Source organism: Sphingosinicella sp. CPCC 101087 (genome assembly GCF_004151485.1).
Classification (GTDB): domain Bacteria; phylum Pseudomonadota; class Alphaproteobacteria; order Sphingomonadales; family Sphingomonadaceae; genus Allosphingosinicella.
The window spans coordinates 114271-222850 of record NZ_SBFF01000006.1; the positions used below are offsets into that span (position 1 = coordinate 114271).

The window sequence follows — 108580 nt, forward strand, 5'->3', positions numbered from 1 at the left end:
CCTCTACCGGTATATCGGCGTGGAGAATCGCACCGCCGGCACTGATCTTTCGGATCAGGCAGACCTGACGGATGCTGCCGGCAACGATCGCGCCCGGCTGAAGGACCGACGGATCAGCCTCTTCGTCCGCAGCCTCGACCAGCGGCACATCGCCGGACAAAGAATAGACCGTCTCGAACAGTGTACGCACCTCGGCGACTCGCACGCCTTGATGGCAGCGCGAAGCCGCATTTTCCCACGTCAGAGGTTTACGATTCACTAACGATACCTGCGGGGCCGATATTATCGCCCACGAGAGGCAGGAGTTCGTGGAAAACCCGTCGCGGGCATCGCACCGGCCGGACCGTGCCTTCCCTTCGGGAGCCATAGGCGATCCATCGTTAACCATGTTAGGGTGGCACATTCCTCCGGTGGACTCGTAGAAAGGATCGATCATGAAGATGCTCGCCATCGCCCTTACCGCACCGCTGCTGCTGATCGGCGCTGCCTATCCCGACCTGCCCCATGCAGGTGATGGCGGGGCTCGCGCCGCGGCCGACGCGACGGACCGATCCGCTTCCTATCGCCCGTGCCGGCCGGGGCCCGGCGACGACAATTGCATCCAGCTCTACGAGCGCGGCGTACGGGCCTCTTACGCAGGCTGGTTGCGTCAGCGAGGTGCCGACGAGGCGCCCACCCGCCTCGCCATGGGCGGTCCGACCGAGGACCGTCCGCGGCGCTCCCGGCAGCGCGACGAGGCGCCCCGTCCGGCCCCGGCGCAGGACAGCACCGCGCTTCAGACCGCTCAAGTCGCGGGAGGGACGCACTGCGTCGAGACTCCAGGTCCCCGCGGCGAAACGCGCGGAATGTAGACCGGCGGCGTCGGACGGCCTTCGACACATGAACTCGATTCATCGGCATTTTGCCATCGGCCGGCTCGCCTAAACCACGGTCCGTCGTGATTCGGGCTGCGCTCCGCCACGCACTCCGCGCCAGATCGTTCTGGATTCACGCACTGAAAATCTAGCGTGGGGGCGACCCGCCCGGCGGCGCGCATGCGCCTGCCGCGCGCAAGATGGAGGCATTGACGATGAAACTCGCACTTTTCGCGGCGACGGCCCTTACCATGGCCGGTTCGGCGCTGGCTTATCAGACCCAGAGCGGCACAGATCCCGCAACAACCACCTCGACCGAGACCATGACGACGACCACCGCGGCCGCCGTCCCTATCGATCCTACGATGGCGCTTACGCCGCCGCATACGTGGACCGCCGAACAGCGCGACCTGTGGGACCAGCATATGGCATCGCTCCCGACGGCCTGGACCGCCGACCAGCGGTCGACGTTCGAGGCGATGATGGCGCTTCCGCCGGCGGGCTGGAGCCCTGAGCAGCGCGCCTTGTACGAGCAGCACATGGCGAGCCTACCGGCGACCTGGACCGCCGAGCAGCGGGCCATGTACGAACAGCAGGTGGCGAGCCTTCGAACACCATGGGCTGGCACGCAGCAGATGGCGGCAGTGGGTCCGAGCACGACCACGGCCGCTCAGCCGAACGTGTCCACCTTCGCCGGAATGGGCGGACCGTATGAGGACGTCTATGGAGCCGGCAGCGTCAGCCTGACGCCTCGCCCGGCTGACGCAAACTATCCTCCTTGCAGCCCAGGACCGGGCGACGACAATTGCATCCAGCTCTACGAACGCGGCGTGCGCGATCAGCTCGCCAGCTGGAGTCGTCCGACCGGCGGCCTTCAGGGTTCCGAGACGGCAATGGGCGGCCCCTTCGAGCCGGCGGACCAGAGCAGTCAGGCAGCTATGAGCTCCGGCGTGGCGGAGACGACGACTGGCGTCGGCGCGACGAGCTCCGGTTCGACGGGCACGACGAGCGGTATCGGCACAATGAGCACCGGCACGTCGCACACCGGTACGATGGGGACGACCACCGAGGACCCGGTGGACACCCAAAGCACGACCGTCCCCGACGATGCGACTCGGACTTCCGATCCGGCCGGCACGACGGATCCGACCTACTAGGCCGGTCCGCAACGCGTTCGAACGTCTCGCCCCGGCGGTCCGCCGCCGGGGCATTCCTTATCCTTCGCGACCATACCACTCGTCGAGCCGCATCAGCTGGTCGTAGTCGCCATACGGCGCATATTCCGGATGCAGCTTGGCCGTGAACGGCTCTTCACCGGTAAGCCACTTTTCCGCAGCTGCGATGAAGTTGCGGGCGGCAACCGACGTGAAGTCAGCGGTTTCAATTCCGTTGCGGCCACCGGCGGGACTGGCGACGTAGCCGAGCCGCCCCGCCTTGCGGGCCAGCGACCAATATTCGAAACATGAGGCCCGGCCCTCGATGCCGTCGAAGCCGCCATGCTCCGCGATCAGGCCGAGCAGCCCCAGCTGAAGTGAATAACCCTCCGATACCGCCTTCGCACTCGGAGGCTGGCCGGTCTTGTAGTCGACGATGGCGAGACTGCCGTCGGCGCAGCGGTCGATCCGGTCGGCAACACCTTTGAGGGCGACACCGGCCAGTTCGCACCTGCCCTCTGCCTCGGCGGCGAGTGGAAGCCGGCCGTCGCTCCGATTCTTCGCCACCTCACCAGCGATGAAGTCGATCGCTTCCATCAGTCGCGGTTGCCAGAGCGCCCGCATCAGCGGGTGGGCGGCGGCGCCGGCAAGGAGCGCCTCAGCGCGCGGCCGTAGTCGTTCGGGGTCGCAGTCATCCTCCTTCATCCATCGCTCGAGCACGGTGTGAACCGCACTGCCGCGCCAGGCGGCGGTCGGATCGGCATCAACCGGATCGAGCCGGTGCAGCTTCAGGATCCGCCGGGCATAGAAGGCGAAAGGGTCCGCCTTGAGCCGATCGACCTCCGTGACGGAAATTGCCCTCGGCCGCTCACGCGGCGAAGGCGCCGGCCGGGCTGCCGGCCTGTGCGCCGCGGGGCGATCAATCGCCCGCGCCCATTTGCGGACCGCAGGGGCTCGGGTCAGCCCCCCTGTCATCGCTTCGAGCCGAAGCCAGAACCGCGACGCCACCGCTGGCGCGCGCGCATCCCGACGGGCACGGGTCACAAGAACCCGGGGCGCACCGAGTGCGCCGGCGAAATCATGCGCCGCGAGCCCGATACGCCGCTCGAGGGAAGGAAGGCCTAGCTCACCGCGAAGCCGTGGCGCGAGCCAGGGATCGGGGGCGGGCAGCGCCGGCCAGACACCTTCGTTCAGACCCGCGAGCACCATCAGATCGGCGCGCTGGAGACGCGCCTCGATCAGGCCCCAGATGAAGATGCGGGGATGCTGACCGAACGGTGGACGGACCGCGACCGAGCCCATCAGCCTCTCCAGAACGAGAGGAAGCTCGGCCGGCCGTACCGCCTCCGGGCCTTCCCGGGCCGCTGCCTCGAGCTCGGCGAGCATCTCCGCGGCCCTACGCCCCGCCGGTCCTGACCATGGAGAGTCGCCGCACAAGGCGACCACCGTCTGGCGGACGGCGGTCAGGCGCTCGGCTAGCCCCTCGCTTCGATCGAATGCCCGTTCGAGCGGGCTCAGCAGGGGCATGGCACCGCGCCACCAGGACAACGCCTCGCGTCGCGCGGATGCGTTCCGAGCGTCGCCCGTCTCGAGATGCGTGGTGAGGCCCTCCAGACCGGCGGGAGGCCGGGGTCCGCGAAGCGCCAGATCGAGGGACCGGACGCCGTCGAGCCAGCCCAGCCTCGCCTCCCCGGACATCACCAACGGATGCTTCAGCAAAGTCAGCAAAGGCACCGGCGCGAACCGCTCGGCGGCGGCGGTGGCGATAGCGAGCAGAAGGGTGCCGGGCGGCGTTTGCGGCAGCGGTCGGCCGGCACTGTCGTCGGCTTCGATTCCCCAGCGGCGCAGGAGCGCCGACACGCGCCGCGCCAGAGCGCGATCGGGAGTCACCAAGGCTGCGGTCCGGCCCGGCTCCTCGAGCACCTCCCGCAGCGCGACGGCGATCGCCTGCGCTTCCTCGGCCGGATCCGCGAGCTCCAGAGCCCGAACGCCGCCGAGCCGCCGATCCGGCGGTCGGAGCGCCTGCCATTGGCGGGTGAAGGCGGGCGGTGCCATGGCGCGCGAAATAGCGCGTCCCCGCGCGGCCGGCGCATCGCGGCCGCCGCCGAAGCGCCATCGCCGCACCTCGCCACGGCCGACTCCCAGGCGATCAATCAGCAGCTTGAGATGGAATTGGGGATGGGTTTCGAGCGACGGCCGGCGCCGACCGGTCGCGGGGTCCGGCTCGTGCGGCCCCAGCGACGCCCATTCGTCCTCGGCCATGTCGAGATCGAGCCCCGGCAGCACGACCTGGCCAGCCGGCAAGCGCGCAACAGCCCTCAGCAGACGAGCGACGGCCGGCGCGGCAGTGGTGATTCCGGCGGCGCAGACGAAGCCGGCCGGCGGCGCGTCGCGCCAGCGCTTCGCCAGCGCATTCAGAAGGCGATTGCGCCGGTCGGCCAGATCGATCTGGCCGCGCGCGGCCAGCAGGTCCGGCCAGTCGGCCAGGATGAAGCGGAGCTGGTCGAGCGACTTTTGCCAGTGCAGCGACAAGTCGGGCAGGTCCGCGGCGAAATCCGCGAGCCGCGCCGGCGCCACTTCCTCGATCAGGAGCTGGTCGAGCGTGCGGGCGAGATCCTCGGCGAGCCGCAGCGCCTCGGCGGCATCGGCGCGCAGATGGCGCTGCACCAACCGCGAAAGCAACATCAGCCGTTCGATCGGCTCCACGGCCGGCGGGATCGGCGCCTCGTCGTCAAGCGGCGCGAGCGCTCCACCGATCCGCTCGTCAAGTTCGGGGTCCCCGACCGTCACGAGCCGCGGCAACAGAAGACCGCGACCGGAGCGGCGGACGAACGCGTCCTGGATCGCCCGCGCCGCTCGGTTGTTCGGCAGCAGCAAGAGGCCTCTGGCGAGCGCCGCCGGATCGCGGCCGTAGCGGGCGATCAGCCCCGCCGCGAGCGAGTCGGCAAAGGCGCGATGGGCCGGGATGGTGAAGACGGCGGGAGGCACCGGCGCAGCTTATCGGCAGAGCACGGGATGTCGAGCGCCGCGGCCGTTCACCCCTCGCGCAATATCTCTTCCGCCTTGCGGATGCTCTCGGGCCGGCCGACGTCGAACCACAGGCCCTGGTGCACCGTACCGAAGCAGCGCCCCGCCTCGATCGCCCGGTCCCATAGGAGGTTGGTGGAGAATGGCCCTTCCGGCAACTCGCCCTGGAACAGTCGCTTCGAAACGATCTGGATGCCGGTATAGACGAAAGGTGCGACTCCGCGCGGCTTGCGCCGCCGCAACTGGCCGGCGCCGCTCATGTGAAAGTCCCCGCGCCCACCATGACAATGCGCTCGAGCCAGCGGGACAAGCAGGAGCAGTGCGTCCATCTTCGCCTCGTCCCAGCCGGAGGCGAGCAGCTTCAGCGCATCGACAGGTCCGTCGATCCAAAGATTGTCGGAATTTACCACAAGAAAGGGATCGCAGTCGATCAGCGGGAGTGCCTTCGCCAGCCCGCCACCGGTTTCCAGGAGCCGATCGCGCTCGTCGGAAATGACGACCTCCAGCCCTTTGACCCGGTTCTTCAAATGGGCTTGGATCGCATCGGCAAGGTAATGGACGTTGACCACCACCCGCGAGACCCCCGCGAAGCGAAGCCGGTCGAGCGCATGATCCAGCAGCGGCTTGCCGGCAATTTCGATCAACGGCTTCGGCCGTGTCGCCGTGAGAGGACGCATCCTCTTGCCCAGTCCGGCCGCCAAAACCATTGCCGTTCCGGGGACGTCGGCGCCGGGGTGGGGACGGAGCGCAAGCGGCTTCACATGGCGGCTCATGCCGCGGCCTCGCGACGCCAGGCGTCGGCACGTTTCTCGGTGGGCACATTCGCGTCGAACCAGGCACGCAGAGGCGCAAGCGACGGATGGGACAGGTTGCGCTCGAGATAAGCCCATACCCGCGGCTGGAGCGGGAGGTAATGGGGCTTTCCGTCGCGTTTCCACAAGCGCGTGAAGATGCCGAGAATCTTGGTATTCCGCTGTGCCCCGAGGATCTCGTAATGGGCGCGGAACAGCGCGCGATCCCGTACCTTCGACGCCTCGGCATAGCGGTCGAACATGGCGGCTTCGAGCGCAAGCGCGACGTCCCGCCGCGCGTCCTCGAGCAGCGAGACGAGGTCGTAAGCGGGATGCCCGGCCAAGGCATCCTGAAAATCGAGCAAGCCGAGGTCCCGCCGGCCGGGAACGACCATCAGATTGTCGGCGTGAAAATCGCGCAGGACGAGCACCGGCTCATTCTCAACCACTGTCAGGACATCCGCCCAACATTCTCGCCAAGCTTGAAAAAATCCCGCCTCATCGACATCCAACCCGAGGGCGGGTGCGTACCATTCGGTGAACAGTGCCACCTCGCGCGTCATGGCCGGTTCGTCGTAACGTCCGAGGTCGGTCGGCGCCGGCTCGCTGGCGACACGGGCAAGGATATCGACAGCACTCTCGTAGATCTCGCGCTCCCGCCCGGGCTCGCGCAGCAGCAGCGGACCGACCCGGTCATCGCCGAAATCCTCCAGCAGCAGCAATCCGAGCTCCCGGTCGACGGCGATCGGCTTCGGCGGCGAGAAGCCCCGGTCGAGCAGATGGCCGGCAACCGCGAGGAACGGCCCGACATCCTCGTGGGCCGGCGGCGCATCCATCAGCACGGCGGTGCGGCCGTCCCGGCCATGAATACGAAAATAGCGGCGAAAGCTGGCGTCACCGGCGAGCGGCCTTATCTCCGCCCCTGCCCACCCATGCGCGGCGAGGAACTGGGGCGCCTGCGCAGGCGGAATCATCATAGGCTCCATCGATCTCCCCAAGCGGGCGGCACTTGCGCTGTCAAGGCGCGCCCGTCGGATGCCGCCTCGAGGCGCAGCTTCAGCGCGTCGGGCCAAAGCCGCGGCAACCGTTCCGGCCACTCGATCACCAGCACACCCTCTGCGCGGATCTCGTCCAGACCAAGCTCCTCGAGCTCTTCCGGATGCTCGATCCGGTACAGGTCGACATGCCAGAGGGGAACTCGCGTGTCCGGCGGCTCGTAGGCCTGCACGATCGGAAAGGTCGGGCTGGCGACATCGCCCTGATAGCCGAGTCCGTGAAGGATGCCGCGCGCCAGCGTCGTTTTTCCCGCACCGAGCGAACCGAACAAGGCGATCGAATCGCCGGGGCGAAGCCGGTCCGCCAGCTGGAGGCCGAATTGCTCGGTTGCCGCCGCATCGGCGAGCCAGAAACGCTCCTCGCGCGCCCCGACGGCGTTGCCCGTCATTCGGCGACGTGCTGGTCGGGATAGGCCGCCTGCTGCTCCATCGTCCGCGGCAAAGCGATCATCACCGTGGTCCCTTGCCCGACCTGCGATTGGAGCCGGATCGTACCACCGTGCGCCTCCACGAACTGCTTCGCCAGCGGCAGGCCGAGGCCGACGGCGGCGGTCTCCTCGCCTCGGCCGTCAGCAGTGCGGGTGAAGCGATCGAACACCTTGTCCTGCTCGGCCGGAGCGATACCGCGCCCGTTGTCGGAGACGATGATCCGCGCCTCCTTGCGGTCGCCCTCGGCACGGAGCAGCACCCGGCCGCCCTGCCCCGTATACATCAGGCTGTTGCCGACGATATTGCCGATCGCCTGGCCGAGGCGCCGCGTGTCGCCGGTCACCGTTCCGACCGAGGCTTCGATCTGGAGCTTCAGCTTGATGCGCTTGCGGTCGGCCGTCTCGCGCGCACCGGCGGCGATTTCCTGGCACAAGGCAGCGAGATCGATCTCGTCTTCGGCGAGCAAGAGGCTCCCCATGTCGCTCTGCGTGAGGTCGAGGACATTGTCGATCAGCGCCCCAAGGCGCCCGACGCTGTCGATAATTGCCGCGACATAGTCGGTCGCCGTGGGCGGGAGGGTCCCGGCATAGCCGGCCGCCAGCATCTCGGCAAAGCCCGCGATCGACGTCAGCGGCGTGCGAAGCTCATAGCTCATGTTCGAGACGAAGGCGGTCTTCAGCCGGTCCGCTTCCTCGAGCGCATCGGTGCGCTCGCGAAGCGCCGCCTCCACCTTCCGGCTGTCGGTAATGTCGAGCATCGTGAACAAGGCGTTTCCGTCGGGCAGCGGCACCGCGGCGAACTCGAACTCGCGCCCGTCCACCATCGCCACCCGTCCCGACCTCTGCTTGCGCTCCTGGGTGGCGCTGCGCACCAGCTCCCGGACCAGGCCGGCATGACGGGGCTGCTTCAGGCGCGCCGCGAGGTGCGGCGTCAGCGCATCGACCCGCGGGTGCTTGGCGAGCTGCTCCTCCTCGAATCCCCAAAGCTCCACGAAGCGGTTGTTCCAAAGATTGAGGCGCCCGTCGGATGCGAACACCCCGACCGCCTCGAACAGATTGTCGAAGGTCGCGCTGCGAACGCGCAGCAAGGTGTCGCGCGCCGAGGCGAGCTGGATCTGCTCGGTACGGTCCTCGAAGATGAGCAGCAGGCCGCCGTCCGGCAACGGCTGCGCCACGACGCGAAGATGCTGACCGCCGGGTAGAAGCCAGTCTTCCTCGTCGGCCGACAGGCCGCTGGTGAACCAGCTGCGATGCTCGTTCTTCCATTCCGGAAAGTCGCGCACCTCGGGAAGCTTGCCGGCCTCGCGCATCGCATCGATAACCCGGTCGAATTCGGGACGGTCGCCGAGGAAATCGCCGGTGAGTGAGAAAAGCCGGCAGAAGGGTTGGTTGAAGAAGATCAGGCTCCGGTCGCGGGCGAACTGGACAACTCCGGCAGATAGCCGGTCGAGCATGTCGCGCTGAGCCCGGGCGAAACGTTCGAGCTCTGCGCGAGCCTCCTCCTGATCCTCGATGTCGATCGCGTAGCCGGCAACGCCGTTATTCCCGAGCGGGACCTCGACGACGCGCATCATTCGCCGCTCGCCGGCTATCGTGACGGGGACGGTGCGCTGAGCGGGTTGGCTGCGGTCGTTCGCTTCGCTGGAGGCAAAGAGCGGCGCAGGGCTGTCGCCATCCTCTATCAGCTCGATTCCCCGAGAGACCACCGTGGCCGCATCCTCTGCCTCGACCGCCGCGACATAGGCGCTGTTCACCATCGAAAGGCTCAGGTCGGGGCCGCGATGCCACATCGGAAAGGGGGCGAGCTCGATCAGGCGCGACAGCGCTTCGAGCGCGGCCGAGCGACGGTCGAGACGCTCGCGCAGGATGGCGGCGCGCTCTTCGGCCTCGCTGACGTCGAGGAACCAGAGCAGCACGGAGCGCTCCCCGAAGTCCGCCGGGGCGGGTCCGCCGACTACCCGAAGCACGCGGGCGGAATCCGCCGGCCGGACCGTCATCGCGAACGCGCCTCCGGATGCCGCCTCCGCGGCAGCCCGGCGCAGCGCCTCGGCCTGTCCCGACTCCATACCGGCGGCGCCGATCAGCCCCTCCCAGTCCGGCGGGAGGGATTCGAGGCCGAGGCTACCGGCCAGCCGATATGGACCTTCGATCGTCCCGTCAGGGTCGATCAGAAGGGGCATGGCCGGCGCCGCCGAGAGCAGGGCCGCCGCCCGCGCGCTGTCGCGGATCACGCCCGCCGCAGCGGCGGAGGCCTGGCGCGCCCGCCATGTCGCCCAGACCGCGACCGCCAGCCAAGCGCCGGCGAACATTGCGAGAAGCGCCGCGGCCAAAGGCGAAAGAAACAGCATCCCGCCGGACTAGCTCCGAACGCGCAAGAATGCGAGATAAGCCGGAGAGCTGCAAGGCTTGGTTCGAAGCCCGGATCAACGCCATTCCGGCGGCAGAAAGAAAGAAGGGCGGAGCGGCATCGCCGCCCCGCCCTCCCCTCGCAAGGACGACGCTAGAAGCGGACGCGGGCGCCCACCTTGAAGTAACGGCCGAGGATGCCGTCGAAGTAAGTGACGCGGCTCGCCTGACCGGTTGGGGCCGGGAAAGGCGGATCCGTGTCGAGCACGTTGTCGACGATGAACCGCACCTGGAACTGCTCGCTCACGTCGTACGAGAGAGACGTGTTGAAGAACACGACGTCGCCGACGCGCGGCACGTCGTAGGTGCCGGGTTGCGCGTCCGGATCGATCAGCGTCGGCCCGATATACTGGGCCTGAAGCTGTGCCCGAAGGCCCTCGTTCGAATAGGTCAGGTTCGTCGTGAACTGGTGCTTCGAATAGCCCACCGAGTTGCGAAGTGTCGTGAGGTCGCCCTGGCCGACGCGGAACTCGAGTTCGTCATTGTACAGATAGTTGACCCCGAGGTTTACCGCGCTGTTCGATCCCAGGAAGGGTGTGTCGATGCGCCACTGGAGTTCGGCGACGAGGCCGGCGAAGGAGCGGGACGCCGCATTGGCGAAGCCCGTCTGGATGAAGGTGATCTGCCCCTGCGCGTCACGGGTGAACTGGTCGCAGATCGCCGAGGGGAAGGACGGATCGTCATAGCAGGCTTGCAGCGTCTGCTCCGCGTTCAGGCTCTGGATCGCGCCTTCAAGCTCGATGTCGACCCAATCGACGGCGAGCGTCAGGCCCGGCAGGAAGCGCGGCCGCACGACCGCACCAACCGTCCAGGCGTCGGCTTTCTCGTTCGCAAGTTCGGTGTTGCCCTGGAGCGTGCCGCGCGTCGTGAAGTCGACGATGTTCGATTGGAAGTTGGCCGGCAGTCCGTCCGCGGCGCAGTTCGCCTGACGGGTCGCCGGATTGGGACCCGCGTTGAGGAAGCGGGAGTCGCACGGATCATCGGCCGTGGTGAAGATCTGGCTGGTCGGATTGAACAGCTCGGTCACTGCCGGCGCCCGCACCGACCGGGTGAAATTCCCGCGGAAGGTGATGTCCTGGATCGGCTGCCAGGTCGCGCCGACCGTCCACGTCGGGTCGCCGCCGGCCAGCGAGTGATCGATGTAGCGGAAGGCGCCGTTCAGCTCGAGCGAGTAGATCAGAGGAATGTTCTGGTCGCGCCCGATCAGCGGAACCGTGAGCTCACCAAAGAATTCGTCGGTGTTGAACTCGCCGGACACCGGGTCGATCGGAATCGAGCGGCCGAACTGCGTCCGCCCACCGTCGGGGTCGTCCGGATCCGGAAGGCCGAAATAGAATGCGCCGGGGTCGAACTCGGAGCTTTCCTCGCGATGTTCGTAGCCGATCGCGAACCCGACCGGACCGCCCCAGATATCGAAAAGGCTGCCCGAGATCGAAGCGGTGGCGACAAGCTGATCGTTCTCCGCGCGAGGATCGGCAAAGGTGGTGATGTAGTCGATGGCGCGCTGGTCGATCTGGTTCCCGAACGGATTGATCGGGAAGCATTGCGAGCTGATCGTGGCGATCGGCGCATTCACGCCCCCAGGGGCGCAGACGATATTGCCGTTGGCGTCGGTGACCGCGTTGATCGCATTCTCGAAGTTCTGCTGGACGAGGACGCGCTCGCGGCCTTTCGTGACCGACTTCCCGTAATTGCCGACCACCTCGAAACGCATGCCGCGACCGAACAGCTCGAAATCGCCGTCGATGCCGCCGACCACGCGCCACAATTCGACGGTCGAATAGCCGTCGGATGGTATGATGTCGGTGTTGGCGCGGCCGAGATAGAAATAGTCTTGAGGAGCGCCCCCCAGATTCTGGTCGCTCACGGGGTTGGAGGCGATCGATTGCTGGATCGCCGCACGCGCAGCCGGCGACAGGAACGGATTGTCGATGCTGAGGATGAGATTCCCGTCGGTCCCGCCCGCTACATCGAACAGCCCGGTATTATAGACTGGCTGGTCGCGGAGCTGACGCCCTCGGCTGTTGGCGTACCAGAACTCGCCGAAGGCCCGGAGGTTGTCGGTTATCTGATATTGAGTGACGACGGCGCCGAGGTAGCGGCGGGTTTCCGCCAGCAGATTCTCCGGAAGGGCGAAGCCATTGCCGCCGTTGAAGTTGATCAGATTGCCGGTCTGTTCTCCGAAGTTGATCGGCACCAAGTTGCCCGCGGCGTCGAATCCGAGCGGATTGCCGGCCGCGTCGGTAACGCTGGGCTGGCCGCCGCCGGCAGCTTGAGCGGGCGACAGAGGGAAGCCGTCCGTGACCAGCGGGACGCCATAAGCGGAAAGCGCCGGAATGCGCCGATCCTCGATCAGGCACTGGTCGAACTCTGAACTTGGCAGGCAGGTGGTGAAGAAGCGGCCGAGGCCCTCCCCCGGTCGCGACTCGCCGACCAGGCCGTCCTGCCGATTATATTCCAAGGCGACCGTGATATTGCCGCGGCCACCCCCGAAGTTGAGGCCGGCCAGGGCGCCGAGGCGATATTCCGGGGCGTCACCCAGCTCGGAGATGCCCGCCTGGGCATCGAGCATGATGCCTTCAAAGTCGCGCTTGGTGATCACGTTCACGGTGCCGGCGATGGCGTCCGATCCGTAGATCGGGGCGCCGCCGACGGCGATGGTCTCGACGCGGTCGACGAGCATGGTCGGGAAGATGTTGAAGTCGACCTGCGAACCGGCGCCGGTCGGGCCGAAGATCGAGGACGTATTCGAACTGACAAAGCGGCGTCCGTTGACGACGGTGAGCGTGCGCTGATCGCCGAGGCCGAAGAAATTGACGAAGCTCTGGCCGGAGCCGAACGCACCCGACTGGCCGCCGACCGGATTGTTGCCGGGCAAGCCGAAGGCCGGCAGCTCGTCGAGCGCGTCTCCGAGATTGGTGTAGCCGCGCAGCTCGATCTGCTCCGACCCCAGCACGACCGCCGGCTGCGGCGTGTCGAAATTGGCGCGTGCGATGCGCGAGCCGGTCACGACGACCGTTTGCTGGTCGGTCGCCATATCGTCCGCCACCGTCTGGGCGCCCGTGGTCGCATCCGGCTGGACCGCTTCATCCTGGGCAAGGGCAGTCCCCGGCACAGCGGCAACGGAGATGGCGAGGGTCGATGCGGAAAGAAAAGCTTTCTCGATGAGGTTGGCGCTACGCATGTCGGGCACTTTCTTCAGCTGTGGATACCCCTTCCGTCTACGGACGGAGTCGCGCACGATCGCTCGCGCGCTAGACGCACACGAATGTTCGTTCGGAAGGATTGAACGCTGATTAGGGCCGTCCGGGCGCGAACAACCTACCGTATTTTCCGTAGGTGAGCCAAAGTTTCAAGCAATGTTGCATAGTTGCCACAGATGGCGATGCGCCGACTTGCCCCACCCGCCGCGGCCTGCGCGCAACAGGGAAGCCCTCCACTCGGCACGGAACGCGCGCCCGGAGCAGTAACAAAAATGCCCCCCCATTGGATGGGAGGGCATCTGTGACGACGATCGGGAGATCAGTAGCGGTAGTGATCCGGCTTGAACGGCCCCTCGACCGGCACGCCGATATAGTCGGCCTGGCGCTGGCTGAGCGTGGTCAGCTTCACGCCGAGCTTGTCGAGGTGGAGCGCGGCGACCTTCTCGTCGAGATGCTTGGGCAGGACATAGACGTCGTTCTTATACTCGCCCACGTTCGTCCAGAGCTCGATCTGCGCCAGCACCTGGTTGGTGAAGGACGAGCTCATCACGAAACTCGGATGGCCGGTGGCGCAGCCCAAGTTTACCAGCCGTCCCTTGGCGAGCACGATGATCTTCTTGCCGTCCGGGAATTCGACTTCGTCGACCTGCGGCTTGATCTCGGTCCATTTCATGTTCTGCAGACCGGTGATCTGAATCTCGCTGTCGAAGTGGCCGATGTTGCAGACGATCGCCATATTCTTCATCGCCCGCATGTGATCGACGGTGATGACGTCCATGTTGCCGGTAGCGGTGACGAAGATGTCGGCGCGGGTCGCCGCCTCCTCCATGGTCACCACCTCAAAACCCTCCATCGCCGCCTGGAGCGCGCAGATCGGGTCGATCTCGGTGACGATGACGCGCGCCCCGCCATTGCGGAGGCTCTGCGCCGAGCCCTTGCCGACGTCGCCGAACCCGGCCACGCACGCGATCTTGCCGGCGAGCATCACGTCGGTGGCGCGGCGGATCGCGTCGACCAAGCTCTCGCGGCAGCCGTAGAGATTGTCGAACTTGGACTTGGTGACGCTGTCGTTGACGTTGATCGCCGGGAAGGGAAGCTTGCCCTTCTTGCTCAGCTCGTAGAGCCGGTGAACGCCGGTCGTGGTCTCCTCGGAGACGCCGCGGATCGCCTGCACCGTCTTGGTCAGAAAGCCCGGCGATTGCTGGATGCGACGGCGGACGACGCGCTGGAAGACTTCTTCCTCCTCGTTCTCGGGAGCCGGGAATTCCTCGCCCGCTTCGATCCGCGCGCCCCAAAGGGCGAACATCGTGGCATCGCCGCCATCGTCCAGGATCAGGTTGCAGGTTTCGCCATTCCCCCAGTCGAAGATCCGGTCGACATAGTCCCAATATTCCTCGAGCGTCTCGCCTTTGATGGCGAACACCGGAACGCCGGACGCCGCGATGGCGGCGGCAGCATGATCCTGGGTCGAAAAGATGTTGCAGCTCGCCCAGCGCACTTCGGCGCCGAGTGCCGTCAGTGTCTCGATCAGCACCGCGGTCTGGATCGTCATGTGGAGCGAACCGGTGATACGCGCGCCGGCCAGCGGCTTGGCGGTGCCATATTCCGCGCGAAGCGCCATCAAGCCGGGCATCTCGGTCTCGGCGATCTCGATCTCCTTGCGGCCGAACTCGGCCAGGGAAAGGTCGCGGATCACATAATCACTGAACGTGGGCTGGGGCTGGGTCGCCAAGGAAGGTCTCCTGAAAGTGAAAAGCCGCCGGCCCATGGACCATGGCGGTCGTGAGGCTCACCTAGCGACGACGGTCGGCAAATGCAAATATAAAGATATCTTTATATCCGAATTCCCGAACCGTTCAGGCCGTTCCGGACTCGGCGGTCAGCAGCCGCGGGTCGATCCCGGCGCCCTTGAACGCGGCCGCCCAGCGCCCGGCAGTCTCGCATTCGTAGAGAAGGGATTCGTCGCCCGGCGTGACGAACCATCCGTGGCGACCCATCTCCTCCTCGAGCTGGCCGGGACCCCAGCCGGCATAGCCCAAAGCCGCAACCCAACGCGACGGCCCCTTCCCTTCCGCGATCGCCTTCAGCACGTCTAGCGTGGCCGAAAGCATCCAGCGCTTGCCTACCTGGACGCTCTCGCCGCCGCCCCAATCGGGCGAATGGAGGATGAATCCGCGCTGCGGCTCCACCGGCCCGCCATGATGGATCGGCAGGTTCGGCGCGCTTCCGGGATCGATTTCGAGTTGCTTCAGGAGGTCGTGGAAACCGAGGCGCGGGATCACCCGGCCGAGTCCGATCCCGAGCGCCCCTTCCTCGTCGTGGACGCACATGGCAATGACCGCTTTCTCGAACCGCGGATCGCCGATGCCCGGCATGGCGAGCAGGAACTGACCACTGAGAAACCTGGGAGAATCCATGAATGGGCCTATAGGCGCGCCGCACGGGGTACGACAGGGTTTTGCGACGGCGCGCCCTCCCCTTTGCGGGGAGCGACCCCGTTGCTAGAGCGACGCCGATCCGGAGAAGATCCGGACGCGAGCCATAGGGCGGCGGCGCTAGGCCGGTCCGCCCGCAAGCGATGGAGGAATGAATGACGATCAAGGCCGGTGAGAAGATTCCCCAGGCTACCCTCCTGAAGGCGACCCCCGAAGGCCCGCAGCCGGTCGATACCGATTCCTTCTTCGCCGGCCGGAAGGTCGCGCTTTTCTCGGTTCCCGGCGCCTTCACCCCAACCTGCTCCGCGCGTCACCTGCCCGGCTACGTCGAGCGGGCGGGGGATCTGAAGGGCAAGGGCATCGACGAGGTCGCCTGCGTGGCGGTGAACGACGCCTTTGTCATGCAGGCGTGGGGACAGCAGGCCGGCGCCGACGGCAAGGTGACGATGCTAGCGGACGGCAATGGCGATTTCGCAAAGGCGCTCGGCCTCACCATGGACGCATCGAAGTTTGGAATGGGCACGCGCGGCCAGCGCTGGTCGGCGATCGTCGAAGACGGCGTCGTGAGCGCACTCAATATCGAGGAACCGGGCGCGTTCAGCGTTTCCGGCGCGGAGCACCTGCTGGGTCAGCTTTAGGCCCGATGCGCCGTCCTGCCCCGGATGCGTGTCGCACCGGGCTGGTCTGGCGAAACCTTGCGGCATCCGATGCATTGAATCCGCCTTCCTTGCCGATGGAGAGCGGCCATGGCGGAGTGCATCGGTCCCGAGGACCAGATCGGACCTGGCGAATGGGATGCGCGCGAGGTCGCCCGGCGTCACCGTGATGGGTGTGGCCGGCCGTTGAGCCCGGTTATGAAGACCGCCGTCACGGCCCGGGAACTCGCCCGCGGCTCGCTTGCGCGCGAGCCGCGAAAATAGGTCAGCGGAGAACTTCCGCGGCAAATCGTTCCGACTGGTTCGCGAAGACCAGGAGATTGACCGCCAAATTGCCGCGAACGAAGCCGTAATCGGCCGTCAAATAGCGCTGCAGCGCCGGACGCCCGTCCGCGGTGAGGAAGGCGCGGGAGAAAGCGTAGCGGCGATTGAACTGCTGGATGCTTGCGGCGAGCTGCTCCGCCGAAATCTCGGCAGGCCGATTCCACACCGCCTGAATGCTGATCGCCTTGCACGCTCCCCCACCGGCCTCGCAGCTGCCGAACAGGATCGCCGCGCGACGGTTGTTGGGGAAAGTGACGGCGAGCGCCGGCCGGTCGGCCGTGCCGCGCCGCTCCGCCCGGGCGCCGATCTGGGCGAGCACCGTCTCCACCGTTGCATAGTTGAATGTCGGCAGCAGCTGACGGTTCTCCGGCGCCGCCGGATTCCATCGCGCCGGCACCGTCTGCGCCGCAGCCGGGGCGGCGACTAGCATCAGCACGGCGAGTGCGGCTCGCATTCTATCCTCCGAACTAGAGCGCTCCCCGAATCGGCGGGAACCGGCTTTGCGTCAGCGACGCGACAACAATTTGAACCCGGCCCGTTTCCCGACCGCCAGTCGATTTGGATCGGCCGGAACGCTCCGGAAGGCCCGGGGCACTGCCCGGGCCCGCCTGTACCGGCGATTTACCGGCTCACCAGCCGCATTGCTGACCCTGGTTCTGCTCGCGCAGCCAGCCGAGCAGCGGCCGGAAATATTCGATCATCGGCTCGGCCGACATTTCGCGCGTGCCGGTGAACGCCTCCAGCGCCTCCGGCCAGGGCTGGGATGCGCCCATCGCCAGCATCTCGTTGAGCCGTCGCCCGACTTCGCGATTGCCGTAGAAGGAACAGCGATGAAGCGGCCCCTGCCAGCCGGCAATGTCGCACGCCGCCTTGTAGAACTGGAACTGGAGTATCCGGGCCAGGAAATAGCGGGTGTAGGGGACGCTGGCCGGCACGTGATATTTGGCCCCTGCGTCGAAATGCTGCTCGGTGCGCTCCACGGGCGGGACCACGCCCTGATATTCGAGCCGCATCCGGTCCCACGCGGCCTGGTAGTCCCCGGGCTGGATCTCGCCGGAGAAGATGCCCCAGCGATAGCGGTCGATCAGAAGCCCGAACGGAAGAAAGGCGATCTTGTCGAGTGCCTGGCGCAGCAGCAGTGCGCGATCCTGCTCCTCGTTCGGCAACTGGTTCTGCTGGAGCAGGCCGATCTGGACCAGATATTCGGGGGTGACCGACAGGGCGATCATGTCGCCGATCGCCTCGTGAAAGCCGTCGTTCGCGCTGTCCATGAAAAGCAAAGGCTGCTGGTTGTAGGCGCGTTGGTAATAATTGTGGCCCAACTCGTGATGGACGGTGACGAAATCGTCCGCATTCACCCGGGTGCACATCTTGATCCGCAGATCCTCGGCATTGTCGAGAGTCCATGCTGAGGCATGGCAGATCACCTCCCGGTCGCGCGGCTGGGTGATCATCGATCGTTCCCAGAACGTTTCCGGGAGAGGCGCGAAACCGAGCGAGCTGAAGAAGGTCTCGCCCTGGCGGACGATCCGCTCTGGCGTGTATTCGGCCTGCTCGAGCAGCTGAGTGAGATCGTAGGGAGCCGCCGCCGAGCCGCCGGACGCAACGACCGGGTAGATGTTACCCCACTCCTGGGCCCAGAGATTGCCGAGCAGGTCCGCTCTGATCGGGCCGGTTGCCGGCTGGACCTCATCTCCATATTGCCGGTTGAGGCCGGCGCGGGAGAAGCAGTGAATCTCCTCGTAGAGCGGCCGGACCTCGTTCCACAGACGCTCGGTGAGCGCAGCGAACTCCTCGGGGCTCATGTCATATTTCGACCGCCACATTGCGCCCGTGTCGGCAAAGCCGAGCTCCTGCGCGCCGGCGTTGGCGATCTCGACCAGGCGGGCAAATTGCGGACGCATCGGCGCACCGACATTGTCGTGCCAGCTGGTCCACATCTCCGCCAAATCCTCGGGATCGCGGACCGTTCCCATCCGCGTTTCGATCTCGTTGCCGGTCAGCGCCTCGCCGTTCATCGTGCCGCGGCCGCGGCCATATTGGGACGTCAGGTCGGTCGAGATCCGGTTCAGCTCCGCGGCAGCCCCCTCCGTGGTCGGTGCCGGCAAGGTGAGGCCACTGCGCAAGATGTTAAGCTTGCGCTCGGTTTCGGCACTGACGCCGGGCACGTCTTGGTACCGAGCCGCCTCGGTCGCGAGACGAACGCCCATCCGGGTGCCGATCGTCCCGAAATGGGCGGCGAGCGCATCGGTATCGACGGTGATGTGGGTCGCGTTCACCCACTGGGCGCGAGCGCTGATGACCGAGAATTCGGCAAGCTCGCGCTCGGCCCGCTGGACGAAGGCCTCGGCCTCGGCCGCGGTCGGCGCTCCCTGTTTTTCTGCTGCCGGCGGCGCCTTGTCCTGCCCGGTCTGGGCGGATGCTGCGGCGCAGCCGACCGCGACGCAGGCGGAGAATGCAAGGGCGAGCCGGGAGACGCTGCTGTTCATGGAGACATCCTCGTCGGTTTTTCTCTGAATGGCGTCGCTGATGCGCCCGCGGGCGCCGAGCGGTCAAGGGTCTGCGGGCCCGATTCTGGCTGCTCTCAGGCCGCGAGGAAGTCCGCGATCGCGCGTCCCAGGTCCGGCTTGGTCACGGCGCTCATATGCGTGCCGGGCACCTCGACATAGCCGCCGTACGGCAGCTGGCCGGCGAGCGCCTCGGCCGAACCGTTGTCATCGTCATCGGCGCCCGAAACGATCAGGGTCGGGGTTCGGATCGCACGCAGCTCCGCCTCGCCCGTGTCGACAAAGCTGTCGAGCAGCGGCAGCAAGGCGGCGGGATCGCCGCCGGTCGTCTTCAGGAAGGCTTCGGCCATCCATTCGGGCGAGCCGCGCTCATGGGTGCCCAGCCCGCGCAAAATCTGCTTGAAATGCGCCGAGCGCGGACCGGTGGCCAGCAGTCCCTCGAGCCCCATTCCGGCGATCACCAGGCGCCTCGGCCGCGCGCCGCGAACGACCATTCGCACGGCGGTTCGCCCACCCAGCGAATAGCCGCCGAGGTCGTAGTCCCGGAGGCGGAGATGGGCGATCAGCGCCAGCCCATCCTGGGCCAGCACGTCCGGCGGGTAGCAGGAGGGATCGTGCGGCTTTGTGCTGGTGCCGTGCGCGCGCAGGTCCGGCAGGACCATCCGAAAGCCGCGCGACGCGATCGCCTCGGCATGGCCGTAGCGCAGCCAATTGGTCTGGGCATCGGAAAAGAGGCCATGCAGGAGCACGACCGGCCGGGCATCCGCCGCACCCAGTTCGTGCCAGGCCAGCTCGATTCCGTCGGGCGCGAGGAAAGTCTTTCTAATCGGGGAGCTTGCCAACCTTTTCCATCCATCTGTCTACCACCGGCTGATACGCTTCGGTGCGAGATTCCGGCAGGCCGTCGGTGTTGATCCACGCCTTGTGCATGCTCTCGACGCCGAAATGTTGTCTCGGCCGGTAAGGCCGGGGGTCGTCGAACGAGCCGACGGTCAGGTCCATATTCTCGCTGTCCGGATAAGCAAAGCCGAGCGAGGTGCCGCAGGTGCGGCAGAATGGCCGCTGCGCAATCGGCGAGGACGGATACCAGTCCGGTTCTTCTTCCCAGACAATATCTTCCTTCCTTACGCTCTTGAAGGGGACCGAAACTCCGCCGGTAGCGCGCTGACACATTCGGCAGTGGCACAGATAGGCGTCGCTATCGGCGACCGTCACCCGATAGCGAATGCGGCCGCAGGCGCAGCCGCCGGAAACCTGCTTGACCACGGGCTCTCCTCCTCGTTGGCGCGTCTCACCCCCGAGAACGTCGCCCGACGCGGCCGGTGCCATGCCCTTCGGCACACCTCGCCTCATCGCTCCCACCAGGCGAAGGCGCGCCAGGACCCGCGCATCCGGAGCGCGAACGGATTTCCGCCCCTAGGGCATCGTCTCGAGGATCAGAGTGAGCGCTCCAGGCGGCTCAACAGGCTTCGCGCTGGGCTGCCCGACCGGACGGCGCCGAAGGTCCCTTCGTCGAGCCGGCCCACCCGCTCGTACAGTTCCTCGGTGGCGCGGATGAGGTCGGCCGCTGCCGCGGGCAAGCGCGGCAGGAGCTGCTCGTCGGTCTGGGGCGGCGGACCGAGACGCCGGTCGGCTTCGCCGGCCTGGGCGCGGCTCAGTTCGCCGGCCGCCACTGCTCGCTGGGTCAGAAGCCAAGCGATGATGTGCATGAGCCGGGTGGTGACCTTCAGCGACTCGCAGGAAAAACCGACCCGGTCGACCGGTGCCAGCGTCAAACGGTCGTCCCGGGCCGCGCGGTCGAAATAGGACCGCGCCTCGTCAGCGAGCAGCATCGCCTCGATGTAGAGCGAATCGACCAGCTTGGGAGTCAGCTCCGCGCGGAGGTCGGGGTCGGGCATGCCCCAACCTGCCACAGCCGGCGGCGATCGGAAACGCAAAAGCAACGGCGGCGGGCTTTGCGCGCAAGGCGTCCCCTTACGGGGCGGTCGCTTCGGTGAGGCCTGCCAGCGGCCTGGCCCGCTGCGGTCGAACGCCCCGGCCGGGCGTCGAAACGCGCCGGCCGGGGCTCGGGGAAGTCAGCCGCGGACGCTGAAGCGGCTCAGCGCCTGTTCCGCAGGCGCCCAGCCTGGGCGCAGTTCCTGCGCGCGCCGGTAATCGTGATACGCTTGGGCATCCCGACCTGCGAGCTCATGGGCGACGGCGCGTCCATAATAGCCGACCCATGGACGCTGCGGCCCGCCATTCAGGCCTTCCTCGATGAGCGCCATGGAGGGGCCGATATCCGCTCCACCGGCCAGCATCGTGATTCCCTTGTTGATCAGAGCGTCCGGTTGATCGGGATCCATCGCGAGCGCGGCGTCGAAATCGGCAAGCGCGCCGCTCGTATCCTCCAATCTGAAGCGGATGACGCCGCGATTGATATGTGTCGCCATCCGGTCGTGCGTGCTGAGCTCGGCATTCAGTGCCGCGGCGCAGGCCGGAAGGGCGTCCGGGCGTCGGAGATCAGAGTCGGCGGCGCGAAAGCAGGTGAGCGCATCCGAATTTGCGCCGATGATCGTCACGCTCTGGGCCTGAGCGCCCGCGGCGACAAGGAAAGACGAGCCGAGGATCAAGAGTGTCCGCACAATCATGTCGACCTCCATCGGGACGGAAATGCCACCTGCGCACCATACGCCTTTGACCGTCCTGCTGCGGACCTTTTCGACAGACGGCACGTATCAGTCTGCGAACGGCCTGATTTCTGCGGGCGAACGTCGGCTGCGGTCCTGATGGATGCGGACTGCATGCCGTTGCGGCCGACCTTTCCTCGTCCGCGCTTCCAGTTCGCATGCCGGATACCGCCTTCCTTCGCGGGAGGCGCTGCGGAATGATTTGGTAAGGGCTCGGCTTCAGGCGATGATGTCCGGAACCGTCATGTCCTCGAGGATCGCGATCTCATCCTTGAGCCGGAGCTTGCGTTTTTTCAGGCGCGCGAGTTGAAGCTGGTCGGGCGCGGCCATGCTTCGAAGCGCGTCGATCGCAACGTCGAGGTCCCTATGCTCCATCCGAAGGACCGCGAGTCGCGAAGCGGGATCCTGACCGGCCGAGTCATTCCTCTCCATGGGGTTGCTCTCGCTCCTCATCTGGTGATGAATGATGCAATTGATAGACCGTCAACCGCTTGTCGTACATATTGGTTGGGTTGTCGGAACCGAGGAGACAAGCGGCCGACAGCAGCGTTTAGATACCGGTTGATTAGGCGAAGAAGGAGAAGGGTATGCATCAGGCGCACGTGTCGGCTCTTGAGGCCAAGCATGCGGGACTCGAAGCCCGGATCAACGAAGAAACTCAGCGCCCAATGCCCGACATGGCGACGCTCAATCGTCTCAAGAAACAGAAGCTGAAGTTGAAAGAGGAGATTGCCGGCCTCTAGGCCGCACGCGCCCGGTCGGGCGCCAGGTCGGGATCGCAAGAGTCCGACGGGAGAGCCGCCCTTATAGAGAGCGGCTCTCTCTCGTTCACAGGCCAGGGATCCTAGTCGTCGCGGGAAATCCGCTCGTTGCGCTCGTGCCGCTCCTGCGCTTCGACCGTCATCGTTGCAATGGGTCGGGCTTCGAGCCGAGCCAGCGAAATCGGCTCACCGCTGACTTCGCAGAAGCCATATTCACCGGTCTCGATCCGCCGCAGCGCCGCATCGATCTTCGCAATCAGCTTGCGTTGGCGGTCGCGGGTTCGAAGATGGATTCCCCAATCTGTTTCGGTTGATGCCCGGTCCGTGAGATCGGCTTCCTGAAGCGGTCCGTTGGCGAGCGCCGCCATCGTCTCACGGGATTCCTTGAGAATCTCGTCCTTCCAGCCGAGGAGCTTGGCCCTGAAATAAGCCAGCTGCTCGTTGTTCATGAACTCTTCGTTGGCGCTGGGCCGATAGCCCTCGAATTGCGGATTCAACGCGTCACTGTGAGCCGTTGCCATACCCCTCCACTCCTCATCTCCCGGAAAAAACCAGGCGAACGGGGGCGGAAGCGTCCTGTCCCGAAATCTTTAGCCTCCCGCCCCAGTGGGCCTATAACGGCGGGCGGCGTCAAGCACAAGTCACTCAAACAGAGCGAAAATCCGCCCCGACTCCAGAGGGATGCGCAGCCGACCGGAGCGGCCGCCTCGCCGCTTCCCCATCGAGTGACGACTCGGGCGAATCGCGTGCGCCGGTCCCGGATATTTACCACGGCCCCTTCAAATCCCCGGGCCTGCATCATTCACTCTCCCCGCAACCCTGTTCTGTAATGGGACGGAAGGCGCGTCGGAGGCCGTGAATCGGGGGTTTAGGCGGTCCAAAACGGTTAACGCCCTTGCGCCTAAACCGATCGTTTGCATCTGCTCCCTACACCAAACCGGCTGACGGATACTGGTTCGGAACCAGATCCATCTTCAGCCGGAAAAGAACGGGGTGCTGGTATGTCGGTAAGGATGGCTTTGGCGAAACTTTGCGCCTGCACTTGCGGAGGCGCGATCATCGGCGGAGGCGCCGTTCACGTGGCGGAAAACCCGCCACCCCGGCCTGCCGTCATCAGCCAGGCGAAGGCCAAGGTGCGCCCCGCCCAGCGTGCATCGGCACAGCGGGTCGTGCGCCGTACCGTGCGCCGCGTCGCCTGCCCGGCGCCGACGCCCGCCGTCACAACCCGTACGATCGTCCCCCCGATGTTCGTGCCCCCACCCCCGCCGCCTCCGGTGGCGGTGGCAAGCAGTGGCGGTGGCGGCGTGCCGGTCGTCATCGGCGGCAGCAGCGGGGGCTTCGGATTCGGCGGCGGCTTCTTTAGCGGCGGCTTCTTCGGCGGCAGCTCGAGCGGCGGCAACACGACGATCACGGTGTCGACGTCGGCCGGCTCCACCTCGACGTCCACCGGCGGCGTTTCCACGTCGACCGGCGGCAGCTCGACTTCCACCGGGGGAAGCTCCACCTCGACCGGCGGCAGCTCGACCTCCACCGGCGGCAGCTCCACGTCGACGTCGACGGGCGGAAGCTCGACATCTACAGGCGGCAGTTCGACCTCCACGTCGACCGGCGGCAGCTCCACCTCGACCTCGACAGGCGGCAGCTCGACCTCCACGTCCAGCAGCAGCTTCGGCGGGACGAGCACCTCGACTTCCTCGAGCACGAGCACGAGCTCGAGTACGAGCACCAGTTCGAGTACGAGTTCCTCGACTTCGAGCGGTGGGTCAACTTCGAGCTCGACTGGCGGCGTTCCGGTCCCCGCTCCGCCCATGATCCTGCTGTTCGGCGCGGCCGCCGCAGCCCTGGTCGCACGCCGGCGGCTCGCTCGCCGACCCGCCTGAGCGCCCGCCGCGAGGATCGACGGCAAGGCCCCGCCCAACCCAAAAACGGCGGGGCCTCGACCACCGGCCCTGAACTACTGCGCCTGTAGGATCCGCTCGATCTCCTCGACCGGCATGTTGGTGAGGTCCTTCGGCACTTCGGCGGCGAGCCTCTTCTCTACCTCTTTGTGGTAGTGCTTGCGCAGCTCGCCGAGCGTCTTGGGCGGCGCCACCACGACGAGCGACTCGAAATCGTTACGCAGCGCTCGCTCCTTCAGCAGCTCGGCTGCCTCGGCGGCGAAGCGGTCTTCCTCGAGCTGGTGGAAATCGGTCTCGGAATAAGCGCTGCGATGGTTCGCTCCGGGCGAGCCCAGGCCGGCGCGCGGCGAACCTGCGCTGGCGAAGGCCCGGCCCGGCTGGTCGGTCCCCTGCTCATGATCCTTCGGATTGTCGTCGACTCGCTTGCGCTCCACCTCCAGGTTCGGAAACTCGCCGTCCCCTTCGTTGCGGAAGAACAGCATCTTCCTACCGTCGGCGACGAGAACGCAGCTATTGTGCGGTACCCGCATTCGTTCCTCCTTCTCTGTCGACCGGTCAACGCGGCAGCGGAACGGATGTTGCCGGCTTCGGCTTGCCTCGAAAAAGCCCACGGTCCATAGCCTCGCGGAACGATGCGTATCCTGCTCACCAACGATGACGGCGTGAACGCGACCGGCCTCAAGGTGCTGGAGAAGATCGCCCGCAAATTCTCCGACGATATCTGGGTGGTCGCTCCGACCGAGGAGCAATCCGGCGCAGGGCATTCGCTGACCCTCACCGTACCGCTGCGTTTGCGAAAACTGGGCGACCAACGCTTCTGCGTCACCGGAACGCCCACCGATTCCGTGATGATGGCGATCTCCTGGATCATGAAGGAATCGCCGCCGGACCTCATCCTGTCGGGCGTCAACCGCGGCGCCAATCTCGGCGAGGACGTCACCTATTCCGGCACCGTCTCCGCGGCGATGGAAGGCGCGCTTGCGGGGATCCCCTCGATCGCGTTGAGCCAGAGCTTTGCGCGGGAGGGCCAGGGCGACACCGTCGACGACGCCCCGGCGCGACTACCGGGCGAAGGCGCGGCCCCCTTCGCCGCCGCCGAAGCCTGGGCGGACGAGGTGCTGCGCCCGCTGATAGGCGAGCCGATGCCGCCGCACAGCCTCGTCAACGTCAATTTCCCGGCAATTCGGCCGCAAGAGATTCGTGGCATCCGCGTGGTCCGCCAGGGTATTCGCGATTATGGCCGGCTGCGCATCGTCGAGCGGAAGGACCCGCGCGGCTACGCCTATTTCTGGTTCGGACTGCGACCGGTGATGCATACGCCCGGGCACACCACGGATCTCGAGGCGATCGCCGACGGCTATGTCTCGGTCACGCCTCTGCACCTCGACCTCACCCATGAACGCTCGCTCGGCGAGCTGGCCGCACGCTACCAGCCGTGAAACCCCGCCCCATGGGCCCCGACATGCTCACGTTGCGGCGGAAGCCCCGGACTTCGGCCTGGATCCAGCTGGGCTGGCGGGTCGGCCTCGTGATCGGCCTCCTCGTCTTCGTGATCGCGGTACACTGGCTGGAGCGAGACGGTCTGCGCGACAATCTCGACGGCCACGTCTCATTCAGCGACGTCATCTACTTCACGATGGTCAGCGTCACGACCACCGGCTACGGCGACGTCGTCCCGATCACCGCCGGCACACGTATCTTCGACGCGCTCGTGGTGACACCGATCCGCATCTTCTTCATTCTGATCTTCCTCGGCACGGCCTATCAGTTCGTGCTGCGGCGAACCTGGGACAGATGGCTCATGGCACGAATCCAGAATCGACTGCGCGACCATGTCGTCGTCGCCGGCTACGGCACCAGCGGGTCCGAGGCGGTGAGCGAGCTTATCGCGCGCGGGACCGACCCGTCGTGCATCGTCGTCATCGATCCCGATGCCGAGGCGCTGGAATCGGCCGAATCCCTGGGGTGCGCGGTGATGCAGGCCGATGCGACTCGGGACAAGACGCTGGAGGCCGTGAGGATCGTCGAGGCTCGGGTGCTGATGATCTCGGCCGGCCGCGACGACACCTCAATCCTGATCTGTCTCACCGCGCGGCACCTCGCGCCGAATTTGCGGATCAGCGTTGCGGTGCGTGCCGAAGACAATGAGCTGCTCGCTCGCCAGGCCGGGGCTACGACGGTGATCAATCCGGTCAGCTTTACCGGACTGCTGCTCGCCGGATCGGCCCACGGACCCAATATTTCGGATTATATTGCCGACCTCGCCTCGACCCACGGCCGTGTCAGACTGTCGGAGCGCGAGGCCCGGCCCGAGGAGCTGGGCAAGCCTCTCGCCTCAATCGCCACGGGCATGGGGGTGCGCGTCTATCGAGATGGGCAACCGATTGGCTTTTGGGAGCGCGAGTGTGAGACGCTGAAGGCCGGAGACCGCATCATCGAGATCGTTCCCAGCTTGCCGCGCGAGGCGGACCTGCCGACAGCAGCCGGCCACGCCAACTTCACCGCTCCATCACGGGACTGAAGGCGGCTCAATCCCCAGGCCGGTAGGTCCTCTCGACGTGACCGGCGAGTTGCTCGGGATGGAAATAGACCTCGCGAAGATTGCCGGTGGCGTAGCGCTCCGCCTGGTCGTTGAAATGAGGCGAGGCGGGGTCGCCGTTCTCGCCGCCGGCCGTGACGGCGAGCGCCCGCACCTGGTCGCCAAACTCGACCACGGCGACGAAGCTGTTGCCGCTCGTGCCGTACCAGCGCCGGGTGCCGGGATAGGGGCGAGCCCCGAACGAGGCGAGCGTACCCCAGCGCGCCGAGGGAAAACCGACGGGAATGCTTGGTGCCGAGTCTGAGAATGGCTGGACAATGGCGCCGGTTAGACGCTGGAACCGGTTGATCTCGCCCCAGGCCGTACGCCAACTGCCGAATTCGCGGTCGAGGCGGTCCGAAGCGGCGGCGAGTGCCGCCAGCTGTTCGTCCGCCGGCAATCGCGCCATCGCCTCATAGCTGGTCATTCCGGGACCCCAGACTCCGCCGGAGGCGCGCTCGAGCATCTCGGTCGCCCAGAATATCGCAAGAGAGGTCTCGACCGAATCGACACCCCAGCGCTGCGGCCAGGCACGCAGCAGGGCGATCTGGTCGGCGAGCCGGCGCTTGAGCGCATTCGATTGCGGCGCCTCGTCCCACGCCCGCACAAGCGGCGGGATGAGCGTTTCGAAGGCGGGCAGCCACTCATTGAAGGCGGCGGCGCGCAAGGATTCGAGGGTGAAGCCGCGCGCTCCACCGAGCAGCTCGAGGGCGTGCAGCCCGCGCGGATTCTCGCCGAACATGTCCATGTAGCGAGGGAAGTCCTCGCGCCTCGGGCTGTTCGGCCCGGCCGCGCTAAAGGGCCAGTTGTTGGTGTTCTGAATCCAGCCGTTGTGCGGATTGAGCAGGCGCGGCGCCTCGTCGAGCGCATGCAGATCCCCCCAATCGGTCGCCGGGTCGCTACCGTCGACGGGCGAGGTATAGTCGAAGCGATCATCGCGTCGCGGGATGAACTGCGGATGGAGATAGGCGATATTGCCTTCGGCATCGGCGAAGATGGTGTTGTTCGAGCTGTTCGCCTTCAGCTCCATCACCTCCATGAAGGACTGGAAGTCTCGCGCCTTGGTGCGAAGGAAGGACTGGCTGAGTGCCTCTACCGGGCGGTGCATCAAGGCGATGCTCACCCACCGCCCGCCCTCGCTCCGGACGATCGGACCGTGGTGGGTGCGATAGACCTCGAACCGCCGTTCGGCGATCGTGCCGTCGCCGGTGCGGTAGCGCACGGTAACGGGGGAAACCGTGACCGGACGCTCCTCGCTCCCGTAACGGTAGAAAAGCCGGTCGTCGCGGCGGACGATCGTTTCCAGAAATTCATCGACGACGTCGACGCCGCTCGACGTGTGCATCCAGCCCGCCCGGTCGTTGAAGCCTTGATAGATGAAGAACTGGCCCCAGGTGGCCGCGCCATAGGCGTTCAGCCCCTCCTCGCTCGTCATCTGCAGCTCGGAGCGGAAGAAGAAGCTGGTATGCGGATTGATGAGCAGCAGGGCGTGGCCATCGCGCGTGTTCGCGGGTGCGATGGCGAAGCCGTTCGACCCCGACGGCTCGAGCTCCCTTGCGGGCGGAGCCGCGGACAGAGCGGCGCTGCGCCGGCCGACATCCCCGTAAAACGCCTCGAGCGCCGGTAGTGAGATCCGCTCGATGTCGCCGCCGATGCTGCCTTCCGTAAAGCTGAGCGCCATCCACGGCTCGAACCGGTCGATCACGCGCGGTCGCACCTCGGGATGCCTGCGGAGATAGAAATTGAGCGCATCGGCCCACGCCGTCATCAGGCTCTGCAGCCATTCGGGGCTGGCGGCATAGCGCGCTTGCAGGTCCTCCGGCTGGATGAACAGCTTCATCCTGAGATCCTGCCAGATCGCGCCCTCGCCCTCGGCCTCGGCGAGGCGTCCGAGCGCGACGAGATAGTTGGTCTCGATCCGGTTGAAGTCGTCCTCCGCCTGGGCATAGACCATTCCGAACACCGCGTCGGCGTCGGTCCGGCCGCGGACATGGGCAATGCCCCAATCGTCGCGCGTGATGGTGACCGCCTGGGCATGGCGCTGCCAGCGCGACACCTCGTCCGCATCGGCGTACGCCGCCGTCGCCGGAAGCCCCGTGAGCAGCAGAAGGAGAAGTAATGCGGGCAGCGTGGCGATCGTCTTCATCGCCGATCGAATGGGGCATGGGCCGCGTCGAGTCCAGCCGCAGCCGGCCCCAACTCGGGGCCCGCGAACGTGGCGGCTCTAGGAAAAGGCGGCCGGACCCACTATCTCACGCCCCGCTCATGGAAATCACTCTCCCCTCGCCGCCCAAGGTCGGGATGGTCTCGCTCGGCTGTCCGAAAGCCCTGGTCGATTCCGAACGCATCCTCACCAAGCTGAGGAGCGACGGCTATGCTCTGTCTCCCGATTATGCGGGCGCGGACGTCGTGCTGGTGAACACCTGCGGCTTCCTGGATTCGGCCAAGGAGGAGAGCCTCGCGGCGATCGGGGAAGCCATCGCCGAGAACGGCCGAGTCATCGTCACCGGCTGCATGGGCAAAGAGGCCGATCTGATCCGCGAGCGCTTCCCCGACGTGCTCGCCATCACCGGCGCCGCTCGCTATGAGGAGGTCGTCGGCGCCGTCCATGTCGCCGCTCCGGTCCCGCCATCGGCCTATCTCAACCTGGTTCCGGAGGCGGGCCTGAAGCTGACGCCTCGCCACTATTCCTATCTGAAGATTTCGGAAGGCTGCAATCACCGTTGCGCCTTCTGCATCATCCCGTCGCTTCGCGGTGACCTGGTGAGCCGCCGCCCGGACGCGATCCTTCGCGAGGCGGAGAAGCTGGTCGCCGCCGGCACGCGCGAGCTGCTGGTGATCAGCCAGGATACTTCGGCCTACGGGGTCGATCTCAGGCACGCGGCCTGGCCGTGGAAGAGCGGCGAGGTGCGGGCGCACATGACCGATCTCGCCCGTGAGCTCGGCCGCCTCGGCGCCTGGGTGCGGCTGCACTACGTCTATCCCTATCCGCACGTCGACAAGGTGATCCCGCTGATGGCGGAGGGCCTGATCCTCCCCTATCTCGACATTCCCTTTCAGCATGCCAGCCCCAGGGTGCTGAAGGCGATGAAACGGCCCGCCAACGAGGTGAAGGTGCTCGAGCGGATCCGCGGCTGGCGTGAAACCTGCCCGGACATCGCGATCCGCTCGACCTTCATCGTCGGCTTCCCCGGCGAGACGGACGAGGATTTCGACTATCTCCTCCAATGGCTCGACGAAGCACGGCTGGACCGCGTGGGCGCGTTCAAGTTCGAGCCGGTGAAGGGGGCGGTCGCCAACGGGCTCCCGGGGGCCGTTCCCGAAGCGGTGAAGGAGGAACGCTACGCCCGGTTCATGGCCAGGGCTGCAGAGATCTCCGCGGCCAAGCTCCAGGCGAAGATCGGCCGGACGATCGACGTGATCGTCGATGTGGTTGATGAGGAAGGCGGCGCGACAGGACGTTCGAAGGCGGACGCTCCGGAAATCGACGGCCAGGTCTTCCTTCGCGACGTCCACGGCGCCTCGGCTGGCGACATCCTCTCCGTCGAGGTCGAGGATGCCGACGAGCACGACCTTTACGGCGTGCCGGTCGAACGCTGACCCGGCAGCGCCAAAGCTGTTCGGCGCTTTCCCCATGTGCAGGGCCGCGGTGATTCCGTTCGCCCGCATGACTGTCAGCTCGTCGCGCGAATCCGCACGCACATGCATGTTGGGAAGCCCCGGCAGCCGATAGGCCGTGCCGTTTCCGTCGATCGTCACCGCCCTTTGGGGCGCAGCGATCCGCTGACCGATCGCCTTGATTCCCGGTCCTGCACGAGCCACGCCTCGATCAAGAAGCCCATCGAGCGTGGACCCGCAGAAAGTTGAGGAGAAGGACGAAGATCCGATGCATTTGAACCCCCCTCCCCCTTCCGGTAGTGGGCCAGCATGACAGACGTCGCTAGCCTGCTCCAGCCCGACCGCGGCCAGCCCGCGACTCCGCTCCACCTCGTCGACAAAAGGGGCTTCGGCGGCTGGATCCAGAGCCAGCCCGAGCGGGCGCGGCAGGCGGCGCAAGCCCAAGGTTTCAAGGGCGAGGGATTTCAGCTCGCCATATTGCCTGAACCGCGCGACGGGTGGTCGGCAGCACTGGGCGTGGCCAATGTCGACGAACTCAGCCCCTGGTGCCTGGCTCGGGCAGCCGAAAGCCTGCCGGAGGGAATTTATCGCGTGGAGGGCCGCAGCCCAGGCCCGGCGACATTGGGCTGGCTGCTCGGCCAGTACCGGTTCGACCGCTATCGGGAGAAGAAAGAGCGCAAGGGACCGCGATTGCTCCTCAGCGACGAGCCGGGCCGGATCGAGGAGAACATACTGATCGCCGAAGCGACCTGCCTGGTCCGCGACCTCGTCAACACGCCGGCGGGCGACCTCGGTCCCGCCGAACTTCAGGCGGCGATCGAGAGCGTCGCCGACGAGTGCGGCGCGAAGTTGCGCGTCACCATGGGCGAGGCGCTCGAAACGGCCTTCCCGATGGTCGCCGCGGTCGGCCGCGCTGCGGCATCCGATCGCGCGCCGCGTCTGATCGAGCTCGAATGGGGCGACCAGCGCCATCCCGGTCTGGCGCTGGTCGGCAAAGGCGTCTGCTTCGATTCCGGCGGGCTGGACATCAAACCCTCCGCCGGCATGCGCCTGATGAAGAAGGACATGGGCGGAGCCGCGCATGCGCTTGCTCTCGCTCGCCTGGTGATGAAGGCCAACCTTCCGGTCAGGTTGCACCTGGTGGTCCCGGCAGTGGAGAATGCCATCTCCGGAGCGGCGTTCCGGCCGGGCGACATATTGAGGAGCCGCAAGGGCCTGACGGTCGAGGTCGGCAATACCGACGCGGAAGGCCGGCTTATCCTCGCCGATGCGCTGACGCTGGCCTCCGAGGGGACGCCCGAGCTGATCGTGGAGTTCGCGACGCTCACCGGTGCAGCGAGGGTGGCGCTCGGGCCCGATTTGCCGGCTTTGTTCGCCAATGACGACGCGCTGGCCCAGGGACTGCTGGAGGGAGGAAGTCAGGTTTCCGATCCGCTTTGGCGGATGCCGCTCTGGAAGCCCTATGACGAGATGCTCGCCTCGGACGTCGCGGATCTCGGGAACGTCTCGGAGACTCCCTTCGCCGGGGCCGTGACCGCCGCCTTGTTCCTTCAAAGATTCGTGCCCGAAAATTTGCCCTTCGCCCATTTCGATACCTTTGCCTGGCGGCCTTCCGCCAAGCCAGGGCGGCCCAAAGGAGGCGATGCCGTTGGACTGCGCGCGGCCTGGCAGCATTTGCGGCAACGCTATCGGCGATAGAGGGGGGGCGTGAACCGTCAGGACCGTGCCTGAACCGGCTTGATGCTGATTTTTCGCGGAAATCCAATCAGTCGGGAAACGAAACGGGTGCTTGCTGGTTTAAGGGCCGTAACGTCGAACCCTCGAGCGATTCGGAGCAGGTGCCGTGGCGGATCAACCGCTCAGAAGCTGGATGCATACGCTGATTAACTATGTCAGGTCCGGCCAGCCCGATCTTACTAACCGGCAGATGGCGCTCATGTTGCTGGTCTATTTGACTCCGGGCCCGCACACGGTGCGGGGCTTGGCTCACGTCCTTGGGGTCTCGAAACCGGTAATAACACGCGCCTTGAACACGCTCGGCTCGCTCGGCTATCTGCGGCGCGTCCGCGACGAGACCGACCGCCGCAACGTCTTCGTCGCCAGGACCAGCACTGGGCAGGAATTTCTTGACGGTTTTGAACGCAACCTTGAGCAGGACGGCTCCAGCCGCAAGGCTGCCCGGGAACGGGGACTCATCCTCCAGCACGGCTGACGGGTTCCGGTTGACCGGTCCATCACTGCCGCTCGATTCCCGCATCCATGCCTTCAGGCACGATCTGGCGGATATCGCCCTGGCGGGGCGGATCATCGCTTCTCATTATGCGCGTCCCCTGACGCGCAGTTGCGGCGCCCACTCCACCTACGTTCGGCGCGATCCCGATCCGGACGCCGAAGCGGTTTCCGAGCTCCTGCCGGGCGAGCCCTTCGCCGTCCTCGAATATGCCGCGGGCTGGGCCTGGGGCTATTGCGGTGCGGATCATATCGTCGGCTATGTCGAGGCAATCGGGCTGACCGATCCACTCGCGGCCACGCACATCGTGTGCGAGCGGTGCGCGCCGGTCGCCGCGGACGACCAGATCACTTCGCCCCTGCTCGCCACCCTGCCGATGGGGGCGCGGCTTCATGGCGAGGAGCATGGCGCCTGCCTCACCACCGAATATGGCTGCGTTTCGCTGAGCCACCTGCGACGGGTCGACGAGCATGATAGCGACCCCGTCACCGTCGCCGAGCGGCTGATCGGCGCACCGTTCCTCCCGGGCGGCCGCAGCCATTACGGGATCGACGGCGCCGGTCTCGTCCAGTTGTGCCTCGGCCTGTGCGGCTTCGCCGCGCCGCGCCTGCCCGAGCAGATGCGCGCGCTCGGCGGCCCGCTGCCGCAATCGGCGCCGCTGCGCCGCGGCGACCTCGTCCTGTTCGACCACCATGCCGGGCTGATGATCGACGACCTGCTGATGATCCATGCCAGCCCCCACGCCGGTAAGGTCACCGTCGATCCGGTCGCGATGGTCGAGGGTCCGGGATTGGAGCGCCGGCGACTGCCAATCTAGCGGTCGCGGCCAGCGCATCTCTCGTCCCGCGGCTTCGAGCGCTTCGGTCGACCGCTGCCGATGACAGCGCGTCCGGCGGCGACATTGCAATACGGAGCCGAAACAGTCAGTCTCGTTCTCGAGCAGCGCGGGCGTTCAGCGGCTCGGTGTGGTCGTGCTGATCGTCGCTGTCCTGCTGGTGTGGGTTGCCTCGACGGCACGAAGGCGCAAGTGGCTGCGCTGAAGCATGTCACGTCGGGCGCACGCGCCCGAAAAACTGGAAAAGTCTCGCTCGAGAGATCCGGGAGCCTGCTCCGATCCGACCCGATCGGATCATGCTCTGGTCTGCCCTACATCTCGCCTCGGGCCCGGCGTAGCGCATACCAACGCTCCACATTGGCGCGGTGCTGCTCATAGGTCTCCGCGAAGATGTGGCCTCCGGTCCCGTCGGCAACGAAGAATAACGCCCGCGTCGGCGCGGGGTCGAGAACAGCCGCGATAGATTCGCGGCCGGGATTGGCGATCGGTCCGTCCGGGAGGCCCGCCCGCGCGTAGGTGTTGTAGCCGTTATCGTCGCGCAGCTCCGACTGGAGGATGCGCCGGCCGAGCGGCCGCCCGCGCGTGATGGGGTAGATGACCGTTGGATCGGCATCGAGCTTCATGCCCGCCTTCAGTCGATTGGTGTAGACGCCCGCAACCATCCGCCGTTCAGACGGCTTGGCGGTTTCCTTCTCGACGATCGATGCGAGAATGATCGCTTCGCGCGGCGTGGACACGGCAATCCCTGGTCGGCGGCGTGCCCACAGGCGCGCCAGCTCAGCGCGCATGGCGGCCTGCATCCTGCCCAGGACGGCCGAGCGGGTCTCGCCGCGCTGATAGGTGTAGCTGTCCGGCAGGACAGAGCCCTCCTCCGGCAACGGGACGGCGCCTGTCAGATAGGGGACGCGCATCAGACGCTCGCGGACCAGCACCGACGGCATGCCCTCGGGAATGGTAACGAGCCGCTGCACGGGCCGACCGTGCTGCAGGAGGTTCAAAATGCCGTCGGCGCTCAGCCCCTCTGGGATCAGGAACTCGCCCGCCTGGACCGGATCGGACGAGCCGAAGAAGCGCGCGAAGGCGCGGAACGTCCGCGCATCGCCGCGGATCACCTCCGCCTGCTCAAGCTGATCGGCCACGCGCGCGAGGCTCGAACCCTGCTCGACGATGATCGTCTTCGTTTCGGTCGCCGGACCGGGTCCCGCCCAGAGCAGCCAGAAGGCCATGCCGGCAGCGATGAGCGCCAGCGCCGGAACGAGCAGCAGGAACAGGCGCTTCATGGCTTGGCTAAATGTCTCAGACTGCCTTCATCACCAAGCTGGCATTGGTGCCGCCGAAGCCGAAGCTGTTGTTGATGACGGCGCGAACCTTGCGCTCCTTGGCATGATGGGGGACCAGATCGACGCCCGCCGTGCCCTCGCTCGGATTGTCGAGGTTGAGGGTGGGCGGAACGACCTGGTCACGCAGGGCGAGAATGCAGAAAATTGCTTCGACGGCTCCCGCGCCGCCAAGCAAGTGACCGATCGCCGACTTGGTCGAGCTCATCGAGACCTGACTGATGGCTTGGCCGAACAGTCGCCGTACGGCCCCGAGTTCGAGCTCGTCTCCGAGCGGAGTCGAAGTGCCGTGCGCGTTGATATAGTCGATGTCGACCGGATCCATGCCGGCACGCTTCAGGGCCATCTCCATCGCCCGATAGCCGCCCGAACCTTCGGGGTGGGGCGCCGTGACGTGATAGGCATCGCCGGAAAGGCCATAGCCGACGACCTCGGCATAGATCTTCGCCCCGCGCGCCTTTGCGCGCTCATATTCCTCGAGCACGACCACGCCCGAGCCTTCGCCCATCACGAAGCCGTCGCGATCGGCGTCATAGGGACGGCTCGCCCGCTCCGGCTCGTCGTTAAAGGCGGTCGAAAGCGCCCGAGCCTGGGCGAAGCCGGCGATTCCGATCGGGCAGATGGCAGCCTCCGAGCCGCCAGCGAGCATGACGTCGGCATCGTCCATCGCGATCATCCGCGCCGCATCACCGATCGAATGGGCGCCGGTCGAGCAGGCGGTGACGACCGCGTGATTCGGCCCCATCAGACCATATTTGATCGAGACCTGACCTGAGATGAGATTGATCAGGCGCCCATGGACGAAATGCGGGCTGACCCGGCGCGGCCCCTTCTCGTGCAGGACCAGGGACTCCGATTCGATTCCGGGCAGGCCGCCAATGCCCGACCCGATCGAGACGCCGGCCCGATAGCGCTCGGCCTCGATCATGTCGACGAGGCCTGAATCCTCGAGGGCCTGTCCGGCCGCATCAATGCCGTAAACGATGAACGGATCGACCTGGCGCTGGACCTTGTGGTCGACCCTTTTGTTCGGATCGAACCCCATTTCGTGACCGGGCGGCTTCAGCTCGCACGCAATCTTGCAGGCATAATCTGCGGGGTCGAACTTGGTAATGCGGCCCGCTCCGCTCTTGGAGGCGAGAATGTTCTTCCAGCTGGTTTCGACGTCTCCGCCGACGGGCGTCACCAGGCCCAGACCAGTCACCACGACACGGCGCATGCGTGCTTCTCCTCAACGGCGAACGGCCCCCCACCTAGGGCGGAGGGCCGTTTTTTCAACTTAGGCCAATTCCCGGCGGACAGAATCCAGCACAGTTCGGCGAACGGCGCGGATTCGATGTTTGTCGCGCTCCCTGACGCAAAACCGGTTCCCACTTTTGCGTGGAGCGCTCCAGTCGGCTCCCGCGCCGCCAGGCGTTCGGGCGGTCCTCCTGCCTCAGGCCTTGTTCTGCTCGATATAGTCGATTGCGTCCTTGACGGTCGTGATCTTCTCGGCGGCATCGTCCGGGATCTCGACCCCGAATTCTTCCTCGAAAGCCATCACCAGTTCGACGATGTCGAGGCTGTCGGCGCCGAGATCGTCGATGAAGCTCGCTTCCTCGGTGACCTTGTCGCCTTCGACACCAAGGTGCTCGACGACGATCTTCTTCACGCGTTCGGCGGTCTCGCTCATAGTCTACCTTTCCCTAGAGGCTTTGTCTTGTTGTCGTTCGCCCTAGCCGCTCCCACCCGGCGCTGGCAAGGGCCCGGGGCCTCGCATCACCGGCCCCCGAACTACCTCCCCAACTCCGCGGCGCCGTCGTCTTGCACGGAGGCCGCCGGCACTCCACGCACGCCGATCCGGCCGATACTCATCAGCTTCTCGCGGTCGGCAAAACGACGTCCGGAAACCTGGAGCCGCTGCAAGGGCACCCACCGACGAATGTCATGCCCTCCGGCGGACCGTCGCTGCTCCGGAACATGGTAGACCTTGGTCGGATGCTCCGTGTGTCTTCCCTCCACGCATCGCGCTCAGATCATCGCCATGCCGCCATTGATGTGCAAGGTCTGCCCGGTCACGTAGCCGGCTTCGCGGCTGGCGAGGTAAACGCAGGCGGCAGCGACATCGTCACCTTCGCCGAGCTTGCCGGCAGGTATTCGACCGAGCAAGGCATCCTTCTGCGTGTCCGGCAGCACGTCCGTCATGGCCGAGCGGATGAAGCCGGGGGCGACGCAGTTCACCGTAATCCCCCGGCTCGCCACTTCCTGGGCGAGCGCCTTGGACATGCCGACCAACCCGGCCTTGGAAGCCGCGTAATTGGCTTGGCCCGGATTGCCGGTGGCGCCGACAACGGAGGTGATCGAGACGATCCGGCCGAAGCGGGCGCGCATCATCGGCTTAAGCGCCGATCGGGCGAGACGGAAGGCGGCCTCGAGATTGATCCGAATAACGTCGGACCATTCCTCGTCCTTCATCCGCATCGCGAGATTGTCGCGCGTGACGCCCGCATTGTTGACCAGGATGTCGAGCCGGCCGAGCCCTTCCACCGCCTGCGGCACCAGCGCATCGACGGCTGCTGCGTCGGCAAGGTTGCACGGCAACGCGACATGATCGCCGCCGAGATCGGCCCGGAAGGCCTCGAGCTTGTCCGCATTGGATCCCGAAACCGCCAGCCGCGCCCCCTGCCCCGCCAGCGTCCTGGCGATGGCCGACCCGATTCCGCCAGAGGCCCCAGTCACGAGAGCGGTCATTCCCGAAAGATCGAACATATATGTCTCCCAACTAGGCGGTGCGGATAGGCCCGAGCTCGCCCGTCGCCCCTGTCCGTCGCTCGAGCCGCGACCCAAGGCTTTCGTAGGGGCACCCTGTGTTGGCCGCGGCAACGCCCGGCCCCGCGTGAACTATATTGCCTTCACCAGCGCGTCGATGTCGTCCGGAGTCACGACGCTGATGACCGTCGCGTCCGGGGCGATGCGCTTCACCATCGGGCCGAGCACCTTCGCGCCGAGCTCGACATATTGCGTGACGCCGGCTTCGAACATCGCGGCGACGCTCTCGCGCCAGCGGACCATTTCCGTGACCTGCTCCACCAGCAGGCGGCGTATCTCGTCGGGGTCGCTCGCTGGCGCCGCGGTCACGTTGGCGTAGACCGGCACGATCGGCGACGAGACCGACGCCTCGGCCAGCGCCTCCGCCATGGCTTCGGCCGCAGGCTGCATCAGCGGGCAATGGAACGGCGCCGACACCGGCAGGAGGATGGCACGCCGGGCCCCCTTCTCCTTGGCGATGTCGAGCGCCCGTTCGACCGCGGCACGGTCACCCGATATCACGACCTGGCCCGGATCATTATCATTGGCGACGGTGCAGACCTGCCCCTGAGCCGCCGCCTCGGCCACCTCCCGGGCGAGGCCTAGGCCGGCGCCGAGCAGGGCCGCCATCGCCCCCTCCCCGACCGGCACCGCCGCCTGCATGGCGTGGCCGCGGCGCTTGAGCAGCCGTGCCGTCGTTGCGAGATCGAAGGCTCCGGCGGCGCACAAGGCGCTATATTCGCCCAGGCTATGCCCGGCGACGAAGTCCGCCTTCGCGGCAAGATCGATGCCGGACGCGCGCAGGGTGGCGATCGCATTGGCCATGATCGCCGGCTGGGCATTCTCTGTGAGGGTCAGGTCGTCCGGCGGCCCTTCGGCCATGAGCACCGAAAGCTTCTGCTTCAGCGCCTCGTCGACCTCGCCGAACACGTCGCGGGCGGCCGAGCTCGCCTCGGCCAGCGTCCTGCCCATTCCGACGGACTGGCTTCCCTGTCCCGGGAAGATGAAAGCGCGCATTGCTGGTCCTCCTGTCGCGCGGGCTGGTAGGCCAGCGCTGCGGCGAAGCGCAAGGCGCACTTGATTTTTCCTTCCTTCTCCGCCATGTGGCCGGTTCCCGGGGCGGAGGCGATGCTTCCAAGCCCCGGTTTTGCTTTGATGCGCTTGCACGACGGCCATGGGCCGGCTCGGAAATTGCATCGGGCGAATAAGAGACGACAGCCGGAGGGGCGTCCGCATCGGGCGGCGTCAGCGATCGGCCAACATAAGGACGCATGAACATGCCGCTCTACGAGCATGTGTTTCTCGCGCGTCAGGACCTGGCCCAAGCCCAGGTCGACGCGCTGGCGGAGACCGCCACCAAGATCGTCGAGGACAATGGCGGCAAGGTCGTCAGGACCGAGACCTGGGGCCTTCGCAACCTCGCTTACCGCATCCAGAAGAACCGCAAGGCGCATTATGTCGCCCTCGATTTCGAGGCGCCGGCACCGGTCGTCGCCGAGCTGGAGCGCCAGACGCAGATCAACGAAGACGTCATCCGCTACATGACCATCAAGGTCGACGAGCACGAGCAGGGCCCGTCGGTAATGATGCGCCGCGGCGAGCGCGACAAGCGTCGCGGCGATCGCGACGACGACCGCGGTGACCGTGGCCCGCGCGGCGACCGTGGGGACCGTGGCGATCGTCCCGGCCGCGGCCGTGACGAGTTCGAAGGTTAAGAGAGGGATAGAGCGACATGGCACGCCCATTTTTCCGCCGCCGCAAGAGCTGCCCCTTCTCGGGCAAGGATGCGCCGAATATCGACTATAAGGACGTCCGCCTCCTTCAGGGCTTCGTCTCCGAGAGGGGCAAGATCGTCCCGAGCCGCATCACTGCGGTCAGCACCAAGAAGCAGCGCGAGCTGGCGCGCGCGATCAAGCGCGCCCGTCATATCGGCCTGCTTCCCTACGTCGTGAAATAAGGAGCCAGGGACATGGAAGTCATCCTGCTCGAGAGGATCGAGAAGCTCGGCACCATCGGCGACGTGGTGAAGGTCAAGAACGGCTACGCCCGGAACTTCCTGCTGCCGCGAGGCAAGGCGCTTCGCGCCAACGACGCCAATCGCAAGGTGTTCGAGGCCAATCGCGAGAATATCGAGGCGCAGAATGCCGAGCGCCGTGCAGCCGCCGAGAAGGACGCGCAGAAGGTGGACGGGCTGAAGATGCAGCTCATCCGCCAGGCGTCCAACACGGGTCAGCTCTACGGCTCCGTCTCCGCCCGCGACCTCGCCGAGGCGCTGGAAACGGAAGGGCACAAGGTCGCGAAGAACCAGATCATGCTCGACCGTCCGATCAAGGGGATCGGCGTGCACGACGTGCGCATCGCCCTTCATCCCGAGGTGGCGGTCACCATCCACGTCAACGTCGCCCGGTCGCCCGAAGAAGCCGAGCTGCAGGAGCAGGGCGTCGACGTGATGGCGCAGATGTTCGAGAAGGACGTCGCCGGTTTCACCGAGGAGCGGATCGCAGGCCTGGAGCCTGGCGAGATACCCCCGGAGGAAACCGGGGCCGGAGAATCGACTGAAGGGCCCACCGGGGAAGACTCGGCCGAGCAAGCCTGATCCTTCAAGCCGACGACGAGGGCCGCCCGCTCCCCACGAGCCGGCGGCCCTTTTCGTTTGCCCGATGCCCGAACTGAGGACAGGTTTCCCTGCATCATGGAGGGTGGATCGCTGAAGAATGGGCTCAAGCATCTCGTGGCTTGGGGCGTGCCCGCCCTGCTCGCCCTGATCTTGGGCCTGTCCGCCGGGCGGCCAGGCATCGTCGCCGCACTTCTCGCGTCGCTCGTCTGGCTCGCCTGGCGGTTCGACAATCAGTCCGGAACCTTCCTTGTGCTGACGATCCTGGTTCTGATCGCACTCGCCATTCCGGCCATGCTGCTGGTGCTGATGGCGGTCACGCACTGACCGCGCCAGCCGCGATCAGTGCGGCCGGCGGACGACCCTCACCTTCCCGCTGCCTCCGCCACCGCAGAAGAACTGATCGCCGCCATCGGACTCGAGCCCCGACACGCCCGCCCCTGGAGGCATGTCGAGCCGCTCCAGGACCTCGCCGGTTCGAGGATCGATCCGCCTGAGGTCGCTCTCCTCCCCCTCCCAGGTGCCGTGCCAGAGGTCGCCGTCGACCCAGGTCACGCCCGTGACGACCCGGTTGGAAACGATCGTGCGAAGGATCGCCCCCGTCTCCGGGTCCACCTGGTGGATCTTCTTGCCGCGATACTCTCCGACCCAGAGCGTGCCCTCCGCCCAGGCCAGTCCCGAATCTCCGCCGCCGCCCGGTGCCGGAATCGTCGCAAGGACGCGGCCCGTGGCCGGATCGATCTTCTGGATCCGCTCCTCGGCTATCTGGAACAGATGCCGGCCGTCGAAGGCCGTTCCCGCATCGGCGTCGACCGGGATCGAGCGCAGGACCTCGCCACTCCTGGGATCGAACGCGCTCAACCTGTCGCCCGTCGCCATCCAGACCTGCCGACCGTCATAGGTCACTCCGTGCACGTTCTCCACGTCCGGAAAAGGTCCGTACTCGCGTGTGATTTCGGCCGCTGATCGTTTCATTGGTCCATCCTTCCTGCTTGTTCCTGTACGACTTAGCCCGTCGGCAAGGGAGCAGTGAGTAACAAGAGTGTCGGGAATCCCGGCCCAAGCGGAGTCATCCAGCGACGCGCGCGGCCACGGCCGAACGATTGCACCCGGTCCGCCTCCGAAAGGGCATCCAGGGCGCGCTGTACCGTGCGCTGGCTGGCCCCGAGCGCCAGCGCGAGGGCCGAGCTCGACCAGGATTCCCCATCGGCGAGCAGAGCTAGCACGTCCGCATGCGCCTCCTCGACCGGTGGTGCCAGGACGATCACCTTTCGAGCGCGACGCGGAGCAAGCGCAAAACCTCCCTCTGTCGCTTTCAACTCGGCCAGTGTTCGAAGCTCCGCTCGGAGGCGCCCGATCTCGACCCGCAACCGCGCGCGGTGGGATTCGTCGGCATGCCTCGCGCGAAAGGCCCGCGAAAGAAGCGTCGTCCTCGGTACGTCCGCCGGCCAGGCTTCGCCGAGCGCACGGACGAGCGCGAACAGCACCGGGCGCCTGGCGAGCGGGATCACCATGCCGCCTTCCCGGACCACGTGGCGACAAGCGTCGACGACGAGAGCTTCCGACGCAAGCAACGCTTCGACCTCGTCGAGCTGGAGAATCCGCTCCTCGCCGTCCGCGACTAGGCGTGCGGCGGGTGCGTCGAGCGCGAGCGAGAGGCTTTCGACCTCCGCAGTCAGCGCGGCAACATCCGCAATTCGTGCGGCATGCTCGGCCCTCGAGAGCGCGGCCCGAGCCGCCTTCGTCCGAAGTCGCCTCATCGCGATGCCGGCAACGACCAGCTCGTGGGCCGCCTTCCACGCGGGCGGCAAAGGCTCCGGATCCAGCTGGCCGAGCAGCCGCTCCGCCTCGTACAGTCGTCCGACCAGAACCAGGCGGCGGACCTGGAGATGCCGCGCATGCGCGGCATTCACCCAATCGCCATGCCTTTCGAGCGTCTCACGGGCAGCTCCCAACGCCTTGGGAGCCCAGCCGAGGTTACGCGAGACGAGCGCAATCTCGGCCTCGGCGACGACGCAACGCGCACGGGCCACCCTTTCCTTCGGTCCGAAGGCCCGCGCCGCTTTTCGCAGCAGCACCTTGGCGCGATCGAGGTCGCCAAGCCGGGCCATGGTGATTCCGCGAAGCGCGAGCGCGGGGGCGTCGTCGCGCAGGGCCACTCGCCTCAACGCGCCGAGGAGGTCCCCGGCGGCGAGCGCCCGTGCCGCGGCCGTGATCAGCGAGTCCATCGCGCCACTATCGTCACTCCCGCCATCCGGCCTCCGCGTCCTAATCGGAACGTGGGAGAAAGGAAAATCCTCGGAGAATGATGACCGCGGTCAAAATCCAAAACGCCCTGGGACAGTCGCAACCGCCTTCGGAGTGCCCGTCGCAGCGGCGCCCCGGCTGGCCGAACTCGACCTACCTGATCGACTCGAGCTCGATGCCCTTGGTCTCGCGCGCGAGCAGGGCAGCGACTCCGCTGACGGCGCAGCTGACGCCCAGATAGAGGGCAACCGGCAGCGCCGAATCGTCGCGCTGGTAGAGCCACAGGGCAATGATCGGAGCGAGCGAGCCGGCGACGATGGCGGTGAGTTGGTAGGCGATCGAGACCCCGGAATAGCGGATCCGGGTCGGGAACAGCTCGGTAATGAACGCGGCCTGGGGGCCGTACATGGCGCCGTGCAGCACCAGGCCCACGACCAGGGCGGCCGAAATGGCGAGCGGCTCCCCGCTCCCGAGCAAGGGGAACAAGGCGAAGCTCCAGGCGGCGAGCCCCAGGCCGCCGAAGGCGTAGACCGGACGCCGGCCGATCCGGTCCGAAAGGCGGGCGAAAGCGGGGATGGCGAAGAACTGGACCGCGGCGCCGATCAGTAGCGCGTTGAGCGCCAGGCTGCGGGTCTCAGCCGCCACGTCGACCAGATAGGTGAGTGAGAAGACGGTGAGAATATAATATGAGATATTTTCGCCCCAGCGCAGCCCGGCGCCGAGCAGGATCGCCTTTGGCCGCTCGCGCAGCACGTCCATCGCCGGCAGCTTCGGCGGCACTTCGGCTTCGATCAGCGCCTCCTCGAACAGCCGGCTTTCGGTGACGCGGTTGCGTATGTACCAGCCGACCACCACCAGGACCGCAGAGAGCAGAAACGGAACCCGCCAGCCCCATTCGAGAAAATCGGCCTCCGACTGGAGCCCGGCCATCAGCGCCAGCACGCCCGCCGCGAGCAGGTTGCCGGCGGGAACGCCGGCCTGCGGCCAGCTGGCCCAGAAGCCTCGGCGCGCCGCATCGCCATGCTCGGCCGCCATCAGCACCGCGCCGCCCCACTCGCCGCCGACCGCAAAGCCCTGGACGAGGCGCAGCAGGATAAGGAGGATCGGCGCCCAGATCCCGATCTGCGCGTAGGTCGGCATGAGGCCGATCAGCACGGTCGCCACGCCCATCATGACCAGGCTCAGCATCAGCAGCCGCTTTCGCCCGATCCGGTCGCCGAAATGGCCGAAGACGATTCCGCCCACCGGGCGAGCGACGAAGCCCAGCGCATAGGTCGCGAAGGCGAGAAGCGTCCCGGTCAGGGGATCATATTCGGGGAAGAACAGCCGGTTGAACACCAGGGCGGCGGCCGACCCGTAAAGGAAGAAGTCGTACCATTCGATCGTCGTGCCGACGAGGCTCGCCATCACGACCCGTCGGAGCGGCGTTCTTTGTCCCCCAGACAAGGCTTCGGAAGCCATTCGCTCTCCCTCGCCGCGTGTGGTCAGGCGCCGCAGGTCCAGGCCCCTGCATGGGCCTGCTCCAGCTCGGCGCGTCGATGCGTGACCGTGATCCGGGCGGGCCGGCTGCTCCCTTCAGCGACCGCACGTCCGGCAGGGCCGCTACGCCCGACGCTGATGCTGAGCTGCCGGTCCTCGAAGAATCCGCCGGTCGGCCCGATCGGCCCGGAAGGGACGAGATGGCGGATCCCGTCCTGCATCCTGACGATGGCGTCGCCTCCCGTCGCCGCGAGCAGCAGCTGGCCGCCGACGCTGAAGGCGCAGCCTGCGCCGAGCAGACCTTCGCGCTCGACATCGGAGGGCTCGAGCGGCTGCAGCCGCACCGCCGTGAGCGGGTCGCCTTCTTCCTCGGACGGCGTGGACAAACGCTCGATCTGGTTGGCGCTGGCATTGCCTTCGAGCGCACCGTCTTCGCGACCGCAGCCCGCGAGCAGGACGAGAGTCATCGCGAAGCGGAAGCTCATCCTAATATCCCATCAACGCCAGCACCTCGCGCCGGCTTCGCTCGTCCTTGCGGAAAGTGCCCATCATCCGGCTGGTCGTCATCATCACGCCTGGTGTCTGGACTCCGCGGGCGGTCATGCAGGCATGGGTCGCCTCGATCACCACGGCGACGCCCTTCGGCTGGAGATGCTCCCAGATCGTGTCGGCCACCTGCGCAGTCAGCCGCTCCTGGACCTGCAGGCGCCGGGCGAAGCCGTGCAGCACGCGGGCGAGCTTGGAGATTCCGACGACCCGGTCGCCGGGCAGATAAGCGATCGCGGCCTTGCCGATGATCGGGGCGAGATGATGCTCGCAATGCGATTGGAACGGGATATCCTTCAGAAGGACGATCTCGTCATATCCGCCCACCTCTTCGAAGGTGCGGCTGAGGTGCTGGGCGGGATCCTCTGAATAGCCGCGGGCATATTCCCGCCACGCCCGCGCCACCCTCCGCGGGGTATCGCGCAGCCCTTCCCGATCGGGATCGTCACCGGCCCAGCGGATCAGGGTGCGCACGGCCTCCTGCACTGCCTCGGGAATGCCCGCCGAGGGCGGATCGGCGACGAGGTCGCCATCTTCGGGATCGGGCTCGAGTGGATCCATGCTTCGCCTCCGTTGCGGCGGCGGATACACAGGTCGGCGGGCGAACGGAACCGTTACGAACGATTCCTGCCGAGCCTGTCCGGCGCCTGCACATCCGGCGGGCCGAATAGCTGCACCATCTCCGGGACCGCACCGCCAGATGCCGGCCCCCGCGTTCAAGTTGATGGTGACCCCGACAGGATTCGAACCTGTGGCCTACTGATTAGGAATCAGTTGCTCTATCCTGCTGAGCTACGGGGCCGTGCCTCGGCGAAGCCGGGTTTGCCGCAAGCGGCGCGAAGGGTCAATTCTCCTCGCCTGGCTCCGGCACCGGAAAGAGAAGCGGCGAGACTGGAATCCCGTCCTCGATGAGGCTTTCGGCGTCCGCGCGCGTGGCACGGCCGTGAATCGCACGCGCTTCGGACTCGCCGAGATGGATGGCACGCGCCTCGTCGGGAAAGCGATCGCCGACGAAGTCGCTCTTTTCGAGCAGTTTGCGTTGCGCCTTGGCCAGTTGGGCCAGCATCGCCTTCGCCGCAGCGCGCTCGTCGGGAGACGATTGCTGGTTTCCCTTTTTCCCGACCCGGGGCGCCATGGGCGCCTTCTCCACCTCCGGAGCGCCACAGATCGGGCAGGAGACGAGGCCCCGCTCGGCCTGGGAGGCATAGTCTTCGCTCGATCCGAACCACCCCTCGAAGACATGGCCTTGGGATGCGCATCTCAGATCGAAGACGATCATCGGACATGCTCCGGGCCGGGGATCGGGCGGCGGTGGCGGATCGCGGGAAGTCGGTTGCGCACGTCGTCGACGGACGCCAGGTCGAGATCGGCAATGCCGAGCCCGAGAGCATCGCCGCCCATATCGAGCAGCACCCGCCCCCACGGATCGACCACCAGCGAATGGCCGTAGGTGGCGCGGCCGTCCTGGTGCAGGCCGACCTGGGCGGCCGCGACGACGAAGGCACCTGCCTCGATCGCCCGCGCCCGGAGCAGCACATGCCAATGCGCCTCGCCGGTCGGCACGGTGAAGGCGGCCGGGACGCTGAGCAGGACAGCGCCAGCATCGCTCAAGGCGGTGTAGAGGCCGGCGAAGCGCAGGTCGTAGCAGATGGACAGGCCGATCGATCCTACCGGCGTGTCGACCAGCACCGGCCGCTCGCCGCCACGGTATGAGGCCGATTCCCGCCAGCTCTCTCCCGTCGGGAGATCGACGTCGAACAGATGCATCTTGTCGTAGCGGGCGCGCACCCTTCCCGAATCGTCGATGACGAAGCCGCGATTGACCAGCTTGTCGTCTTCCCCTCCGCGTAGCGCCAGCGAGCCGAGATGAACCCAGATGCCGGCCTTCTTGGCGGCATCGCGGACGGCGGCCAGGACCGGGTCCTCCGCCTCGACGTACAAGTGCGGTGCGGCACGCGCCCGATCGCGGTCGAGGAGGCCGCTCATCTCGGGAGTGAACAGCATCGCTGCCCCACGTCGCGCCGCTTCCTCGACACGCCGGACCAGCGCGTCGGCATTGGCCCGAGGGTCGATCCCGGTCTGCGCCTGGAAGAGGGCGATTCTCATTCGCCGTTCAGCAGCGGATCGAGCCGACCTGCACGATCGAGTTCGTGCAGGTCGTCACTGCCGCCGACATGCCGACCATCGATGAAGATTTGCGGCACGGTCGAGCGGCCATTGGCGCGCTGCAGCATCTCTTCACGCTTCGGCCCGCCGAGCGTGATGTCATATTCCTCGAAAGCAACGCCCTTCGCCGCGAGAAGCCGCTTCGCGGTGACGCAATAGCCGCAAAAAAACTTGGTGTAGATCTCGACCTTCGCCATGACCTTTCGAGTGGGGATCGATGGCGCCCTTGTCAACGGCAGCCGGCGCGATGCGTTGTACCCGGTGTTCCCGGTTGCGCGCCGGGGCCAGGACGGAGATCATCCAGTCAGCGCCGCCTGCGTCACTCTACGGCGAACGGGCGGAAGGGAGAGCCCCCAGACGTTCCTCCGCCGACCCGGAGGGGTCGTCCTTCACCACCCGCGCCCAGCAAAGGACTTCCACCCGCGCTGCGCCTGCACGCTTGAGCGCACGCGCGCAGGCGTCGACGGTGGCGCCGCTGGTATAGACGTCGTCCACGAGCATGACCGACCGCCCACGCACCCAGTCCCGATGGGCGGCAGCGACGCGGAACGCGCCTCGCACAGCGTCGCGTCGCTGCTTCGGACTCATCGCCCTTAAGGCCGGTGTCGCCTTCACCCGCTCGAGCAGGTCGAGCCTGGCGAGCATGCCCGACCGGCGCGCCAGCGCCGAAGCGATCAGCGCCGCCTGATTGTAGCCGCGCTTCCATATCCGCCACCGGTGCAATGGAACCGGCGCGAGCCAGGCGTCCGCTCCGGGTGGAACGTGACGCTCGACGTAGCGGGCGATGGTCTCCGCCACGCCCGGCCGGCCGCCATATTTGAGCTTGAGCGCGACCTTGCGCGGAATATCGCCATAAGCGACCGCCGCGCGCATCCTGTCGAAGGCAGGCCGGTCGACCAGGCAGGCGCCGCAAAACTCCTCCCCGCCCGGGCCGAAGCCGAACGGCATCCCGCAGCAGGCGCAGCACGGATCGCCGAGAAAATCGAGCCGGGACCAGCAGTCGAGGCAGAAGCGGTGCGGCTCCGAGGTGATCGCGCCGCAGCCCGGGCAGCGCGGGGGCAGCGCGAAATCCACCACCGGCCGAAGCGCCGCGCGCGCCAGCACCAACGCCCGTGCCGAACGCTCAGCCATAGAGGCGGCTCAGCACATAAGCGGAGACGAGAATGGCCAGGATGGATAAAGGCAGTCCGACCTTCGGATAGTCGCGGAAGCGGTAATTGCCGGGGCGCATGACGATGAGATTGTTCTGGTGACCGATCGGCGTCAGGAAGTCGCACGACGAGCCGATCAAAACGGCGAGCAAGGCGGCATCGGGACTGATGCCGAGCGCCGCCGCTGCCCCGACTCCGACCTGCGCCATCACCAGCGCGGTGGCGATGTTGTTGAGGAAGATGGTGAGCAGCATCGTGACCCCGACGATCACCGCCAGCGTCACGAACAGGGGCGCACCCGACAGCATCCAGCCGAGCACGCCGGCGATGGCTGAGCTACCGCCGGCCTCGTCGAAGGCGCGCCCCACCGGGATCATCCCGGCGAGCAGGATCAGGACCGGAATGTCGATCGCGCGATACGCCTCGTCCGCCGGAATCAGCCGCAGCAGGCAGATGGCCAAGGCCGCGGCGATGAAGGCCGCGGTGGTTTCGATGCCGAAGAACGTGGCCACCAGCACGGCCAACGCATAGATGGCAACCACCAAGGCAGCGGAACGACCGGGCTTGATCGGGGCCGCGTCACGGTCGACCTCGAGTAAGCGGGCATGACGGATGAGACGGCCCATCGCGTCCGGCTCGCCGCGCAGGAAGAGCTGCTCGCCGGGCTCGATCTGATTCGCCTGCAAGGGGCGCTTCATTCGCGCCGCGCGGGGCCCGGCCGCGATGAACTCGATCGCGCCCCCGCTATGCGCGCCGACCGCGCCATAATCCTGGCCGATCAGCGACGAACCGTGGATGACCGAGACATGGGCGGTGACCGCGTCGGGGCGCTCGGGCGGAGCGTCGGAAAAGAGTCCGGATCGTTCGGCGACCTCCCACGGATAGTCGCGGCTCATCACGAGCAGGCGGTCGTCATGGAACAGCATCGCGTCGGATTCGAGCCGGGTGCGATGGCCGTTGCGCAGGACCGCAAGCAGGACGGCGCCGGATTCCCGCAGCTTCCGCCGCATCGCATCCATACGCATCTGCCCCTGGCTCGCGGCGATCGGCAGGCCAAGCTCGAAGACCAGCACTCTCTTGCTGTCATCCTCCTCATCTCCGCCTTCGCGGCGCGGGGCGAGGCGCCAGCCGACCACCATCAGATAGAGGAGGCCGGCCACGGCGAGCGCGCCGCCGACCGGCGTCATGTCGAACATCCCGAACGGTTCGCCGACCGTATCTTCGCGGATCGAGGAGATGATGAGGTTGGCGGGCGTGCCGATCAGCGTCGTCATCCCGCCCAGGATGGTCGCGAAGGAGAGCGGCATCAGCACGGCGCCGTTCGGAAGATTATGCTCGCGCGCCACGTTGAGCGCGATCGGCATGGTGATAGCCAAGGCCGCGATATTGTTCATGAAGGCCGACAGCACGGCGCCCATCAGCAGCACGCCGCCGATGCGGACAGTGGCGAACGGCACCTTCGGCACGAACAGACCGGTCATCGCCTGGGCGGCGCCGGTGAACTCCACGGCCCGTCCGACGACAAGCACGGCCGCGACGATGATCACCGCCGGGGAGCCGAAGCCGGCCAGCGCCTCCTCGAGCGAGACCAGCCCGGTAACCCAGGCCAGCATCAGGACGATGAGCGCGACGGCGTCGGGGCGGATGCGATCGCTGAGGAACAAAGCGAGCGCGAGCAGCATGATCGCCGAGCTGAGAAAGGCGTCGCTCATCTTTTCTCCTTTAGACGAGATCGTTCCGGGCGCCACGCCTTCTGCAAAAGCCGAACGATTTTGCGGCCTTTTGGTTGGACAGGAGAGGAATGGAAGCCGGGATGAGCAGGAAGGACAGGCTAGACAAGGCGGCGGAGCGCGGCGACCGCGACGACTATGACATGACCGGCAACGTGCGCCGCAAGCGGCAGAACCCCTCCCCCGGCGACCGCGTAGGAGGGTGAGCGCGCCGACAGCGATCCGGCCAGCCCGGAACCGGCGTCGCGCCGCCGACCGGCATTGACACGCCAGCCGAAGCCGCCCATTTCGGCCGCCTCGGCCCGATGGCGGAGTGGTTACGCAGAGGACTGCAAATCCTTGCACGCCGGTTCGATTCCGGCTCGGGCCTCCACTCTATGTTCCGCCACATTCCACAACGTTCCGTATCCACCTTGTTTTGGCTCGAAAAACCGCGCTATCTGGGTCCGGAGTGTTCCGACGCTTTCCAAGGAAAGCCGGATATCGAAGGGGGTATTTTGGGGGGACTTGATCTGGCGCTTGGGGGCATCGGATGCTGACCGAGCTCCGGTGCCGGTCGGCCAGCAAGCAGGCCAAGCCGTACAAGCTCCACGACGAAAAGGGGCTATACCTCTACGTGGCGCCATCCGGCCACAGATCTTGGCGGATGAAGTACCGATTCGGCGGCGGCGAGGCGCGGCGAGAAAAGACACTGACCTTCGGCCCTTATCCAGAGCTGAGCCTCAAGAAGGCACGGGAGAAGCGCGACCAGGCCCGTGCGCTGCTGCGGGACGGGATCGACCCGGGCGAGAAGAAGCGCCTCGAGTCAGCCCCGGGAGGCGCGGCGGGTCCGACTTTCGATTCCTATGCCCGAAGGTGGCATGCGGATCAGGCGGCGCTCTGGAAGCCGGTGCATGCGGATCAGGTCCTGACCAGCCTCGAGAAGAATGTTTTTCCGGCGATCGGCAGCAAGCCGATCGGCGACGTCCGGCCGGGAGATGTGCGCAAGCTGCTGCTCGCGATTCAGGATCGAGGCTCGGTCGATATTGCGCACCGCGTGCGCGGGCGCCTCTCGTCGGTATTCGCCCGGGCGATCGCCGACGAGCTGGTGGAGATGGACCCGGCCGCCGCGGTCGCGGCGGTGCTGCAGCCGGTGAAGTCGCGGCGGATGCCGGCGCTGGTGAAGCTCGATCAGGCGCGCGCCTTCCTTCGCGCGGTCGAGGCGGCGCCGTCGCATCCCGTCACAAAGCTCGCTTCCCGTTTGGTGGCGCTCACCGCGCTACGACCGGGCGTGATTCGGTTCACGCCCAGGACCGGCGAGTTCCAGGATCTCGAGGGCGAGGCTCCGCTCTGGCATATCCCCGCCGAGAGGATGAAGCTCGAGCTGGACGAGAGCGAGCAGGAGGCCTTCGATCACCTGGCGCCGCTGGCACGGCAGGCGGTCGACGTGATCCAGGTGGCGCAGCGCCTCGCCGGCCGGGCGCCTTGGCTTTTCCCGAGCATCCGGCAAGCCCACAAGCCGATCAGCGAGAACGCGCTGAGCTACGCTTACAAGCGAATCAAGGGCTGGGAGGGGAAGCACGTCCCGCACGGCTGGCGGTCGTCCTTCAGCTCGGTGATGAACGATCTCGCCGCCCAGCTCGATCGTGCGGCCGACGCCGACGTCATCGAACGGATGCTGGCCCACCAGCCGAAAGGGATTCGCGGAATCTACAACCGCGCCGCCTACATGCCGCGCCGGCGCGAGATCGCGCAGGAATGGGCGGACATGCTGCTGAAGGGCTTTCCCCCGGCGGAGCAGCTGCTCGAGGGGCCGCGGCACTAGCACATCGATTTATGTGCGCCGCCGGCCGGGAGGCGCGGTCATGAGCGCGCCATTCGGAACAATCGCCGGCTGCGCGCCGAAGAAGCGCACAGGTCAGCGCGTCTGGCGGAACAGCTATCACCGCGGCGAACGGGAGCACCGAATTTGGCGCCCGCTCGGCAAGACGAGGGAGGAGGCCTGGAAGTTCAAGAGGGCGCTGCTCAAAGCGGCCGAGCGATTCGAAGATCTGACTAAGCCCGCGGGCCGACGGATGGGCGAGCTCGGCTGGACTGGGGTCAAGGTCCTCAAGGCTCTCATCGAGATCGTCGACAATATGACGGGCCGCCTCGAACCTGCGATCGCGACTATCGCGGCGAAGGCGAACCTGGGCGTCAGCACCGTCGGCCGCGCCCTGGCACGGCTCCGAGATGCCGGCTTCCTTGACTGGCTCAGGCGCACCGAACCTCTCGATAATGACGGCGCCGGACCGCAGGTCCATCAAACCAGCAACGCATATTGGTTCAGGCTCAGGGGCCGCGCCGCTGGCCTGGTGAGGCTGATTCTGGGCAAGGCGCCGCCGGAGTCGAAGAGCCGCGAGGAAGTCCAGGCCGAGGCCTCAGCGGAGCGCGCGGCCCGTCTGAAGGCCATGCGCGGCCCGGCGCGCGTCTCGGCGGCCGACGTCCTGACCGACGAGGCGAAGGCCTCGCTCAGGCGGTTAAAGGAGATGCGGAGCGCGAACGCCTTGAAGCCGATGAATCCGGGTTCCAAGGGATAAAGGATAAGCGGACGCGCTTCGCGCGGCGCCATTTATCGGTTCGTGACCCTCCCCTCCCCCAGCAATAGCCACCGAACGACGGCGCGAACGCGACCGCCGCACCGCCGGCTGCGCCGGCGGAGGCTCCCCAGCGGGGAGCGGCGGCCGGTCGCGGTGCAAAATATTCGCATTCAGCGACGGCGATCGCGATCGGCGGAAACTAAGGCGACGAAAGCACCATCTTAGGCGGCAGATGGGGGACGGGGCCGGAGTTGAACCGACACCACTCCAAGGGTAGGAAAAGGGTGCGACGCCTTCCCCTACAATGTCCTCGGAGGCTCTATCCGTTAAGCTACCCGTCCTTAGCCGCTCTCGATGAACGATAATGGTTGCGCTATTCCTCGACCATAGGCTGACTCGCGGTCCTCAGAAAGAGAGTCGCTACCTACCGGTGCACATGTCGTGGGCGAATCGGGAGAGAGGTGGAGGAAAACCGGCCGATCTTCTCCTGGAGCCCTTCGACCATGCCGGTGTAGCACGTGCCCGTACATCTCCTTGTCCAAATCGAACAGCACCACGCCAAGGTGCCCAGCTTGACGGGCCGGCCCGTTCTCTATCGCAGCTGACTGAATTTCGATTTCAGCCACTGCGGCAGAAGTTAGCGACCCCTGGCCCGACAAGAGCACTTTCCGAAGCGGCCCGTTCTGATTACGTTCCTTGTGGCGGGAGGGATCTATGGCGCGCCAACGGCGGATTTGGCCGATTTCGTTCCGAACAGTCGGAACGATGCTCGAGCGCGGCGTCATTGTGCGCGTCGGCTGCGCGCGATGCGATACGTTCTTCGACGTCGACCTCGCAGCGATCGCCGCGAAACGCGGGCCGAATTTCAACCTCGTCGACCAGGAAATCAAGTGCAAGGTTAGCCGCTGCCGCGGGCCCAGCTATTTCGTTGCGGCAGAATCCCGCGATGCCCGCCTCATCACTTTGATCGACGCCGACGTCGATCCGCTCTCCGTCAACAAACGAGGCCTTCGGCCGCTCGACCTCGAGCCGCCGGAGCCTCCGATCGGCGCCGCGCCGGCGGACCGCGCTAACCCGGTCTAGGTGCATCATTCCGCATCAGCCGGAATCAGGCGCCTACGAGCCGCGTAGAGCGTCGATCCGCAAGGCAGGCCCGCCGGCAAGGAGGCATCGCGTTTCGCCGCTGGCTGGCCCCGCACCGGCTGCGACGCGGGCCGTTTGCATCAAAACCGACACCAAAAGCGAGCGGGCGAGGCGCGGGGGCAAGCGCGGCGCCCGGGTCCGGGCCATGGATTTTCGACCTCGGCCGAGCGGCGGCCTCGGCTGCGGCGCCTTGACCGTCGGCCGCCCGCGGAAGAGAGTCCGGCCATGGACGAGGACGCGATCGCGGCTGTCATGCTCGAGGAGCTGCGCCGGCAGGAGCTCGACGGCGGCAATCCGGTCGAGAGCAGCGAGGATGGCCGCTGGGCCCAGGTCGACGGCAGCTTCGACCTGGCAATGCTGGCCAGAGCCGTGCGCGCGGCGATCGCCAGCGCTGGGCCGGTGCCACGCGGCGACGGAGCGCCCTCGGGTACAACAAGAGGGGGATAGCCGACCATGGCGGCCGCGATTACATTCCGGAGGGGCGTCCTGCACTCGCGAAGGGGCTGAACATGGAGCGTGGGCTCAGCGACACGGGCAGGATGATCAGCCGCGATCCGAGCCATCTGGCCCAGTCTGTACTGTCGCTGGTCCGCCGGTTCGGCCCCGAGGGCTTGCCGCTAAGCCGCCTTGCGCAGGAGCTGCCCGCCCACGGCGGCGGTGAGCTCGACCGAGCCATGTACGATCTGGTTTCGCGCCGCGCTATCGAGAAGACTGTCCGACACGGCGCGATCTATCTGGTGGCGACGGACGCGACTTAGGCCGTAGCCTTGTAAACCTCGGAACGTCCGAGATGGGTGGATTGCAGACATTCCGGCCGACGCTAAACTGCTGACCGACAAAGATTGAGGGTAGTATTGATGCGGAGACGAAGACTACTCGGCATCTTGGGCTTGTTGCTGCTTGGCGCGCTGTTTGGACCACCGCTGGCGGGCGCTGCTTCCACCCTGTTCTGGACCACCGCCGCCGATGGGAACACGGCCTCTAGCGTCGCCGTGCGTATATATGATCGGGTGTATTCGCTCCCAGTCGGATTGAGCTTCATCAGTGACAAGGAACGTCTACCCGATGTGTCGCTCGGTGTCTCCTGCCACGAGCGCTACTTGAACGGGATCAGGGCAGGTGATGAAGGAACGAACCTCCTTTGGGAAGCAATCCGGCGACACTCAAATAAAAGGCTGCACAATTTGCTGAAGTTTGAGCCTGCATATGAAGCTCTCCTGTCCCTACCGCCGCCTGCACTTGGAGCATTGGACGCGTGCATCGGAGGCAGCCCTCTGATTGGCATGGCATGCGAGAGCTATGCAAAGCGGATCACCGAGGAAGCGCAGGCGGAGGCCGCTCAGAGACGGACAGACTTCTCCAACCTCGCTAAACTGGAGAGCGAGGCGATCTGGTGCGCGGCCGCCAGCCCGAACATGTCCACCAAGGGCTAGAATGGTGCAGCTTCGTATGTCCGCAATGGGTCGTAAGCGGTCGTTCGCTTGCTTGGAGTTTACGACCTAGTTCACGGGCGCCGCCGGCGACGCGATCCCGATCGGCTGCTTCGCGAGCTCCTCGAGCACCGGGAAGCGCAGCGCCTCGACGCCCATCCAGTCGTTGACCTCCAAGAATCGCATCGCCAGTGGCACGATCTCGAGCCTGACGAATTCCAGCACTGCCTTGCTGACGTCACCAAACCCGCCGTTGTTGACGGGCACCACGCCGACCACCTGGGGCGGCGTCCGGTGCGCTGCGAGCATCTCGTCGCGGCTCACCAGCTTGATGTTCAGGAACTCGTCCTTGGCCGCCACCTCGCTGATCGGGATGATCTGCACGCCGTCCTTCTTCCCGTTCGGCGCGTGCAGGAACAGGTTGCGGAAGTTGCCGACCCCCTTCGATTCCTTCAGCGCCTTGCGGATCGCCTGGGCGTCATCGTCGTTCATGCTCGGCTCCGACAGGTAGAACACGAATCCGGCATGGCTTCCGTTCAGGTAGTAGCGCCGGCGGAACAGCGTCGCAGCCTCGCCGAGAAGGCCCGCCTGCAGGGCGCAAAGAAACTGCGGGATGCCGTAGATCTCCTGGCTCGGATGTTCCTCGAGCAGGTGGAAGATCCGGTCTTTCGGATATTCGTGCTCCTGCTTCCATCCGGGCACGAAGAAGTAGGTCCCCTCCTTGGTGCCGCGACGCGTGAAACGCGCCAGGCTCGGCACCAGCTGCAGCGGCCGGTTCGCCAGGTTGTCCCGCCGCTCGAGATAGCCGTTGCCCGTCGCCAGGAAGTCCTGCGCCCAGCGCCGGAAGCTCGACCGGCTCAGCCAGCGCGAGGGCTGCAGGTGGGACGCGAGGATGTTCACCTTGAGGTGAATGCAGCTCGAGTGCGGCCCGGGCAGGTCGAAAGCGCGGACCAGGCCGTGCATCGACACCGGCGGCTCATACCAACGGCCGTTGATCCAGGTCTCGACATAGCCGAGGATCTCGCGCCGATCGAGCACGGGCTCGGCATCGCCGAACGAGAAGGCCTGCACGGATCCGCGCGGCGCCCTGCCGTCGGACTCGCCGACCGATCGGGCGACCACCTGGCCGTCGATCGACGCCGCATTGTCGCTGGCGAGCTCGCCGGCGACACCGGACATCATGGGCAGCTGCTTCATTAGAACATCTCCATGGTTGCGGTCTTGGAGCTCAGCTCGCCGTCGAGCGGCTCGTTGATGAGGACGTGCATGATCGCCCAGGCGACGTCGGCATGGCCGGTGTCGCCGGAGCGGCTGGCGACGTAGGTGACGGTGCGGCCGCTCGCTGTCGCCTGCGGTCGGATCGACATGAAGCTCGCGGTGATGTCCTTGTCGCCGGCGTCATACTCGAGGCGGCCGGCGCCTATGACGTGCTTGGCCTTATAGACCATCATCGCCTTGATCTCGGGCCGATAGTCGATCCCGCGCGCCGTGGGGAAGCGCGTCCTCACGAGCTGGTAGACGGCCGCGCCGACGCCGGTCTTGTCGATGCCGATATCGACCACGTTGTAGCGCCGCATCTGGCGGAAGATCTCGGCCGCCTGGACGTCGAATCCGCCCTTGAGCCGCAGCTTCTCAAGGACGCGGAATTTTCCGGATTTCTTCGCCGGCAGCGCGATGACGACCAGCGCCGCATCGTCGCCGTCCGCGCTCTCTTGGGGATCGTAGCCGATCGCCACGGCGCCGTCGCCGAACGGACGCAGCGCGTAGCCGTCGAAGTCGCGCCATTTCTCATAGCTGTCGACCCGGCAGCGCCTCATGAACTCGAGCGGGAAGGCCGAGAGCTCGTCGTCGGCAAACTCACAGAGGTAAAGGTTCGCGAAGACGTCGGCCGGCTTGCGCCGGCGCAGCTCGTCGATGTCGAACAGGTCGCAGCCGCCGGCGGCCGCGTCCTCGATCGTCACCAGGTGCCGCCAGATTCCGTCGGCGCCGACGGCGCCGTCCTTCAGCGCCTCGGCATAGGTTTCGACCTTGGTCCAGTCCTTCTTGGGCCGGCCCTCGTTGAACTTCTCGCCCGACCATTTCTTGAAGGCCTGGTGCGCCTTGGTCGACGGCGTCGAGAAATAGGTCTCGCGATATTGCTTCTGCGACGCCATGCCCGACGCGACGTCGTCCGTCGTGTCGAAGTCCTGGGCCCAGAAGCATTCGTCATAATAGAAATTGCCGTGCTCGCCCTGCGCCGTCTTGTAGTTCGCGCCCAGGAAGAAGATCGTCGGTCGCTCGAGCGGCTGCCCGTTCTCGTCGTCGCCGCGGTCGATCGTCAGGTGCTCGCCCTTCAGCTGCACGCCGGTCACGCGGAAGACGAATTCGATGATGTAGCGGCGGAAAATGTCGGCCTGGCGCCGGGACGCCGACAGGAAGATCTGGTTTCGGCCCGTCTCGAGCGCGTCGATCAGCGCCTCGCGCGCGAAATACCAGGTCGCGCCGATCTGGCGGCTCTTCAGGATGAATCGCGTCCGCTGGTTGCGGTTGCGCCACCAGGTCAGCTGATAGGCGAAGCATTCGTCCAGGAAGGCCTCGCGCAGCTGCTCGACCTGCTCGGGGAGGAGCTGGTTGGCGCGCGGCTTCTTCTTCGGTCCGGCGTTGCGGTTCGCGACGTTGGGATTGAGATCTGCCTCGTTGCCGGAATCCCGGTACCGCCGGCAGCGCTCGAGCCGCTCAATCTGACGGCCGAGCAGGTCGATCTCTTTGAAGTCGTGCCCGGTCTTGTTTTCCTTGGCGACGAGCATGGTCCAGCGCGCGATCACGCATTCCTCGGCCCGCCGGATCGACGGCGCCTCGTCCCACTTCTCCCTCTGCTTCCACGATTCGACCGTCGGCCGCTTGAGCTGCCGCCAGCCCGGCAGGCCCTCTCCGATCCGGTTCAGCTCCTCGACGATCTGGGTGACGCCCCATCCGCGCCAGAACAGGCTGCGCGCCTCGCGGCGCACGTCGGCCATGTCGGGTCTGTCGATCGGGGCGAGGAGCATCGCCCGGGACGCTAACCCTGCCGGCGCCGGCGCGGCGCTCGCCTGCTGTTGTAGCGGCGGCGGTTACAACAGCCCCCGCTTGAGCCGGATGGCCTTCCCGGTCCCTTTTGGCCGGACTGCGGCGCGCCCGGGTTCACCCCCTGACCGGGCCGCCGCAACCGAACATCAGGACCGGAGCCTCCGCCCCATGCCCCTCACCCGATTCTTCCGCATCGCCGTCGAAGGCGCCACCGTCGATGGCCGCACGATCGACCGGAACTGGATCGATGAGATGGCGGCGGGCTACAGCCCGTCCACCTACACCGCTCGCATCAACTGCGAGCATATTGCCGGCTTCAGTCCGGAGCCGCCCTTCAACGCCTACGGCTCAGTCGTCGCGCTCCGCGCGGTCGATTTCGACATGCAGCTCGACGGGAAGCCGGTCAAGAAGCGCGCCCTCGAGGCGCAATTCGACGTCAACGACCAGCTGCTGGCGATCAACAAGAAGGGCCAGAAGCTCTTCACGTCCTGCGAAATCGCGCCGAACTTCGCCGGCACCGGCAAGGTCGGCCTGGTCGGCCTGGCAATCACCGACAATCCCGCATCGCTCGGCACCGAGATGCTCGAGTTTGCCGCGAAGGCGAAGGTGAACCCGCTCGCCGCGCGCAAGCAGGACCAGGCCAACCACTTCTCCGAAGCTGTGGAGTGCACCTTCGAGCTGGACGAAGCCGCCGGGCCCACCGGCGCTGCGGCGATGTTCGCCGCCGCCACCGAGTTCTTCAACAAATTCGCCGGCACCGGCAAGGCCGAGGAGAAGCCGAAAGTGGAGGAGAAGCCCAAGGATCCTCCCGGGGCCGCCAACGACAATATCGCCGCGCTATCCGCCACGATCGGCCAGGGCTTCGAGAAGCTCAGCGCCGCGATGACCGCCGGCCACAACGAGCTGAAGGGCACGATCGACAAGCTCCGCACGGATCACGAGGCCCTCAAGACCTCGATCGAGACGACGGACGGCGATCCGCTCCGTCGCCCGCCGGCCACCGGCGCCGAGGGCAACTTCGCCAAGACCGACTGCTGAGCCGAGCAGGACTCCCGCACCCGCCCCCGTCAAGCCAGGCCAACAAGGACCCGACCCCGATGCACAGAGTCACCCGCGCCCTCTTCTCCGCCTATGTGAGCCAAATCGCGCTCCTGAACGGCATTTCAGCCGGCGAAGCGGCGACGACGAAGTTCAGCGTCGATCCCTCGGTCGAGCAGAAGCTCGAGGCGCGGATGCGCGAATCGAGCGAGTTCCTGCAGCGCATCAACATCGTGCCGGTCATCCAGCAGACCGGCGACACGGTCGGGATCGATTCGACCCATCCGCTCGCCAGCCGGACCAACACTGCTGGCGGCACCAAGCGCAACCCCGGCGATCCTACCGATTCCGAGCTGACCAACACCTATTTCTGCCGGCAGACCAATTTCGACTGGGCGCTGCGCTACGCAAAGCTCGACGCCTGGCGCCATCGGCCGGAATTCCAGACCCTGATCCGCGACGCCATTCTGCGTCAGCAGGCCCGCGATCGCATCATGATCGGCTTCAACGGCACCTCGGTCGCCGCCACTACCGACCGCGTCGCCAATCCTCTGCTCCAGGACGTCAATGAGGGCTGGCTGCACAAGATCCGCGAACGGGCTCCGGAGCGCGTCCTCGACGACGGCGCCCTGACTGCCGACCCGACGAAGGCGATCTATGTCGCCGCCGGCGTCGAGCTCTACAACGAGGAGGACGGCAACGCCGCCACCGCCGAGGCGGACTATGTCAACCTCGACGCGCTCGTCATGGACGCGACCGAGCTGCTCGACGAATGGTATCGCGACGACACCGAGCTCGTCGTGATCGTCGGCCGCGACCTGGTCCACGACAAATATTTCAACATCGTCAACGACGCCGGCGACAAGGCTACCGAGGTCGAGGCTCGCGACCGGATCCTCCGTTCCGAAAAGCAGATCGGCGGCCACCCGGCGGTGCGCGTCCCCTTCTTCCCGGCGAACGCCCTGCTCATCACCCGCCTCGATAACCTGTCCATCTATTGGCAGGAGGAAACGCGGCGCCGGATGCTCAAGGACGAGCCCGAGCTCGACCGCATCGCCAACTATGAATCGGTGAACGAGGACTATGTCGTCGAGGAGTACGGCATGGTCGCGTTCGTCGAGAACATCGTGATGGGCAAGAAGCCGGCCTGATCGGCCGGCTTCCACCCACAGCTGAAGGGGTAGATCGACTATGAGCCTAGCACGCCGTCATCGCGCCAGGATGCTTGCGCTCAAGTCGGCTAGCGCGGCCGCCGCCGTTGGCCAGGCCGCGACGCGGCAGTCTAGCGGCCCGGCAGCGACCGAGTATGAGCTGCAGCGGGCAGGTCTGGGCCAGGATCTGGCCCAGCTGCGCGAGATCCAGTCGATCGAGGCCAAGATCGAGCGCAAGCGCGAGCTGCTGCCGAAATACGATCCCTGGGTCGCTGGCGTGCTCGAGGCGGCCGTCGAAAACGGCAAGGGCGTCCAGGACGATATCGTCGCGCAGACCATGGTCTGGGCGATCGACTGCGGCGACTTCGCCCGTGCCCTGCCTCGCGCCGCCTATGTGCTGCGCTGGTCGGTCACCCTCCCGGAGCGGATCGAGCGCACTGCCGGCTGCTTCATTGCCGAGGAGGTCGCCGAGCTCGCGCTCAAGACCCGCAATGCCGGCCAGCCCTTCCCGCTCGAGATCCTGCTCGAGGTCGAGGAGCTGGTCGACGGGCAGGACATGCCGGATCAGGTCAAGGCCAAGTTGCAAAAGGCGATCGGCCTCGAGCTGCACGCCGCGGCCGAGTCGATCGAGCTCGGCGGAGACGGGCCCGCCGGCGCCAAGCCGGCGGCGATCGACGCAACTCTCAAGCGGTACCGCCGCGCGCTCGAGCTCGACGCCAAAGCCGGCGTCAAGAAGCGGATCGAGCAGCTCGAGCGCGAGCAGCGCAAGCTGGCCGAGGCCGCCGAAACGAATCCGCCGGCCTGATCGCCGGCACCCAGGGGGAACGAGCTCGCCCCGCGGCGCTCGGGGGGCGGGAGACGATCGGGACGGGAGCTTCGGCTCCCCGCTCCGATCCCTCCCCCACCCCCCGTTAGCCGCAGCCAGAAAGGCAGAAAGCCAGAAATCATCATGTCCGGCTTCGTCGCCTCCCCACCTTCCACGCCGCCGGATCCGCAGCAACCCGGGCTGGATCTCGTCGCCGGCGACGAGTTCTATCCGGCGGTCAGCATCGCCGAGTTCCGTGATTCGATGCGCCTCGGCACGGTGATCACCGACGTGCGCGCGCGCGACGCGCTGCGCGGCGCCATGGTGACGGTCCGCCGGGATCTCCGCGACTGGAAGGCCCGCCATGTCGCCGCCGGCGCCGTTTCCATGGAGGATGTCGACTCCGAGGAGATCGACGGCGAGCTCGCGCTCGAGCTGCTCTACCGCCGCGCCGTCTTCGCCTTCGGCGCCGCCGACCTGGCCGAGACGCACAACGACATCAGCGCCACGTCCGACGGCAAGGAACGCACCGAGGAGCGCACGCTCTCGGTGGACGAGCACAAGCGCAACGGTCTGCACGCGATCCGGGACATCATCGGCGTCGGCCGCACCGCGGTGGAGCTGATCTAGTGGCGATCGTCACCGCCCTGGCCGGCGAGCCGCTCGACGCCCTGGTCTGGCGCGTCCTCGGCACGTCCGCGGTCGAGCCGGTGATCGAACTCAACCGCCAGCTTGCCGAGGTCGGCCCGTACCTGCCTGAAGGCACCCCCGTCACCCTGCCCGAGCCCGCCGCCACGCCGGCGCCCGAGCTCGAGCTCATACAGCTCTGGGACTGACCGCATGGAGTCGACCCTCATCCAGACCCTGATCGGCTCCGGTCCGCTCGGTCTCGTCGCCTTTCTGATGCTCAAGCAGATGGAGAAGATCGCGGCCGAGCGACTGGCCTACGACAAGGACCGGCTCGAAATGGATCGCAAGCTCGAGCGCGCCCTCACCGTCCTTGCCATGCGGATCCTCGGCCGCCCGATCGACGAAAGCGACGTCCATGGCGACCGCAGCTGACACGAAAACCCGGCCCGACCTGGTCGGCGCCGCCGATCGGCTGCTCAAGGCGTGCACCGGCGCCGCCTGCATCCGCGTCGTCACCGAGCCGATCGACGCGCTCGCCCGAGGCGTGATCGGCGTCGCCAAAGTTTACGACTCCGCGGCCGCGGACGCCCGGCCCCAACGAAGGAACCGCAAGTGAGCGACAGGATCCGCCGCATTATCGACGGCATCATCGAGCGCGAGGGCGGCTACGTGAACCACCCAAGCGACCCCGGTGGGGCGACCATGTACGGAATCACCGAGGCGGTCGCGCGGGCGGCCGGGTACCGCGGCGACATGCGCGCGATGCCGCGATCGACCGCATTCCAGATCTACTGGACCCGCTACGTCGTCGCGCCGAACTTCGACGATGTCGCCGAGCTCGACCCGAAGGTCGCCGAGGAGCTGGTCGATACCGGCGTGAACTGCGGCGTCGACCGCGCGGCAACTTGGTTCCAGGAAGCCCTGAACGCGCTCAATAGCCGCCAGCGCGACTATGCGGACATTGGAGTCGACGGCAACGTGGGCCCGAAGACCCTTGACGCCTTCCGCGCCTTCAAGCGCCGGCGCGGTGCGGCCGCGACCGCGATCATGCTGCACGCGATCGATGCCTTCCAGGGCGCGCACTATCTGCGCCTGGGAAGCGGCAACAGCCAGTTCGAGGATTTCCTCAACGGCTGGCTCGCGCACCGCATCCGGAACGTCGCGGCATGACCGCCGTCGCCGCCTTCGTTGCCGCCCACTGGCGCGCAATTGCCATCGCCGTGCCGGTCGTGCTCCTGGCCGCCTTGCTCTGGATCCGCACGGACCAGCGCGACGATGCCCGTCTCGAGCGCGACCAGGCCCGAGCCGAAGCCGCGCTCGAGCGCGCCGAGCGCAAGGCCTTCGCCGAGAAGGTGCGCGCCACGGCCGAGCAGCTGCGCGGCGCCGCGGCCGCCACTGCGCTGCGTGTGGAGCGCGTCCAGGACCAGGTCACCGAGGAGGTCAGCCATGCCTATCAGATTCGCCTTGCTGAGCTGCGCGAACGCGTCGCTGCTCTGCAGCTGCTCGAGCGCCAGTCCGGCGCCGATCGAGCACATCCCGGTCGCGGTGCAGACGCAATGCCCGGCCTTCCCGGCGCCGCCGGCGGACCTGATGATCCCGCCGCGGCGCCTGGACTTCCTGCCTTCGGCCTCGAGGCCGCGGCCATCGCCACCGCACAGGCCATCCAGCTCGACGAGCTCCAGCGGTGGATCCGCCGCCAGCAGGCCATAGACCGAACCCCTGAGCCGGCGCCGCGCGAATGAGCTCTTATCGATTCCAGCGCGGCGAGACGATCGCCCTGGCGCTCGACGCCATTGAAGGCGATCCGGACGAGGTCGTCGCCATCACGGCCGAGATGCGCAAAGTAGGGGCGCCGACGATCTCGGCCGCCTTTACGGTAGCCCCGCGCGCGGCGGCCAGCGACGTGCCCGCGGGCTGGAATCTCACCGTCTCGGCCGATGCGAGCGAGCAGCTGCCGGAAGGCATATACCGCGCCGACGCGCGCCTCGAGCTCGCCGCCGGCATCGTCATCACCGATCCGGTCCGGGTCCGGATCGTCGGCCGATGAGCGCCCTTGCCCTTCGCTGGCGGCGGCTGCCGGCGTCGATCGTCCTGGTCTGGCGCGGCCTGGACGAAGCGACGACGGCCGCGCTCGAGCGTCCTGACCCGCGGCCGATTGCGGCGATCGTTGGTACCACGCCCGGACCGGAGGGCCCGCCCGGGCCCGAAGGTCCGCCCGGGCCAGTCGTCGAGCCCGACGTCCCGACCCTCAGCCTCATCTTCGAAAACCAGCTGATCTAGGAGCCGCCATGTCGCTCGCCTCGAATCTCTCCGATCTCGCGACCCGCGTCGCAACCGAATGCAAAGGGCTCCGGATCCTGCTCAACGGCAATGCCGCGGATCTCGCCGCCCTTACCACAACCGCGAAGGGCAACCTGGTCCTGGCCGTGAACGAGCTGAAGGGCGCGATCGACGCGCTCGAGGCCGCGAGCGGAGCGCCGATCGACGACGGCGCGACGGCCCCGGATACGACCTGGTCGAGCAACAAGATCAGCGCCGAGATCGTCGGCTTGATCAATGGCGTCCTCAACGGCGCCCCAGCGGCGCTGGACACGCTCGAGGAGCTGGCCGCCGCGATCGGCGACGATCAGAACTTCGCCGCCACGGTGACGGCTGCGCTCGGCAACCGCGTCCGCGTCGACACGGCCGCCCAGGGCCTGACCGATCCTCAGAAGGCCAATGCCCGGACGAACATCGGCGCGGCCGCCGCGGCCGACGTCGGAGACACGGCCACTAATTTCGTCACCGTCTTCGAGGCAGGCCTCACCTGAGCCATGTCCCTCGCGTCGCTCATCTCCGACCTAGCTGCCCGGGTCGCCGCGGAGTTCAACGCCGTGCGTAGCGAGCTGCCCGCCGGCGAAATGGCTAGCCTGAACCGCGCCACCTCCGTCCAGCTGCGCGCACATGCCGGAGACGCCGGCGTGACCGCCGCGCGGATCGCCGACGCCCTGGCCTGGGTCGCCCTCGCTGACGGCGCGACCATCGCAGTCGACTGGTCGGCCGGAATCACGCGCGAGATCTCACTCGCCGGCAACCGCACCCTTGGCAACCCGACGAACGTCGTACCGGGCTCGACCCGGCTCGTCCTGGTCAAGGGCAACAACGCCACGGCCCGCTCGCTGGCGTTCGGCACCAACTACAGGGGCGACCTGCCGACAATCGCTGATGCGACTAGCACCAAATGGTACCTGCTGACGCTCGTCGCCTATTCCTCGACGCACATCGTCGTCGTCAGCGTGAGGGCGCTATGATCCCCCCCGGGTTCCCCGTCTTGCTCGCGGCAGCCGCGGGCCCGCCTGCTGGCGGAGGGATCATCATGACGTTGGGGGACTATTTCGGCTTTCAGGCAATGTACGCACGAGAAGGAAACTCGAGCGGCTATCCGACACTTGGCTCGCTGAGCGCGGAGCCCATAGCGGGTCAGACTGTCGACTTCTTTATTTCGTCCTCGAGCACTCAGAACCTGACCATGGTGGGCAACACATCCTCGGCGATAACAATCGCCGGAGTGTATATCGACGGGCACCAATGGCCGGTAATCGGCGTCGCCGTCATCGCAGGCAGCACGCGATACACATTGGACCGGAACGGCGCCGATCCCTTGGTCGCCGGCATCAATTACGACTTTGAGGTCGTGCTGGCATGAGTCTCCTGCCCCACCTCGAAACGTCCGAGGGCCTCGTCCGCCTGTTCGGCAACCCGATCCTGGATCGGCTCGACGGCGAGGCGCGCGCGCCGCTGCTGACGATCGTCTCCGGCGCCTGGACCGAACAAGAGCGCGCCGCCTACGGGATCGTAATGGCCGAGCCGCAGCTCGTGCCGACGCCGCTCCTGGTCGACGTCGAGCGCGACCGGCGCGTCTATTCTGGAATCACTTTCGCCGGCATGCGCTTTCAGACGCGCGAGCAGGACCTCCGCAACATCGACACGACCCTCACCTTCGCCATGGCCGCGCTCGCCCAGGGCGGCGGACAGCCCGAGGATTATTTCTGGCACGGCGGCGACCAGCCCTTCGTCTGGATCGCCGAGGACAACACGCTCGTGCCGATGGACGCCGCAACCTTCGCGTCCTTCGCCGCGGCCAGCACCTGGCGCCGAGCCGATCACATCCTCGCAGCCCGAACCATCAAGGACATGAATCCGATCCCCGCCGACTTCACCGACGACAGCTATTGGCCGGAGGTCTAGACGATGCTCAAGCCCGAGTCCCTCCGGCAGGCGCTCACCGCGGCCCTGGTCGACCAGGGCGTGCGGATCCTCGAGCGGGATCCGGACAAGCTGCGCATCTACATCCAGAAGGGCCGGATCGTATCGCGCCTGTCGGCCGAGCCGAACTTCCCAAACCCCGGATTCGAATATCGCTACGAGCTCGTCGCCACATTGATCGACTTTACCGGGCATCCCGACGCGGTGATGGTGACCTTGCTGCTCTGGCTGTCCGTGCACCAGCCCGACCTCCTGCAGAACCACGACCGCGGGAACAGCGGCATCGTCTTCGAGGCCGACATCATCGATAACAAGACCGTCGACCTCGAGATCCGCCTCGAGCTCAGCGAGACCGTCTCGGCGTCGGCACGCCAGGACGGCGGCTTCGACCTGTTGCACGTGCCCGAGGCGCCGGTGATTCCGGAATATGAGGGCGTTCCGCGCTGGACGCCGCTTCGGAAGGTGTGGCTCGGCGACGAGCTGATCGTCGACGCCGATGGCTGACTTCGAGGACCTCGAGCGCAATGTCGGCGAGCTGCTCGCGCGCCTCGATGCCGGCGCGCGCCGGCGCCTCACCCGCGAGATCGCCGTTGGCCTGCGTCGGTCGCAGTCGGCGCGCATCGCCAGCCAGCGCAATCCCGACGGCTCAGCTTACGAGCCGCGCAAGGCGGCCGATCGGCCGCGCGATCGCCGCGGCGCCATCCGCCGGCGGACGAAGTCCGGACCCATGTTCCGCCGCCTGCGCCTAACCCGGTACCTCCGCGCCGAATCCGACCCCTCACAGGCGAGCGTCGGCTTCGCGGCCGCGGCCGTCACGAGGATCGCCAGGGTTCACCAGCTCGGCCTGCGGGACCGGGTCAGCCGGCGTCCGGGCGCGCCCGAGGTCACCTATCCGCGCCGCGAGCTCGTCGGCTTCACCGCCGAGGAGGATGCGTGGATCCTCGATATCATTCTGGCCAGGAGGTAGTGGGTCAGTTTGAATTGAGCGGTGTCAGTCAGTGGCCGGCATCTCCTCGTGCGACATGACAGCCCGTTTGTCGCACGAGGTGCAGACATGAATCTGATAGCCAAGCTCACTCGTCCCGGTTGGCTGCAAGACGCCCTTGTTTCGGGAGTGATAGCACTGTGCGCAAAGGTGATGCGGGGGCTCACCCGATGCCATCGAAGGCTTCAACGTGTAGGCGATGGTGCCAGGATAGTACCGCTTAAGTTCGTAGCGCTCTTTCTCGCCATCCCATGCTTTGAGCTGATCCATCTGCTCTTTAAGAGCACGTATCTCTTGCAGGAGCGCAGATTCGCGCTCCACGGCATCCATCGCGGCCATGCGCGCCGTGATCAGCTCGTTCAAAATATCGGCGATGCCCTGCTTAACCTCCGTGGAGGTGTGCAGCGAATGCAGACCTTTCGCGATATCATAAGCAGCTTTAACGCTGCCAACCGCTGCCGAAGCTTCCGCGAGCATAGAACCTCCCCGAATCGAAAGAGGGAGTATAGGTCAGGCTGACTGCTTCTTGTAAGGCCCGCGCTTGCCGGGTTTCGCCTCTGCCTCTTCGACCAGCATGGCGATGTCAGTAATATCCCAAAGCCGGTCAGTCACCCGCGCCGCCAATCGCCCTTAGCGTTGTCGCGCATCTCGTTCTGCGCGCGTTCTGCGGCCTCGGCCTCGGTCATGCCCTCAGCGACATAGCGGGCGATCAAGTCCGCACGGCGCTTGAGCGCCTCTTCTGTACGGCGTCTAAGGGGGGAGTTGGTTCCGGATGATCTGACTGTCATACTCACCATATAGAACGGAAATGGCGAAATTGCAGGGCTAGTTTTCAAACAGGCCTACTGCCGGCCAGGCTAGGCAGTTGATTGGCGTTCTGTTGTAGCGGACGCCGCTACAACAGCCCTCGGCTGGCGCCGCCGGCGCACGAGGCGCGACATGGGACAGGATGACCGACCTGTCCGCCACCTTCACCGCCGTCGACCTTTCGCGCCTTCCGGCTCCGTCGATTGTCGAGGAGCTTTCCTTCGAGGAGATCTTCGCCGCGATGGTCGCGAAGCTGCAGGAGCTGCTGCCGGAATTCGACGCGACCGTGGAATCGGATCCCGCCATCAAGGTCCTCCAGGTCGCAGCCTATCGGGAGCTGCTGCTCCGCGCCCGGGTGAACGAGGCGGCCCGCGCCGTCATGCCGGCCTACGCCATGGGCGCCGACCTCGACAATCTGGCGGCGCTGATGGGCGTCGCCCGGCTGCTGATCGATCCCGGCGATCCGGAGCAGGGCGTTGAGCCGACCTGGGAAAGCGACATGGATCTGCGCCGCCGCCTCGTCTTGGCCCCGGAGGGCTTCTCTGTCGCAGGGCCCGCCGGCGCCTACATCTACCATTCCCTTTCCGCGGATCCGGACGTCCTCGATGCCAGTGCCACCAGCCCGGAGCCGGGGGAGGTCGTCGTCACCGTCCTCTCGCGGATCGGCGACGGCACGGCCGCCCCCGAGCTTCTCGAGGCGGTGGAGGCGCGCGTCAACGCCGACACGGTTCGCCCGCTGACCGACCAGGTAGCCGTACAGGGCGCGACGATCGTCCCCTTCGCGGTCGAGGCCGAGATCACGACCTATTCCGGGCCGGACGGCAGCATTGTCATGGCCGAGGCGCTCAGGCGTCTCGACGAATATATCGAGCAGTCGCACCGGCTCGGCCGCGACGTCACCCTCTCCGGCATCTACGCAGCCCTGCATTGCGAGGGTGTGCAGAACGTCGAGCTGGTCTCGCCGATCGCGGACATCGTCGTCGATCGTACCCAGGCGACTTGGTGCACGTCGATCGACGTCACGCACGCCGGCATCGGCGAGTGACATGACCCTCCTGCCGCCCAACGCGACCGAGCTCGAGCGCGCTATCGAGGGCGCGATCGAACGCCTCTCCGACGTCCCGGTCCCGATCCGCCGCCTCTGGAACCCGGCGACCGCCGAGGGGACCATCGAGCTAGCCTATCTCGCCTGGGCTCTGTCGATCGACTCCTGGTCGAGCGGCTGGCCGCTGATGGTCCGGCGCGAGCGCGTCCGCCAGGCCATCGACATTCAGCGCCACAAGGGAACGTCGACGTCGGTCCGCGACGTCGTCGAAAGCTTCGGCGGCGGCGTCGCGCTTCGCGAATGGTGGCAGCTCGATCCGCCCGGGGAGCCGCACACTTTCGAGTTGACGATGACGCTCACCGGCGGCGACGGCGAGTTCGCCAGCGCAGCCTTCGTCGACACGGTGATCGCCGAGGTCGCCCGCACCAAGCCGGTTCGCTCGCATTTCACCTTCACCCAGGGACTCACCGCCAAGGCCGCGATTGGCCTCGTCGTCGTGGCCCGCCCCACAATCTACGCCCGACTGCCGCTGACCGCGCCGGCGGCCGCCTGACCTGAGGATCGAAACGTGGCTCTGGAGTTCATCGTCACGGACGCGGGTCGAGCGGCCCTGGTCAACGCTCAAGGCAATGGCACCGCCCCCGTGGTCATCGCCGAATATGGCATTTCGTCGACCGCCTTCGCGAATACGCCGGCGACGGTCGCGCTTCCGGACGAGATCAAGCGGCTCGTGACTTTATCCGGCGACGTCGTCGACGACGACACGATCCACCTGGTCCTGCGCGACGAGACCAGCGACGTCTTCACATTGCGCTCGATTGCGCTCTATCTCGAGGACGGCACGCTGTTCGGCACCTATAGCCAGGCCGATCCGATCCTGGAGAAGTCGGCCGCGTCGGTGATGCTGGTCGCCCTCGACGCCAAGTTCGCCGACATCGATGCCGCCTTGCTCGAATTCGGCGACACCAACTTCCTCAATCCGCCGGCGACCAAGGCGGTTCAGGGCGTCGTCGAGCTGGCGACCGAGGACGAGGCGACGGCCGGCGTCGACGACGTACGCGCCGTCACGCCGAAGGGCCTGCTCGGCGCGGTGACGGCCTGGCTCGACTCCCGCTTCGGCGCCGACGCGCCTTCGGCCTTCGTCAAGGGTCTGCTCACCTTGGTGAACGCGCTGACCTTCCGCACTGGAATCGGCCTCGGCACCGGCGACAAGCCGACCTTCAACGGCGTGACGCTCACCGGCAACTTCGAACCGCTCGGAGGCTGGGTTCGACAGGTCATGAGCGGCAGCGACCTGATCTTGACCCCCAATACCAACATGATGGTCTGCACCATCTCCGGCGCCACTCGCACTTTCACCATATCGAGCGACGCCACCAATGTCTGGCCGGCCAGGTCCCTCTTCATCCTCAGTGCCGCCGGCGGCGGGGATCTCATAATTAGCCGCGCCCCGGGCGTCCAGCTCCTCCTCGGCACGGTCAATAGGGATGTGACGATCGCTTCGAAGGGATTCGCGATCCTCGCTCAGCGGTCGCCGAACGTCTGGGACATCGTCGGCAGCGGTTTGAGCTGAACGACGGGGGCCAGTTCCGTTGGCCCAGATATCCCGCCCCAAGGGGAGGGCCGCGCTGTGTCAGCAGCGCGAACCGCGGGCTGCAACCCGCACCTTGCGCGGCCCGGGCCGCGCTCAGTCTCCCCACCGGGCGCACCGGCGGGGCCTTTGAAGCAGAGTTCGACAAATGGAGTCCATCGCCAAGTTTGTTCCCGTTACCCCCGTCACCCCTCCAGCTCCCTATGTCGGCGGCAAAAGCCGACTGGCCAAGCGACTGATCGGTATGATCGATAGCTTGCCTCATAGGACCTACGCGGAGCCGTTCCTCGGGATGGGCGGAGTCTTTCTGCGCCGCCACCGAAAGCCGCCCGCGGAAGTGATCAACGACCTCTCGGCCGACGTGTCGACCTTCTTCCGGATTCTCCAGCGCCACTATGTGGCGTTCCTCGATATGCTCCGGTTTCAGCTTACGAGCCGGGCCGAGTTCGAGCGGCTGAAGGCGTGCAACCCTGACACGTTGACCGATCTGGAGCGATCCGCGCGCTTCCTCTACCTGCAGTGCACCACCTATGGCGGCCTACGCGAAGGTGTGTTCGGCCTTCGCCCCCACCGACCAGGTCGGTTCGATGTCACGCGCCTCCAGCCGGCGCTCGAGGATCTGCACGAGCGCTTGTCCGGAGTTGTGATCGAGCGCCTGCCCTTCGACGTGTTCCTGGCAAAGTACGATCGGCCGGAGACGCTCTTCTTCATCGACCCGCCTTACTGGGGGATCGAAGGCCTCTACGGGAAGGACCTGTTCAGCCGCAGCGACTACGAGCTGCTCCGCGCTCGACTTCAGCAGCTCGCTGGTGCGTTCATCCTGACGATCAATGACAAGCCGGAGGTCCGCGCCTTCTTCGGTGAGTTCGCGATCGCGCCGGTCGAGTTCCGCTACACCGTCTCGCACGGCACAGGAAAGGAATTGATCATCACCAATCGACCGGATCCCTTCATGACCACCGCGGCCAACGAACCCTGACGGAAAGCACGGGCGAGTAGCGAATCTCGCCCGTGCACCTCAGAAACGGCGGCCCGAACGCGGGGAGTCGAGATGGCGAATAGGGCCGAGCTTCGTCATGGTGCTCTTCGGCGTCAAGGCGAACGCTCGTAAATCGTCACTCGCCCATCACCTCTTCGGGCCAACATCAGCCTCGCAGTCTCTTCGCTGCCACAGACAACTTTCGGATCGACGAGATTTCGCTCAATTACCGCGATTGCAACGGGCGAATGGTTCAGAAGGTCGACGGCCTTATTCAGATGCTCATGAAAGCGGCGCGTTAGGATTTCGTCGGCGACCGGCACCTGCCTGGCAAGCGCGTGCAGGACCTCGTCTTGGAGGTGCTTGCGTTGGCTGATGATCATTGGCACCCAACCCCAACCATCCTCTACAATCAAGACAGCATCGCTATTCCACGCGTGAGCACCGATGATCTCATTCGCATAAACATGCGCGATTGCACGATGCCGCACGACCAAGAGGAGCTCATGGTCCTTGAGCTGCTCTGGTGTCAGTTCAGCCGCAATCGAAATCGGGCCTCGCTCGCCCCTGCTTTGGCCGTATCCCGTGGCGCGCGCATACAGCTGAACCGCGGTCGACATCAAAGCTCCCTCTGTCGAGGCGCGCTCAGCGGTGCCGCGCTTTCGAGGACTCCCCAGCAACTTCTCCAGTGCCAGGAGGCAGCCAGTAGCCTCCGTAATATCTGTGACGCATGATTGAGCAGTGATCGCTCGCTGAATATTAGCCCTTAATCGGCGATATTCAGCCTTTCCGCTTAAGTCCCGCTCAATTGCGCGAAGGTCCGCGAAGCGCGGCAGATCGGCCTTAGGGGTCATGAGTCTTCTGCATTCGTTCCCCCTCCCCCGCACGCTTCCCCGATTATTTGCAGTGCATCTCCGCCGCGGTCTAGCTTCATTTGTCGGAGCCGCGAGCCGCCGCTCAGACAAAACATCCGCGGCGCTGTTGTAACCGCCGCCGATACAACAGCCAGTCCGCGCAAGCCGCGCCGACATGCCGCACCATGGCGGCCGAACCATGCGCGAAAAACAGGATCAATTTGAGGGCGACCTCGGCGACGCCATGAATTGGGCGACCGTGCTCGAGGTCGACCTGGAGAAGGGACTCGTCCGAGCCGAGGCCGGCGATGTCGAGACCGACTGGGTCCGCTGGGGCGGCGGCCGCGCCGGCGCGACGCGCACCTGGTCGCCCCCGAGCGTGGGCGAGCAGGTCATGCTCTTCGCGCCCGGCGGCGATATCGCCTCGGCCTTCGCGATTCCCGGCTTTCATTCCGATCTGCATCCGCCCGCCGGCAACAGCCTGCGCGAGCTTGTCGTCTTCCAGGACGGCGCCGAGATCGCCTACGATCCGGAGGCGCACCTCCTCGAGGCAAAGCTGCCCGACGGCGCCACCGTCTCGATCGTCGCGACCGGCGGCATCACCCTCGACGCGACCGAGGGCGGCCTCACCATCAAAGGCGACGTCTCGATCGAGGGCGAAGTCCATGCGACCGGCGATATCGGCTCGGACGGCGACGTCGTCGCCGGCGCGATCAGCCTGCAGCAGCACAGGCATGGCGGTGTCGCCGCCGGCGGCGCGCTGACCGGTGTACCCCAATGATCGGCATGAATGCCGCCACGGGAGCCCCGCTCGAGGGCAACGCGCACCTGGCGCAGTCGATCGCCGACATCCTGACGACGCCGATCGGCTCGCGCTGCATGCGCCGGGATTATGGCTCGCTGCTCTTCGCGCTGATCGACCAGCCCATCAACGCGACCACGCGCCAGCGCTTCATCGCCGCCACCGCCACGGCCCTCTCCCGCTGGGAGAAGAGGATCCGCGTCGCGAAATGCGACGTCACCCTGGGCGACGGGACCGGCGCCGTCGTCGTCGATCTCGAGGCCGAGCGCATCGACGCGCCGGCGCCGAACAGCCTCGTCCGCCTCACCGTCCCGCTCAACTTCGGCCGCCCCGCCTTCGCTTAGGAGCCTCACATGCACGGCATCACGATCCTCGAGCCCGTCACCGGCACCCGATTCATCCGCACCGTCGCGCTCGCCGTCATAGGCCTGGTCGCGACCGCCGAGGATGCGGATGCCGAGGCTTTCCCGCTCAACACGCCGGTCCTGGTGACCGACGTCCGCCGCGCGATCGGCGATGCCGGCACCGACGGCACGCTGGCCAGGAGCCTCGGCGCGATCGCCGACCAGGCGAGCCCGATCGTGATCGTCGTCCGCGTCGCCGAGGGCGAGGACCAGCCCGGGACCGAGACCAACGTGATCGGCGGAGTCGCCGGCGGTGCCTATACCGGCATGCAGGCCCTGCTCGCGGCCGAGGCGCAGCTCGGCGTGCGGCCGCGGATCCTCGGCTGTCCCGGGCTCGACAGCCAGGCCGTCACAACGGCGCTCGTCGTCATCGCCAAGAAGCTGCGCGGCTTCGTCTATGCCGCCTGCCGCGCCGAGGACGGCATCGCGATCGCGCCCGACGATGCGGCCGCTTTGCTCTACCGCGGGGAGTTCGGCGATCGCGAGCTGATGCTTATCTATCCGGACTTCACCGGCTTCGAGGGCCATGCCGTCGCCGCGGCGATGGGCACCCGCGCCCGCATCGATGAGGAGGTGGGCTGGCACAAGACGCTCAGCAACTTCGCCGTCAACAACGTCACCGGCATCAGCAAGGACGTCTTCTTCGACATCCGCGATCCGTCGACGGCCGCGGCTTTGCTGAACGACGGCGACGTCACCACGCTCGTCCGGATGAACGGCTATCGCTTCTGGGGCAACCGCACCTGCTCCGACGAACCGCTCTTCGCCTTCGAAAGCGCGGTCCGCACCAGCCACGCGCTGCAGGATTCGATTGCCGACGGCCTCGCCTGGGCGGTCGACAAGCCGATCACCCAGGGTCTGGTCCGCGACATCGAGGAGACGATCAACGCCTTCTTCCGCAGCCACGTGGCCGCCGGCCGGCTGATCGGCGGCCGCGCCTGGTTCGATCCCGCGCTCAACAGCGCCGCGAACCTCGCCGCCGGCCAGGTCGTCATCGACTACGATTTCACGCCGTGCGCGCCGGCGGAATCGATCACCCTCAATCAGCGGATCACCGACCGCTACTACGGCTCGATCGCCGCCTAGCGCCGCGCCGCCGAATATCCAGCTCCAGGAGAACGACCATGGCCCTCGCCCGCAAGCTCAAGAACATGAACCTCTTCAACGACGGCCAGTCCTACCTGGGCCAGGCCACGACCGTGACCCTGCCCAAGCTCGGCCGCGTCTTCGAGGATTATCGGGCGGCCGGTATGGACGGGCCGGTCAAGATCGACATGGGCCAGCAGCCGCTCGAGATGGAGTGGACCTGCGGCGGTTTCATGTCGACGATCTTCCGCCAGTACGGAGTTGTCTCGGTCGACGGAGTCATGCTCCGCTGGGTCGGCGCCTACCAGAACGACCAGACTGGCCAGGTCGACGCGGTCGAAGTGGTCACCCGCGGCCGCCACGAGGAGATCGATTCCGGCGAGGCGAAGCCCGGCGAGGACACCGAGCTCAAGGTCAAGTCGGCCCTCGCTTACTACAAGCTCACGGCCGCCGGCACCGAGCTGATCGAGATCGACATTCTCAACATGATCATGCGCGTGGGCGGCGTGGACCGCCTGGCCGAGCAGCGCGCCGCGCTTGGCGTCGGCGGCGGCGCCCTGGGCGGCCTGATCTCGCCGCCCGCGCTCAACCTTCCTGGCCTCGGCGGGCTGAGGATCCCGGGCCTGTAGCCGCGGCGGCCGCGCCGCGGCCGTCGGTCTCGCCCAAAAACAGGAGGAAGGAAACGTGACGCAATCGAAGCAGGAAGTCTCTGCACCCGTCACACTCGACGAGCCGATCCGGCGCGGCGAGGAGACGATCGACAAGGTGCAGGTCCGCAAACCGAAGGCGGGCGAGCTGCGCGGCCTCAACTATCTCGACCTCGCCCGGATGGACGTCAGCGCGGTGATCACAGTGCTGCCACGCGTCACCCTGCCGATGATCACGGAGGCCGAGGCGGCCGACATGGAGCCGTCGGACCAGCTCGCCTTGGCGGGAGAGCTCGCAAATTTCTTCGTGCCGAAGGCGGAGAGGCAGGCCTCCCGCACCGCATAGAGCGGGTGATGGGCGACGTTGCCTTCGTCTTCGGCTGGTCCCCGGAAGTGATGGATCGGATGGACGTGACCGAGCTGCTCGGCTGGCATGGCGAGGCGGTCCGGATCCACAATGCGGTGAACGGGACGAAGGACGGCTAGGCCATGGACCGCAACCTTCGCCTCCAGGTCATCTTCGACAGCCTCGACCGGCTGACCAGGCCGCTCCGATCTATCATGGGCGGTTCGCGTGCGGCCGCCCGCGGCCTGGCCGAGACGCGGCGCGAGATCCGCGGTCTTCAGCAGGAGCAGGCGCGGATCCGCGGACTTCGCGACCTGCAGAAGGGCCTCACCGACACCCATACCAAGCTCGACGCCGCACGCCGGCGCGTGCGCGAGCTGCGCACCGAGATCGCCGCGGCCGACACTCCGACCAAGCGGCTGACAAATTCCCTGCAGTCGGCGATGCGGGCCGAGGCCCAGCTCAGCCGGCAGACCGAAGAGCAGTCCGGCAAGCTTCGTCGCCTGCAGTCAGAGCTCGGCGAGGCCGGCGTCGACGTCCGCGACCTGGCCCGGCACGAGGACCAGCTCGCCTCCCGGATCGGCGAAACCAACCGCCGCCTGGAGCAGCAGCGCGAAAGTCTCGAGCGGACGTCCCGCGCTCGTGAACGCCTCGAGCGTGCCCAGCAGCGCGGCGAGCGGCTGCGCTCGACCGGCCGGTCGATGGTCGTCGCGGGCGCCGTGGCGTCGGCCCCGCTCGTCGCGTCCGGCGTAAGCGCGGCGAGCTTCGAAACCCAGCTCACCGACATCGCGCAGAAGGCGGACCTTGCGCGCGATCGCGTCGCGGCGATCGGCCGCGAGTTCGACCGCATGGGGCCACGCGTCGCCCAGCTGCCCGCCAGCCTTGCGGAGGGCGTCGACACCCTGCTCGGCCTCGGCGCCTCGCTTCCGCAATCGATGCAGGCGATCGAGCCGATCGCCCGCGCCGCCACCGCCTATCGTGCCGAGGTGGTGGATCTCTCCAACGCCACCTTCGCCTCGCTCCAGAATCTCGAGGTCGCCGCCGGCGACACGGGCCGCACGCTCGATGTCATGGCCCAGGCCGGGAAGGCCGGCGCCTTCGAGCTGCGCGACATGGCGCAATATTTTCCGGCGCTGACCGCCTCGGCCAACGCCCTAGGGCAGCGCGGCGTCCCGGCCGTCGCCGATCTCGCCGCCGCCCTGCAGATCACGCGGCGCGGCGCCGGCGACGCTAGCACCGCGGCGAACAACCTTCAGAACCTGCTCAACAAGATCAACGCGCGCGACACGATCGCGAATTTCAAGAAGCTCGGGATCGACCTTCCCGCGGCGATGCGCCGCGCCGCGGCCGAGGGGCGCTCGCCGATCGAGGCGATCGTGGAGCTGACCCGCCGGGCGACCGGCGGCGACCTCGCCCGCCTGCCCTTCCTGTTCGGCGACGCCCAGGTCCAGGCCGCCCTGCGCCCGCTCGTGCAGGGACTGGACGATTATCGGCAGATCCGCGACGAAGCGCTCGCCGCCCAGGGCACGGTCGCGACCGACTTCGCCGAGCGGATGCGGGACAGCGAACAGCAGTATCGCCGCAATACCGCTCGCCTCCAGCAGCTCGCCCACACGGTCGGCGCCGCTCTGCTCCCGACCTTCAATCGGGTCATGGAAGTGGTCGGCCGGCTTGCCGATCGGTTCTCCGTCTGGGCCGAACGCAACCCCGAGCTCGTCGCGACGCTCGCCAAGGTAGCCGCGATCGCAGCTTTGCTGCTGGTGGGCCTCGGTGCCCTTGCCATTGCGATCGGCACGGTCCTCGGACCGTTCGCCTATCTGCGCTTCATGCTCGTCCGTGCCTGGCCGCTCATCCGTGGCTTCGGCACCGCGATCATGTGGGCCGCCCGGGTCGCCTTCCCGCTCTTTCAGGCGGCGATGCTCATGCTCGCTCGCGGCGTGATGCGCGCCGGCGCGATGATGCTGGCCAACCCGGTCATCCTTATCATCACCCTAATCGTCGCCGCGGTCGCCGGCGCCGCCTACCTGATCTGGCAGCATTGGGACACGATCCGGGCCGCCTTCGATTCCGCGGTCGGGTGGCTCGGCCGAGCCTGGCAATCGATAAAGCACATCGTCGTCCAGAGCGCGCTCTTCCTCACCGCACCGATCCGCCTGCAGGCAGCCAGCCTGATGATAGTCTGGGATTGGATCCGCGGCATCTTCAACGGCGCAGTGGCCTTCCTGTCGACCCTCCCGTCGCGAATGCTTCAGCTCGGGCGCAACGTGATCCAGGGCCTGATCAACGGCCTCATGGCGCCGATGCGGCTGCTTCAGGCTACGATCGAGCGCATCGGCAACATGATGCCGGGGTGGCTCGCGCGGCCGCTCGGCATCCGATCGCCGTCCCGCGTCTTCGCTCGCCTCGGCGGCTTCGTCACCGACGGACTTTCCCAGGGCATCGATCGCGGCGCCGCCCGTCCCCTGGCCCGCGTCCGCAGCCTCAGCCGCGAGCTGACCACGGCGCTGGCCGTCGGCGCCGCCGCGCCGGCGATGGCAGGTATCGGCTCGCCGGGCGCGACGTCGACCAGGGCGGCGCCCGCTGGGTCCGGACCGGTGACGATCAACATTTACCCTTTGCCTGGTCAGAGCTCCGAGGACATCGCCCGCGAGGTCGAGCGGATTCTCGAGCGCCGCGAACAGCAGAAGGCGGCCGAGCGCCGCTCGAGCTTCGAAGATGACTGATCGCCGCCTCACCTACTGCACCCATTGCGGCCACAACCTCGAGGCAGAGCGGCCGACGTCGATCGGCCCGCTCGCCTTCGACCCGCTCGGCATGGCGTCGTGGCGGGGCGCGCCCTTCCACCTCACCGCCGGCGAGCATTTGCTGCTCGGCGGGCTCGTCCAGGCGCGCGGGGGCCTGGTCCGGGATTCGGTGCTGGCGGAGCGTATCGGGACCGAGAGCCTCGGCAACGTCATCCAGGTCCTCATGACCCGGCTGCGCCGCAAGTTCCGCGACGCCGGCGCGCCCGCCACCCTGATCCAGACCGTCCGGCACCGCGGCTACCGACTCGACGTCGCGATGCTCGAGGAAGCCGGCGACGCCGGCGCAATGACCATTTCTGGGGATTGACTATGCCGCTGATGTCCCTCGGCATGTTCATCTTCGCGCTCGACAGCGTGCCCTACGAGCAGCTCGCCCGCCGGCAGAGCTGGCGCCACGGCAAGACCGAGCGAGTCGGCGCCTTCCCGGCCTCGCAATTCCTGGGCCCGGCCGAGGACATGATCAGCCTGTCCGGCCTCCTCGTCCCGCCGATCGCCGGCGACTTCGGCAGCATGCGCGTCCTCGAGGAGCTCGCCAGCCAGGGCGAGGCCCATCCCCTGGTCGACTCCGAGGGCGTCGTGTGGGGCCACTACGACATCGAGTCGATCGACCGGAAGCAATCGGTGCTGATGGACAATGGCGTACCGAGAAAGACCGACTTCACCATCGAGCTGAGGAGGGTGCGATGAACCGTTTTCGCGGAGTCGATCAGGACGCGCTGCGCGCGCCGATCGACGTGCCGATGTGCACCAGGTCCTGCCCGTGCATATGCTGCCGCCTCGATCGCGGCGAACTCGTCGTGAAGCCTCGGACCTGCGGCAAGACAACCGAGTTCCTCGGCCGTGCCCGAAGCTAATATCCCCGGCTTCCGCGTCACCCTCGACGGCCGCGATCTCACTGAGGCGATCGCGCCGCGGCTGATCTCGCTGTCCGTCAGCGAGAAGCGCGGCGGCGAGGCCGACCAGCTTGACCTCACGATTCACGATCATGATGGCGCCATGGCGATTCCGCGCGAAGGCGCTCGCCTGCAGGTCTCGCTCGGCTGGACGTCGGCCACCTCCGATTCCGGACTGCCGGTCGGCCTGGTCGACAAGGGCAGTTTCAAGGTCGACGAGGCCGATTGGGGCGGACCGCCGGACCTGATCACGATTCGCGCCCGCTCGGCCGACCTCACCGCCGGCTATCGACAGCGCCGCGAGCGCCGCCACCGCGACACGACGATCGGCGCGATCGTCCAGCAGGTCGCCGGCGCCAATGGCCTGCAGCCGCACGTCGCGCCCGATCTCGCGTCGATCGCCGTGCCGGTCCTGTCCCAGGACCAGGTCAGCGACATGGCGCTGATCCGTCGCCTCGGCCGACGCCATGACGCGGTCGCCCAGATCCGGGACGGCCGGCTCATCTTCATGCCGATCGGCGCCGGCGTCACGCCCGGCGGCCGCGAGATCCCCGCCGCCGCTCTCACGAAGCGCGATGGCGACAAATACAGCTTCCGGCGCGTCGAACGCGGGAAGTACAACAAGGTCGAGGCCCGTTGGCACAGTCAGGCCGGCGCGAAGCGTGAGACAGTCAGCGCCGAAGTCGGCGGTCCCGCCGGCGGCAGCGGCGGCCGCGACCGCGGAACGCGTCGGATCCGCCGCGTCTACGCCACCGAAGCCGAGGCGCGAGAGGCGGCCCGGGCCGAGGCCCGCCGCATCATCCGCGCCGCGGCCGAATTCGAGATCACGCTCGCCTATGGCAGGCCCGATCTCTATCCCGAACGGCCCATGACCCTCGCCGGGTTCAAGCCGGAGATCGACACGAAGTCCTGGCTCATCGCCGAAGTGACCCACTCGCTCGACAGCGCCTCCGGCCTAAGGACGCGTCTGAAGCTCGAGACGCGTTCCTAGAGCTCGTCCCCTTTGAACGGCTCGGATCGAAGGCGGCGCTGCCGGCTTTCGGGGGCGTCCATCTGCTCGGCCAGGTCGATATCTTCCAGGAACTCCACGTCGTCCAGATCCTCCCGGAACTGGTCGCGCGTCGCGCGAGCCCGAGCGAGGTCGTTGGTCTCGAGCAAGTGCACGTCGCCTTCCGAATCCACGCCGCTGACCTGAAAGCGTCGCCATCTTCCCGGCATCTCGTCGCTCCTCCTGGAAAGCCGATAACGCGGTCGCGGCCGCATCGTTGCCGCCGCTTTCGCTGGAAGCGCGGACCTGCGTTCCTTATATGTTCCGCATGTCCGAGTCGCTTATCCCGGTTGAAACCGACGAACTGTGCATGGCCCTTCGCCTCTGGATCCGCGGTTCCCCTCGGTGGATCTGGCAGCGCGATGCCGAATATGAGCGCGCCAGGGCGGAGAAGCGCCACGATCCCGAGAAGGCGCCCGACCCGCAACGCGACCTTGCCGCCTACCTGGCGGATCGGTTCGCCAGCCTCGGCTGGACGGTGGCGCGCCCCGAGCCGGGCAACATCTTTGCGGACCGGATCGGCGACGATCGGCAAGTGCCGTAAGATGAGCGAGCTTCCCTCGGCCAACCCGCTGCGGGACCTGTTCGATGCGGCGGCCCGGCAGCGGCGGGTCCGGATCACCTGCCCCAGGTGCGGACATGCCGCCATATTCGAATCCGCCGCGCTCTGGTGGTACTTCCACCGGCGGGCATGGCGGCACAATCTCGCGTCGGCGGCTCGCCGCTTCGTCTGCGTTCCGTGCTGGAGCGATCGCGACGAGCTCGTGCGCGCGACGGAGATCGAGCTGGTCGACCAGGAACCGACCGAGACGGGATTGCCCATGCCGACCGATCTGGACTGGAAGCGCGAGCTGCGCCGCCGGCGTTGACTCCGGCGGCCCGGCCGCCCGACATAGCGCCCATGTGCAACCTCTACACGCAGAAGAAATCGCCGGACGTGATCGCCGACCTGTTCAGGGCGCAGATCCCGGCCAACTTCAACGCCGGCCCGGGCGAGGTCTACCCGGGCGGCCGCGGCATCGTCGTACGCGAGGACGGCGGCGAGCGCATTGTCGAGGCCATGACCTGGGGCTTTCCGATGCGGCTCAAGTTCATGAAGCCCGATTCGAAGCCGAAGCCGGTCAACAACATCGCGGACGTCGGCAAATATCCGTGGAAATTCATCGCCGGAAAGCCCGAGCATCGCTGCCTCATTCCGCTGACCGGCTTCTGCGAGGCCGAGGGCGAGAAGGGCTCGAAGACGCGCACCTGGTTCAGTCTCAAGGAGACGGAAGTCTTCGCCTGGGCCGGCATGTGGGACCAGTCGAATGAATGGGGAGCCGTTTATTCGGGCCTGATGACGAACTGCAATGAGTTCGTCCGCCCGGTCCACAACCGCATGCCGGTCCTTCTCCACGAGGAAGATTACGATCGCTGGCTGCGCGGCTCGCTCGAGGACGTGCGTGCCTTCCAGGAGCGCTGCTTCCCCGACGAGCTGATGCAGCTCGAGCGCACGGCCGAGCCATGGTCCAGGCGACGCGCCACTGATGCGGCGCCAGAAGCGGCCATGTGATGGCGATGCCCGACGAAATTGCCGAACGCATCATCGGCGGTATGAATCCGGTGAAGGCGTGGCGATTGCACAGCGGGTTCACCCTGCGCGAGCTGGCCAGCCGCGCTGGGATCCCGCCTGCCAGGCTGGAGCGGTGCGAAGGCCGCAGCCGGCTGCTCGAGGAGGAAGCGCAAGCCATAGCCGACGCGCTCGGAATTGGTCGCAGCTACGTACAGCGTTATCGAGGCGAGTTTCGCGGATGCGTTGCGGCGCTCGAGGACGTCGACGTCGATGAACTAGAACGGTGAGGATCGCCGCGATCGCCGCCGTTGCCGCGGCGGGACTGGCGACCGCCGCATGCGGAGCAATTGCGGCGCAGGATGACCCGGATCCCTCACCGGCCACCTTCGTTTGCGATGTCCTGCGCGTCCACGACGGCGACGGCCCGATCCATTGCCGCAACGGTTCGCGGATCCGCCTGTCCGGCATAGCGGCGCGCGAACTCGACGGCCGATGCCTTGACGGACACCCATGTCCTGTAGCGTCGGCCGAGGCGGCGAAGGCGGAGTTGGACCGACTGGCGGTGGGACGACGGCTCACCTGCCATCAGGTCGGCACGAGCTATCGCCGCGTCGTCGCCTGGTGCGAGACGCCGACGGGCGAGGATCTCAGCTGCGCGATGGTCCGGAGCGGAACGGTGCTGCGATGGGCCCGACATGATCCGAACCATCGCCTCGTTGGATGCTCGCCAACATAGGTATTGCTCCTCCGCAGATCCTGGCCGATTAGGCCACGCTTGGTTTTGTCGATGCCATTGCGCAACTCATTCGCCGCTTTCGTCGCGGGAGTTGGCTGTCCTTTGATGGCGATCACCCGTTGCGTTGGACCCGTTCCAATGCCGCAAGGTGATACGGATCGACAAGGTGGTCGATCGGCTCGAGCACGAATCCAGGTTGAGCTCGATTTAGCCCTCGTTCCGGGCTTGTTTCAGGGTGGTCATCATGCGAGTCTTCGACATGGGGCCTGACATGCCGCGCCAGCACAGGAATACGAAGCGCGAAAGTGGCCGGGCCTGGCTCTCTGGCCTAGCGATTACCGTTACCACCCTCGTGGCGTTATTTGGCTTCTGGCACCTCGCTCCGGGAGCGACATTCATCATCGCGTGCTTGGCGCTCGTCGGCTTGGTGATAGCTTTCTGGGTGGCGGGTGGATCCGATTAGTCGAACTTCGGATCGATCACTCGCATCACCGATCGGCCTCCCCGCATCAGTCGCCAGCGCCCATCTTCCAGGACTTCTCTAGTTTCAATTCGGATGGTCATTCGGATGCCTTCGCGCATCTGCTCCGGAAAACCCTTAGTTTGAATCGCGTGCAAAACGCGGGCGTCGCGCATCACCGCGTCGAACTCCGGTAGGCCATCGGGCTTGAACGTCCACGATCGCGGCGTGTGTACGAGGGCCGGTTTCACGAGCACGACCTCCAGCACCGTTTGAGTAACCCGTGCGGGCGTATCTTCCTCGACGGTGAAAAGCCCGTCATCATACGGGAACGATTTCCTGTCCAAGAAGACAATCGGCTCATCTTTCGGCTTCTCTTTGATGCCTACGCCCACCACAGCGGGCTCACGTTCAACGGTCCTGTAAAATTTGCTACGTGCGGTCACAACGGCGGGGTGATGGCGGGTCTGCTCTTCGATCCGCCTCAGCATTTCGCGATCTTCCTCGGTAAACGTGTCGCCGAAATATACGTCGTAAGTCGGATAAGCGGTCGTTATCGTGAAAAGGGCGAGAGCAAGGAGTAGCTTTCGAGAGCGAGGCTGGCGGTCATACCCGCGAGCAATCCGCTCCAAGTGCGGATCGACATTCCTCTCGAACCAATCGACCAGAGTATTGAAGATTGCGCTGCTCTGATCGACGTCGACCAGCTCCACCTTCACGTCGCTCTCCGGATCGATCGCCTGCGCAACGGCTCTAAGCGTCTCAACCCAAGCGATGGCGGCTGCTGAAATTATCTCTAGGTCCGCCGTCTCCTGTTCTTTCAGCTTAAAATAAAGGCTGAGTGAGTTATCTGCCATGAGCTTCCCCTGCTTCGGAGAAGCTAGGCCGTACTATCGAACTGAGATCGGCAAGCTCCACATCCAATACCTCGCAAGTCGAATTGCTAACCTGCCCGACCGCCATTCCCACGTTCATTCCGCCGAGCCCATTACGAGCGCGATATTGCATGGTCACGCGGTGACTTCCCTCGACGTTCGGCCCGATCCTGGTTTCCGCATGCTCGAACGACTCCGGATCGCGGAGGCTTGCCTTTACCGTGTCGACAAGTCCCGAATGGCTACCGTCCCAGGCGCTGAGGCAGTGGAAGCCTTTCCGACGATCCTCGGCCGCAGCGGCCTCACGTTGCACCTTCTGCTCGGCTGATTCGCCGCCGGTGAAAGCGCACACTCCAATGACCAGCGCACCAATTACAGCACAACCCATGGCGCCAGCTTTGTTGGCCTGAGTCGTGCCGCGCCGAGCTTCTGCGAGATCGGCTTCCGAGAACTCATGCTGACAAAAGCGACAGACCTTTGCGTCTGACTTGATCACCTCGGCACAGCGCGGACACTTCTTCTCGCCCGGCTTCACCTGCCCCTCCCCCTCCGATCCCCTGCAGCGAACGTAGAATTATTCCACACTTGTTGTCGAGGGGCGGCCGCTAAGGCATCAGCGATGTTCTTCGACGCGATAATCCTGTTGGCCACCATGCATTGTGGGCCCAGGCTCGGAAGGTTCGGCAGATTTGCGCAAGGCTTTGACCACCGTCAGCGCCGCTTCGCGCATGTGCTTCGGCAATTGCTCCAGCTCGGTTACTAGGTCGCTGGTTTCGCGACTCAAACGTGGACCTTCGCTTCGTTGGCCCGTGAGCAAATAGAGAATATCTACACCCGCTTGGGCCAGCGCCGCTAAATACTCTGCATTGGGCTGGGTCTCGGACGTTTCGTAGCGGCTCTGGGTTTGCAACCCGACGCCGGCGATTTGGCCAAAATCCTTCTGATTCAATCCCGTACGCTGCCGCTCCGCCTTCAGGCGCGCGGAAAATTCTACAGGATTGAATAATCCCGGTTGACTCTTTCCCATAACTGCGGAAGGCTGACGCGACATTCCACAGTTTAGGCGAAGCCGTGATACCTGCCGAGTCAATCTTGGGCCCGATCCCTGCGCAGTCGATTCGTGAAGCTCGCGCCAAGCTGGTCCTGGATGGCAAGTCGGTTGAGGACTGGTCACGCGAGAACGGCTTCGCGGCCAAGCTGGTCTACGAGATTCTGTCGGGCAGGCGCAGAGCGATCCGCGGCAAGTCGCTGCAGATCGCCAAGAAGCTCGGCCTGCGGCCGGATACGGCTAATCCCGCCCCTTCTGATCCCGCTGCCCCGCAAGGTCTCCCTGTTGCACTGACCCCCGCTGGGCGCACCATAGCGGGCGGGCCGCCGAATCCGGATCGGAATCGGCGGCCCATTTCCCAACTCGGCGAGCCCGTCTCCTGATGGGCGGGCAAGGGGGAAAGTCGAGACGATCGACTCCGGCCTTCGGCGCGCTCGTTGCGCAATCCAAGGCGGAGACGGCCGAACTCATCGGCGCCGCAGGCGCGACGCTCGCAGCCTTCGGGGCCGAGCTCGAGTCCGGAACGCCACTGCGCGCCGCTCAATATGCGGCGCTGCGCCGCCTCGGCTCGGCGCTCGAGCGCTTCGAAGACCTCACCGATCCCGCCCAACGTACCGACGGGCCGGGATCCAGTCATCCGCCGGGTGGCGGTGAAACCCACCCAGGGAGCCGTCTCCAAACTCGCTCCCCCGAGCTTGCTCCACTCACTCGGAGCCGCCCGGCGGATGCCGGCCCGATCAGCTCGGCCAGGCTGATCGGGCTCGAGAAAGAGACCGCGCACGCAGTCAATGACCGCGGAGGGGGCCACTGGGCATGACCAAGCGCCGCGCCCCCCTCACCTTCCACCTCGCGCTCACCCAGATCGCCGCGCTGATTGGCTGGGACAACGCCGCCGCGATCGTCGGCAAGCGCGAAGGCACCGTGCGCAACTGGAGCGATCCGGACACCAGCGCCGCCATCACGCTCGACGACGCCCTCGCGCTGGACGTCGCCTATCAGGAAGCCGGCGGCGACGGCGCCCCCTTCTGGCAGTGCTACTCCACCCGGCTCGAGGCCGACACGGCGCGGGCGCTATTCTCGACCGACGCGATCCTGGAGGCAGGCGCGACGGCAGCAAAGGAATCGGGCGATGCGATCGCCGCCGTCATGCAGGCCGCCCGCCCGGGAGCCTGCGACGGAACGAAGGCGATCGCCATCCGCGAGCTCGAGGAATCGATCGCCGCCCAGACCAACACGCTCGCCAAGCTCCGCGCGGGGCGGAGCAGCGACGTGCGAGCGGATCCTGCCGGCGTTGCCGGTCGCGCCGGATCCGTCCCCGGGGAGGGGAAATGACGATGGCCACAGGCCCCCGCCTGTCGATTGACTGCCCGCATTGCGGGCAGAAAGCGCGAACCAGGAGCAGCCGCGCCGTAGGTCCGACCTACAAGCAGCTGAACATGCAATGCTCCAACCTCGAATGCGGCCACACCTTCGCGGCCGCGCTCGAGATCCTCTACACCATCGCGCCCAGCGCGCGGCCCAACCCGGAGATCAACCTCCGAATGGCGCCGCCCCGCAGCAAGGCGCTTCCCACGCCCGCCAACGACGACGGCGCCCCGGCGAAGTTCGCCGGCGGCTGCGGCCCGGAGGTGCCGCCGCTCGCTGCGAATGATGATGACGGCTGCGCCGAGGCCGTAGCCACCGGCGCCTGATCGAGCCTGCCCCGGCCTAGGCCGCGGGCCAGGCCGGAACCCGGCTTTCCCTCTTCCGAACCAATCACCACCCGTCGCCGTACCGGCGGGACGGCCTTTCTGTTGCCTGAAGAAAGGACCAAGCATGAACCGCCACCTGGCCACGCCCATACATCCGATCTGGTGCGAATGCCGCGCCTGCGCGCCGAACCGCTCTACCCTGGGGCAGGACATTAGGGAGTCGGTGATCGACACCGGTCTCGGCGCCGGCCTGGGCGCCATCGTCGCCGCTGCGATCCTGATCACGCATCACTGGCCGGCGATCGCCGCGGCCGCGGTGGCGCTCCATGGCTGAAGCCAACGTCGCCGCCGAGGAGCTGCGCGGCCTGATCGAGCGGATCGAGCGCCTCGAGGACGAGAAGCGCGGGATCTCCGACGACGTCCGCGACGTCTATGCCGAGGGCAAGGCCCGCGGCTACGACCCGAAGACGATGCGCGCGATCGTCCGCCTCCGGAAGATGGAGGCGAACGCCCGCCAGGAGGCCGAGGCCCTCCTCGAAACCTACAAAGCCGCGCTGGGGCTCAGCTGATGGCGGCGCAAAGCGACATTGATGGCTGCGCCTTCGTGATCGGTGCGCCCTCCGCCCTCTTCATCCTAGCGATGCTCATTCTTTGGCTGACGGGGAACCTGCGCTGATGCCGGGCCTCGTCCTAGAGCTCGGCGTCGGCCGCTATCAGGTCGGCGGGGATCCGGGCGAAAATCCGCCGCGGATCCACTTCTACGACTGCGATCATGACCGGCCGATCGGCAGCGACGTGCCGCCCGACGGTCGCCGCCGCGAACCCGTCCTGACCCTCGTCTTTCACAATCCGGAATCGGTCGAAGCGATGGCCCGCGCCCTCGCGAACACCTCGAGCTGGTTCCCGATCGACCTTCGGAAGGTGCTGTGATGGCCTGCGACTGCATCGCGACGATGGACCGCCTGCTCGCGAAGCATAACACAAAGCTGCAGGTGACGTTCGCCTTCGGCCGCGACGGATCCTCTGCGACCTATCCGTCGATCGGAACCGAGAAGATCGAGCGGCGGACCCGAAAAGGGCCGATGCTCGCGATCCCGACCTACTGCCCCTTCTGCGGCGTCCGCTACAGCCCCGCGCCGGCCGAGCCCGCGGGCGCCGACGCCGCCCCCATCGAAGCCGGGGCGCCGGCCGAAGCCGACGCCCCGTCCCCGAACTCCGAAGCGCCGTTGCCTGACGACGCTGGCGAGCAAGCCCGCCGCCGAAGCTCGCCTGCCCCAGCGCAGGCTGGGGATCGCGGCACCAACCCTACTGGCACCGGAGGCTGATATGCAGATCACCGTACCCCTGAACAAGCTGCTGCTTTCCCCGCGCAACGTGCGCAAGACGCCCGCGCCCGACCTCGACATCGAGAGCATGGCCGCCTCGATCCGCTCGAAGGGCCTGCTGCAGAACCTGGTCGTCTCCGAATCTCCGACCGGGAAGGGCTTCTACGAGGTGGACGCCGGCGGTTGCCGCCTGCGCGCCCTGCAACTGCTCGTCGAGCGCAAGGAGCTGCCGCGCAACTGGCCGGTCCCCTGCCTGGTCGTTCCCCGCGACGACGCGACCGAGGCCAGCCTCGCGGAGAACCTCCGGATCCCGATGAACCCGGCGGACGAGTTCCGCGCCTTCGCCACCATCATCGATTGCTATGAATCGGGCGGCATCGTCGACCGGTCTGAACGGATCGCCAACTGCGCCCGCCGCTTCGGCGTCACCGAGCGCCACGTCGAGCAGCGGCTTCGCCTGGCCGACCTCGCGCCCGAGATCCTCGACGCACTGCGCGAGAACCGGATCAGCCTCGACGCGGCCAAGGCCTACGCGAGCTATCCCGACCACAAGCTGCAGATGAAGGTCTTCGCCGCCGAGGAGAAGAAAGGCAGCTGGGGCCACTCCGCCAAGGCCATCCGCGATGCGATGAGGGGCAAGGTCTATTCGATCGACCACCCCGCCGTCATCTATGTCGGGCTCGACGCCTATCGCGCCGCCGGCGGCCGGATCGAGCGCGAGCTGTTCATGGGCACCGAGGACAAGGACGTGATCCTCGACCCGTCGATCGTCGACAAGCTTTGCGCGAAGCGCACCGCCGAGGACGCCCAGCACTTCGCCCAGGAGCAGGGCTTCCTGGACGGCGTCGTCAAGCCATGGAGCGGCCCGAGCTGGGCCGAACCGAAAGCCCCCGCCGGGTTCAAGCGCGCTTATGGACTGAATCCCGACAGCGTCCCCGAAGAGAAGCGAGCGGACACCGTGATGGCGTTCGCCATCGCCAGCGATGGATCGACGCTCGAGCCACTCGGCTATTGCTATGTGCGCGCCGAGCCCGAATCTCAGCCGGCGCGCTCAGGCTACACGCCCGAGACGCCCGAGCAGCGCGCCGCTCGCGAGCGCCGCGAGGCGATCGAGGAACGTGCCATCCGGCTCGCCGCGCCAAAGGTGGCCGGTACCCCGCTCGAGGGCCGCGCCTTCTGGCCATCGAACCACGGTAGCTGGATCGATCCGGTCGAGCAGGACGACGATGGCAACTTCGTCATCGCGTTGCTGATCAAGATCCCTGCGGCCGACGTCGAAGCCGCGATGGCCGAGGCCGAGCGCCTCTACGAGCAGGAACAGGCCGAGCTCGCCGAGGAAGAAGCCGCGCTCGTGGCGGAGGAGAACGCCGAGGAAGTTGAAGCCGCGACCGCCGAGCAGCTCGAGACCGAGGAAGCGACGTCGTGACCCACGGCCGCATTCTCACCGAGGCCCAGCTCGACGAAATGGCCGAGCTGCGCGAGCAGGGCTGGACCACCGCGCGGATCCAGCGCCACTTCGAACGCAAGGGAGTCTTGGTCAGCCGAGGCGCGATCGACTGGCAATGTCTTCGGCTCGGCGCCGATGTGCCCCCGGAGTGTCGGCGACCAAGCTCCCAGCGTGACCGGCCTTATCGCCGCAATGGACGGACAGTGCGCCCATTCTCTCCGGTCGAGGACGCCCAGCTCCTCAGCCTCGAGCGGCAGGGCGAACCGCTCAGCCGCATTGCCCGGACGATGGGCCGCGGCAACAACTCGATCCGCGGGCGCCTGATGATCTTGGCCCGGCGCGATGAACGGGCTGAAGCGGCGTCGTCGTGATCCGGCGCCGCCACCGCCGCCACGGCGCATTGCGCCCGCCCTGCTGCCTCACCGCCGGCTGCGGCCGGCGGCCGAGGCGCGATCGCTTGCTCTGCACCGACTGCTGGTACCGCATCGGCACGGCCATCCGCCTGGCCATCGAGGAAGCCCGCGAAGCGCGCCTTTTCGCCGACATGCGTCGCATGTCCCGCGCGGCCGCCCGCATCATCGACCGCGCCGATCGGCGCAGCCCGCCGGCTGCGTCATGAGCGAAACTGAACGCCTCGCCTTTCTCGCCCGCGTGCCCGCGGACTTGGCCGCCCTGGTCGTGCTCGAGGCGACTCAAGCGGCGATCCCGCTTCGTCAGCTTCGGAGCGAATGCCGACGGCAGGACCTGCTCCGGACCCGCCAACGGGTCGCGGTCCGCGGGCGCGACCACGGCTTCTCATGGTGGCAAATCGCGCGCGCGCTCAACCGGGACCATGCGACCGTCATGAACGCCTGGCGTCGCGGAGTGGCCGCCCGTGGCTGAGGTCCTCGCCATCGCCGGCTGGATTGCCGCTGCCGCCCTGGCGGAGGCGAGGCGCCGTGCGCTCGACCGCCTCGCCGTCGCCCGCGCTCGGATCGACGTGCTCGAGCACCTGGTCGAAGGATCCCGCTGGGAATGCCGCCCTAGTCGCTGGCCGGAGGTGGCCGATGGCTGAACGCACATTCGCCCACCTCGACGAGCACCGCGCCTATATCGGCGCCAGCGGCAGCGGGAAGAGCACCACCGCGCGCGTCGACGTCGAGCAGCTGCTCCGCGAGCGCCGGCACACCTGCGTCACCGACCATACCGGCGTCTGGTATGGCCTGCGATCCAATCGCGCCGGCACCGGCCCGGGCTTCGATATCCCTGTCTTCGGCGGCCGCCGCGGCGATCGCCAGCTGCGCTTCGGACCTGGCGACGGGGCAACGATCGGCAGGGTGATCGGCGACGGCGTCTCGGCCGTCATCGACCTTTCGGGCCTGCGGAGCGGCGCCGAGCAGCGCGCCTTTATGCGCGACTTCGTCGGCGCGCTACGCCGCAAGCCGGCCGGCCATTTCCAGCTGGTCGCCGACGAGGCCGACGAAGACGTGCCGGAGAAGACCCGGGACGAGGCCGGCTTCGAGCTGCAGGAGGACATGATCTGGATCGCCAAGCGCGGCCGGTCCGACGGCTTCGTCCTGTCGATGATCACCCAGCGCCCGGCCTCGATCGCGAAGGAGGCATTGAGCCAGGCCCAGGCCATCTTCGCCCACCAGCTCACCGCCCCGACCGACACAAAGGCCTTCGGCGCCTACATCCGCGCCCACGGCACCAAGGCCGAGCATGACGAGATCATGGCCCGCCTTCCCTCCCTGCAGGTCGGCGAGCGCTATCTCTACCGTCCCCGCGACCACGTCCTCGAGCTCGGCCGAACCCCGATGCCGCAAACCTTCGACAGCAGCCGCACGCCGGACCCGGGCGAAGCGAAACGCGAGCCGAAGATGCTCAGCGAGATCGACGTCTCGGCGATCGCCGCGGCCCTGCAAAAGCCGAAAGTTGAAACGGCAATCGCCGCTTACGAGGCCGGCGCCGAGGTTGGCCAGCTGCTCGTCGAGAAGGACGCGAGGATCCGCGCGCTTGAAGCCGAGCTCGCAAGCTTCAAAGCTTCGGCCGAGAGGTACAGCGCAATAGCGGCCAGCTATCATGGCTGCCTTGCAGACGTCGCGAGGCTGGTCGGCCAGGTCCTGCCCTCGAGCGACAACAATTCGAACCTGAGTTCCGTCGGCACCGAGGAGGAGATTCCCCCCTCCAGGCGCGGTTCGCCGGCGGAGGGGGAGGCGCGAGCGAACCCGAAACGCTCCAGTGGCGCCTCCCCCACCCCACCATCGGGCGACCAGGACAAGTCCCTGCAGCGCGGCCGCAAGGCGCTGCTCGCCCTCGCGCGCATCTATCCGGCCATGCTGACTGAGCCGCAATGGGCGACGCTCGCCGGCTACGCCAAGACCGGCGGCACCTGGGGCACCTACAAGAGCGCGCTGCGCTCGGCCGGCCTGGTCGAGGAGACCCGCGGCCTGTGGGGCGCGACCAAGGCCGGCCTGGCCGCCGCCGGCGTCGAGCCCGAGCCGCTCCCGGATCCCGGCCCTGACCTCGCACTATTCTGGAGCGCACGAATCCCCGGCGTCCGCCGCATGGTCGACGTCCTCGTCAAGCGCTGGCCCCACTTCGTCACCCGCGAAGGCCTCGCCGCCGATCTCGCCATGTCCGCCAAGGGCGGCACCTTCGGCACCTATCTCGGCCGCCTTCGCTCCAACGGCCTCCTCGAGGAACAGAAAACCCGCGTCCGCCTGGCGCCGTCGATCATGGGGAGCGGCCGATGACATGCCACCGCATCGCCGGCGCGATCGTCTGCACGCGCTCGAGGCGGCGGCGGCAGGCGCCGAAGCCCCTGCCCTGCCGCTGGCCCGGCTGCACGCGGCGCGCCACACATTCGAGCTGGGGCTGCAGGGCGCATTTCTTCAAGCTCACGCCCAGCCTTCGAGACGCCCTCTGGCGCGCCGATCGCGACGATCGCGCCGCCTACGGCCGCCTAGGCCGAGCCTGGGATGAAGCCGCCGGCCGCGCCGATCGGCATGTCGCCGAGATCCTCAATCGCCCACCCGCGCCGACCTGGCGCCAACCGGAGCTGCCCCTGTGAGCGACGAAAGCAAGAAGCCGAACCTCGCCGGCATCCAGGCGCTGCTGGGCGCCCAGCAGGCGGACGCCGAGAAATTCCGCCAGGCGATCGAGGAGCTGGTCCGGATGTGGCGCCTCTTCGCCGAGCTCGCGCCTGAGATCGCCAGCCACCGCCGGCTGATGTTCCAGGCCTACGTCGACGCCGGATTCTCCGAGGCCCAGGCGCTCGAGCTCTGCAAGGCGCCGATGTGAACGAGACGCCGTGCATCTCCGCGCGCGCGCCGCCCTGACCGTCACGGCGCCGGCTCCGGCGCCAACCTCTCGCCCAACAATCGAACCAACCTGTACCCAAGACGAGTAACGCCCATGTCCGACCGCCTCTTGCGCCGCCCCGAAGTCGAACGGGAGCTCGGCCTCAAGCGCAGCGCCATCTACGAAATGATGCAGCTGCCGCCCGAAGATCCCAGGCACTTGCCGCGGCCGAAGCGAATCGGCCGCCGCGCCGTAGCCTGGCCGGCCTCCTGGATCGAAGCCTGGAAGGACCGCCAGCCCACCGCCGAGCGCCACGCATAGCCGCACGCCGGGGGCATTCCTGGGGGCACCACCCCGAATCACACCAACATCGCTGTCAACAGAATCAAGGGGGTTAGCATGCTCAGTTCGACAGAGGCTCGGGCCTCCACATCTTCTGAATCAACGACACCAAAGCTCTCGGCTCAGGTTTCGGCGATCAGCTCCGGCGGACGCGAGGCCGGCGCGGCGGCATCGGATCCGGTCCGCATCAGCCGGTCGACCAGCGCCCCCGCCCCGAACCACAGCAGGAGCGCGCCGACCGCGCCGACGACCCCGTCGATCGCATAATGCCAATTGAGGTAGACTGACCCGATCCAGATCATCAGGGCGAAGGCCGACATGGCGAGGCCGCACAGGCGACCGATCCGAAAGCTTGCCAGCGCAAACAGGACGGCCAGCGCATTGTGCACAGAAGGGATTGCCGAGATCCCGCCCCCAACGACGAGAGCGGGTCGGTCGAGATTGGCGATCAGATATTGCTGATTGTGGAGCGAGGTGAGCAGCCCACCCCCGCTCGTTGCTGCTAGCCGGTCGGCAACCGCCGTGAATGGCCCGGCCTGACCCGGATCTACCAAGGCGGCGTAGAAAGCCGGCCCGGCCGCCGGGACCAGGAAAGCGAGCACGGCACCCAGAATGATCCACACGCCGACATAAGCGATCATATATTGCGCCCGGGTGCGCGTCCCCGCGCACAGTCCGACCATCGCCACACCCAGCGTCGTCGGGAGGAACCAGCCATGGTAGAGGGCGTCGAGCAGCGCCGTCGCGACAGGCGACCCGATCGTGTCGTGGAGCCAGAGCCCGGGGTCGGTCCCGAAAAAGGCGCGGTCGATCGCCGCAAGCTCGGGGTCGTAGAGAAAGCCGGCATCGGGAAGAATGCGCTGCTTGAACGCGTTGAAGCTCGGCATCAGCAACAAGAAGACGCCGGCCGGCCAGGCGAGGCTCAGCAGACGGTCCTCTCGCCACTTGTTCAGAATGGCGGCACGCGCGGCGTCCATCGGACTCGCCTTCCAGCGGCTGGCCCGTCCCGCTTTCCAGACCGCGCCGGCGGCAAGCAGCAGGCACGCAGTACCGACGATGAGTAGGGTGACGCCGACATAAGCGGCGGCGAGTTCGGCAAACGCGATGGTAGAGACGTCCTCGTCCAGAAGGACGACAAGGGCGAAGGCGGCGACCATGGCGAAGGCCAAGGCGGCGAAGGTCGCCTCCGTACGGACGAGCCTGCTCGAAGCGGAAGTCCAAGGCGATCGCATGCCTCCGGTTAGGCGAAGCATGGTAAAATGAGCGTAAAGGCGCCCCTCAGCTAATGGGCGACGCTCCACTGCCGCTGCCCGCGGCAGCCGGGACATCGGCGACATGGATTACTGCCCAACGATCGGCATGAATGCGGCGCCAGCCGGGCTCGCGGTCGAGCCTTGCGGCAAGGCGGCTGTCCGGCGGGAGGATCGTCCAGCCGATCCCCCACTGTTGCAGTGCACGTTCGAACGCCTGGCGGTCTCCGCTGATGATACGTTGATGCTCGAACATGTGGGCGTCGCCGTAAAGGTCCGCCCGCCCGTCGATGAACGGGCGAATCCCGTCCAGGATGAGAGGTCCACCAAAACCGTAGCCGTTGAGCACCGGAACATTGCGCAAGGCGGCGGGGATATGCGCGATGGCCGTACGCGGATTGGACCCGCTGTCGCCCGGCGAAAGGTCGATCGGAAGGCGCACCGCCCACACGAGGAGGACCGAGCCGGCAATCACGAGTGCGACGGACCGGGGAAGCGGCCTCCCATTCCCACCTGCCGTCTTCGCGCCGAACGATTGGGCAAGCGGCTCGATCAACAGCAGCGAGCCGATGATCCCCAGCAGCGCCTGGTGACGCACATGCGCGAAGGCCATGAGGAGCAGAAGACCGAGGAACAGCAGCCGGACCGGCGGAATCCGCAGTCGCCGATAGAGAGCGAACGCAGCCATGCCCGCCAGGACCAAGGCGAAGCCGACGCTTTCGGTGAGGTCGGTGGCCCGCCACTCCATGATGAGCGGCAGCGATTCCATCCGGCTCACCGCGAGCGGAAAGCGAAGTCCGTCGATGCCGTGCGGAGTGGCAATCGCAGCGACCAGGGAAAGGATGAAGAAGGCGCCCCAGCCTATGATCGTCGGCATCCGCGCCCGGTCCGCGACAAGCGCTTCGAGGGCGAAAGGCAGGATCATGAGGAGGCCGAACAGGAAGCTGCCGTGCAGGTTCGCCCAGAGCAGCATCAGAAGCGCCGCGGACAGTGGCGGACTACGGCCGGCCTCGCGGGCGCGCAACATCAGGATCGCCCACAAAGCGAGAAGCGGCCAGGCGAGAACGTGCGGCCGGGCGACGATGAACGGCGCGAGGACGATGAAGAGCGCGAGGATGAGAGCCGCCGACGCGGACGACGGCAGCGCCAGGCGACGCGCCTGGAGCGCCACGATCCAGAGCGTCGCCGCGGCCGAGGTTGCGAACAGGAGCGACAGGCCACCCCATGACCCCAGCCGGAACGCCCCCGCCATCAGGAGTTCCGCAAGCCATTCGTGCGCCGTCCAAGGTTGACCGGCATGGGTGAAGGAGAAGGGATCGACACGAGGAATCGATCCCGCCTCGATCATCCACCGCCCGGCGGCCAGATGCCAGCTCGTGTCGCCGTCGTTAAACAACGCCGGCGCGAAGGAGAGATAGACCAGCACGGCAATGCAGATGGCGCACGGCAGGATCAGGTCGGCCCCGGCACGTTCCATAAGCTTCAGATCCATTGACTGCCCCGATTGCTGCGCCAGTGTCGAGCCGTGGATGGTCTGGCGGCGGTCCGGCAAACGCCTTTTTCGCGCTAAGAGGGTAATCGATGGTTAACGCCACGCTCGGCAGTTCGTCTTTCGAACTTGTTAACCAACGGGAATTACCTCGTCACCGTCACGCAGGCGCTTTCGGACGCGAGGGTCCAGGACAGAATGAAGCTTGTCATTCAAATTCCCTGCTTTAACGAGCTAGGTAGCCTCCCTGAAACCTTACGGGCTCTTCCGCGGCGCATCACCGGTATCGACGAGATCGAATATCTCATCGTCGACGACGGCAGCTCCGACGGCACGGGCGACGCCGCGGCTGGGGCTGGAGTCCACCATATCGTTCGGCACCGGACGAACCGCGGTCTGGCGGCAGCCTTCCAGAGCGGGATCGACGCGGCCCTAGCGGCGGGTGCTGACATCATCGTCAACACTGACGCCGACAACCAATATGATTCCCGCGACATCGAAGCGCTGATCGCGCCAATCCTAGAAGGCCGCGCCGACATCGTCGTCGGCGACCGACAGGTCCGCGACAATGTGCATTTCGGGCGAGGAAAGCGCCTGCTCCAAGCCATGGGCAGCGCCGTCGTCCAGCGCTTCTCGGGAGTCCGCGTGCCGGACGCGGTCAGCGGCTTTCGCGCCATGACCCGAGCCGCCGCGCAGCGCATCTACATCGTTTCGAGTTTCTCCTACACGACGGAGATGCTCATCCAGGCCGGGCGAAAGCGCATGGCGATCGCCTCGGTGCCGGTCCGCACGAATCCGGCGGTGCGGCCCTCGCGGCTTTTCTCGAGCATTCCGCAGTTCATCATCAACACCGGCATCACGCTCGCCCGTGCTTACGCCATGTACAATCCGTTGCGCGTGTTCGTGACTGCCGGCGCGGTGGCGGCGGTGGCCGGGCTGATTCCGATCGTCAGGTTCCTCTATTTCTACGCGACTGGCGACGGCGGGGGGCACGTTCAGTCGCTGGTGCTCGGTGGCGTGCTCATCATCCTCGGCGTGTTTTCGACGATGTTCGGGATCGTCGCGGATCTGGTTGGGCGCAACCGGCAATTGCTCGAGACGGTCCTGGAACGGGTGCGGCGGATCGAGGCCGCAGCCTCGCCTCAGGTGCCCGAAGCGCCGCGGCTCAGCCCCAAGCGCGCGGCCTGACAGCGTGACCTCCATCCAAGCCAATGCCGATCAGCTGTTCGAGTGGATCGCCAGGCGACGTGACCGGCTGCGCAAATGGGGCTTGGCGCTCGCCTTCCTCGTCTTCGCAAGCGGCCTTGCGTGGTCGCTCCAGAGCATTCCCGATCTCGGTGCCCGCGTTAGGCTCGCGCCACTGCTGCTTTTGCTCGTGATCGGCGCGCCGATCGGGACCCTGCTGAATTCAGTGGAGATGTATGCGATCAGCCGCATTGCCGGCGGGCCGATGACTTGGCGGACGTCGTTCGAGCTCACCGTATATACGAGCGCCGCGAACATGCTGCCGATGCCGGGCGGCGCGCTCGCCAAGCTTGCGGCGATGAAGGTTCACGGCGTCGGCTACGGCCGCGGCTCGGCAATGATCCTCCTGTCGTCGGCGGTATGGGGCGGACTGGCCTTCCTCTATTCGGGCGGAGCCCTGTTCTGGCTCGGCCAAGAACGCATCGCTTCAGTCTTCGCTACGCTGGGGCTCGCGCTGCTCGCGCTCGGCGGCTTCGGCTTCGCGCACTTTGCCAAGCCGCGGCTCGTAGCGGTCGTCGCCCTGATGCGAATCATCTCCTTTCCGCTAGAGGCGTTCCGCTACATGCTCGCCCTGACCGCAGTCGGCGCCTCGGTCGGCTTCCTCCAGGCGTCGATCTTCGTGATCGCGTCGTTCATCTCCTCGGCGGTCGTCTTCGCCCCCTCCGGCCTCGGTGTCGGCGAATCGGCCGCGGCCCTGCTTTCGAGCCTGATCGGCATCGGCGCCGCGCTTGGTTTCATCGCGGCCACACTAGGCCGCGTGGTCCGGCTCTTTGGCCTTTCACTCATCGTCGGCGCACTGCTGCTCATCAACGGCAGGAAGGGCGCCCGCGGGCATCCGCTGGCCGCTGGAGCCTGATCATCGAAGGTGGAAACGCTCTGCGCTTTGGCCGAAAGCGTGAGTCGGGCCAATTTGTCAATGGTTTGTGAGATCACCTAGTCCGGATCACAGTATAGGCGCTCCAGAAGCTGGCGACACACCTCGCGGTCGAAAGCCGGATCGCGGCGGAACGTGATCGTACGATCGAACTCCTTAACGCCGGTGGCGAAGGCGAGCGCACGGCCATAGTCGCCGGTGCGGGCGTCATAATCGTCGAGCATGAACAGGCAGTCGGCGCCCACCGGCAGGCTGAGGAAGGATTCCAGGATGCTCGCGGCCCGAAATCGTCCGTCGATGAAGACAAAGTCGGGCACTAGCTGGAGGTCGCCGAGTTCGGTCCATGGCGCCGCCGGATAGCGCCGCCAGCGCTCGACGCGGGCTTTGACGTTCCAGGTAACGAGGGGACGACCCCACGGTGCCGTCCATCCGATGTCGACATATATGGGGTGGAACGCGCCGCGTTGGGGGATCGCCGCCACCCTAGCCTCGACCGACTCAAGATAGCGCCTATTGGTTTCGACCGACAGGACATGCGAAACCGACTGCACCGCCTCGACTGTGGAGCCGCCGGCGCCATATTCGAGATAGACCCGCGAGCGGCCGATCGCGTCGCGCCACCGCGCAAGCGCGACCGGATTTAGATGAGGAGAGGAGTCGATCGCGGGCTTGCCGAAGCAGCCCAGGCGGTCAGCCGCGGCCCAAGCGAAGCGCCAGGGAAAGCGCACCACGTCGAGCGGCTTCCTGTATCGCGCCCGCCAGTTCAATGCTGCCCCCATACCACCGCGCTCAATAGTCGCCGGCCTGGAAGTTCGGCCACAGCGCCTCGCGTGTGAAGCCGCTGTTCCATGCGGCCAGGCCGATCAGGATGCCCGGCAGGTGGAGCAGGAAACGCGTTTTTGGGGCCGTTCGTGCGCCGAGCACCCGCCGCGCCATCTGCACCGTTCGAGCCGCCCAGAGCCCCGCGGACCATAAAGGCCAACGAACTGCCCAGGCGCCGGCCAACTCGGGCTGCTCGCGCCGCAGCCGCGCGCTGTGGCGGCCGATATGGAAAAGGTGCCGAACCATCCGCCGCGCTCCGGGCAGATTGTAGTGGCGGACCACCAGCGCCGGATCGAAGATGATCCTACTTCCTGCGGCGGTCAGCCGCGAGTGGGCGAGAGAATCCTGCCCCATCCTCCAATCCTCCGGAAAACCGCCGACGGCGGCGAACCGCTTGCGGCGGATCGCCATGTTGCCGGACGGGCCGCCGGTGATCGGACGCCGCGGCATATAGGGATGGACACTGCCGAATTCGATGAACCACAAGGACATTCCCCAATATCCACCGCTGGTCTCGTAATCGATCGCTCCCAGAACGCAGTCCGCATCCCCGGCGTCGATTGAGCGGCGCAGCGCGGCATACCAGCCTTCGCCGACCACCACGTCCTCGTCGATGAAGGCGACCCATTCAGTGTCCGCCACGGCCATGCCGCGGTTGCGAGCGGCACCGGCGAACAACCGTTGGCTGGAATGCAAGACCCTCACCGCCGGGTCGTCAGCGAAACGGCCGGTCGGATTGCCCGTGCCGCTGTGGGAGATAATTATCCGGCCGCCGGCAGGAAGCTCGCGCTTCAGCGAGGCGACGACCTCCTCCAGATGCGGCCCGGGACCGTAAGCCGGAATGATCACCGTGATCGCGTCAATCATCGAACAAGGACCGGATCAATCACGATGATCTCTCCATTGCTCCCTCCTCGCTCGTAGCTGGGCAACAAAAATCCCCCCCGTCACGGCCCCCTCCGGTTGTGGGTCTGGACCCTCGCCATCCCTCTCATTCTACACAGCGCGCCTTGCCTGTCATCCACGAGCGCACGATTATGCCGCGGATGACGAACCGGCGCCACAAACCACCAGCAGGGCGAGGGAAAGTTCTTTTCGACCTCGTCCACCCGGCGGACGCATTGTTCTTCTGCCATGCGATCAGGGCGCTGGCGGCCGAAGGCGTCGAAATCCGCATCGCCAGCCGCCACAAGGACGTGCTCGTCCCGCTGCTCGACGAGCTTGAGCTGCCGCACGTGCCGCTCACCAGCGCCGGCCGGGGCCGTGCGGGGCTCATGCGCGAATTGCTGCAGCGCGATTACCGGCTGTGGCGCCTCGTCCGTGCCTTTCGTCCTCAAGTGATGGTAGGCTTTGGCGGCGTCGCCATCTCGCAGGTTGGCAGGCTCACGGGCACGCCCAGCCTTGCATTCTACGACACCGAGCACGCACCGCTGCAACTCCGGCTCACGCTTCCGTTCGTGAGCGAATGGCACGTTCCGGACAGTTGGCAGGGACCGGAGGCGAAGGGCCGAACCTTTCGATTCCCCGGCAGCAAGCAGTTCGCCTACCTTCACCCGGAACACTTTCGTCCATCGCGCCCGATCGCCGAGTCGGCCGGCCTGGATCCCTCGTGCGATAATTTCCTCGTCCGAATCGTCGCATGGGCCGCCAATCATGACGCGGGCCGCGCCGGCTTCTCCACGGATCGGCTGACCGCCATCGTCTCTGCGCTGGCCGCCCGCGGCAAGGTGCATATCTCCTCGGAAGGCGAGCTACCGCCTCAGCTTGAGCCGTTGCGGTATCGCGGAAGCGCAACCGCCTTTCACCATCTTCTCGCTCATTGCCGCCTTTGCTGCAGCGAGAGCATCACCGTTGCAAGCGAAGCCGTAGCACTCGGCGTTCCGGTGGTTCTGCAGATCGACGAGGAATATGGCTACGTCGCCGAACAGGAGGCCGCTGGGCTCATCAACCGCCTCGACGCCGCCGGCGACGTCGACGGTGCGCTCCGTAAAGCTCTCCTGCAAGATCCCGATCATTTTCGCCGGCGGGCGCGCGCGTTCGCCGATCGAATGGGCGACGTCAACCGTTACGTCATTGATCAGCTAGAGCGCGTGATGAGGGCCGGGCCTGCGTCCCGCGAGACCGAGTAGCCCCAGTCAAAGGTGACCGAAAAGGGGTAAGGATTGGGCCGCCTGCGCCGGGGCCGCCAATCGACGCCCGATACGCAGCCGGACCCGCTGGGCGCCGGTCGGGCTTCCGATCCGATGCATTCCGCGTCCCAACCGGACGGCAGTTCCGGGCGAGATGAGGCGGCCATCGAGGACTACCGGCCGATGCCCTTCGAATGTGTACAGACCAGGTATCAGCAGCTCGAACCGGCGTTCCGCCGGTGTCGCGTCCAGGACCTTGCCTGCTACCCAGAGCGCTCCCCAGTGCGGGATGTAGTTGCGGCGCAGCTCAGCCCGATCTTCGTCGAGCAGCCGCTGCTCTGCCGATGGCGCTAGCCCCAATGCCTCTTTCAGCACCGGACTGTTCACGAGGACGAAGAGCGGTGCCTCGCGGACCAGCACGTCGCGAATGACCGGCCGTCCGGCGGCGAGATAATTCTCCATTCCCCAACTGCTCATGAAGAATCCCTTCTTGGGGAAGGACCCAATCATCGAGGCGCGGTCGATATAGGGGACCGGTTCAGGAAAGATTTCATGGACAGCTTCGACATGCGCCCGCTGGACCGCCAGTATAGGCGACAACGCGTTCAGGCCGTGGTGAAGCGACATGGTGCCGAAGATGATGCCGAGGGCCATGCCGCTGCGTAGCCGTCCCATCCGCATTGCGGCATAGCCCGCCAGGATCGACGCGGGCGCCAGCATCATCGCGTAATAATAAGGAAAGGCGTTCCTGTAGAAGAGGAGGCTGAGCAGAGGGAGGGCCAGGCCGATCAGGATCAGAAGGCTTTCCCGAGGCTGCCGCCCCGCGCGCCAATCGCCCAGGGCATAGCCGAGCCCCACCAGGATGATCGTCCAGACGAATGGATCGCTCACGAGCGAGCGGACGAGCACGTCGAGCCTCGGCACAAGCCCGGCCTCAAGGATGGTTTTGCGGAAGCCGTGAGCGACCATCTCCGGCCCCGCTCCGGTCTCGGTCGCCAGAGATGATGCGTGAAGCCATGCGACCAGGCCGAAGGTAAGGAGCCCCGCGACGGCGATCGTCGCGAGGCGGCGAATGCTGCCCCGCCAGTCTTCGGTGCATTCCGGACGGCAAACGGCCGCGATCGCGATCGTCGGCGCGAAGAAGATCGCCTTCATGGTGACAAGACCAGCGAGGGCGGTCATAGCACCCACGCCCGCCGCGGCGAGCCGGCTCCGCTTCCTCTCCAGAGCCAGCGCGAGCGAGGCCATTAGCAGGAAAATCGCCAGGGGATCGAAGCGGAAGCTGGCCCCGTGGCGGATCACGTAGCTCCCCGCCACGTAGCAGAGGACCGCGACCAGAGCCGGCGTCGGCTCCATGAAGCGGCGCGCGCATCGATGGATCAGGAAGACCGTCCCCAGCTCGAGGAGGAACACTGCCACACGCGCAACGATGACCTGATCCACCTCCGATAGGGGCAGGCTTGGAAGCCAGAAGAACAGTTGGACGTGCAGCGTCTGAAGCCAGGCGGTGAGCTCGCCCCGTCGATAGGCATGCACGTCGGCCAGGAAGCGGAACTCGTCCCAGTTCACCGGTTGCAGAACAACGAGGCCCGCTTGGATCGTCAGCGACACCAAGATGGCGGCCGCAAGCCAGATGTTCGCAGACTTCGCGAGCGAGGGCTTTCCCTCCAGCCTGAGGTCGCTCGAGGAAGTATGGCCCGCCGTCATGCCCCCTTATCGGCAAAACGAGGTAAACAGGTCGTCAACGCTGACCTGTTCCGGCGCGCTTTCCCGCAAGCCGCTGAACTCCCCTTCCCCGCCTACCCTGCGGTCTCCTGCCGCGCCTTCGCCTTCTCCAGCTCGGTCGCCGGGACCCACCAGCCATGGACTTGCGCACGCAGCTGTACCGGCACCTTGACCTTGGCGACGGGATCGGCGGCGATGTTGCCGGCGTCGACGATCCAGACCTCCGAGCGAAATTCGTCCTCGCCGACCGGCCGGTCGACGACCATCATCAGCCAGCCTTCGCGCCCTTCCCTTGCCGCCGGTATATGGACCGGCTCGCTGATCGACATTCCGGGCGGCAGATCCATGACGTCTACGTTTCCGGTCTCATGGTCGATCCGGAACAGGCGGTTGAACATCGCCTCGACGGGCCCGCCGACGACCAGGGGGAAGCCCTCGGGATTGATGCTGCAGTAATAGCCGATCCGATAGGGCCGGCCCTGCGCCGCGTCGGGGATGCGCGGCATGTCGCCGGGCGGCCCCAGCGGCCGCTGCTCGATTTCATCGCTGTTCCGGCTCAGGTCCATCGTCCAGCGGAACAGGCCGCTCCGCCGCTCGTGCATGGGCGGCTTGGTGCCCGATGTCACCTGGATGAAAGGAAAGGCGTTGGTGCTGGAGACGCCGAAATCGAGATGGATCCGGCTTCCTTCATCGAACGCGTTCATGAAATGGTAGCTCGAGACGCCCTTCGGCCCCTTGAACCAGCGCATCTCCTCGACCTTCCCGTAACGGGGCATCACGCCGATCCAACTGTCGAGCTCGGGATCGTGCATCCAATGATCGCCGCCCGCCTTCAGCCGGTCGAGATCGGCCGTAGTGGGAAAGACCGGAAAGATGGCGTGAGTCTCGGTGATCGCGAAATCGTGCATCAGTGCGCAATATGGCGTCTCGAACCATTGCTCGGAGACGAGCTCGCCATTCCTGTCCGCGATGCAATAGGCGACGTCCCGGCTGCATGGCCCGCCGGCCTCGTAGCCGAAGAAGAACATTTCTCCGGTGTCCGGATCGATCCGGACATGGGCGGTCATCGTCTCCGATCGAAGCCCGCCATGGAAATCCCATTGGCCGATCGTCTCCAGCGTGTCGGGATCGACCTCGTAGGCGCGGCCATCCTCCTTGGTCATGAACAGACGGCCGGCGTGCCAGACCGGCGTGGTGTTCGCGAGCGTACGGTCCACGCCCTTCGCGTCAGGAAGATCGGTGTAGTGATTGCGATATCTGCCGAACAAGGCGCGGCGGGCCTTTCGCTCCGCCTCATAGCGTGCGGTGCGGACATATTTGATGGCATGGTCGACGCGGCCTTCCTTGAACAGGAAGCGGCTGACCATCCCGTCGCCGGAGAGATAATGGTCGTCCTCGAACAAAGGCGGGTGCGCCGGATCGGGGACGGCGCGAAAGAAGGCGCCTTCGATCTCGGCCGGAATCTCGCCCTCGACTTCCAGATCGCGCGCCTCCCACTCAACTCGAACCGGTGTGTTCAAACCGGTGAATTGGGGGGTTTTCGGAAAGCCTGTCGCCATCGTCACTGCTCCACTCCTGTAACGCATCGACGAGAAGGCAACACGCCTCTCCGTCGAGCCTTTCCAGGGCCATTCGTATCTGTTGCTTACAATCTTAACAACGCCATTGCGACGGACGATGCGGACTTGCGCGACCAAATACGGCCGCGGGACCAAAGCCTTATGTCAGTCCGTCGCGTCGAGCGCCGCGATCAGGCGCGCCATGTTGGCGATGTAGGTCGCGGTCGAGATTCCGGTGACGGGCCGGTCGGTAGTGTAAGGCGAGGTGTCGGACGAGTCGCCGACATGGGTGGTGCGATAATCGCCCGGCGACACCTCGGCGGGAGGCGGCCCGGAATAAGGGTTGCTGGTGGCGCGCAGCGGCGTCGGCCACCAGCCCTGGGCGTTCAGCGAAGCGATGATCTCGGCCGGCGATCCGCCTCCGGAGGCGTTGAGGTCCGAACCGGCCGCGACTTCGCTCACCATATATCGCGGCAGCGGCTCGGGCCGCGGCGCGAACATGGGAGAGCTTGCCCGCAGCGTCTCCGCAGAAATCCGGCGAAGATCGTCATATTCGCGGCGCAGCGCAGTGAGATCGATCGCCCGGAACGCCGAATAATGGCCGATCGTCGCTTCGGAATCATGGTCCCAATAATATTCTCCATTGGCCGCGTTCGAGCCGCGGCGGTGAACGTAGATCGGCCGGTTGGTGCCGAGCTCGATGAAGGTCGGGAAGGCGCGACCTTCGCGGACCTGATCGGGCGACAGACGAACCGATTCCAGCCAATCCAGCGCCTCCGGGATCCGCGCCAGAAACTTGCTCTCCCCGGTGAGCCGATAAAAGTGCATCAGCTGCTTCACGTTCGCGGCGGTCGTATGGGTGGAGAGCGCCAGCGGCTCGTAGGTCCGCGCCGCAGCCGGCTTGAGGTCGAGCCCATGCTGCAGCGCCCATCCCGCCTGCGGCGGCCCCTGCTGGGTGACCAGGAAAGCGTTCATTCCGCGCACGATCGCGTCGCGGATCCGCTCGCCGCCGAACACCTGCCAAGCGAGCAGAAGGAAGCGGATATTCTCCGACGCGACATCATCGTTGAAGGTGATCATTCGAGCATAATCGGGCTGGTCGGGGTCGGGGGGCCAGCGCTGCGGCCAGCCGCCGATCGGATATTGGCTGTCGAGAACGAATCCGATCGCCCGATCGAGCGGAGCACGGAAGCGAGGGTCGTTCTTCTCGAGATAGAGGCGCAGCAGGAAGATCCCGGCCTCGACCGTGCCGGCATCGTCGAAGGTGGCGTCGTCGGCGGGATGGAAGAATTCCTCCATCCGCCACGCATTGCGGCCGATCGTCTCGTACCAGCGCCGCGTCGATGCCGGCCCGCCGAAATCGATGAAATAGCCCCAGCCGCCGCTGGCATGCTGCCCACGCGCCAAGGCCTCGCCGACCCGCTCGGCGGCGCGATAATAATATTCGTCGCCGGTGGCGTGATAGGCATCGAGGAAGAGCTGGCCCATCGTCGCCGTACCCGGCGGCTGAATCCAGATCATCGTCGGATAGGCCTCCGCCTCGCCCCAGCGTCGGGACATGTCGGGCAGGTAGGACCAGAGATATCCGCCCTCGGTGGAGACTTCCTCGACCATATATTCGGTCGCGCGGCGCATCGTCCGCTCAATCTCCTCGCGGCTCTGCGCGGCCGCAGGAGCGGCGGCGAGGCAGAGGCTCAGGACAGCGGCAAGCAAGCGGAACATCAAGACCACAGCCCCCTATATCGTGCCCAGCCGAGCAGCAGCTCCGGCCAGAACTCGGCCGAAGTGCCTCGCGCCAGCCGGATGCCGAAGCCGTGGCCTCCATCGGGAAAGAGATGGGTCTCGACCGGGACGCTTTTGCTCATGAGCGCATCTCGCAGAAGCAGGCTGTTGGCGGCCGGCACCGCATCATCGTCCTCAGCGTGGAGAAGGAAGCATGGCGGGCTGTCCGCGCGCACATGAAGGTGCGGCGAGTGCGCCCGCTCGAGCGCCGGCGAAGCATCGGCGCCAATCAGCCGCTCGCGCGAACGGGCGTTGGCGAGCGGCGGCGACATCGACACGACCGGATAGATGGGTGCCGCCGCGTCGGGTCGCGCGGAAAGCCGATCCGCGGAGTCGACCGGGTCGTAGATGCGCGAGCCGAAGCGGGCGGCGAGGTCGGCGCAGACATGGCCGCCGGCCGAGAAACCGATTGCGCAGACCCGCGCCGGGTCGATGCGGAACTCGGCTGCGCGCCACCGAATCAGCCGCACGCCCCGCTGGGCGTCGCCAAGCGCAATATCTGCGCCGGCCGCCCAGCCCTCGCCGGGCAAGCGATAGAAGAGGACGAAGGCGGTGACGCCGTGCTGCGCGAGCAGCCGCGCCAGCTCATAGCCTTCCTTGTCGATCACCACCCGCTCGTAGCTGCCGCCGGGCGTGATCAGCGCCGCCGCGCCGTTCGGCCGGTCGGGCCGGAAGACCACCAGGCGCGGCCGGGCGATGCCGGTCACGATGCGGTCGTTATAGGCGGGATCGGTGCTGCGCTCGCGCACGGCCTCGACTGGAAGCGTCGTCGGGGCCCCGGGCGCCCCGCCCGGCCACAACTCGATCGTCTCCGTCGGATCCGGCGCGACGAGCGGCCGGGAATCGCGCACGGCCGGGGGCGGCATCTGCGCACCGGCGCGCGCGCCGAGTCCGAACGCAAGCGTCCCCAACAGGGCCTGGCGCCGATCGATCCTCACCCAAGCGCCCGGTAGGTGAAATTGCGGAAACGCGCCGTGCCGCGCCCGGCGGCGTAAAGTGCGGGGCGCAAGCTGAGGAAATCATAAGCGACGTTGTGATGGTAGCCAGACACTTCCATCTGCACGTCGAATTTCTGCCAGCTCCGCCGCCCGTCGGAACTGGTGTGGATGGTGAGAATGTTGCGGTCATTGGTCAGCCGCAGGCCGAGCGAACGCACCGGCCCGGCCGCCCCATTGTCCCGCTGGCCCGGGGGCGTGCCGCGCGCTCGTTGCAGGCCGTAACGGTGCATGACCAAACCCTCGTCGCCGAAACCGAGTCCGGCATAGAGCCGCCGGTTGTAGAAAAGCAAAAGCCCGGCTTCGGCGCCGGGTTCGACCTCGACGTCCGCCTCGAGCCGGTAGATATGGTCTCCGGCGATGCAGCAGAGCGGAGAGCTGTCGCCAGGCGTCGACCCCTTGGCCCTCAAATGCAGCGCGCCCTCGGCGAGCCGCACCCGCGCCGCCTCGTCGGGGGCCGGATCGTAGAACGCCCATTGGGTGCCGAACCGATCGACGGTGAAATCGTCGCTCAGCGGCGTGCCGTGGGGCTGTGCACCTAGATCCACCGGCTTGGCGATCGGCCGCGAAAGGTCGCCGCCCAACGGGCGTGCCCATCCGTCGTCGCTCCACTCGATCGGTTCCAGCAAGGCCTGCCGCCCGAGCGTCCAATAGCCGTTTTCGTAGCCGTGGTAGATCATCCACCAGCGCCCGCCGGGACCTTCGAATAGGGTTGCATGGCCCCGCGACCACCATTTCTCCCGCTCGGAGCGGGTACGCACCACCGGATTTTGGGGATCATTCTCCCACGGCCCATGGATCGACCGCGACCGCGCAATGATGACCATGTGGCCGGTCGGAGGGCCGGCGGTCCCGCCGACCGCGGTCACCATGTAGAACCATTCGCCGCGGCGCACGATCTTGGGGCCTTCCGGCGCGAATGTCTCGACCACCCAATCCTCGGGATAGCGCCACGGATCATAGACATGTTCGACCTCGCCGACGGTCGCGAGCCCGTCCGGGGTCAGCCGGACCCGATCGCCGCCGGACAGGAACAGATAACGGTGCCCGTCCTCGCCCACGGCATGTCCCGGGTCGATGTGGCGCGGCAGGTCCAGGTCGACCGGCTCCGACCACGGTCCTTCGATCCGGTCGGCGTGGATGACGTAGATGGAGCGGCGGTCGGGAAATCGGGCCGGAATGTAGACGTAGTAGCGGCCATCATGCCTGATCAACTCGGGCGCCCAGACCGATCCGATCGGCGTGCGCAGCGCCGCAGTCAGCGGACGCCAGTTCACCAGGTCGCGGCTGTGCCAGATGACGATGCCAGGATAGGCGTCGAAGCTCGAGAAGGTGACGTAATAATCCTCGCCGTCGCGAAGGATCGTCGGGTCCGGATGGTCGCCTGCGAAGACCGGGTTCAGGAAGGTCCCGTCGCCCAGGTCGGCCCGGCGCTGGCCTTCATATCCGCGCGCCCATCGCATTTCGGCATAAGGGTCGAGCGAGGACGAGGCCCGCGACCCCTGCCCTTTCCCCGCGGACAGCAACGGCATGGGCCCGATCCCCGCCCCCAGACTCGCGGCGACGATCGCCTTGATGCTCGTACGTCGGTCCATCCGCCTCGTCACAAAAAACGGCCGGGCATAGGCGCCCGGCCCTAGGGGGAGAGGGTTCTTCAGAGCGTGAACCGCGCCCCGAACAGGATCGTTCGCCCGAAATGATTATTCTCATAGGCACGGTTGGCATCGATATCCACGAAGCGGTCGCGATACTCGTCGGTGAGGTTGATGCCCTCCAGCGAAAGCTCGATATTGTCCGTGAGCTGGTAGCGGAGCGCGGCATCCACGTTGATCGTTGAATTATAGCCTTCGAAGATGTTTCCGGTGCCGCCGCTCGCGTCGATGAACCGACTGCGATAGCTGACCGAGACGCGGGCACTGAACCTGTCGTCGTCATAATAGAGCGTGCCGTTGAAGGCGCGCTTGGAAAGGCCGAATAGGGTTGAGGTCCGAGTCTCCGCCTGAAGGCCTCCCCCCGGAATGATCGCCGGGCCGCTGACCCGATAATCAGCGTCCGAGTCGACGAAGGTGGCGTTCACCAGCCCGCCGAAGTTCGACAGAAAGCCCGGTAGGAAGCGGAACGGCGCCTGCA

131 protein-coding genes and 3 tRNA genes (2 of these 134 running past the window's edge) are annotated in these 108580 nt (G+C 66.5%); 79 read left to right on the forward strand and 55 right to left on the reverse strand.

The genetic code is table 11. The features are described 5' to 3' along the window. A protein-coding gene (locus EKM57_RS10725; RefSeq protein WP_165357343.1) for a PilZ domain-containing protein crosses the window boundary here: on the reverse strand, positions 1-259 show its 5' end (the start). 773 nt of this gene lie to the left of the window's left edge; 259 of the gene's 1032 nt are visible here — the first part of the coding sequence; its start codon is at positions 257-259; its stop codon lies beyond the left edge, outside the window. Between the two features lie 175 nt (positions 260-434). On the opposite strand from EKM57_RS10725, the gene EKM57_RS10730 reads away from it, so the two are divergent. Then, on the forward strand, positions 435-851 hold the full coding sequence (locus EKM57_RS10730) for a hypothetical protein (RefSeq protein ID WP_129792500.1): 417 nt from the start codon (positions 435-437) through the stop codon (positions 849-851). Between the two features lie 218 nt (positions 852-1069). Next, positions 1070-2011 carry a hypothetical protein gene (locus tag EKM57_RS10735; protein ID WP_129792501.1) on the forward strand — a complete coding sequence of 314 codons (942 nt, stop codon included), beginning with the start codon at positions 1070-1072 and terminating at the stop codon, positions 2009-2011. Between the two features lie 57 nt (positions 2012-2068). Here EKM57_RS10735 and addB read toward each other — a convergent pair whose 3' ends face one another. From addB to EKM57_RS10775, 8 genes are all read right to left on the reverse strand, one after another. Then, on the reverse strand, positions 2069-4996 hold the full coding sequence (gene addB, locus EKM57_RS10740) for a double-strand break repair protein AddB (RefSeq protein ID WP_129792502.1): 2928 nt from the start codon (positions 4994-4996) through the stop codon (positions 2069-2071). A 47-nt stretch (positions 4997-5043) separates the two neighbouring features. Next, positions 5044-5808: a nucleotidyltransferase family protein gene (locus EKM57_RS10745; RefSeq protein ID WP_129792503.1), complete on the reverse strand. Its 765-nt coding sequence runs from the start codon at positions 5806-5808 to the stop codon at positions 5044-5046. Beyond that, complete coding sequence (locus EKM57_RS10750; protein WP_129792692.1) at positions 5805-6800, reverse strand: aminoglycoside phosphotransferase family protein; 996 nt, start codon at positions 6798-6800, stop codon at positions 5805-5807. Before EKM57_RS10750 ends, EKM57_RS10745 begins: the two co-directional genes overlap by 4 nt. After that, a complete protein-coding gene (gene tsaE / locus EKM57_RS10755) occupies positions 6800-7270 on the reverse strand; it encodes a tRNA (adenosine(37)-N6)-threonylcarbamoyltransferase complex ATPase subunit type 1 TsaE (RefSeq protein ID WP_129792504.1) in 471 nt (156 codons plus the stop codon). Before tsaE ends, EKM57_RS10750 begins: the two co-directional genes overlap by 1 nt. After that, positions 7267-9657 carry a PAS domain-containing sensor histidine kinase gene (locus EKM57_RS10760; RefSeq protein ID WP_243450992.1) on the reverse strand — a complete coding sequence of 797 codons (2391 nt, stop codon included), beginning with the start codon at positions 9655-9657 and terminating at the stop codon, positions 7267-7269. The genes tsaE and EKM57_RS10760 overlap by 4 nt, the downstream gene beginning before the upstream one ends. 152 nt (positions 9658-9809) lie before the next feature. Beyond that, the gene (locus EKM57_RS10765; protein WP_129792505.1) at positions 9810-12899 is read right to left on the reverse strand and encodes a TonB-dependent receptor domain-containing protein; all 3090 of its coding nucleotides are present in this window, start codon (positions 12897-12899) and stop codon (positions 9810-9812) included. A 338-nt stretch (positions 12900-13237) separates the two neighbouring features. Continuing rightward, positions 13238-14650, reverse strand: coding sequence for an adenosylhomocysteinase (gene ahcY, locus EKM57_RS10770; RefSeq protein ID WP_243450993.1), 1413 nt, complete (start codon positions 14648-14650; stop codon positions 13238-13240). Positions 14651-14774: 124 nt separating this feature from the next. Next, positions 14775-15335 carry a YqgE/AlgH family protein gene (locus EKM57_RS10775; RefSeq protein ID WP_129792507.1) on the reverse strand — a complete coding sequence of 187 codons (561 nt, stop codon included), beginning with the start codon at positions 15333-15335 and terminating at the stop codon, positions 14775-14777. A 173-nt stretch (positions 15336-15508) separates the two neighbouring features. Here EKM57_RS10775 and EKM57_RS10780 point away from each other — a divergent pair, with 173 nt between their 5' ends. Further along, on the forward strand, positions 15509-15991 hold the full coding sequence (locus EKM57_RS10780; RefSeq protein ID WP_129792508.1) for a peroxiredoxin: 483 nt from the start codon (positions 15509-15511) through the stop codon (positions 15989-15991). 283 nt (positions 15992-16274) lie between these two features. Here EKM57_RS10780 and EKM57_RS10785 read toward each other — a convergent pair whose 3' ends face one another. The 7 genes from EKM57_RS10785 to EKM57_RS10815 form a co-directional block, all read right to left on the reverse strand. Beyond that, positions 16275-16787, reverse strand: coding sequence for a YbjN domain-containing protein (locus EKM57_RS10785; protein ID WP_129792509.1), 513 nt, complete (start codon positions 16785-16787; stop codon positions 16275-16277). A gap of 175 nt (positions 16788-16962) precedes the next feature. Beyond that, the gene (locus EKM57_RS10790; RefSeq protein ID WP_129792510.1) at positions 16963-18822 is read right to left on the reverse strand and encodes a M2 family metallopeptidase; all 1860 of its coding nucleotides are present in this window, start codon (positions 18820-18822) and stop codon (positions 16963-16965) included. A gap of 95 nt (positions 18823-18917) precedes the next feature. Beyond that, positions 18918-19682 carry an alpha/beta fold hydrolase gene (locus EKM57_RS10795; protein WP_129792511.1) on the reverse strand — a complete coding sequence of 255 codons (765 nt, stop codon included), beginning with the start codon at positions 19680-19682 and terminating at the stop codon, positions 18918-18920. Beyond that, the gene (locus EKM57_RS10800) at positions 19663-20106 is read right to left on the reverse strand and encodes a GFA family protein (protein ID WP_129792512.1); all 444 of its coding nucleotides are present in this window, start codon (positions 20104-20106) and stop codon (positions 19663-19665) included. Before EKM57_RS10800 ends, EKM57_RS10795 begins: the two co-directional genes overlap by 20 nt. 170 nt (positions 20107-20276) lie before the next feature. Further along, positions 20277-20738: a DUF1465 family protein gene (locus tag EKM57_RS10805; protein WP_129792513.1), complete on the reverse strand. Its 462-nt coding sequence runs from the start codon at positions 20736-20738 to the stop codon at positions 20277-20279. A gap of 177 nt (positions 20739-20915) precedes the next feature. Next, positions 20916-21470, reverse strand: a complete 555-nt coding sequence (locus EKM57_RS10810; protein WP_129792514.1) for a tetratricopeptide repeat protein — start codon at positions 21468-21470, stop codon at positions 20916-20918. Between the two features lie 258 nt (positions 21471-21728). Then, the gene (locus EKM57_RS10815) at positions 21729-21941 is read right to left on the reverse strand and encodes a YdcH family protein (RefSeq protein WP_129792515.1); all 213 of its coding nucleotides are present in this window, start codon (positions 21939-21941) and stop codon (positions 21729-21731) included. A 155-nt stretch (positions 21942-22096) separates the two neighbouring features. On the opposite strand from EKM57_RS10815, the gene EKM57_RS10820 reads away from it, so the two are divergent. Next, complete coding sequence (locus EKM57_RS10820; RefSeq protein ID WP_129792516.1) at positions 22097-22252, forward strand: DUF465 domain-containing protein; 156 nt, start codon at positions 22097-22099, stop codon at positions 22250-22252. 101 nt (positions 22253-22353) lie between these two features. Here EKM57_RS10820 and dksA read toward each other — a convergent pair whose 3' ends face one another. The 3 genes from dksA to EKM57_RS10835 form a co-directional block, all read right to left on the reverse strand. Continuing rightward, positions 22354-22791: an RNA polymerase-binding protein DksA gene (gene dksA, locus EKM57_RS10825; RefSeq protein ID WP_129792517.1), complete on the reverse strand. Its 438-nt coding sequence runs from the start codon at positions 22789-22791 to the stop codon at positions 22354-22356. Between the two features lie 554 nt (positions 22792-23345). Further along, on the reverse strand, positions 23346-24080 hold the full coding sequence (locus tag EKM57_RS21855; RefSeq protein WP_165357344.1) for a hypothetical protein: 735 nt from the start codon (positions 24078-24080) through the stop codon (positions 23346-23348). Between the two features lie 144 nt (positions 24081-24224). After that, positions 24225-24698 carry a host attachment family protein gene (locus tag EKM57_RS10835; protein WP_129792519.1) on the reverse strand — a complete coding sequence of 158 codons (474 nt, stop codon included), beginning with the start codon at positions 24696-24698 and terminating at the stop codon, positions 24225-24227. A 102-nt stretch (positions 24699-24800) separates the two neighbouring features. Between EKM57_RS10835 and surE the strand changes: the two genes are divergently transcribed. Further along, positions 24801-25607: a 5'/3'-nucleotidase SurE gene (gene surE, locus EKM57_RS10840; protein WP_129792520.1), complete on the forward strand. Its 807-nt coding sequence runs from the start codon at positions 24801-24803 to the stop codon at positions 25605-25607. A gap of 11 nt (positions 25608-25618) precedes the next feature. Continuing rightward, a complete protein-coding gene (locus tag EKM57_RS10845; protein WP_129792521.1) occupies positions 25619-26689 on the forward strand; it encodes a potassium channel family protein in 1071 nt (356 codons plus the stop codon). 7 nt (positions 26690-26696) lie between these two features. Here EKM57_RS10845 and EKM57_RS10850 read toward each other — a convergent pair whose 3' ends face one another. Then, positions 26697-28892: a penicillin acylase family protein gene (locus EKM57_RS10850; RefSeq protein ID WP_129792522.1), complete on the reverse strand. Its 2196-nt coding sequence runs from the start codon at positions 28890-28892 to the stop codon at positions 26697-26699. Between the two features lie 119 nt (positions 28893-29011). On the opposite strand from EKM57_RS10850, the gene rimO reads away from it, so the two are divergent. The 4 genes from rimO (at position 29012) to EKM57_RS10870 (ending at position 33411) form a co-directional block, all read left to right on the forward strand. After that, positions 29012-30346 carry a 30S ribosomal protein S12 methylthiotransferase RimO gene (rimO, locus tag EKM57_RS10855; protein WP_129792523.1) on the forward strand — a complete coding sequence of 445 codons (1335 nt, stop codon included), beginning with the start codon at positions 29012-29014 and terminating at the stop codon, positions 30344-30346. A gap of 327 nt (positions 30347-30673) precedes the next feature. After that, positions 30674-32062 (forward strand): M17 family metallopeptidase, encoded by a 1389-nt coding sequence (locus tag EKM57_RS10860; protein WP_129792524.1) that lies wholly within the window; start codon positions 30674-30676, stop codon positions 32060-32062. A 172-nt stretch (positions 32063-32234) separates the two neighbouring features. Further along, the gene (locus EKM57_RS10865) at positions 32235-32576 is read left to right on the forward strand and encodes a MarR family winged helix-turn-helix transcriptional regulator (protein WP_129792694.1); all 342 of its coding nucleotides are present in this window, start codon (positions 32235-32237) and stop codon (positions 32574-32576) included. Positions 32577-32586: 10 nt separating this feature from the next. Next, the gene (locus tag EKM57_RS10870; RefSeq protein ID WP_129792525.1) at positions 32587-33411 is read left to right on the forward strand and encodes an NlpC/P60 family protein; all 825 of its coding nucleotides are present in this window, start codon (positions 32587-32589) and stop codon (positions 33409-33411) included. Positions 33412-33740: 329 nt separating this feature from the next. Here the strand turns inward: EKM57_RS10870 and mltG are convergent, their stop codons facing one another. From mltG to fabD, 5 genes are all read right to left on the reverse strand, one after another. Further along, the gene (mltG, locus tag EKM57_RS10875) at positions 33741-34709 is read right to left on the reverse strand and encodes an endolytic transglycosylase MltG (RefSeq protein ID WP_129792526.1); all 969 of its coding nucleotides are present in this window, start codon (positions 34707-34709) and stop codon (positions 33741-33743) included. Positions 34710-34725: 16 nt separating this feature from the next. Further along, positions 34726-35985, reverse strand: coding sequence for a beta-ketoacyl-ACP synthase II (fabF, locus tag EKM57_RS10880; protein WP_129792527.1), 1260 nt, complete (start codon positions 35983-35985; stop codon positions 34726-34728). A 216-nt stretch (positions 35986-36201) separates the two neighbouring features. Beyond that, positions 36202-36438: an acyl carrier protein gene (locus tag EKM57_RS10885; RefSeq protein ID WP_114951356.1), complete on the reverse strand. Its 237-nt coding sequence runs from the start codon at positions 36436-36438 to the stop codon at positions 36202-36204. 338 nt (positions 36439-36776) lie between these two features. Beyond that, the gene (gene fabG, locus EKM57_RS10890) at positions 36777-37514 is read right to left on the reverse strand and encodes a 3-oxoacyl-[acyl-carrier-protein] reductase (RefSeq protein ID WP_129792528.1); all 738 of its coding nucleotides are present in this window, start codon (positions 37512-37514) and stop codon (positions 36777-36779) included. A gap of 132 nt (positions 37515-37646) precedes the next feature. Continuing rightward, the gene (gene fabD / locus EKM57_RS10895) at positions 37647-38570 is read right to left on the reverse strand and encodes an ACP S-malonyltransferase (protein WP_129792529.1); all 924 of its coding nucleotides are present in this window, start codon (positions 38568-38570) and stop codon (positions 37647-37649) included. Positions 38571-38830: 260 nt separating this feature from the next. On the opposite strand from fabD, the gene rpsF reads away from it, so the two are divergent. The 4 genes from rpsF (at position 38831) to EKM57_RS10915 (ending at position 40494) form a co-directional block, all read left to right on the forward strand. Continuing rightward, positions 38831-39268, forward strand: coding sequence for a 30S ribosomal protein S6 (gene rpsF / locus EKM57_RS10900; protein WP_129792695.1), 438 nt, complete (start codon positions 38831-38833; stop codon positions 39266-39268). Positions 39269-39285: 17 nt separating this feature from the next. Further along, a complete protein-coding gene (rpsR, locus tag EKM57_RS10905) occupies positions 39286-39510 on the forward strand; it encodes a 30S ribosomal protein S18 (RefSeq protein WP_129792530.1) in 225 nt (74 codons plus the stop codon). Between the two features lie 12 nt (positions 39511-39522). After that, complete coding sequence (gene rplI, locus EKM57_RS10910; protein ID WP_129792531.1) at positions 39523-40149, forward strand: 50S ribosomal protein L9; 627 nt, start codon at positions 39523-39525, stop codon at positions 40147-40149. A gap of 96 nt (positions 40150-40245) precedes the next feature. After that, the gene (locus tag EKM57_RS10915; RefSeq protein ID WP_129792532.1) at positions 40246-40494 is read left to right on the forward strand and encodes a hypothetical protein; all 249 of its coding nucleotides are present in this window, start codon (positions 40246-40248) and stop codon (positions 40492-40494) included. Between the two features lie 15 nt (positions 40495-40509). Here EKM57_RS10915 and EKM57_RS10920 read toward each other — a convergent pair whose 3' ends face one another. From EKM57_RS10920 to EKM57_RS10970, 11 genes are all read right to left on the reverse strand, one after another. Continuing rightward, positions 40510-41142: a PQQ-binding-like beta-propeller repeat protein gene (locus tag EKM57_RS10920; RefSeq protein WP_129792533.1), complete on the reverse strand. Its 633-nt coding sequence runs from the start codon at positions 41140-41142 to the stop codon at positions 40510-40512. 32 nt (positions 41143-41174) lie between these two features. After that, positions 41175-42395 (reverse strand): helix-turn-helix domain-containing protein, encoded by a 1221-nt coding sequence (locus EKM57_RS10925; protein WP_129792534.1) that lies wholly within the window; start codon positions 42393-42395, stop codon positions 41175-41177. 172 nt (positions 42396-42567) lie between these two features. After that, positions 42568-43875: an MFS transporter gene (locus EKM57_RS10930; RefSeq protein WP_129792535.1), complete on the reverse strand. Its 1308-nt coding sequence runs from the start codon at positions 43873-43875 to the stop codon at positions 42568-42570. Between the two features lie 23 nt (positions 43876-43898). After that, positions 43899-44378, reverse strand: coding sequence for a hypothetical protein (locus EKM57_RS10935; protein WP_129792536.1), 480 nt, complete (start codon positions 44376-44378; stop codon positions 43899-43901). 1 nt (position 44379) lies between these two features. Then, positions 44380-45000: a GTP cyclohydrolase I FolE gene (gene folE, locus EKM57_RS10940; RefSeq protein ID WP_129792537.1), complete on the reverse strand. Its 621-nt coding sequence runs from the start codon at positions 44998-45000 to the stop codon at positions 44380-44382. 164 nt (positions 45001-45164) lie between these two features. Further along, positions 45165-45241, reverse strand: a tRNA-Arg gene (locus EKM57_RS10945). Between the two features lie 42 nt (positions 45242-45283). Then, positions 45284-45718, reverse strand: coding sequence for a DUF1178 family protein (locus tag EKM57_RS10950; protein ID WP_129792538.1), 435 nt, complete (start codon positions 45716-45718; stop codon positions 45284-45286). Then, positions 45715-46545, reverse strand: a complete 831-nt coding sequence (locus EKM57_RS10955) for a carbon-nitrogen hydrolase family protein (protein WP_129792539.1) — start codon at positions 46543-46545, stop codon at positions 45715-45717. Before EKM57_RS10955 ends, EKM57_RS10950 begins: the two co-directional genes overlap by 4 nt. After that, the gene (grxC, locus tag EKM57_RS10960) at positions 46542-46802 is read right to left on the reverse strand and encodes a glutaredoxin 3 (protein WP_129792540.1); all 261 of its coding nucleotides are present in this window, start codon (positions 46800-46802) and stop codon (positions 46542-46544) included. Before grxC ends, EKM57_RS10955 begins: the two co-directional genes overlap by 4 nt. Positions 46803-46929: 127 nt before the next feature. Next, the gene (locus EKM57_RS10965; protein ID WP_129792541.1) at positions 46930-47736 is read right to left on the reverse strand and encodes a ComF family protein; all 807 of its coding nucleotides are present in this window, start codon (positions 47734-47736) and stop codon (positions 46930-46932) included. Further along, the gene (locus EKM57_RS10970; protein ID WP_129792542.1) at positions 47729-49468 is read right to left on the reverse strand and encodes an SLC13 family permease; all 1740 of its coding nucleotides are present in this window, start codon (positions 49466-49468) and stop codon (positions 47729-47731) included. Before EKM57_RS10970 ends, EKM57_RS10965 begins: the two co-directional genes overlap by 8 nt. 101 nt (positions 49469-49569) lie before the next feature. Here EKM57_RS10970 and EKM57_RS22675 point away from each other — a divergent pair, with 101 nt between their 5' ends. The 4 genes from EKM57_RS22675 (at position 49570) to EKM57_RS10985 (ending at position 52044) form a co-directional block, all read left to right on the forward strand. Further along, positions 49570-49692, forward strand: a complete 123-nt coding sequence (locus EKM57_RS22675; protein ID WP_256386884.1) for a hypothetical protein — start codon at positions 49570-49572, stop codon at positions 49690-49692. A 93-nt stretch (positions 49693-49785) separates the two neighbouring features. Continuing rightward, positions 49786-49859 (forward strand) — tRNA-Cys (locus EKM57_RS10975). Between the two features lie 159 nt (positions 49860-50018). Continuing rightward, positions 50019-51290 (forward strand): integrase arm-type DNA-binding domain-containing protein, encoded by a 1272-nt coding sequence (locus EKM57_RS10980; protein WP_129792543.1) that lies wholly within the window; start codon positions 50019-50021, stop codon positions 51288-51290. Between the two features lie 40 nt (positions 51291-51330). Then, entirely contained in the window at positions 51331-52044 is a 714-nt protein-coding gene (locus EKM57_RS10985; RefSeq protein WP_129792544.1) for an RNA replicase, read from the forward strand. Positions 52045-52277: 233 nt separating this feature from the next. On the opposite strand, the gene EKM57_RS21860 is transcribed toward EKM57_RS10985, so the two are convergent. Then, a tRNA-OTHER gene (locus EKM57_RS21860) sits at positions 52278-52385 on the reverse strand. A 424-nt stretch (positions 52386-52809) separates the two neighbouring features. Between EKM57_RS21860 and EKM57_RS10990 the strand changes: the two genes are divergently transcribed. The 4 genes from EKM57_RS10990 (at position 52810) to EKM57_RS11005 (ending at position 54620) form a co-directional block, all read left to right on the forward strand. Next, entirely contained in the window at positions 52810-53127 is a 318-nt protein-coding gene (locus EKM57_RS10990; RefSeq protein WP_129792545.1) for a hypothetical protein, read from the forward strand. A gap of 285 nt (positions 53128-53412) precedes the next feature. After that, positions 53413-53634 (forward strand): hypothetical protein, encoded by a 222-nt coding sequence (locus EKM57_RS10995; protein ID WP_129792546.1) that lies wholly within the window; start codon positions 53413-53415, stop codon positions 53632-53634. A gap of 62 nt (positions 53635-53696) precedes the next feature. After that, the gene (locus EKM57_RS11000; RefSeq protein ID WP_129792547.1) at positions 53697-53945 is read left to right on the forward strand and encodes a hypothetical protein; all 249 of its coding nucleotides are present in this window, start codon (positions 53697-53699) and stop codon (positions 53943-53945) included. Positions 53946-54077: 132 nt separating this feature from the next. Next, positions 54078-54620 carry a hypothetical protein gene (locus tag EKM57_RS11005; protein WP_206185394.1) on the forward strand — a complete coding sequence of 181 codons (543 nt, stop codon included), beginning with the start codon at positions 54078-54080 and terminating at the stop codon, positions 54618-54620. Between the two features lie 66 nt (positions 54621-54686). Here the strand turns inward: EKM57_RS11005 and EKM57_RS11010 are convergent, their stop codons facing one another. After that, positions 54687-55814 carry a phage portal protein gene (locus EKM57_RS11010; RefSeq protein ID WP_129792549.1) on the reverse strand — a complete coding sequence of 376 codons (1128 nt, stop codon included), beginning with the start codon at positions 55812-55814 and terminating at the stop codon, positions 54687-54689. Then, positions 55814-57613, reverse strand: coding sequence for a terminase large subunit domain-containing protein (locus EKM57_RS11015; RefSeq protein WP_129792550.1), 1800 nt, complete (start codon positions 57611-57613; stop codon positions 55814-55816). Before EKM57_RS11015 ends, EKM57_RS11010 begins: the two co-directional genes overlap by 1 nt. 217 nt (positions 57614-57830) lie before the next feature. On the opposite strand from EKM57_RS11015, the gene EKM57_RS11020 reads away from it, so the two are divergent. From EKM57_RS11020 to EKM57_RS11100, 17 genes are all read left to right on the forward strand, one after another. Then, the gene (locus EKM57_RS11020) at positions 57831-58700 is read left to right on the forward strand and encodes a GPO family capsid scaffolding protein (protein ID WP_165357346.1); all 870 of its coding nucleotides are present in this window, start codon (positions 57831-57833) and stop codon (positions 58698-58700) included. 59 nt (positions 58701-58759) lie between these two features. Then, positions 58760-59851, forward strand: a complete 1092-nt coding sequence (locus EKM57_RS11025; RefSeq protein WP_129792552.1) for a phage major capsid protein, P2 family — start codon at positions 58760-58762, stop codon at positions 59849-59851. Positions 59852-59921: 70 nt separating this feature from the next. Next, positions 59922-60656: a phage terminase small subunit gene (gene gpM, locus EKM57_RS11030; protein WP_206185395.1), complete on the forward strand. Its 735-nt coding sequence runs from the start codon at positions 59922-59924 to the stop codon at positions 60654-60656. A 144-nt stretch (positions 60657-60800) separates the two neighbouring features. After that, positions 60801-61286, forward strand: a complete 486-nt coding sequence (locus EKM57_RS11035; protein WP_129792554.1) for a head completion/stabilization protein — start codon at positions 60801-60803, stop codon at positions 61284-61286. Beyond that, positions 61286-61492, forward strand: coding sequence for a tail protein X (locus EKM57_RS11040; protein WP_129792555.1), 207 nt, complete (start codon positions 61286-61288; stop codon positions 61490-61492). Before EKM57_RS11035 ends, EKM57_RS11040 begins: the two co-directional genes overlap by 1 nt. A gap of 4 nt (positions 61493-61496) precedes the next feature. After that, complete coding sequence (locus tag EKM57_RS11045) at positions 61497-61718, forward strand: hypothetical protein (RefSeq protein ID WP_129792556.1); 222 nt, start codon at positions 61497-61499, stop codon at positions 61716-61718. After that, positions 61702-61902, forward strand: coding sequence for a hypothetical protein (locus EKM57_RS11050; protein WP_129792557.1), 201 nt, complete (start codon positions 61702-61704; stop codon positions 61900-61902). Before EKM57_RS11045 ends, EKM57_RS11050 begins: the two co-directional genes overlap by 17 nt. Further along, positions 61899-62456: a glycoside hydrolase family 108 protein gene (locus tag EKM57_RS11055; RefSeq protein ID WP_129792558.1), complete on the forward strand. Its 558-nt coding sequence runs from the start codon at positions 61899-61901 to the stop codon at positions 62454-62456. The genes EKM57_RS11050 and EKM57_RS11055 overlap by 4 nt, the downstream gene beginning before the upstream one ends. After that, positions 62453-63028 carry a hypothetical protein gene (locus EKM57_RS11060; protein WP_129792559.1) on the forward strand — a complete coding sequence of 192 codons (576 nt, stop codon included), beginning with the start codon at positions 62453-62455 and terminating at the stop codon, positions 63026-63028. The genes EKM57_RS11055 and EKM57_RS11060 overlap by 4 nt, the downstream gene beginning before the upstream one ends. Beyond that, positions 63025-63333 carry a hypothetical protein gene (locus EKM57_RS11065; RefSeq protein ID WP_129792560.1) on the forward strand — a complete coding sequence of 103 codons (309 nt, stop codon included), beginning with the start codon at positions 63025-63027 and terminating at the stop codon, positions 63331-63333. The genes EKM57_RS11060 and EKM57_RS11065 overlap by 4 nt, the downstream gene beginning before the upstream one ends. Then, positions 63330-63566, forward strand: coding sequence for a hypothetical protein (locus EKM57_RS11070; RefSeq protein WP_129792561.1), 237 nt, complete (start codon positions 63330-63332; stop codon positions 63564-63566). The genes EKM57_RS11065 and EKM57_RS11070 overlap by 4 nt, the downstream gene beginning before the upstream one ends. An 8-nt stretch (positions 63567-63574) precedes the next feature. Continuing rightward, a complete protein-coding gene (locus tag EKM57_RS11075) occupies positions 63575-64096 on the forward strand; it encodes a hypothetical protein (RefSeq protein WP_129792562.1) in 522 nt (173 codons plus the stop codon). 3 nt (positions 64097-64099) lie between these two features. Next, on the forward strand, positions 64100-64576 hold the full coding sequence (locus EKM57_RS11080) for a hypothetical protein (protein WP_129792563.1): 477 nt from the start codon (positions 64100-64102) through the stop codon (positions 64574-64576). A gap of 65 nt (positions 64577-64641) precedes the next feature. After that, on the forward strand, positions 64642-64971 hold the full coding sequence (locus EKM57_RS11085; RefSeq protein ID WP_129792564.1) for a hypothetical protein: 330 nt from the start codon (positions 64642-64644) through the stop codon (positions 64969-64971). Next, positions 64968-65513, forward strand: a complete 546-nt coding sequence (locus EKM57_RS11090; protein ID WP_129792565.1) for a DUF4376 domain-containing protein — start codon at positions 64968-64970, stop codon at positions 65511-65513. Before EKM57_RS11085 ends, EKM57_RS11090 begins: the two co-directional genes overlap by 4 nt. Positions 65514-65516: 3 nt before the next feature. Then, entirely contained in the window at positions 65517-66035 is a 519-nt protein-coding gene (locus EKM57_RS11095; protein ID WP_129792566.1) for a phage tail protein, read from the forward strand. Next, on the forward strand, positions 66028-66498 hold the full coding sequence (locus EKM57_RS11100; protein ID WP_129792567.1) for a phage virion morphogenesis protein: 471 nt from the start codon (positions 66028-66030) through the stop codon (positions 66496-66498). The genes EKM57_RS11095 and EKM57_RS11100 overlap by 8 nt, the downstream gene beginning before the upstream one ends. A 24-nt stretch (positions 66499-66522) precedes the next feature. On the opposite strand, the gene EKM57_RS11105 is transcribed toward EKM57_RS11100, so the two are convergent. Continuing rightward, positions 66523-66993 carry a hypothetical protein gene (locus EKM57_RS11105; protein ID WP_129792568.1) on the reverse strand — a complete coding sequence of 157 codons (471 nt, stop codon included), beginning with the start codon at positions 66991-66993 and terminating at the stop codon, positions 66523-66525. Positions 66994-67465: 472 nt separating this feature from the next. Here EKM57_RS11105 and EKM57_RS11110 point away from each other — a divergent pair, with 472 nt between their 5' ends. The 4 genes from EKM57_RS11110 (at position 67466) to EKM57_RS11125 (ending at position 70938) form a co-directional block, all read left to right on the forward strand. Then, complete coding sequence (locus tag EKM57_RS11110; protein WP_129792569.1) at positions 67466-68368, forward strand: baseplate J/gp47 family protein; 903 nt, start codon at positions 67466-67468, stop codon at positions 68366-68368. A 1-nt stretch (position 68369) separates the two neighbouring features. Further along, positions 68370-68921 carry a phage tail protein I gene (locus EKM57_RS11115; protein WP_129792570.1) on the forward strand — a complete coding sequence of 184 codons (552 nt, stop codon included), beginning with the start codon at positions 68370-68372 and terminating at the stop codon, positions 68919-68921. Positions 68922-68936: 15 nt separating this feature from the next. Next, positions 68937-69941: a hypothetical protein gene (locus tag EKM57_RS11120; protein WP_129792571.1), complete on the forward strand. Its 1005-nt coding sequence runs from the start codon at positions 68937-68939 to the stop codon at positions 69939-69941. A 166-nt stretch (positions 69942-70107) separates the two neighbouring features. After that, positions 70108-70938 (forward strand): DNA adenine methylase, encoded by an 831-nt coding sequence (locus tag EKM57_RS11125; RefSeq protein WP_129792572.1) that lies wholly within the window; start codon positions 70108-70110, stop codon positions 70936-70938. Between the two features lie 113 nt (positions 70939-71051). Here EKM57_RS11125 and EKM57_RS11130 read toward each other — a convergent pair whose 3' ends face one another. Next, complete coding sequence (locus EKM57_RS11130) at positions 71052-71792, reverse strand: hypothetical protein (protein WP_165357348.1); 741 nt, start codon at positions 71790-71792, stop codon at positions 71052-71054. Positions 71793-71991: 199 nt separating this feature from the next. Here EKM57_RS11130 and EKM57_RS11135 point away from each other — a divergent pair, with 199 nt between their 5' ends. The 11 genes from EKM57_RS11135 to EKM57_RS11180 are packed head-to-tail and all read left to right on the forward strand — an operon-like array spanning position 71992 to position 79765. Next, complete coding sequence (locus tag EKM57_RS11135; RefSeq protein WP_165357350.1) at positions 71992-72573, forward strand: phage baseplate assembly protein V; 582 nt, start codon at positions 71992-71994, stop codon at positions 72571-72573. Next, positions 72570-72938, forward strand: coding sequence for a GPW/gp25 family protein (locus EKM57_RS11140; protein ID WP_129792575.1), 369 nt, complete (start codon positions 72570-72572; stop codon positions 72936-72938). The genes EKM57_RS11135 and EKM57_RS11140 overlap by 4 nt, the downstream gene beginning before the upstream one ends. A gap of 9 nt (positions 72939-72947) precedes the next feature. Then, positions 72948-74084 carry a phage tail sheath subtilisin-like domain-containing protein gene (locus EKM57_RS11145; RefSeq protein WP_129792576.1) on the forward strand — a complete coding sequence of 379 codons (1137 nt, stop codon included), beginning with the start codon at positions 72948-72950 and terminating at the stop codon, positions 74082-74084. 38 nt (positions 74085-74122) lie between these two features. Next, entirely contained in the window at positions 74123-74713 is a 591-nt protein-coding gene (locus EKM57_RS11150) for a phage major tail tube protein (RefSeq protein WP_129792577.1), read from the forward strand. A 55-nt stretch (positions 74714-74768) separates the two neighbouring features. Further along, on the forward strand, positions 74769-75077 hold the full coding sequence (locus EKM57_RS11155; protein WP_129792578.1) for a phage tail assembly protein: 309 nt from the start codon (positions 74769-74771) through the stop codon (positions 75075-75077). A gap of 8 nt (positions 75078-75085) precedes the next feature. Beyond that, positions 75086-75217, forward strand: coding sequence for a GpE family phage tail protein (locus EKM57_RS11160; RefSeq protein ID WP_129792579.1), 132 nt, complete (start codon positions 75086-75088; stop codon positions 75215-75217). A gap of 3 nt (positions 75218-75220) precedes the next feature. Further along, positions 75221-77800: a phage tail tape measure protein gene (locus EKM57_RS11165; protein WP_129792580.1), complete on the forward strand. Its 2580-nt coding sequence runs from the start codon at positions 75221-75223 to the stop codon at positions 77798-77800. Continuing rightward, positions 77793-78188 (forward strand): helix-turn-helix domain-containing protein, encoded by a 396-nt coding sequence (locus tag EKM57_RS11170; protein ID WP_129792581.1) that lies wholly within the window; start codon positions 77793-77795, stop codon positions 78186-78188. The genes EKM57_RS11165 and EKM57_RS11170 overlap by 8 nt, the downstream gene beginning before the upstream one ends. A 2-nt stretch (positions 78189-78190) precedes the next feature. Beyond that, complete coding sequence (locus EKM57_RS11175; protein ID WP_129792582.1) at positions 78191-78568, forward strand: phage tail protein; 378 nt, start codon at positions 78191-78193, stop codon at positions 78566-78568. Next, entirely contained in the window at positions 78565-78735 is a 171-nt protein-coding gene (locus EKM57_RS21865) for a hypothetical protein (protein WP_165357352.1), read from the forward strand. The genes EKM57_RS11175 and EKM57_RS21865 overlap by 4 nt, the downstream gene beginning before the upstream one ends. Beyond that, positions 78722-79765, forward strand: a complete 1044-nt coding sequence (locus EKM57_RS11180) for a contractile injection system protein, VgrG/Pvc8 family (RefSeq protein ID WP_129792583.1) — start codon at positions 78722-78724, stop codon at positions 79763-79765. The genes EKM57_RS21865 and EKM57_RS11180 overlap by 14 nt, the downstream gene beginning before the upstream one ends. Here EKM57_RS11180 and EKM57_RS11185 read toward each other — a convergent pair. After that, positions 79762-79992: a hypothetical protein gene (locus tag EKM57_RS11185; protein WP_129792584.1), complete on the reverse strand. Its 231-nt coding sequence runs from the start codon at positions 79990-79992 to the stop codon at positions 79762-79764. The two genes, EKM57_RS11180 and EKM57_RS11185, sit on opposite strands and share 4 nt — an antisense overlap. A gap of 98 nt (positions 79993-80090) precedes the next feature. On the opposite strand from EKM57_RS11185, the gene EKM57_RS11190 reads away from it, so the two are divergent. From EKM57_RS11190 to EKM57_RS11210, 5 genes are read left to right on the forward strand one after another with little or no spacing between them, the layout of a single operon-like run. Then, the gene (locus EKM57_RS11190) at positions 80091-80366 is read left to right on the forward strand and encodes a hypothetical protein (RefSeq protein ID WP_129792585.1); all 276 of its coding nucleotides are present in this window, start codon (positions 80091-80093) and stop codon (positions 80364-80366) included. 1 nt (position 80367) lies between these two features. Continuing rightward, on the forward strand, positions 80368-80691 hold the full coding sequence (locus EKM57_RS11195; protein WP_129792586.1) for a hypothetical protein: 324 nt from the start codon (positions 80368-80370) through the stop codon (positions 80689-80691). A gap of 32 nt (positions 80692-80723) precedes the next feature. After that, positions 80724-81374 (forward strand): SOS response-associated peptidase, encoded by a 651-nt coding sequence (locus tag EKM57_RS11200; protein ID WP_129792587.1) that lies wholly within the window; start codon positions 80724-80726, stop codon positions 81372-81374. A 5-nt stretch (positions 81375-81379) separates the two neighbouring features. Continuing rightward, positions 81380-81661 (forward strand): helix-turn-helix transcriptional regulator, encoded by a 282-nt coding sequence (locus EKM57_RS11205; RefSeq protein ID WP_129792588.1) that lies wholly within the window; start codon positions 81380-81382, stop codon positions 81659-81661. Continuing rightward, on the forward strand, positions 81658-82110 hold the full coding sequence (locus tag EKM57_RS11210; protein ID WP_129792589.1) for a thermonuclease family protein: 453 nt from the start codon (positions 81658-81660) through the stop codon (positions 82108-82110). The genes EKM57_RS11205 and EKM57_RS11210 overlap by 4 nt, the downstream gene beginning before the upstream one ends. A gap of 459 nt (positions 82111-82569) precedes the next feature. Here EKM57_RS11210 and EKM57_RS11215 read toward each other — a convergent pair whose 3' ends face one another. The 3 genes from EKM57_RS11215 to EKM57_RS11225 all read right to left on the reverse strand — a co-directional run bounded on the left by EKM57_RS11215 (position 82570) and on the right by EKM57_RS11225 (position 84496). Beyond that, positions 82570-83427, reverse strand: a complete 858-nt coding sequence (locus EKM57_RS11215; protein ID WP_129792590.1) for a hypothetical protein — start codon at positions 83425-83427, stop codon at positions 82570-82572. Further along, positions 83417-83980, reverse strand: coding sequence for a zinc ribbon domain-containing protein (locus EKM57_RS11220; RefSeq protein ID WP_129792591.1), 564 nt, complete (start codon positions 83978-83980; stop codon positions 83417-83419). The genes EKM57_RS11215 and EKM57_RS11220 overlap by 11 nt, the downstream gene beginning before the upstream one ends. Before the next feature lie 78 nt (positions 83981-84058). Further along, a complete protein-coding gene (locus EKM57_RS11225) occupies positions 84059-84496 on the reverse strand; it encodes a helix-turn-helix domain-containing protein (protein ID WP_129792592.1) in 438 nt (145 codons plus the stop codon). A 41-nt stretch (positions 84497-84537) separates the two neighbouring features. Here EKM57_RS11225 and EKM57_RS11230 point away from each other — a divergent pair, with 41 nt between their 5' ends. From EKM57_RS11230 to EKM57_RS11305, 17 genes are all read left to right on the forward strand, one after another. Next, positions 84538-84876 (forward strand): hypothetical protein, encoded by a 339-nt coding sequence (locus EKM57_RS11230; protein WP_165357358.1) that lies wholly within the window; start codon positions 84538-84540, stop codon positions 84874-84876. Continuing rightward, positions 84876-85310 carry a hypothetical protein gene (locus tag EKM57_RS11235; protein WP_129792594.1) on the forward strand — a complete coding sequence of 145 codons (435 nt, stop codon included), beginning with the start codon at positions 84876-84878 and terminating at the stop codon, positions 85308-85310. Before EKM57_RS11230 ends, EKM57_RS11235 begins: the two co-directional genes overlap by 1 nt. Next, the gene (locus tag EKM57_RS11240; RefSeq protein WP_129792595.1) at positions 85307-85825 is read left to right on the forward strand and encodes a hypothetical protein; all 519 of its coding nucleotides are present in this window, start codon (positions 85307-85309) and stop codon (positions 85823-85825) included. The genes EKM57_RS11235 and EKM57_RS11240 overlap by 4 nt, the downstream gene beginning before the upstream one ends. After that, entirely contained in the window at positions 85822-86184 is a 363-nt protein-coding gene (locus EKM57_RS11245) for an ogr/Delta-like zinc finger family protein (RefSeq protein WP_206185396.1), read from the forward strand. The genes EKM57_RS11240 and EKM57_RS11245 overlap by 4 nt, the downstream gene beginning before the upstream one ends. Positions 86185-86308: 124 nt before the next feature. Next, positions 86309-86518, forward strand: coding sequence for a hypothetical protein (locus EKM57_RS11250; RefSeq protein ID WP_129792596.1), 210 nt, complete (start codon positions 86309-86311; stop codon positions 86516-86518). Then, complete coding sequence (locus EKM57_RS11255) at positions 86511-86753, forward strand: DUF2312 domain-containing protein (RefSeq protein ID WP_129792597.1); 243 nt, start codon at positions 86511-86513, stop codon at positions 86751-86753. Before EKM57_RS11250 ends, EKM57_RS11255 begins: the two co-directional genes overlap by 8 nt. Positions 86754-86859: 106 nt before the next feature. After that, positions 86860-87114 (forward strand): hypothetical protein, encoded by a 255-nt coding sequence (locus EKM57_RS11260; protein ID WP_129792598.1) that lies wholly within the window; start codon positions 86860-86862, stop codon positions 87112-87114. Next, entirely contained in the window at positions 87114-87509 is a 396-nt protein-coding gene (locus EKM57_RS11265; RefSeq protein WP_165357360.1) for a hypothetical protein, read from the forward strand. The genes EKM57_RS11260 and EKM57_RS11265 overlap by 1 nt, the downstream gene beginning before the upstream one ends. Before the next feature lies 1 nt (position 87510). Then, complete coding sequence (locus tag EKM57_RS11270) at positions 87511-88935, forward strand: ParB/RepB/Spo0J family partition protein (RefSeq protein WP_129792600.1); 1425 nt, start codon at positions 87511-87513, stop codon at positions 88933-88935. Beyond that, positions 88932-89327 carry a hypothetical protein gene (locus tag EKM57_RS11275; RefSeq protein ID WP_129792601.1) on the forward strand — a complete coding sequence of 132 codons (396 nt, stop codon included), beginning with the start codon at positions 88932-88934 and terminating at the stop codon, positions 89325-89327. The genes EKM57_RS11270 and EKM57_RS11275 overlap by 4 nt, the downstream gene beginning before the upstream one ends. Continuing rightward, positions 89324-89575 carry a hypothetical protein gene (locus EKM57_RS21870; RefSeq protein WP_165357362.1) on the forward strand — a complete coding sequence of 84 codons (252 nt, stop codon included), beginning with the start codon at positions 89324-89326 and terminating at the stop codon, positions 89573-89575. Before EKM57_RS11275 ends, EKM57_RS21870 begins: the two co-directional genes overlap by 4 nt. After that, complete coding sequence (locus tag EKM57_RS21875) at positions 89572-89838, forward strand: hypothetical protein (protein ID WP_165357364.1); 267 nt, start codon at positions 89572-89574, stop codon at positions 89836-89838. The genes EKM57_RS21870 and EKM57_RS21875 overlap by 4 nt, the downstream gene beginning before the upstream one ends. After that, the gene (locus tag EKM57_RS11285) at positions 89831-90010 is read left to right on the forward strand and encodes a hypothetical protein (RefSeq protein WP_129792603.1); all 180 of its coding nucleotides are present in this window, start codon (positions 89831-89833) and stop codon (positions 90008-90010) included. Before EKM57_RS21875 ends, EKM57_RS11285 begins: the two co-directional genes overlap by 8 nt. Beyond that, positions 90003-91691 (forward strand): ATP-binding protein, encoded by a 1689-nt coding sequence (locus EKM57_RS11290; RefSeq protein WP_129792604.1) that lies wholly within the window; start codon positions 90003-90005, stop codon positions 91689-91691. The genes EKM57_RS11285 and EKM57_RS11290 overlap by 8 nt, the downstream gene beginning before the upstream one ends. Continuing rightward, a complete protein-coding gene (locus EKM57_RS11295; protein WP_129792605.1) occupies positions 91688-92008 on the forward strand; it encodes a hypothetical protein in 321 nt (106 codons plus the stop codon). The genes EKM57_RS11290 and EKM57_RS11295 overlap by 4 nt, the downstream gene beginning before the upstream one ends. Continuing rightward, a complete protein-coding gene (locus EKM57_RS11300; RefSeq protein WP_129792606.1) occupies positions 92005-92238 on the forward strand; it encodes a hypothetical protein in 234 nt (77 codons plus the stop codon). Before EKM57_RS11295 ends, EKM57_RS11300 begins: the two co-directional genes overlap by 4 nt. Positions 92239-92352: 114 nt before the next feature. Then, positions 92353-92559, forward strand: coding sequence for an AlpA family transcriptional regulator (locus EKM57_RS11305; protein ID WP_129792607.1), 207 nt, complete (start codon positions 92353-92355; stop codon positions 92557-92559). Positions 92560-92702: 143 nt separating this feature from the next. Here the strand turns inward: EKM57_RS11305 and EKM57_RS11310 are convergent, their stop codons facing one another. Next, positions 92703-93812 (reverse strand): phosphatase PAP2 family protein, encoded by a 1110-nt coding sequence (locus tag EKM57_RS11310; protein ID WP_165357366.1) that lies wholly within the window; start codon positions 93810-93812, stop codon positions 92703-92705. 46 nt (positions 93813-93858) lie between these two features. Next, the gene (locus EKM57_RS11315; RefSeq protein WP_129792609.1) at positions 93859-95322 is read right to left on the reverse strand and encodes a hypothetical protein; all 1464 of its coding nucleotides are present in this window, start codon (positions 95320-95322) and stop codon (positions 93859-93861) included. Positions 95323-95517: 195 nt separating this feature from the next. Here EKM57_RS11315 and EKM57_RS11320 point away from each other — a divergent pair, with 195 nt between their 5' ends. Beyond that, positions 95518-96507: a glycosyltransferase family 2 protein gene (locus tag EKM57_RS11320; RefSeq protein WP_129792610.1), complete on the forward strand. Its 990-nt coding sequence runs from the start codon at positions 95518-95520 to the stop codon at positions 96505-96507. A gap of 4 nt (positions 96508-96511) precedes the next feature. Further along, the gene (locus tag EKM57_RS11325; RefSeq protein WP_129792611.1) at positions 96512-97420 is read left to right on the forward strand and encodes a lysylphosphatidylglycerol synthase domain-containing protein; all 909 of its coding nucleotides are present in this window, start codon (positions 96512-96514) and stop codon (positions 97418-97420) included. A gap of 77 nt (positions 97421-97497) precedes the next feature. Here EKM57_RS11325 and EKM57_RS11330 read toward each other — a convergent pair whose 3' ends face one another. Beyond that, complete coding sequence (locus tag EKM57_RS11330; protein ID WP_129792612.1) at positions 97498-98217, reverse strand: hypothetical protein; 720 nt, start codon at positions 98215-98217, stop codon at positions 97498-97500. Between the two features lie 10 nt (positions 98218-98227). Continuing rightward, positions 98228-99127 (reverse strand): glycosyltransferase family 2 protein, encoded by a 900-nt coding sequence (locus EKM57_RS11335; RefSeq protein ID WP_129792613.1) that lies wholly within the window; start codon positions 99125-99127, stop codon positions 98228-98230. A gap of 179 nt (positions 99128-99306) precedes the next feature. On the opposite strand from EKM57_RS11335, the gene EKM57_RS11340 reads away from it, so the two are divergent. Continuing rightward, positions 99307-100389 (forward strand): DUF354 domain-containing protein, encoded by a 1083-nt coding sequence (locus EKM57_RS11340; protein ID WP_206185397.1) that lies wholly within the window; start codon positions 99307-99309, stop codon positions 100387-100389. 6 nt (positions 100390-100395) lie between these two features. Here the strand turns inward: EKM57_RS11340 and EKM57_RS11345 are convergent, their stop codons facing one another. The 6 genes from EKM57_RS11345 to EKM57_RS11370 form a co-directional block, all read right to left on the reverse strand. After that, entirely contained in the window at positions 100396-102096 is a 1701-nt protein-coding gene (locus tag EKM57_RS11345) for a glycosyltransferase family 39 protein (RefSeq protein ID WP_129792615.1), read from the reverse strand. A 92-nt stretch (positions 102097-102188) separates the two neighbouring features. Continuing rightward, entirely contained in the window at positions 102189-103673 is a 1485-nt protein-coding gene (locus EKM57_RS11350) for a carotenoid oxygenase family protein (RefSeq protein WP_129792697.1), read from the reverse strand. A gap of 165 nt (positions 103674-103838) precedes the next feature. Further along, the gene (locus tag EKM57_RS11355; protein ID WP_243451006.1) at positions 103839-105395 is read right to left on the reverse strand and encodes a pectate lyase; all 1557 of its coding nucleotides are present in this window, start codon (positions 105393-105395) and stop codon (positions 103839-103841) included. Further along, positions 105395-106393, reverse strand: coding sequence for an alpha/beta hydrolase (locus tag EKM57_RS11360; protein WP_243450994.1), 999 nt, complete (start codon positions 106391-106393; stop codon positions 105395-105397). Before EKM57_RS11360 ends, EKM57_RS11355 begins: the two co-directional genes overlap by 1 nt. After that, positions 106390-108045: a family 43 glycosylhydrolase gene (locus EKM57_RS11365; RefSeq protein WP_129792616.1), complete on the reverse strand. Its 1656-nt coding sequence runs from the start codon at positions 108043-108045 to the stop codon at positions 106390-106392. The genes EKM57_RS11360 and EKM57_RS11365 overlap by 4 nt, the downstream gene beginning before the upstream one ends. 59 nt (positions 108046-108104) lie before the next feature. Then, positions 108105-108580, reverse strand: the end of a protein-coding gene (locus tag EKM57_RS11370; RefSeq protein WP_371414138.1) for a TonB-dependent receptor. 2386 nt of this gene lie beyond the right edge of the window; the window shows 476 of its 2862 coding nt (coding positions 2387-2862); its start codon lies off the right edge, out of view; it ends in the stop codon at positions 108105-108107.

Coding starts and splice junctions, on each gene's coding strand:
- EKM57_RS10730 (WP_129792500.1), top strand. CDS start 435: ATGAAGATGCTCGCCATCGCCCTTACCGCACCGCTGCTGCTGATCGGC.
- EKM57_RS10735 (WP_129792501.1), top strand. CDS start 1,070: ATGAAACTCGCACTTTTCGCGGCGACGGCCCTTACCATGGCCGGTTCG.
- EKM57_RS10745 (WP_129792503.1), bottom strand. CDS start 5,808: ATGAGCCGCCATGTGAAGCCGCTTGCGCTCCGTCCCCACCCCGGCGCC.
- EKM57_RS10750 (WP_129792692.1), bottom strand. CDS start 6,800: ATGATTCCGCCTGCGCAGGCGCCCCAGTTCCTCGCCGCGCATGGGTGG.
- tsaE (WP_129792504.1), bottom strand. CDS start 7,270: ATGACGGGCAACGCCGTCGGGGCGCGCGAGGAGCGTTTCTGGCTCGCC.
- EKM57_RS10760 (WP_243450992.1), bottom strand. CDS start 9,657: ATGCTGTTTCTTTCGCCTTTGGCCGCGGCGCTTCTCGCAATGTTCGCC.
- EKM57_RS10765 (WP_129792505.1), bottom strand. CDS start 12,899: ATGCGTAGCGCCAACCTCATCGAGAAAGCTTTTCTTTCCGCATCGACC.
- EKM57_RS10775 (WP_129792507.1), bottom strand. CDS start 15,335: ATGGATTCTCCCAGGTTTCTCAGTGGTCAGTTCCTGCTCGCCATGCCG.
- EKM57_RS10780 (WP_129792508.1), top strand. CDS start 15,509: ATGACGATCAAGGCCGGTGAGAAGATTCCCCAGGCTACCCTCCTGAAG.
- EKM57_RS10785 (WP_129792509.1), bottom strand. CDS start 16,787: ATGCGAGCCGCACTCGCCGTGCTGATGCTAGTCGCCGCCCCGGCTGCG.
- EKM57_RS10790 (WP_129792510.1), bottom strand. CDS start 18,822: ATGAACAGCAGCGTCTCCCGGCTCGCCCTTGCATTCTCCGCCTGCGTC.
- EKM57_RS10805 (WP_129792513.1), bottom strand. CDS start 20,738: ATGCCCGACCCCGACCTCCGCGCGGAGCTGACTCCCAAGCTGGTCGAT.
- EKM57_RS10810 (WP_129792514.1), bottom strand. CDS start 21,470: ATGATTGTGCGGACACTCTTGATCCTCGGCTCGTCTTTCCTTGTCGCC.
- EKM57_RS10815 (WP_129792515.1), bottom strand. CDS start 21,941: ATGGAGAGGAATGACTCGGCCGGTCAGGATCCCGCTTCGCGACTCGCG.
- EKM57_RS10820 (WP_129792516.1), top strand. CDS start 22,097: ATGCATCAGGCGCACGTGTCGGCTCTTGAGGCCAAGCATGCGGGACTC.
- dksA (WP_129792517.1), bottom strand. CDS start 22,791: ATGGCAACGGCTCACAGTGACGCGTTGAATCCGCAATTCGAGGGCTAT.
- EKM57_RS21855 (WP_165357344.1), bottom strand. CDS start 24,080: ATGGGCGGAGCGGGGACCGGAACGCCGCCAGTCGAGCTCGAAGTTGAC.
- EKM57_RS10835 (WP_129792519.1), bottom strand. CDS start 24,698: ATGCGGGTACCGCACAATAGCTGCGTTCTCGTCGCCGACGGTAGGAAG.
- surE (WP_129792520.1), top strand. CDS start 24,801: ATGCGTATCCTGCTCACCAACGATGACGGCGTGAACGCGACCGGCCTC.
- EKM57_RS10845 (WP_129792521.1), top strand. CDS start 25,619: ATGGGCCCCGACATGCTCACGTTGCGGCGGAAGCCCCGGACTTCGGCC.
- EKM57_RS10850 (WP_129792522.1), bottom strand. CDS start 28,892: ATGAAGACGATCGCCACGCTGCCCGCATTACTTCTCCTTCTGCTGCTC.
- rimO (WP_129792523.1), top strand. CDS start 29,012: ATGGAAATCACTCTCCCCTCGCCGCCCAAGGTCGGGATGGTCTCGCTC.
- EKM57_RS10860 (WP_129792524.1), top strand. CDS start 30,674: ATGACAGACGTCGCTAGCCTGCTCCAGCCCGACCGCGGCCAGCCCGCG.
- EKM57_RS10865 (WP_129792694.1), top strand. CDS start 32,235: ATGCATACGCTGATTAACTATGTCAGGTCCGGCCAGCCCGATCTTACT.
- mltG (WP_129792526.1), bottom strand. CDS start 34,709: ATGAAGCGCCTGTTCCTGCTGCTCGTTCCGGCGCTGGCGCTCATCGCT.
- fabF (WP_129792527.1), bottom strand. CDS start 35,985: ATGCGCCGTGTCGTGGTGACTGGTCTGGGCCTGGTGACGCCCGTCGGC.
- EKM57_RS10885 (WP_114951356.1), bottom strand. CDS start 36,438: ATGAGCGAGACCGCCGAACGCGTGAAGAAGATCGTCGTCGAGCACCTT.
- fabG (WP_129792528.1), bottom strand. CDS start 37,514: ATGTTCGATCTTTCGGGAATGACCGCTCTCGTGACTGGGGCCTCTGGC.
- fabD (WP_129792529.1), bottom strand. CDS start 38,570: ATGCGCGCTTTCATCTTCCCGGGACAGGGAAGCCAGTCCGTCGGAATG.
- rpsF (WP_129792695.1), top strand. CDS start 38,831: ATGCCGCTCTACGAGCATGTGTTTCTCGCGCGTCAGGACCTGGCCCAA.
- rpsR (WP_129792530.1), top strand. CDS start 39,286: ATGGCACGCCCATTTTTCCGCCGCCGCAAGAGCTGCCCCTTCTCGGGC.
- rplI (WP_129792531.1), top strand. CDS start 39,523: ATGGAAGTCATCCTGCTCGAGAGGATCGAGAAGCTCGGCACCATCGGC.
- EKM57_RS10915 (WP_129792532.1), top strand. CDS start 40,246: ATGGAGGGTGGATCGCTGAAGAATGGGCTCAAGCATCTCGTGGCTTGG.
- EKM57_RS10920 (WP_129792533.1), bottom strand. CDS start 41,142: ATGAAACGATCAGCGGCCGAAATCACACGCGAGTACGGACCTTTTCCG.
- EKM57_RS10925 (WP_129792534.1), bottom strand. CDS start 42,395: ATGGACTCGCTGATCACGGCCGCGGCACGGGCGCTCGCCGCCGGGGAC.
- EKM57_RS10930 (WP_129792535.1), bottom strand. CDS start 43,875: ATGGCTTCCGAAGCCTTGTCTGGGGGACAAAGAACGCCGCTCCGACGG.
- EKM57_RS10935 (WP_129792536.1), bottom strand. CDS start 44,378: ATGAGCTTCCGCTTCGCGATGACTCTCGTCCTGCTCGCGGGCTGCGGT.
- folE (WP_129792537.1), bottom strand. CDS start 45,000: ATGGATCCACTCGAGCCCGATCCCGAAGATGGCGACCTCGTCGCCGAT.
- EKM57_RS10950 (WP_129792538.1), bottom strand. CDS start 45,718: ATGATCGTCTTCGATCTGAGATGCGCATCCCAAGGCCATGTCTTCGAG.
- EKM57_RS10955 (WP_129792539.1), bottom strand. CDS start 46,545: ATGAGAATCGCCCTCTTCCAGGCGCAGACCGGGATCGACCCTCGGGCC.
- grxC (WP_129792540.1), bottom strand. CDS start 46,802: ATGGCGAAGGTCGAGATCTACACCAAGTTTTTTTGCGGCTATTGCGTC.
- EKM57_RS10965 (WP_129792541.1), bottom strand. CDS start 47,736: ATGGCTGAGCGTTCGGCACGGGCGTTGGTGCTGGCGCGCGCGGCGCTT.
- EKM57_RS10970 (WP_129792542.1), bottom strand. CDS start 49,468: ATGAGCGACGCCTTTCTCAGCTCGGCGATCATGCTGCTCGCGCTCGCT.
- EKM57_RS22675 (WP_256386884.1), top strand. CDS start 49,570: ATGAGCAGGAAGGACAGGCTAGACAAGGCGGCGGAGCGCGGCGACCGC.
- EKM57_RS10980 (WP_129792543.1), top strand. CDS start 50,019: ATGCTGACCGAGCTCCGGTGCCGGTCGGCCAGCAAGCAGGCCAAGCCG.
- EKM57_RS10985 (WP_129792544.1), top strand. CDS start 51,331: ATGAGCGCGCCATTCGGAACAATCGCCGGCTGCGCGCCGAAGAAGCGC.
- EKM57_RS10990 (WP_129792545.1), top strand. CDS start 52,810: ATGCTCGAGCGCGGCGTCATTGTGCGCGTCGGCTGCGCGCGATGCGAT.
- EKM57_RS10995 (WP_129792546.1), top strand. CDS start 53,413: ATGGACGAGGACGCGATCGCGGCTGTCATGCTCGAGGAGCTGCGCCGG.
- EKM57_RS11000 (WP_129792547.1), top strand. CDS start 53,697: ATGGAGCGTGGGCTCAGCGACACGGGCAGGATGATCAGCCGCGATCCG.
- EKM57_RS11010 (WP_129792549.1), bottom strand. CDS start 55,814: ATGAAGCAGCTGCCCATGATGTCCGGTGTCGCCGGCGAGCTCGCCAGC.
- EKM57_RS11015 (WP_129792550.1), bottom strand. CDS start 57,613: ATGGCCGACGTGCGCCGCGAGGCGCGCAGCCTGTTCTGGCGCGGATGG.
- EKM57_RS11020 (WP_165357346.1), top strand. CDS start 57,831: ATGCCCCTCACCCGATTCTTCCGCATCGCCGTCGAAGGCGCCACCGTC.
- EKM57_RS11025 (WP_129792552.1), top strand. CDS start 58,760: ATGCACAGAGTCACCCGCGCCCTCTTCTCCGCCTATGTGAGCCAAATC.
- gpM (WP_206185395.1), top strand. CDS start 59,922: ATGCTTGCGCTCAAGTCGGCTAGCGCGGCCGCCGCCGTTGGCCAGGCC.
- EKM57_RS11035 (WP_129792554.1), top strand. CDS start 60,801: ATGTCCGGCTTCGTCGCCTCCCCACCTTCCACGCCGCCGGATCCGCAG.
- EKM57_RS11045 (WP_129792556.1), top strand. CDS start 61,497: ATGGAGTCGACCCTCATCCAGACCCTGATCGGCTCCGGTCCGCTCGGT.
- EKM57_RS11050 (WP_129792557.1), top strand. CDS start 61,702: ATGGCGACCGCAGCTGACACGAAAACCCGGCCCGACCTGGTCGGCGCC.
- EKM57_RS11060 (WP_129792559.1), top strand. CDS start 62,453: ATGACCGCCGTCGCCGCCTTCGTTGCCGCCCACTGGCGCGCAATTGCC.
- EKM57_RS11065 (WP_129792560.1), top strand. CDS start 63,025: ATGAGCTCTTATCGATTCCAGCGCGGCGAGACGATCGCCCTGGCGCTC.
- EKM57_RS11070 (WP_129792561.1), top strand. CDS start 63,330: ATGAGCGCCCTTGCCCTTCGCTGGCGGCGGCTGCCGGCGTCGATCGTC.
- EKM57_RS11075 (WP_129792562.1), top strand. CDS start 63,575: ATGTCGCTCGCCTCGAATCTCTCCGATCTCGCGACCCGCGTCGCAACC.
- EKM57_RS11080 (WP_129792563.1), top strand. CDS start 64,100: ATGTCCCTCGCGTCGCTCATCTCCGACCTAGCTGCCCGGGTCGCCGCG.
- EKM57_RS11085 (WP_129792564.1), top strand. CDS start 64,642: ATGACGTTGGGGGACTATTTCGGCTTTCAGGCAATGTACGCACGAGAA.
- EKM57_RS11090 (WP_129792565.1), top strand. CDS start 64,968: ATGAGTCTCCTGCCCCACCTCGAAACGTCCGAGGGCCTCGTCCGCCTG.
- EKM57_RS11095 (WP_129792566.1), top strand. CDS start 65,517: ATGCTCAAGCCCGAGTCCCTCCGGCAGGCGCTCACCGCGGCCCTGGTC.
- EKM57_RS11100 (WP_129792567.1), top strand. CDS start 66,028: ATGGCTGACTTCGAGGACCTCGAGCGCAATGTCGGCGAGCTGCTCGCG.
- EKM57_RS11105 (WP_129792568.1), bottom strand. CDS start 66,993: ATGCTCGCGGAAGCTTCGGCAGCGGTTGGCAGCGTTAAAGCTGCTTAT.
- EKM57_RS11110 (WP_129792569.1), top strand. CDS start 67,466: ATGACCGACCTGTCCGCCACCTTCACCGCCGTCGACCTTTCGCGCCTT.
- EKM57_RS11115 (WP_129792570.1), top strand. CDS start 68,370: ATGACCCTCCTGCCGCCCAACGCGACCGAGCTCGAGCGCGCTATCGAG.
- EKM57_RS11125 (WP_129792572.1), top strand. CDS start 70,108: ATGGAGTCCATCGCCAAGTTTGTTCCCGTTACCCCCGTCACCCCTCCA.
- EKM57_RS11130 (WP_165357348.1), bottom strand. CDS start 71,792: ATGACCCCTAAGGCCGATCTGCCGCGCTTCGCGGACCTTCGCGCAATT.
- EKM57_RS11135 (WP_165357350.1), top strand. CDS start 71,992: ATGCGCGAAAAACAGGATCAATTTGAGGGCGACCTCGGCGACGCCATG.
- EKM57_RS11140 (WP_129792575.1), top strand. CDS start 72,570: ATGATCGGCATGAATGCCGCCACGGGAGCCCCGCTCGAGGGCAACGCG.
- EKM57_RS11145 (WP_129792576.1), top strand. CDS start 72,948: ATGCACGGCATCACGATCCTCGAGCCCGTCACCGGCACCCGATTCATC.
- EKM57_RS11150 (WP_129792577.1), top strand. CDS start 74,123: ATGGCCCTCGCCCGCAAGCTCAAGAACATGAACCTCTTCAACGACGGC.
- EKM57_RS11160 (WP_129792579.1), top strand. CDS start 75,086: ATGGGCGACGTTGCCTTCGTCTTCGGCTGGTCCCCGGAAGTGATGGAT.
- EKM57_RS11165 (WP_129792580.1), top strand. CDS start 75,221: ATGGACCGCAACCTTCGCCTCCAGGTCATCTTCGACAGCCTCGACCGG.
- EKM57_RS11170 (WP_129792581.1), top strand. CDS start 77,793: ATGACTGATCGCCGCCTCACCTACTGCACCCATTGCGGCCACAACCTC.
- EKM57_RS11175 (WP_129792582.1), top strand. CDS start 78,191: ATGCCGCTGATGTCCCTCGGCATGTTCATCTTCGCGCTCGACAGCGTG.
- EKM57_RS21865 (WP_165357352.1), top strand. CDS start 78,565: ATGAACCGTTTTCGCGGAGTCGATCAGGACGCGCTGCGCGCGCCGATC.
- EKM57_RS11185 (WP_129792584.1), bottom strand. CDS start 79,992: ATGCCGGGAAGATGGCGACGCTTTCAGGTCAGCGGCGTGGATTCGGAA.
- EKM57_RS11190 (WP_129792585.1), top strand. CDS start 80,091: ATGTCCGAGTCGCTTATCCCGGTTGAAACCGACGAACTGTGCATGGCC.
- EKM57_RS11195 (WP_129792586.1), top strand. CDS start 80,368: ATGAGCGAGCTTCCCTCGGCCAACCCGCTGCGGGACCTGTTCGATGCG.
- EKM57_RS11200 (WP_129792587.1), top strand. CDS start 80,724: ATGTGCAACCTCTACACGCAGAAGAAATCGCCGGACGTGATCGCCGAC.
- EKM57_RS11205 (WP_129792588.1), top strand. CDS start 81,380: ATGCCCGACGAAATTGCCGAACGCATCATCGGCGGTATGAATCCGGTG.
- EKM57_RS11215 (WP_129792590.1), bottom strand. CDS start 83,427: ATGGCAGATAACTCACTCAGCCTTTATTTTAAGCTGAAAGAACAGGAG.
- EKM57_RS11225 (WP_129792592.1), bottom strand. CDS start 84,496: ATGTCGCGTCAGCCTTCCGCAGTTATGGGAAAGAGTCAACCGGGATTA.
- EKM57_RS11235 (WP_129792594.1), top strand. CDS start 84,876: ATGGGCGGGCAAGGGGGAAAGTCGAGACGATCGACTCCGGCCTTCGGC.
- EKM57_RS11240 (WP_129792595.1), top strand. CDS start 85,307: ATGACCAAGCGCCGCGCCCCCCTCACCTTCCACCTCGCGCTCACCCAG.
- EKM57_RS11245 (WP_206185396.1), top strand. CDS start 85,822: ATGACGATGGCCACAGGCCCCCGCCTGTCGATTGACTGCCCGCATTGC.
- EKM57_RS11250 (WP_129792596.1), top strand. CDS start 86,309: ATGAACCGCCACCTGGCCACGCCCATACATCCGATCTGGTGCGAATGC.
- EKM57_RS11255 (WP_129792597.1), top strand. CDS start 86,511: ATGGCTGAAGCCAACGTCGCCGCCGAGGAGCTGCGCGGCCTGATCGAG.
- EKM57_RS11260 (WP_129792598.1), top strand. CDS start 86,860: ATGCCGGGCCTCGTCCTAGAGCTCGGCGTCGGCCGCTATCAGGTCGGC.
- EKM57_RS11265 (WP_165357360.1), top strand. CDS start 87,114: ATGGCCTGCGACTGCATCGCGACGATGGACCGCCTGCTCGCGAAGCAT.
- EKM57_RS11270 (WP_129792600.1), top strand. CDS start 87,511: ATGCAGATCACCGTACCCCTGAACAAGCTGCTGCTTTCCCCGCGCAAC.
- EKM57_RS21875 (WP_165357364.1), top strand. CDS start 89,572: ATGAGCGAAACTGAACGCCTCGCCTTTCTCGCCCGCGTGCCCGCGGAC.
- EKM57_RS11290 (WP_129792604.1), top strand. CDS start 90,003: ATGGCTGAACGCACATTCGCCCACCTCGACGAGCACCGCGCCTATATC.
- EKM57_RS11295 (WP_129792605.1), top strand. CDS start 91,688: ATGACATGCCACCGCATCGCCGGCGCGATCGTCTGCACGCGCTCGAGG.
- EKM57_RS11305 (WP_129792607.1), top strand. CDS start 92,353: ATGTCCGACCGCCTCTTGCGCCGCCCCGAAGTCGAACGGGAGCTCGGC.
- EKM57_RS11310 (WP_165357366.1), bottom strand. CDS start 93,812: ATGCGATCGCCTTGGACTTCCGCTTCGAGCAGGCTCGTCCGTACGGAG.
- EKM57_RS11315 (WP_129792609.1), bottom strand. CDS start 95,322: ATGGATCTGAAGCTTATGGAACGTGCCGGGGCCGACCTGATCCTGCCG.
- EKM57_RS11320 (WP_129792610.1), top strand. CDS start 95,518: ATGAAGCTTGTCATTCAAATTCCCTGCTTTAACGAGCTAGGTAGCCTC.
- EKM57_RS11330 (WP_129792612.1), bottom strand. CDS start 98,217: ATGGGGGCAGCATTGAACTGGCGGGCGCGATACAGGAAGCCGCTCGAC.
- EKM57_RS11335 (WP_129792613.1), bottom strand. CDS start 99,127: ATGATTGACGCGATCACGGTGATCATTCCGGCTTACGGTCCCGGGCCG.
- EKM57_RS11340 (WP_206185397.1), top strand. CDS start 99,307: ATGACGAACCGGCGCCACAAACCACCAGCAGGGCGAGGGAAAGTTCTT.
- EKM57_RS11345 (WP_129792615.1), bottom strand. CDS start 102,096: ATGACGGCGGGCCATACTTCCTCGAGCGACCTCAGGCTGGAGGGAAAG.
- EKM57_RS11350 (WP_129792697.1), bottom strand. CDS start 103,673: ATGGCGACAGGCTTTCCGAAAACCCCCCAATTCACCGGTTTGAACACA.
- EKM57_RS11355 (WP_243451006.1), bottom strand. CDS start 105,395: ATGTTCCGCTTGCTTGCCGCTGTCCTGAGCCTCTGCCTCGCCGCCGCT.
- EKM57_RS11365 (WP_129792616.1), bottom strand. CDS start 108,045: ATGGACCGACGTACGAGCATCAAGGCGATCGTCGCCGCGAGTCTGGGG.